Source organism: Hydrogenophaga sp., from assembly GCF_025699295.1.
GTDB lineage: Bacteria > Pseudomonadota > Gammaproteobacteria > Burkholderiales > Burkholderiaceae_C > Hydrogenophaga.
On record NZ_JAILWB010000009.1, the window covers coordinates 1 to 110,149 of the forward strand.

The following is a 110,149-nucleotide window of genomic DNA, read 5'->3' on the forward strand; positions in this document are numbered from 1 at the left end:
CGCCCTCGGCGCTGGCCTCCATGAACTTCGCCAGCCGGTCCTCGGATTCGCGCAGTGCCTGCTCGGCCAGTCGGCGCTGGGTGATGTCCTGGTTCATCACTACCGCGCCGACGATGCTCCCCTGAGCATCTTCCAGCGGTACCAGGGTGACCAGGAACCACTGGGCGTGCGAATCCTCGCGAACGAAGAAGCGCTCGTAGGTGATGGCCTTGCGCTGCTGGAATGCCTGTTCGCGGAACGGCTGGGCCTCGAAGTTCGATCGGCCCAGAACCTGCTCGATCGTCAGTCCCACGATCGATTCCTCATCATGGCCGTACTGCCGCGCGTAGTGGCTGTTGGCGTACGCGCAGCGCAGCGGGTAGCTGTAGTACGAAACCATGACGGGGATCGCATTGCAGAGCGTTTGCAGAAACTGACTCTCGACACAAGCGCCCGAGCAAGCCTGCAGGGGAGCCGTGATGTCGACCCATATGCACAGATGGAGTCCCGGGTCCGGCATCCATGTGGCGCTGCAGCCGAAGCTGCGTGCACCGGCATGGCCTTGCCCGTTCGGTGCCCAGTGCAGATCGAGCTGGAAGTCGGACTTGCGGACCAGCCGTTCATGCAGCGCCTGCCGCGATTCCGGCGTCAGCGCGGAGAGGCTGTCCCTGCCTCTGCCGGTCGCACCCATCAAGGCGTCGAGCGCGGGGCTGGCGTAGACCTGTTCCCCTGTGGCGCTTGCAACCAGCACCAGACCTGGCAGGTCGTGCCACCAGGGTGCTGGCCGATCAGGCAGTGAGGGGCTGCGCTCCATGTCGGTCAGGTTTCCAGGATGTTGCGCAAGGCGGAGGCCTGCACGGGTTTGTGCAGGAGGGGGAAGCCGAGGATGGAAGCCTCGTGGATACGCTGCGGGGAGGTGTCGCCGGTGAGGATGTAGGTGGGCACGGGACGGGGCAGGCAGGCCTGCACGGCGTGGATGGCGTCAAGGGCGGTGACGTTGCCGCCCAGGCGGTAGTCGGAGATGAGCAGGTTGATCTTGTCGGTGTGCGTGATGGCCAGGAGCACGGCCTCGTCGGGCGAGAGGGCGCAGAAAGCGCGGTGCCCCCATGCCGAGAGCACGCTGTGCATGGCACTGAGCACCTGGGCATCGTCGTCGATGACGAGCACGCCCATGCCGTGCGCGGCACGGGCAAAGGACGCTTCTGATGCCTTGGGCGCGCAAGGCTCTGGGGGCGCGCAAACCGGCACGCGGATGCAGAACATGGAGCCGCGCCCGGGCTGCGAGCGCAGATCGAGCGGCGCATCCAGCAACTGCGCCGAGCGCTTGACGATGGACAGGCCCAGGCCCAGGCCATGGGACTCGTGGCGCAGGGCGGCGGCCTGACCGATCTGATAGAACTCCTCGAAGACGGCATCACGCTGCTCGGCGGGGATGCCGATGCCCTGGTCCCAGACCTGGATCTCGACGTCGGTGCCGCGGCGGCGGCAGCCCAGCAGCACGCGCCCGCGCTGGGTGTAGCGTACGGCGTTGGAGAGCAGGTTGGCGAGGATGCGGCGCAGCACGGTGGGGTCGGTGTCGACCCACAGGGAGCTGCCCAGCACGCGCAGGCGCAAGCCCTTCTCGCGGGCGAGCGGGTGGAAGTCCTGATCGAGTTCGGTGAAGAGTTGGGCCAGGCTGGTGGGGCTGCGGGCGATCTCCACGGCATTGGCGTCCAGACGGGAGACATCCAGCAGCATGTTGAGCAGTTGGCCCAGGCCGTCCAGGGAGGCCTGCATGCGGCGGCAGATCTCGGCGAGTTCGCCAGGGGACACGCTGGGGGCCTGGGCCATGGAGCGCAGCGCGGTGAGGAACAGGCTCAGGGCATGGATGGGCTGGCGCAGGTCGTGGCTGGCTGCGGCCAGGAAGACGGACTTGGCGCGGTCGGCGGCTTCGGCCCTGTCCTTCTCGGTGCGCAGGCCGGCGATGAGTTCGCGGATGCGCAGCTGTGCCTCGCGGCGGTCGCTGATGTCGCGCACCACGGCCATGCGAAGGTGTTCGCCGTTGCGCAGCATCGAACGCCCGATCACCTCCACCGGAATCCGCTCGCCGTCATGGGTGAGCAGTTCGCCCTCGTAGGCCGTGTCGCTGTGCTGTGTGATCACGCGCCGGGCATGTGGTCGATGTTCAGGGGCCAGGAGCTGCAGGGTCTCCTTGCCGAGCAGGTGCCCGGCCGGTTCGCCGAGCAGGCGGCAAGCTGCGGGGTTGACGTCGGTGATGAGGCCGTCGCGGTGGAATATCACGCCCTCGGCGCTGGCCTCCATGAACTTCGCCAGCCGGTCCTCGGATTCGCGCAGCGAGCGTTTGGCTTCATGCTCTTGCGTGATGTCCATCATCAGCACGTAGGTGCCGAGCTCCCGGCGCTCTGTGTCCAGATCCGGGACCATCGTCACCTCCAGCCAGCGGTGTCGCCCGTCGGATCGCCGCACGCCGCATTCGAATGAGACGGTTTCCAGGCTTTCGAAAAAGGGCCGCTGCATCAACACATCCCGCATCAGCGCCGCGTCGATGATTTGCGCCACAGGCAGACCAAGGATGGAGTTTTCGTCCAGGCCGAACAACTGCGCATATCGCGCATTGGCAAACAGACATCGGCGTTCCGGCCGCGGACCGAAGTAGGCCACCATCAGGCGCAGATGGTTGAACACGAGGTGCAGGCGGTTGGTGAGCTCTAGCGCCTTCTGGCGCGCGGATTCGTTGGCCGTGATGTCGGACAGGAAGCAGTCGTGATGCGCCTGATCAGTGGACTCCCAGCCTGAGCAAGCCAGCCAGGTGGGTGCAGCGCCAAGCAATTCCAGTGTCAGGTTGAAGTCCGCCGGCGTTTGCAGCGCTGCCACCAGTGCATCGCGCGAGGGTCGGGTCAGCCGTTCCAGCCAATGGCTCCCACCCTGCGCCGTACCCAGCAGATCCGCGAACGCAGTGGACGCCTCCACGACAGACCCATCCGGACGCAGGCGGACCCCAAGTCCGGGCACAAGCTTCCATGGAATGCTGGGATCTGGCATCACGAAGACGGAACGGCGTGCGGTGGTGGATCCGATGGTAGCGCGGGGGCAAGGTGCCGTGCGCCATGGAGGATCGACAAATAGTGCGAGCGAGTTATTGGCGCATGAGCGCAGCCTCTGGACACTACGGTGACCACAAACGATGCCCACCCATGCGGAGAGGAGTCGACATGCTCGCGCTTTGCGAAGAGCCCGATGTGCGAAACACGCGCGGGCTCCCACTGGATATTCAGCCATCGCCAGCCCCTCTGAGGCCACTGGAAGTGCACCAGCCTTTCGTGGACGTTCAAGCGGTGCTGCGTCTTGTCGCACAGGGGTTGCAAGACGTCATTGAACAGGACCGCAGCGCATCGCCTGCGGGACTCGACGCTCGCCTGCTGGGTGTATTCGAAGCATGCCATGCGTTGAACACCGCGCGATTGCAGATGCTGGACGTGCTGGAGACTCAGACCGGCCTCGATCGCCTGTGCCACATCCTGCGCGCCCGGGTGGGCGGGGAGCCGACCCCCGAAATGCGCAAGCTGGAAAGGGCCGCGGCGGAAATGCGCCGGACCGTGATGATGGCGGGCGACGCCTGGCACCGGGCGGGTCGGGTGTTCACAAGGCTGACACGGTTGTTGCCCGTGCAACTGGAAGAGTCTGCCCCAAGGTTCGAGGCCGTCGATGCCGTTGAAATGGCGCGACTGGCACGTGCCAGCGAATGGCGCTACCTGGGCCGCGACGCGGCGCTGAAGCAGCTGGCGCGAGCGCGAGCTCGGCGTCGAAATGCCATGGAGCCCTGGGAGGCTCCAACACCGGAGGACCTGTGTGAGTGGACTGCGCGCATGCAGGATGCTTGCAGGAAGGCGGCGTCTCCTTTCGCGGACGCCCGCGAGCGCTACGAGCGGGCGGTTGCAGACCATGCCGGGGTCAGGGAGCGTGCCACGCAGGCCGACCGTGCACGGCTGGACGCCGAGAACGGTTTCAGGATCGGGGTTCGGCCGGCACATGAACTGGCGGCCGCGCTCATTGAGCACAGTCAGTTGCGACGCGAGACCACGCAAAAGGCGGCCCGTGCATGCGTGGCGCGCTACGCGTTGTACGCGGAGGCCGGGTTGCTTTCCGAGCAGTTCGGGCTGGAATGAGGAAGCCGGGGCTGGCTGGCCCGTGCTCGGTTCAGTGCACGGCGGCAGGAATTTCTTCACGCTTCGGAGGCGAGCGAAACCAGACGCCGGCGAAGCTGCTGTAGCGCGGCATGTCACTGCGGCGGATGCCGCGATCAATCATCTTCTCGATGGTGGGCAGTTCGTTGAAGATGCTGGCCACCGATGCGTCCCAACGCGTCACCTTGACGAACGCGGCATAGACATCCTGGCCGCAGGAGCGCTGGCCCACCGGGCGCACGCTGATGCAGATGCCGTCCTCCGGCAGACCCATCCTGCGAAAGCATTGCGTGATGAGCGCCTTGTAATCCTCGGGGATCGACACGGGGCTCAACTCCGAGTCGATGCCGTCGTGCGTTGGCACCGGGCTCTTGAAGCCCAGGCGCTTGATGACACCTTGCGTCACTGCATTGATCTTCATGATCTGTCCCGTTGGTCCTGTGGACTTCAATCGCGTTGCTCACCTTGTCGGGAATGGGCGCGATCACCAGGGGGAAGTATGCGGGTGGGGGGTATCGCTCTCAATAATGCATGAGCACTATTTTGATTTTCCCCACGGGGGCGACAGCTCGAGAGTGCGTGTGGAACTACAGGTTTCCGTCCACGGAAGGCGCTTCCGCCAGTCCTGATTTCATGGCGTAGGCGGCGATCTCCGCACCGTTGTGCAGGTCAAGCTTGAGCATCACGTTCTGTCTGTGCTTGCGCGCTGTGAGTACGCTGATGTGCAGGGTATCGGCGATTTCCTGGTTGCTGCATCCCTTGGCGACCATGCGCACGATCTGCTGTTCCCGTGGCGTGAGCACCCGCGAGTTGTCGACGCCCCGTGCGGGCTGGCCCGTCGAGCTGCCAATGGCTTTGGCGACCTGCGGGCTCACGTAGCGACGCCCGGAGAGCACCGCATGAATGGCGCCGAGCAGCTCGTTGCCCTGCTCGTGCTTGAGCACGAAACCATCGGCCCCCGAAGCAAAGGCGTTGGCCACGGAACCCGGGTAGACATTGCCGGTGACCACCAGGATGCGCGTCTGTGGCGCGACCCGCTTGACCTTGCGCGCCACCTCGATGCCGGAGCTGTCGCCCAGCGCGAGGTCCAGCAGCAGCAGGTCGGGGCGATGGAACTGCACCAGCAACTCGACCTCGCTGCCCAGAGCTGTTTCCGCCACGAGCTTGAATTCGCCACTGGCTGCGAGCAGCATGCCGATGCCCTGACGAACCAGGGCGTGGTCTTCAGCGACGACGACTTTGATCATGGGCAAAATACCGTACGGGAGGATCGATCATGCCTCGATATGACCGGCATTGTGCAGTGTCTCGATCACCGCGCTGTCCCCGTCCGGACCCGTAGCCGCATCAGAGGGTATTCAGAACGGGATGTCGTCGTCCATGTCGTCAAAACCGCTGGACTGGCGTGCCGGTGCTGCGGCAGGGGCCTGCCGGGGAGCGGGCGCGGGCGCGCGGGGCGCAGCAGCGGGGCGCGAGTAGCTGCCACCACCTTCGTCACCACCGCCCATGCCTTCGCGGCCACCGAGCAGCTGCAGTTCGGTGGCGATGATGTCCACAGTGTTCTTCTCAACGCCTGCCTGGTCGGTGTACTTGCCGTACTTGAGGCGGCCCTCGACGTAGATCGGGCGTCCCTTCTTGACGTACTCGCCGGCGATCTCGGCCAGGCGGTCGTAGAAGGTGACGCGATGCCACTGGGTGTCCTCGATCATCTCGCCGCTGTTCTTGTCCTTGCGGCGGCTGGAGGTGGCCACGCTGACGTTGGCCACGGCCTGGCCGGAGGGCAGGTAGCGGATTTCGGGGTCGCGTCCGCAGTTGCCGACGAGGATGACTTTGTTGACGGATGCCATGCTGGGTTCCTTGATTGTCCTGTGAGCGGCGCGCTGCGAGAACTCAGCGCCGACCGGAGAGATTGTGCCGCAAGCCAATGCCCCGCAGGGAGGTCGGCTGGGGCTGTTCTGGAAGGGGCTTGCCCCCAAGGGTGAATAATGCAGGCCTCCATGAAAAATCGCGAGCCGGACTTTTTTCAGAACCTGCAGGACGAATTCTCCGATGGCCGCGCCTGGCTGGACCGCAGCATCGTGCTCGGCTACGCGGTGGTGGCAGGCCTCTTTGTCGTTGCGTTCACGTACCTCAGCGAGACGGCGTTCGAGTGGTTCAAGCACCTGCACGAGATCGCCCCCTGGGCGGTGCTCATCTGGACGCCCTGCCTGACCGCGCTCATCGTGTGGTGCACCCGGCGCTTCTTTCCTGGCGCAGCTGGCTCGGGGATTCCGCAGGTCATGGCCGCGATCGACCCCCGAGTGGACAAGAAGGCGCGTCGCCATCTGGTGTCGCTGCGGCTGACGCTGGCGAAGATGGTGCTGGGCGCGGCCAGCATGCTCGCGGGGCTGTCGGCCGGGCGCGAAGGCCCGTCGGTGCAGGTGGCCGCCGGGGTGATGCACGACGCGCGCCGCTGGCTGCGGCCGGGATCGGCCATGAACGATCATGCGCTGCTGGTGGCCGGGGGCGCCGCCGGCATCGCCGCGGCGTTCAATGCGCCGCTGGCGGGGGTGGTGTTCGCGATCGAGGAACTGTCCAAGAAGATGGAGTCGCGCAACAACGGCCTGATCATCGCGGCCATCGTGCTGGCTGGTCTGGTCGGCATCTCCTTCTACGGCAATCTGACCTATTTCGGCTCCATCGAGGTGCCGCGCCTGAGCTGGGGTGTTTTCCTGCCGGGCCTGGTGGTCGTCATCCTGTGCGGCGTGCTGGGTGGCCTCTTCAGTCGCCTGCTGGCTGCATCCATCGAAGGGTTGCCCGACCGCTTCAGCGCCTACCGCCGTCGCTTCCCGGTTCGTTTTGCCGCGCTCTGCGGGCTGGCTGTGGCGGTCATCGGCCTCGTCAGCGGGGGCGCCACCTTTGGTGCGGGTGCCGAGGAGGTGCGCAACATGCTCGCTGGCGAAAGCGACGTGTCGCGCCTGTACGTGTTGCTCAAGCTGGTGGCCACCTGGCTGACCACCTGGAGCGGTGTGCCCGGTGGCATCTTCGCGCCCTCGCTGTCCATCGGTGGCGGCGTCGGCCACGACGTGGCACAGATACTGGGGGGCAGCAACACCAGCGCACTGGCCCCGAGCCTGATCGCACTGGGCATGGCGGGCTTCCTGGCTGCAACCACCCAGGCACCGCTGACCTCCTTCATCATCGTGATGGAGATGATCAACGGACGTTCCATGGTGCTGAGCCTGATGGCGTCGGCCATGCTTGCCAGCCTGATTGCGCGCCTGATCAGCCGTCCGCTCTACTCGGCACTGTCGGCGCTGATGATCAACGCGGTGAGCAAGACCGGTGCGCCGCCGCAGGAGGGTGCGGAGTCGGCCCCGACAACCTCTGCGGGCGCTGCAGCCTCCGGGGCATCGGGCAGCGACGGCGCGCCCCAACAGCCGACCTCAGCGGGCGCCGGCGACGAGCCACCGGCTGCTTCTTCACCCGAGACTCCCCGGTAGCGGTCGGTTGGCCCGTTCAGGGCCGCGCGCTGGCGGAGTGAGGGGTCCGCATGCGCCAGGCCACACCGAACCACAGCAGCATGAGCAGCGCGCTCACGGCGAAGATGCCGGCGCTGCCCCAGGCCCGGGCGACCAAGCCGCCCAGGCTGCCTCCGGTGAAGATGCCCAGCGACATCAGTGTGTTGTAGACGCCCAGTGCCGCGCCACGCTGGTGCGGTTGTGCCAGCCGCGAGGCCAGGCTGGGCTGGCTGGCTTCCTGGGTGTTGAAGCCCACGAAATACAGGCACAGCAGCACGGCCACACCCCAGAGCGAAGGCGCCTGCAGGCTGAACAGGAAACCCAGTTGCACCAGGCCGATCAGCGCGATGGCACCCAGGTAGACCGCTTTGAAGTGGCCCATGCGTTCCAGCCGGAACAACAGACCGCCCATGATCAGCAGCGAGGCCAGCACCGCAGGCAGATAGACTTTCCAGTGCTCGGGGGGCGCCACGCCCGACTCCACCAGCAGCGCGGGCACGGCCATCCACATGGCGATCTGCACCGCATGCAGCACGAACACGCCCAGGTCCACGCGCAGCAGGTCGGCATGGGCCAGCACCTGGCGCAGGCCGCCGCGGTCCGCAGCCTGGTGCAGCGCGGGCTCGGGCGGCACGACCCAGACGATCACGGCCATGCCGAGCAGGGCCAGCGCGGCCGTCAGGGCGAACAGGCCGCCCAGCCCGATGTGTGCGACCAGCAGCGGCGCAGCCACCAGCGAGAGCGCGAACATGAGGGCGATGCTGATGCCCACCAGCGCCATGGACTTGGTGCGCACCTCGTCGCGTGTGAGGTCGGCCAGCAAGGCCGTGACCGCCGCGGAGATGGCCCCCGCGCCCTGCAGCGCGCGGCCAGCCACCAGCCAGGGCAGGCTCGGTGCCCAGGCCGCCAGCGAACTGCCCAGCACGAACACCGCCAGACCCGCCAGGATCACGGGCTTGCGCCCCAGGCGATCGGACGCCATGCCCAGCGGCACCTGCAGCAGCGCCTGTGTGAGGCCGTAGATGCCCATGGCCAGGCCCACCAGCGCCGGATCGTCGCCGCCGGGATAGTGCCGGGCCTGCAGCGCGAACACCGGCAGCACCAGGAACAGGCCGAGCATGCGCAGCGCATAGATGGCCGCCAGGGCCCCGCTGGCGCGGCGCTCGGTGGCGGTCATGCGGGCGCTGTCGGCAGGAGGGATCGCCGGGGTGACGGGGGTAGAGCTCAGGGAGGACAAGGGAGAAGGGCCGCGAGGGCGGGGCAGGCAGACGCCGTATTGTCCGCGAAAGGCGCGTGCGCGCCGGGCGGGAGGGCGTGAAACCGCGTCGCGGCTTATCATGTCAGGTTGCCCTGAACTCCTCCGCCTTGCCTTGAACCAGAACCTGCCCCCGGACCTGAAACTGCCTGGATCGTCGGGCGATGCCGCACGTGAAACCCCCGCCGTGGGGGAGCCATCGCCTCGCTACCTGGCCGCCGCGCTGCGGCACGCCAGTGCCTTTCTCTCGGTGCGCGGCGCGCGCACGCACAACCTCAAGAACATCGACCTCGACATCCCCAAGCATTCGCTGGTGGTGATCACCGGCCTGTCGGGCTCGGGCAAGTCCAGCCTGGCCTTCGACACCCTGTACGCCGAAGGGCAGCGCCGCTACGTGGAGAGCCTGTCGGCCTACGCGCGCCAGTTCCTGCAGCTCATGGACAAGCCCGACGTGGACCTGATCGAAGGCTTGTCGCCGGCGATCGCCATCGAGCAGAAGGCCACCAGCCACAACCCGCGCTCCACCGTGGGCACGGTGACCGAGATCCACGATTACCTGCGCCTGCTCTACGCCCGCGCCGGCACACCGCACTGCCCGGACCACGGACTGCCGCTGGCCGCGCAGAGCGTGGCCCAGATGGTGGACGCGGTGCTGGCGCTGCCCGAGGGCACGCGCCTGATGATCCTTGCGCCGGTGGCGCGCGAAAAAAAGGGTGAGTTCAGCGAGCTGTTCGCCGACATGCAGGCGCAGGGCTATGTGCGCTTTCGCGTGGACGGCGCGGTGCTGGACGCCGAAGCCTTGCCGGCGCTGAAGAAAACCGAAAAGCACAACATCGATGTGGTGATCGACCGCGTCAAGGTGCGCGCCGATGGTGGCGCGCAGGACGAGGGGGTGAACCCGCTGCGCCAGCGTCTGGCCGAGAGCTTCGAGGCCGCGCTGCGCCTGGCCGACGGGCGCGCCATTGCCGTGGAGATGGATGCGTCCGAGGCTGCACCCGGCGCCGTCCCGGTCGAGCACGGTTTCTCTGCCCGGTTTGCCTGTCCGCTGTGCCACTACACCGTCGGAGAGCTCGAGCCGCGCCTGTTCTCCTTCAACTCGCCCATGGGCGCCTGCCCGACCTGCGACGGCCTGGGCCACACCGAGTTCTTCGACCCGGCGCGGGTGGTGGCGTTTCCCTCGCTCAGCCTGGCCAGCGGTGCCATCAAGGGCTGGGACCGGCGCAACGGCTACTACTTCGCGATGATCGAGAGCCTGGCGGCGCACTACCGGTTCGACGCCGACGCGCCCTGGGAGTCGCTGCCCGAAGCGGTGCGGCAGGTACTGCTCTACGGCTCGGGCGAGGAAGAGATCAAGTTCAGCTACGCGCTCGAATCGGGCGAGCGTGCGGGCAGGAAGGTCAGCAAGAAGCACCCGTTCGAGGGCATCGTGCGCAACTTCGAGCGCCGCTACCGCGAGACCGACAGCGCCGCCGTGCGCGAGGAACTGGCGCGCTACCGAGCCGTGCAACCCTGCCCCGAGTGCGGCGGCTCGCGCCTGCGCCGTGAAGCGCGCCACGTGTTCGTGGGCGAAGGTGAACAGAAGCAGCCGATCTACACCATCAGCCACGTCACGCTGGGCGAGGCGCTGGCCTACTTCCAGCGGCTCGAGCTGCATGGCGCCAAGGGCGACATCGCCGCGCGCGTGATCAACGAGATCCGCCAGCGCCTGAAGTTCCTCAACGACGTGGGTCTGAACTACCTCAGCCTGGACCGCAGTGCCGACACACTCTCGGGCGGCGAGGCCCAGCGCATCCGCCTGGCCAGCCAGATCGGCAGTGGTCTCACCGGCGTGATGTACGTGCTCGACGAGCCCAGCATCGGCCTGCACCAGCGCGACAACGACCGCCTCATCGCCACCCTGCAGCACCTGCGCGATCTCGGCAACACGGTGCTGGTGGTCGAGCACGACGAGGACATGATCCGCACCGCCGACCATGTGATCGACATGGGGCCGGGCGCAGGCGTGCATGGCGGGCACGTGATGGCCCAGGGCAGCTGCGAACAGGTCATGGCCACCCCCGACTCGCTCACCGGCCAGTACCTGAGCGGCACGCGCCGCATCGCCGTGCCCGCGCGCCGCACCGCCTGGCTGCCGGTGCTCAAGGCCCCGCCGGCCGGCAAGCCCGCGCCCGCCAAGCCGCGTTTCGCGCCCAGCCCGGCGGCCGAACGCCGCGCGGCGCGCGAGGCCGCGCACCAGGCCACGCTGGGTGCGCTGCAGGAAATCCGCGTGCTCAACGCCAGCGGCCACAACCTCAAGGGTGTGAGCGTGGCCTTTCCGGTCGGCCTGCTCACATGTGTCACCGGCGTCTCCGGCTCGGGCAAGTCCACACTGGTCAACGACACGCTCTACGCCGCCGTGGCGCGCACGCTCTACCGCTCGCACGACGAACCGGCGGCGCACGAGGCCATCGAAGGCATCGAACATTTCGACAAGGTCATCAACGTCGACCAGTCGCCCATCGGCCGCACCCCGCGCAGCAACCCGGCCACCTACACGGGCCTCTTCACCGGCATCCGCGAACTCATGGCCGAAATGCCCACCGCGCGCGAGCGCGGCTACGGCCCGGGGCGCTTCAGCTTCAACGTGGCCGGCGGCCGCTGCGAGGCCTGCCAGGGCGACGGCGTGGTCAAGGTGGAGATGCACTTCCTGCCCGATGTCTACGTGCCTTGCGAGGTCTGCCACGGACAGCGCTACAACCGCGAGACGCTGGACGTGTTGTACAAGGGCCGCAACATCGCGCAGATCCTGGACATGACGGTGGAGCAGGCGCACGCCTTCTTCAGCGCCGTGCCCACGCTGCACCGCAAGCTGCAGACGCTCATGGACGTCGGTCTGACCTACATCCAGCTCGGCCAGAGCGCAACCACGCTCTCTGGCGGCGAGGCGCAGCGCGTCAAGCTCGCGCTGGAACTCTCCAAGCGCGACACCGGGCGCACGCTCTACATCCTCGATGAGCCCACCACCGGCCTGCACTTCGCCGACATCGAACTGCTGCTCAAAGTGCTGCACCAGTTGCGCGACGCAGGCAACACCATCGTCGTGATCGAGCACAACCTGGACGTGATCAAGACCGCCGACTGGGTCATCGACATGGGCCCCGAGGGCGGCGCGGGTGGCGGCACGGTGGTGGCGCAGGGCACACCGGAGACGGTCGCGGCGCACCCGGACAGCCACACCGGGCACTACCTGCGCCGGTTGCTTTCCGTCTGAGGTTCAGTGGTTGCGGTAGGCGATGCCCACCGTGGCGCCGTACGCAGTCTTTCTACCCACCAGCGGGCTGCGCGCCGCCGCCCCCTGCAGCTGTGAGGCGCTCAGGCCGCCGAAGGCGACCCAGTGCCGGCTCAGCGCCGAGGTGATTCGCCAGCCCACCGAGACGCTGTCCCACCCGGAACCGATTGCGAACGCGGGCAGGCCAGTGGCCGCCGCCGATGCCGGGTCGATGCCATAGTGCGTCTGCCGGTGGGTGCCGTTGGCCCAGCCCGCACCCAGCGACAGGTCCCAGTGCGTCTGCGACGACACCGGATACCGGTAGCCCAGCCCGTGGTCCAGCCGCAGGCCACCCTGCCGCCCCAGCAGGTCCTGCGAGGCGCGCACCGAATACGTCCAGCGGCTGCCCAGGGCCGCGGTGGCCGCGAGGCGCCCGCGCACGGTGGCGCGGACGTCGGGCAGGCCACGGAAGACGGCATCGTCGTCCCACGAGCGGCCTTCGTCGATCGACAGCGAAGTGCTCAGTGACCAGACATCGCCGCCAGCCAGCACGGTGCTGACGCCCGAATCCACGGGTTTGCGGCCCTGGCTGAGCAGGGCGCTGGCGCCCGAGGTGGCGAAGCGGAACCGACCCAGCTGGAAGGCCCAGATCGGGCGCAACCGCAGGCGTTGTTCCACGTCGCTGCCCAGCAGCGGCGCCGACGACACCAGCGAGGCACCCAGCAGGTAATCTCGACTGGCTTCCAGGGCGACCGGATCGGCGGCGCGAGCCGGTGCCTCCGAGGCGTGCGCGCACAGGCCTGCCAGGCCCAGCAGGCCCGCCACGGCCCGCGCTGAGAGCAATTCTCCGCGTGACATTCGCGGGCTCAGAGCCGACCCAGGTCTTCGATGGCGTCGACCACCATGCCGGTGCCGATGGCGATCAGCAGGATGTCGGCAGCGACGCGCACGTACTTGTGGCCTGCAGGCGGCAGGCCCAACTGGATAGAGATGCCGCTGGGCACGGGGTAATAGACCAGGTCGCGAGGCAGAGGGCGGCCCATCTGCCACTGCTTCGCCTGGCCCGGCGGCATGCAGCCATTGTTCTTTTTCGCCAGGCCGGGTGGGCACTTGCCGGCCTTGAAGCGCGGTGTGTAGTAGTCCTGGGCTGCGCGACGCTGGGCATCGCCAAAGTAGCCACCTATCTGCACGTCGATGGTCACCCGGGGGGACGATCCGGAATCGCTGCCGGGCTGCCGCTGCTCCAGCTTGTGCTTGTCTCCCTTGCCTGGCTTGCCTGCCCAGTCGGGTTTTTCCGCCAGGGCGGGAAGGGCCACCAGGCTCAGGCCCAGTAGCAGGGAGGGAAGGACGGCCAGCGATCGGGAGGTCATGGAGGGATTTTCGTGGGGAATCAGGGGAAATCGAAATCAGTGGTTCGGGTTTCGCCCATGACCAGCGCGAACGGGCCGGCGCTGCGGGTTGCGCCTCCCGAGGTAGCCCGCAGGCTGAAGGCATTCTGGGCGACCGGATCGGCCACAAAGCTGAGGCTGGCACCGTTGGCATACAGCGCGATCTGCGGCGGCGCAACGGCGACGTTGTGGTCGTAAACACCGGTCTCGGAGTCCACCGGGCCGCCCGCCAGCTCGATCGTCGGGCCGCCGTTCAATGTTTGCAGCACGCGCACCTCCGCGTCGATGGAGCTGACCGCCGTAGTGACCTCGCCATCCAGGGTGGCGCTTCCCGAGGCGGGTGGGTCCAGCCTTTCGCCCGGCGGGCTCACGCGCAGCAACTGGCCGTTGAACACCTCCACGTTCTTCACCACCAGGGTCGCCCTGCCGGGCGACGTGACGACCAGGGTGTAGTTGCCGGGTTCAATCGGTTGCAGCTTGAAGTGACCGTCCGGCGCCGGCGAGGTGGCACGCACCGGAACGCCGTTCTGCTGCAGCGACACCGTTGTGCCGGACACCACCAGTGCCGCGGCAACCTCGCCCTGTACACCCGTTTCGGTGCGTGGCAGCACGCGCAGCACCGGCTTGAGCAGGTACTGGCCGGACATGCCGGCGACCACCACAGAGCGGCAGGCGTCGAAGTCGAGTACGAAGTCGGCGACCTGATCGGGGGCCACGGTGAGGGCGGTGCTGATCTTCAGGCCCGATTGCGCGCCACTGGGCGTCTTCAGGGGTGTCTCTGCGCCGCCGGAAGGGATCACCGAATTGGCCAGCGGGTTGCCCGGCGTGTTGTCCTCCAGCACCAATCGCAACTGCGTATAGGTGCCTGCGGGCAGGCCGGTCTGGCCGAGTTCCTCCAGCACGCCGTTGGTGAGCGTGAGCAGGTCCAGGCGGCGCGGGGGCGTCAGTTCGATGGTGGACCAGCCGCTGTCGCTGTCCACTGCCGTGCTGCTCTGGTGCACGCGCACTTGCCGCACCGTCACATTCACCTCGTCGTAGCCGCAGGCGGGCGCGTCGGTGAGCGCCAGCCGCAACGTGCCGCTGGCTGAGCCACCGTCGCCGCCCCCGCCGCAGGCGCCGAGTGCGGCGAGTGCCAAGGCAGCCGCCCAGCGGCGGAAAGGGTGTGTGTTGTGCATGGTCGTGGTCCGGGTCGTTCGTTCGCCGCGCACCCGCGGCAGGGAGAACCGCTATTGTCGGATGACCCTGGTGCACCTCTGTTACAAGCTGTAGTGCCGCGCGCCAGCGCTTGTCACGCTCGCGAGGTGGCGCCGCGACGGGCACGCTGGCAGACTGTGCCATTTGCTCGCACCTCATCGCCGTGCCCCAGGAAACCGAACTCAAACTCGAACTGCACCCCGCCGATCTGCCGCGGCTGCTCGCACACCCGTTGCTGCAGGCGCAACCGCCGCGGCGCGAGCGCCTGTTCAACACCTATTTCGACACCTCCACGCTGACCTTGCGCGCGCAGCGCCTGGCCGTGCGCGAGCGCCGTGTGGGCAGGCGCACGCTGCTCACGGTCAAGACCGCGGGCTCTTCGGTGGGGGGCCTGTCGCGGCGCGGTGAGTGGGAAGCGCCCTGCCGCCCCGGTCGCTTCGACTTCGCCGCCCTGGTCGACGACGCGGACTTGGCGCAACAGCTCATGGGCGTGGCCTGGCAACTCGTGCCGGTGTTCCGCACCGATTTCGTCCGCCGCAGCTGGCGCCTGTGCCATGGCTCGGCAGAGGTGGAACTGGCACTCGACCAGGGCTGCATCACCACCGGCAACGCAGAGGGGAACCGCCGCCAGGCCATCCTGGAGGTCGAGCTCGAGCTCCTGAGCGGCCCGGTGGACGCGCTGCTGGATCTGGCGCACACGCTTGCGCTCGGACCGCAAGGGCAGGCCGCGCAGGGGCTGCGGCTGCTGCCGGCCCAGCGCAGCAAGGCCGAGCGAGGCTACGCCCTGTTCACGGGCGAGCGCCCGCAGCCAGTGAAGGCGCTGCCGGTGCAGATCGGCGCCGACATGGACCCGGTGCAGGCGTTTTGTGCCGCCGCGCTGAGCTGCCTGACCCACCTGCAGGCCAACGAGGCAGGTGTGGTGCCGCCCGGTGCCGATGGCGCCTGGCCCGACCCGGAGTTCGTGCACCAGGCGCGCGTGGCGCTGCGGCGCCTGCGCACCGGACTGCGCCTGTTTCGTGGTCACCTCCCCGACCGGTTCGTGGCGCATTGGGCGCAGGAATGGAAGGCCCTTGCCAGCGAACTGGGTGATGCGCGCAACTGGGATGTCTTCGCCACCGAGTGGCTGCCCCGGCGCATGGACCGCCTTGCCCCCACCGATGCGCCGGACGCCGCCCTTCGGCCGGTGCTCGACTGGGTGCAGGCACAGCGCCGTGCGGCCGGCCTGCGCGCAGCGCGCGCGCTGGGCAGCCCGGCGCACGCGCTGCGCCTGCTGGCCTTCACCCGCGCCGTGCTGCGGCTCCAGTCGTCCGAGCGTTCCGCGATCCCCGGCGCCCCACTCCTGGCCGACTGGGCGCGCGATACCCTGCGCGCGCGCCACGCCGCGCTGCGCCAGGAAGCGCGGCGAGCGCGCCGCCTCGGCCCGGAAGGCCGGCACGCGCTGCGCATCGCGCTGAAAAAGCAGCGCTACGCGCAGGAGTTCCTGGCCAGCCTGCTGCCGCCGAAGCGGGTGGAGCGCAGCACCGCCATGCTGGCCGATGCGCAGGAACTGCTGGGGCAGCTCAACGACCTGAACACCGCGCAGGCCTTGCTGGCATCTGCGCCTCCCGCGCTGGTCAACCCTTTGCTGCGCCGCTGGCAGCTGGAGCTGCAGGGGCAGCTGGAGCACGGCCTGCTGGCCTTGCCCGCGCTGGAGCGGGCGCTCGAGGAAACGCCCGTGCCCTGGGGGTAGGAGCCTCCACGCTCGGTCGCTGCCGCTCGAGGGGGCTGATCCGGCTTGGGGCGGCCCGGCGCCGGATCGGGCTTCGTGCGCACAGCGGGTGGTGGGAACTGGCGTTCAGACGCGCGCGCTTGGCCGCGCGGCCACCTTGTCGCGCCAGGCCTGCAGCGCGTGCAGGCCTTCGTCGGCCGGTTTGAAGTGCGCAAGGCGCGCGAACTCCACGGTGCAGAACGCGGTGATGTCGGCGATGGTGAAGCGCTCGCCCGCCACCCAAGGCTGGCGCTGCAGCTCGGCGTCGAGCCAGGTGGCGGTCTCGCGTGCCTTGGCCACCTGCGACCGGCCATAGTCCGGGAACTGCGGCTGCTCCAGTGGCGCCAGGCCCGGATGGGTGTGGCGGATCGCGTTGGCCAGCGGCAGCATGAAGTACCACTCCATGCGGCGGTCGGCCATTTCGATGAAAGCGCGCTCCTCGGCGTTGTGCCCCATCAGGTTCGGCTCGGAAAAGCGGCCTTCGATCCAGGTGCAGATGGCGCGTGTCTCGGTCAGCACGCGCCCGTCGTCGAGTTCCAGCGCCGGCACGCGCGCCAGCGGGCTCTTGGCGCGGTAGTCGGCGGTCTTGTGCTCCTGGGCATTGAGGTCGATGTTGACCAGCTCCAGGCCATTGATGTGCTTCTCCACCAGAAACATCAGGACGCGACGCGGGCTGGGTGCGCGGGGCGACACATACAGCTTCATGCGGCCCCCTGGCGCGTCTTCAGGCTCTGGCCGGTTTCGACCATGCGGCGCGCTTCCTCGGCAAAGCGCTGCGCGGCCGCGTCGCCGTCGCGCGTGAGGTCCACCCGAGACGCTGGTCGCTCGATGCCGCGCTGCACCGCCGGCCGCGCGCGGATCGCATCGCGCCAGCGCCTGAGGTGCGGCAGGTCGTCGATCTCCACGCCCGACCAGCGGTGCGTGCGCACCCAGGCCCAGTTGGCGATGTCGGCGATGGAGTAGTCGCCGGCCAGGTACTCGTGCTGTTGCAGATGCCTGTCGAGCACGCGGAACAGGCGTTTGCACTCGCCCTGGTAGCGGTCGATGGCCGCCGGAATCTTTTCGGGGAAGTAGCGGAAGAACACATTGGCCTGCCCCATCATCGGACCGATGCCCCCCATCTGGAACATCAGCCACTGCAGCACGCGCGAGCGACCCTGGGTGTCCGATGGCATGAGCTGCCCGGTCTTCTCGGCCAGGTAGATCAGGCAGGCGCCCGACTCGAACACCGCGAAACCGCCGGCCTCGTGGTCCACGATGGCGGGGATGCGGCCGTTGGGGTTGATGGCGAGATAGTCCGGGCTGCGCTGCTCGCCCGCGCCGAGGTCGAGCACCTTGAGCGCGTAGGCCAGGCCCAGTTCTTCCAGCGCGATGGACACCTTGTGCCCGTTGGGCGTGGCGGCCGTGTAGAGATCGATCATGCGGAACCCTCGGAACAACCAGCGCGCATCCTAGTGCGCGCCGGCGTCCGTCGCCTGTCGCGCAGGCTACGGGTTCAGACCATGAACCCGAGGTTGCTCGGGTACTCGGCGCTGTTGAAGTTGACGAGGTGGGGCAGGATGCCGTTCATCTCGGCGCCCTGCACACCGAACCAGGTGGCCAGCGTGCCGGCGTACTGGTCCACCGAGGTGCTGGGCAGCAGGCGGCCCTGGCCCACGTGCCACTGGTCGTTGGCATCGACGGTGGAGTCGCCCACGCTCACCGGTGGGGCGCTGCCGTAGAAGGCCTTGCCCCTGACTGCGCCACCGACCATGAAGTGGTGGCTGCCCCAGCCGTGGTCGGAGCCGTCGCCGTTGGAGGTGAGGGTGCGGCCGAAGTCGGAGGCGGTGAAGGCCGTCACCTTGTCGGCCACGCCCAGCTGCACGGTGGCTGCGTGGAAGGCGGTGAGCGCCGCGCTCAGGCGCCCCATCAGGTTGGCCTGGCCGTTGACCAGGTTGTCGTGCAGGTCGAAACCGCCCATGGAGACGAAGAACACCTGGCGGCGGCTGCCGAGGTTGTCGCGCGCGGCGATCAGGCGCGCCACCAGCTTGAGCTGGTCGGCCAGGTTGTTGCCGGTGGGAAAGGCGTTGAAGGGCGCGTTGGTCGCGGGAAACGCATTCAGGGCCCCGGTGACCGCGCTTTCGGCGCCCACCGCGCGGGCGGTGACCAGGTTGTATTCGTTCTCCAGCACATGGCTGCGGGTCTGCAGGGCCAGTTGCAGCATGGCCGCGCGCACTGCCGCCGAGCTGTAGACGTTGTTGTTCAGGCTGTTGATCTTGACCGCGCCGTTGGTGCTGACCTGGTAGGACAGCGCCTGGTCGCCCGAGAGGAAGACGGTGTTGCCGGCTACCGAAATGCAGGAGAGCACGCTGCTGGTGTTGTACGAGAGCGCGAGGTCGCCGATCTGGCCGCCCCATCCTGTGGTGGCGCCTTCGGCTTGCGAGGTCTGCCAGACCGACTGCTGGTCGTTGTGCGAGAACAGCTTGGGTGGCAGCGGGTAGAGCGCGCGGTTGCCGCTGCGGTACTGCTGGCGCGTGATCGGCACCACCAGCGGCCCCACGTTGAGCTGCACCGCCGCCGCGCCGCTGTTGAACAGGCCGGCCAGTCCGGTCATGGACGGGTGCAGGGCGTACTGGCGCCCCCCCGGCAGCGCCACCGTGGGGTGGAGCAGCGTGGGCGCCATGTCGGCCTGGCCGATGGCAATGCCGCCGGCCGTGCGGTTGGCGCCGCCGCCGCGGATCGCGCTGTACTGGTCGTAGCTGGCGTTGTCGTAGTTGATGACGGTGTTGGCGTAGTCGTTGCCTCCGAACAGGAAGACGCAGACCAGCGCCTTGTAGTCGGTGGCGTTGAACGCCGCGGCGTCGGCCATGGCCGTCAGGTTCAGGGCAGTGGGCAGGGCAGCACCGGTGAAGGCGAGCTGGCCGGCGCGGCGCAGGAAGGCGCGGCGCGTGTGCTTGTCGGGCTGGAGGAAATGCATGGCGGGCCCCTTACTTCTGGATCAGGTACTCGGCCGAAGCCATGACCATCAGGATGGCGGCCCAGACGCGACGCAGCTTGACGGTCTGGGTGCTGGCGGTGGTGACCGCTGTGGCGTTGAGCGCGCTGACCATGGTGGCGCGCGTGGTCGACGAGATCTGGTCGGCGGCGAGCACCAGGCAGACGTGGTTCACCAGCGCCTCGGCATCGGCCACCAGCGCGAGTTCGCGGGTGTAGTTGGCGGTGATGTCGTAGGCGTAGTTGTTGTACGCGGCTTGTGGCACCGCCGGGTTGGGGCAGTTCAGGCCCCGCTCGATCACGCTCTGCATGAAGTTGAGGTAACCACCCACCGTGGTCTCGTTGACGAGCTGGAACTCGGGCGCCGTGGCGCCGGATGCCGAGAGCGCGGTGCCGGGCGGCACGTAGCCGGGCCGGAAGAAGTTGAAGACCGAGGGTGCGCGCAGCGGGCTCTGACCCAACTGCGTGCCGGCGTTGTTGAGGTCGAACAGCTTCCAGCTGCCGGCGGCCGAGGTCACGCCGAAGGTGCGGGCCCACTGCACGAAGCGCAGCATCGGTTCGCGCAGCTTGCCGAAGGTGCTGCTTTGCAGCGTCTGCGGGCCGCGCGCCTCGTCGTCCAGCAGGATCGCCACCCACACCGCCTTGAGGTCACCGCGTTCGCCCGCGCCGTTGTCGTTGAAGCGTGCCGCCACGCGCGCCACGTAGGCCGGGCTGGGGTTGCTGGTCACCAGGCGCTGGATCATCTGGCGCGCGAAGAAGGGCGCGGCATTGGGGTGGTTGAACAGCGTGTCCAGTGCCATGCGCAGCGCGGTGGTGCCGTCTGTGTTGGCGGGCACCGTGGTGCCCAGGAAACGGGCTTCCAGCATGGAGTGCCGGCTGGCGTTGAACGACATCGGCTTGCGGGCGAAGGCGCGCGACTCGATGGTGTAGCTCTGCCCGGGCACGGTATGGCGCACGCCGTCGGAGCGGTCGAAGTCGTAACCGGTGAACACGCGCGCCAGGCCGGTGACGTCGTCCTGGCCGTAGGTCTCCTGCGGCACGCCGCCACTGGTCTGCTCCGTGCCGTCGAGGTTGAGTTTGTACACGCCGATGGTGAACAGCTGCATCACTTCGCGCGCGTAGTTCTCGTCCGGCACGCGCCCGTTGCTGTTCTCCTTCTGGTTGCCCTTGGTGTTGAGGAAGTAGCCCATCGCCGGATGCAGCGTGACGTCTTCCAGCAGTTGCCGGTAGCTGCCGAAGGCGTTGCGCATCAGTGTGTCCCACCAGCTCGCATAGGCGTGGGACCGCCAGGTGAACTCGGCCGAGCTCAGCGAGGTCACGAAGAACTCCGACAACGCCAGCGCGATGCGCTTGCGCATCATGTCCGGCCCGGCCAGCAGCTGGTTCCAGATCATGAAGTCGGCCGGGTAGTGGTTGAAGAAGTAGCTGTTGCTGTCCACCGCGCCGTAGCCCCGGGCCTCCAGCCAGTTCCAGCCGGTGATGCCCCGGTAGTTCGCGAACTGGTTGGCCAGCCATTGCGCGTAGCTCATGCCACGCAGTTCGGTGATTTCGGTCGGGGTCGAGGAGAACTGGGCCTGCTGCAGGAAGCGCGCGGCCTCGGCATCGCTGGTCGCATCTGCGTGGGTGAAGCCACTGGTGGGGAAGTCGACGATGCCTACGACGGCGGGGGCCTCGGGTGTGTTCCCGCCATCGTTGCCGCCGCCACCGCCGCCACAAGCCGCGAGCAGCGCCGCCGCGGCCAGCGGCGTCAGGGCATGCAAGGGCGAAGACGCAGGATTCTCCGGCGACGATCCGGGTTCGTGGTGTGCCGCGGCAGTGTCCATATCCGCAGTTTCAACAGGCGCTTCGATGTCCGTCATGGCGATCCCTCCTCGGTTCGACGAGCGCGAGTGTAGGGAGCCGCCGGCCACGGATCCGGCCGGTTTTCAAGTCGTTACAGCTGGGTGTGGCGCGCCTGCGGCATCCGCCGGGCGGCCATACCGCTGGGGGGTATCCGGCGGCCTCTTGTCGAATTTCAGGTGCGCGCCGCGTGCAGTTCGTCTCGCGTTTTCAGCGCTACGCGGCGCGCGGCCTCGGCAAAGTCGGCACCGGACGACGCATACAGGATGGCACGCGAGGAATTCACGATGATCGCGCCGGTGGTTTCGCCCGCCTGCGTGCGCAGGCCGGCCTTGACGGTGGCCACCGCGTCGCCACCCTGTGCCCCGACGCCGGGGATCAGCAGCGGCAGCGTGGGCGCGATCTCGCGCACGCGCTCGATCTCGGCGGGGTAGGTCGCGCCCACGACCAGACCCAGCTGCCCGTTCAGGTTCCAGGGGCCCTGTGCCAGGCGCGCCACGTGTTCGTACAGGCGCGGCTCGCCCTCGATGGACGCAAAGCGCTGGTTCTGCAGGTCGTCGCCACCGGGGTTGGAGGTTCGGCAGAGCAGGAAGGCGCCCTTGCCGTGGTACTGCAGGTAGGGCTGCACGGAGTCGAAACCCATGAAGGGCGAGAGCGTGACCGCGTCCGCGCCATAGCGTTCAAAGGCCTCGATCGCGTACTGCTGTGCGGTGCTGCCGATGTCGCCGCGCTTGGCGTCCAGGATCACCGGCACCTGGGGCGCAACGCTGCGCATGTGCGCCATCAGGCGTTCGAGCTGTTCCTCGGCGCGGTGCGCGGCGAAGTAGGCGATTTGCGGCTTGAAGGCGATCGCGGTGTCGGCCGTGGCCTCGACGATGGCGGCGCAGAAGTCGTAGATGCGGGAGGCGTCGTCCTTCAGGTGCGCGGGAAAGCGCGCCGGATCAGGGTCCAGGCCCACGCACAACAGGGAACGGTTCTGGCGCTCGGCGTTGCGCAACTGGTCGAGAAAGGTCATGGGGCGTGATTTTAGTTGGCGCCCTCTCGCGCGGCCTTGGCGGGCGTTCGACGGAGTGCCCGCCTAAGATCGCTGCCATGCACGCCCTTACACGCCAGCAACTGGTTCTCCTCGTCCTGCTCACCATCGTCTGGGGCGTCAACTGGCCGATCATGAAGTTCGGCGTGACCGGCTTCCCCCCATTGACGTTTCGCACCATCTGCATGTGGATCGGCCTGCCGGTGCTGGGCCTGTTCCTGTGGTGGCGGCGCGTGCCATTTCGCATCGGGCGCGAACACTGGCCGGAGCTGGCCTTGCTCACGGTGTTCAACATGCTGTTCTGGCACACGCTGGCGATCCTGGCGATCCAGACCCTGTCCAGCGGCCGCGCCGCGATCCTGGGCTACACCATGCCGGTGTTTTCGGCCCTGGTCGGCGCCTGGTGGTTCGGCCAGCGCCTGGCCCTGCGTGGCTGGGGCGGCGTGGCGGCGGCCTCGCTGGGGGTGCTGTTGCTGCTGTGGCACGAGTTCACCCGGCTCTCGGGCAAGCCGATGGGCGTGCTGATGATGCTGGTGGCCGCCGCCGCCTGGGCCCTGGGCACGCAGCTGCTGCGCCGCACCCGCATCCCGCAGCCCACGCTGACGATTTCTTTCTGGCTCACCGCGCTCACCACGGTGTGGATGACTGTGCTGGCACTGGTCTTCGAACGCGGGGCCTGGGCCTGGCCCACGCCCGGGATCTGGTGGGCCATCGTCTACAACGCGCTGGGCGTGTTCGCGTTCGCGCAGGTGGCCTGGCTCTCGCTGGCGCGCGACCTGCCACCGATCGCATCCACCCTGTCGGTGATGTTCATCCCCGTGCTGGGCGTGTTCAGTGGCGCGTGGTGGCTGGGCGAAGTGCTGCGCTGGCAGGACTGGGCCGCCGTCGCGCTGGTGATGGTGGCCATTGCCTCGGTGCTGTGGCCGTCGCGCCGCACGGCGGAGGTGCCCCACACCTGAGCATCAGGGCCTGTTCACGCAGGCCCTGGCGCGGCGGTCTCGAGTGTGTGCATCGCCAGGCACAGGTCGGCCCAGGCCTTGCCCTTGTCGGCGGGGGTGCGCAGCAGGTAGGCCGGGTGGTAGGTCACGATCACCGGCACGCCTTCGTAGCGGTGCACCCGGCCGCGCAGTCGGCCGATGGGCTCGGTGGTCCTGAGCAGCGACTGCACCGCGAAACGCCCCATGGCGACGATGACCTTCGGCTGCACCAGCGCCACCTGGCGCGCCAGGTAAGGCTCGCACTGTGCGACTTCGTCCGGCAGGGGGTTGCGGTTGGCGGGCGGGCGGCACTTGAGCACGTTGGCGATGAATGCGCCTTGCGCGCCTTCGCCGGCGCGGCTACGGCCCACGGCGCGCAGCATGTTGTCGAGCAGCTGGCCGGCCGCGCCCACGAAGGGTTCGCCCTGCAGGTCCTCGTTCTCGCCCGGGGCTTCGCCGACGATCATCCAGTCAGCCTGCACGTCGCCGACGCCGAACACGGTGTTCTTTCGGCCCTTGCACAGGCCACAGGCCTGGCAGGTGGCCACCGCTTCGCGCAGGGCAGGCCAGTCCAGGGTGTCGATGTCGCCCGGCCGGCGCGGCGGTGCCAACGGGCTCGCCACGGTTGCGGCCACCGTGGGGCGCGCGACGGGTGGGCGCGCGGGCACCGGCGCCGTGCTCGTCGTTCGGGCCTCCGTGGTCGTTCCGGCCGCCGGTGCCGCGGCAGCCGCCGGTGTGGGCCGGGGCGCCCAGACGCGCACGCCCATTTCGGCCAGCATCGCGCGCTGGCGGGCATCGAGCTGCGGCACGAAGGAGGTGTCGGGTTCCATCACGGGCGTGCCTCCGCCGCGTCGCCGGGTACCAGGTTGAGGCTCATGACCACGGCGTCTTCCCGCTGAAGATGCCCTGCCGGGTAATAACCCTTGCGCAGCCCGACCTGTTTGAAGCCATGGCGTTCATACAGTCTGCGTGCGGGCGCGTTGCTTTCGCGCACCTCCAGCCAGAGCCATTGCGCGCCCTGCGCGCGCGACCACAGCGCCAGCGCATCGAGCATGAAGCGCGCCCAGCCCTGGCGCTGGTGCGCCGGGGCCACGGTGACATTGAGCAGGTGCATCTCGTCCACGCCCGGCATGGCGACCAGATAGCCCAGCAGCACGCTTCCGTCGGCGCGCGCGGTCTGGGCCCGTTCGTGCGGCAGCGCCTCGCCCAGCAGCAACACGGCCGGGTAGCCCGACTGCAGCGAATCGCGGAAGTGCTTGCGCGACCACGGGTGGGCATAGGCGCAGGACTCCACGGCGTGCACCGCGTCCAGGTCGGCCTCGGTCATGGGCGCGAAGGCGATGCGGCGCTCGCGCGCGCAGTCGGGCCGCGTGTCCGGTGCTGTCCAGGTTCGGGGCGGGTTTACCGCCGCCGGTCGGGCGAGACCGCCGGCCATGGCGACGAGCAGGGCGTTCACGGAGGTGTCCATGCGCGGACCTCAATGCACAGTGCCCGCGGCCACCCGCTGCCGCTCGCGTTCGTTGGTGGTCTGGGCAACCTTGTCGCGCACATACAGCGGCAGCGCGTCGCGCGCGGCCAGCGCCCCGCCTTCGGCGATCAGGGCCGGCGCCAGGCGCATCAGGGCGGAGGCCGTGGGCAGGGCGGGGCAGCGCAGGCCGCGGAGCCCGGCCAGTTCCAGGTCGTAGGTGGCAAACACATTGCCCGCAAGCAGCGCGCGGCCAGCGGGCAGCAGCCCGTCCAGATGCGTGGCCAGATCCCGTGGCGCGCACAGGCGGGGTGGTGCCAGGGCCGAGAGCCCCGCGGCCGTGCAGGCGTACAACGCGAGGTACAGCTCGCCCATGCGGGCGTCGAGCAGAGAGACCACCGTGTCGGGCGCAGGCTGGCCGGTCAGCGCGTGCGCGTGGCGCGCCTCTTCGGCCAGGGCCAGCAGCGTGTCCACCGGCAGCACCGGCAAGCCGCCCGGGCGGGCCGCGTCCTGGGCGCCGTAGGCCAGGCCCTGGGCCACGGCGCAGGCGGTGCGCAGGCCGGTGAACGAGCCCGGACCGCGGCCGAAGACGACCGCATCCAGGCTGGCGAGCGGCCAGCCCGAGGCATCGAGCAGCTGCTGCACCAGTGGCAGCAGCGTGGTCGAGGCCATGGCGCCGCCGGGCCCGGTGTGTTGCCACAGCGGGCCGTCGGGTGCGCCCGTGCCCAGCGCCACCGAGAGGGTGTCGGTGCTGGTTTCGATGGCAAGCAGGCGCAGGGCGGAAGGCATCCGGGGATTATCGGCCACCGTGCATGCCCATGCCGTGTGGTGCGGGTGCGCCACCGGCCGTCTTTTGTCACGCCCGCCCGCCCTCTCGCGGCCGCACTGGCGGGTCCGCGTTTCATAATGAAACACCCATGCCGTTCCGCCTGCCTTTCCTGCGTTGTCCCCTCTTTGTCCGCGTGCTCACGCTGTGGGTGCTTGCGGGCGCCGGTTTGCCCGCCTGTGCACAGATGCCGGGCCGTGGTGCGGCCCTCCCGCCGGCGGTGATGGAGGCCCTCAACCGGGCCCAGGTGCCGGCCAGCGCGCTGTCGGCACTGGTGGTGTCGGTCGAGCCTGACGCGCACGAGCGCCTGCGCCACCAGGCCGGGGTGCTGGCCAATCCCGCGTCGGTGATGAAGCTGGTGACGTCCTATGCGGCCATCGACCTGTTGGGCCCGGATTTCACCTGGAGCACGCGCTTCTATACCGACGGCACGGTCGACAACGGCGTGTTGCGTGGCAACCTCTACGTGCGCGGCGGCGGCGACCCCAAGCTGGTGCTCGAACGCGTTCATGAAGCCTATTACGCCCTGCAGAGCCAGGGCGTGCAGGTGATCCTGGGCGACATGGTGCTCGATCACAGCGCCTTCGACCTGCCCTACACCGACCCCGGCGCCTTCGACGGCGAGGCTCTGCGCCCGTACAACGCCTCGCCCGACGCGCTGCTCGTCAACTTCAAGTCGGTCATCCTCAGCTTTCAGCCCGACCCGGCCAACGGTGTGGCCTACGTCATCAGCGAGCCGCCTCTGGCCGGCCTGGCGATCGACGCCACCGTGCCGTTGTCGCGCACCGCCTGCGGCGACTGGCGCACGGCCGTGCAGGCGCGCTTCGACGACCCGGACAGCATCCGATTCGAAGGTCGCTACCCGCAGAAATGCGGCGAGCTCAAATGGCCCGTGGCCTACCAGCAGCCCGCCAGCTACGCCGCGCGCGCGCTCGAGGGCCTGTGGCGCGCCGGTGGTGGCGTGATCACCGGGCGGGTGCGCAGCGGGCTCACGCCGCCGGATGCCGTGTTGCTGCTCGACGCACCGTCCCTGCCGCTGTCGGAGATCCTTGTGGACGTGAACCAGTGGAGCAACAACGTGATGGCGCAGCAGGTGTTCCTTACGCTGGGACAGCTCGCACCGCCTCCGCTGTCCACCGTCACGGTGGTCGCACCGGGCTCGGCCGCTGATCGCCTGGTACCGGCGCGCACCGCGCGCTTCGAGAGCTCGCGCGAGGTGCTGCAGGCCTGGTGGGCGCGCACCTTCGGCCCACGCGTGGCCGCGCCGGTGATCGACAATGGCTCGGGCCTCTCGCGCGACGAGCGCATCACCCCCGAGGCGCTGGCCAGCTTGCTGCGCCACGCCGCGCGCCATCCGCAGGGCGCTCAGTTCATGCAGTCCCTGTCGGTCGCGGGCGTCAACGGCACGGCCGCGCGGCTGGCACGCGGCGAGAACAGCAGTGCGCGGGGCAACGCCTGGATCAAGACCGGCTCGTTGCGCGATGTCAGCGGCATTGCGGGCTACGTGAACGCCGCGAACGGCGCGCGCTATGTGCTCGTCGGCTTCATCAACCACCCCAATGCGCCCGCGGCCCGGCCCGCGCTGGACGCCTTGCTGGAGTGGACGGCCTCGCTGCCCGACTGAACCGGACACCGGCAACCATGCAACTGGGCGATGTCATCGGCTACGGTGCCGCGTGCCTGACCACGGCGAGCTTCGTGCCCCAGGCCTGGTTGACTTTCCGCACGCGCGACGTCAGCGGCATTTCGCTGGGCATGTACAGCGTGTTCGCGGTCGGTGTGACCCTGTGGCTGTTCTACGGCCTGAGCCTGGGTGCCTGGCCGGTGGTGGTGGCCAATGCCATCACGCTGACGCTGGCGCTGGCCATCCTGGCGATGAAGTTGCGCTTCGGGCGCGCTCCCGACGCCTGAACGCCCTTGGCTTCGGGCGCCGTCAGGCCGCCGCGCGTTGCAGGCGGTCGCGCACGCCGTCCCAGGCGGCGTCGGCCGGCGGTGTTTCCACCCAGATCAGGCGAACGCCGGTAGCGTCGAGTTCGCGCAGTACCGCAAACAGTTCCTGGGCGCAGCGCGCCGCGTCGTCCGGCATGCGGCGCAGCGGCACGCCCCGCGCGGCCTTGACCGGGCTGCGCGCGTACACGGCGATGTGCTTCGCGTCGCTGCCCAGCACGTCCAGCGCGGTCTGCAGCGGCTTGCTGTCCATGAGACGCACGGTGGCGCGCGGCGCGTAGTGCGATTCGAGCGTGCCGGAGGCGCGCGGCGCGGCCTCGTCGCGTGCGCGCAGGGGCTGGCCGCAGGCGGCTTCGAGCTGCGCGGGCGTGATCATGCCGGGGCGCAGCAGCACCGGGTGGCTGCGCGTGGCGTCGACGATGGTGGACTCGATGCCCACCGGGCAGGCGCCGCCGTCCAGGATCAGCAGGGCATCATCCGGCAGGGCCGCGAACTCCTCGGCCACGTGGGCGGCGGTGGTGGGGCTGACCCGGCCGAAACGATTGGCGCTGGGCGCGGCCACGCCGTGCACGCCCTGCGCGGCCGCGGCATTGAGCAACGCCTGCGCCACCGGGTGCGCCGGGCAGCGCAGGCCCACCGAATCCTGCCCGCCGGCCGCGACCGCGGCCACACCCTCGCGGCGCGGCAGGATGACCGTGAGCGGGCCGGGCCAGAAACGGTCCATCAGCGCGGCGGCGAATGCCGGCACCTCGCGCGCATAGTGGTCCACGCCGGCGCGCCAGGTGCGCGCGCCCTCGCCGTGCGCGAGATGCACGATCAGCGGGTGGTCGGCGGGCCGGCCCTTGGCGTCGAAGATGCGGTGCACGGCGCTGGCGTTGTCCGCGTCGGCCGCGAGGCCGTACACGGTCTCGGTCGGCATACCCACCAGTGAGCCCGCGGCCAGGCGCCGCGCCGCGGTATCGATGGCGGCCGGGTCGCCGGCGTTCAGCAGCAGCGGCATGTCAGGCGCCGAGCGCGGGCAGGCCGAGCAGTGCGAGCGCTTGCGCTGCGGTCTCGCGCACGTGCGCCACGCTGGAGCCGGTGACGTTGAGGTGCCCCATCTTGCGGCCCGGGCGCGCACCCAGCTTGCCGTACAGGTGCAGGTGCGTGCCGGGCAGGGCCAGCACCGCCGCCCAGGGCGGCGACACCGGGGTCTTGCTGGCCTGGGCGCGCACCGCATTGGGCTCGAACCAGAGATCACCCAGCAGATTGACCATGATGGCCGGGCTGTGCTGGCGCGGCGCGGGCAGCGGCAGGCCGGCGAGCGCGCGCACCTGCGCTTCGAACTGGGAGATGTCGCAGGCGTTCTGCGTGTAGTGCCCGCTGTTGTGCGGGCGCGGGGCCATTTCGTTCACCACCAGGTCGTGCGTGCCGTCGGCCTGCTCCACCACGAAGTATTCGACGCACAGCACACCGACGTAGCGCAGGTGGTTCGCGATGGCGACGGTGCTGGCCTGCGCGCGCTGCGCCAGACCGGCCTCGATGGCGCCGTCGAACACTTCCGTGGTCGCGAGAATGCCGTCGTGGTGGGTGTTCTTCTGCACCGGAAAACTCACCACCTGGCCGTCCGCGCCGCGCGCCACGATCACCGAGCATTCGGCGCGCAACCTGAGCATCTTCTCCAGCACGCAGGGGACCTTGTCGAGCTGGTCCCAGGCCTGGGCGAGTTGCGCGCGCGAGGACACGCGCACCTGGCCCTTGCCGTCGTACCCCATGCGCGCGGTCTTCAGGATGCCCGGCAGCAGATCGTCCGTCACGGCGGCGAGAGAGGCATCGGTGGTGATGACGGCATGCGGCGCGGGCGACACGCCACTGAGTGCGGCGCATTGCACGAAGTGCGCCTTTTCCTTGACGCGGTCCTGCGCCACGGCGACGCAGGACGCCGACGGAGCCACCACACGCTGCGCGGCGAGCGTGGCCAGTGCAGCCGCGGGTACGTTCTCGAACTCGGTGGTGATGGCGTCGCAGCGCTGGGCGAGTTGCGCCAGTCCCTGTTCGTCGCCGTAGGCAGTCTTGATGTGGTGGTGGCTGATCAGCCCGGCCGGGCTGGCGGGATCGGGATCGAGCACCACCGTGGCGTAGCCCATCGCCTGGGCCGCCTGCACGAACATGCGGCCGAGCTGGCCACCGCCCATCACGCCGAGCGTGACGGGTTGACCATTGGGGGAGGGGCTGCCGGGAAGAAGGGGCTTGAGGCTCATGCGGGCAGTGTCATGCCGCGCGCGGCCGCGGTCTGTTGGGCGCGGAAGGCCTCGAGCTTGTGGCGCAGTTCGGGGTTGTCGCAGGCCAGCATGGCCACGGCGAACAGGGCGGCGTTGGCCGCGCCGGCTGCGCCAATGGCAAACGTGGCGACCGGCACACCCTTGGGCATCTGCACGATGCTGTGCAGCGAGTCCACGCCGCTGAGGTGCTTGCTGGCCACCGGCACGCCGAGTACCGGCACCACGGTCTTTGCCGCGAGCATGCCGGGCAGGTGGGCGGCGCCGCCCGCGCCAGCGATGATGGCCTTGAGGCCGCGCAGGGCGGCCGCTTCGGCATAGGCGAACATGTCGTCCGGCATGCGGTGCGCCGACACCACGCGCGCTTCGTGCTCGATGCCGAAGTCCTGCAGGACCTGCACGGCGTGCTGCATGGTGTCCCAGTCGCTGCTGGAGCCCATGAGCACGCCCACTTGGATGGAGTTCATGTGAGTGCCTCTGGCCGATGAGCCCCGGCGGGGCTGGACCGGTGGCGCGCGCATGCAACGCGGCGCTCTCCGGTAAAGTGTCGATTTTACGTTTGCCGCCCGCCGATACCGCGCGGGCGGTCCTGCCAGGCCGCTCCCCATGATCAACGTCACCGTCGCCAATTTTGAAGCCGAAGTCATCGAGGCTTCGATGCAGACACCTGTGCTGGTGGATTTCTGGGCCCCGTGGTGCGGCCCCTGCAAGGTCATCGGCCCGCTGCTGGAAAAGCTGGAGACCGATTACGCGGGCCGCTTCAAGCTGGTCAAGATCGACTCGGACCAGGAGCAGCAGCTCGCCGCCGCGTTCGGCGTGCGCAGCATTCCCACCTGCGTGCTGCTCATGAACGGTCAGCCGGTCGACGGCTTCATGGGCGCGCTGCCCGAGGGGCAGATCAAGGCTTTCCTGGACAAGCACCTGCCGAGCGCCGAGGCACTCGAGGCCGAGGAGGCGGAAGCCGAGGCGCAGGACGCGCTGGCCGAGGGCGATCTCGAAGGCGCGCTGGAAAAGCTGCAGCAGGCGGTGCAGACCGCGCCGGACAACGACGATGCGCGCTTCGACCTGGTCAAGCTGCTGCTCGAACTCGGTCAGGACGACGACGCCAAGGTGGCGTTCGCGCCGGTGATCGCCAAGGCCGCGGGCGTGCGCCGGCTCGATTCGCTGCAACGCTGGATGGCCGCGCGCGATGCCCAGGCCGGTGTGCCGGACCCCGAGGCGCGCGCCGCCGCCCTGCAGGCTGCGATCGCGGCCAACAAGCGCGACTTCGATGCGCGCTTCGCGCTCGCGCAGCTGCTGATGGCCTACGGCCAGTGGACGGCGGCGATGGACGAATTGCTGGAAATCCTGATGCGCGACAAGACCTGGAACGAGGACCTGGCGCGCAAGACCTTCATTGCCATCCTCGACGTGATCGAGCCGCCCAAGCCCAAGGTGGCCGAGGGCCAGGTGCCGCCGGAAGACCCGACGGTGGCGACGTATCGCCGCCGCCTGTCGAGCGTTGTGTTGAGCTGAATCCGTTGGGACCGGGCCTGTCCCCCCGTTCGCCCTGAGCCTGTCGAAGGGCCCCACCGCACAGGGGCCTGGAAGGGCTTCGACAGGCTCAGCCCGAACGGAAGCTTCTTCGTACGAACGGAAGCTTCAGCCCATCAGGCGCGTGAGCGCTTCCTGGTATTTCGCGGCGGTCTTCTCGATCACCTCTTTGGGCAGGCGCGGCGCGGGCGGCGTCTTGTCCCAGGGCTTGCCGCCGACCTGGGCGGTTTCCAGCCAGTCGCGCAGGAACTGCTTGTCATAGCTCGGCGGGTTCTGCCCCACCACGTAGCTCTCGGCGGGCCAGTAGCGCGAGCTGTCGGGCGTGAGCACCTCGTCCATCAGCACCAGCCGGCCGGCCTTGTCCAGGCCGAACTCGAACTTCGTGTCGGCGATGATGATGCCCTTCTTGAGCGCGATCGCGGCCGCGGCCTTGTAGAGCGCGATCGACACGTCGCGGATCTGCGCGGCGAGTTCGGGTCCGATCATCTCCACCGTGCGCTCGAAGCTGATGTTCTCGTCGTGTTCGCCCATGGCCGCCTTGGCCGCCGGCGTGTAGATCGGCTCGGGCAGCTGCGAGGCGTTCTGCAGGCCCGCGGGCAGTTGCACGCCGCACACGGCCTGGCCTTCCTGGTACTCCTTCCAGCCGCTGCCGGCGAGGTAGCCGCGCACCACCGCTTCCACCGGGATCGGTTTCAAGCGCTGCACCAGCATCGAACGGCCTGCGACCTGCGGGGCCTCGGCCGCCGACACCACGCTCTCGGGCGCGTCGCCGGTGAGGTGGATCGGGCAGATGTTCAGGCCCTTGGGGCCCAACTGGTCGAACCAGAACAGCGAGAGCCGGGTCAGCAGCTCACCCTTGCCCGGGATCGGCTCGCCCATGATCACGTCGAAGGCGCTGACGCGGTCGCTGGCCACCATCAGGATGCGGTCGTCGCCCACGGCGTAGTTGTCGCGCACCTTGCCGCGTGCCAGCAGGGGCAGGGAGGTGAGGGCCGAGGTATGGAGGGCTGGGGTCATGATCGGATCGGGAATGGGCGGGACAAGAAAAAAGCCCGTTGAACAGCCAACGGGCTTTGAACTATTCCGGGTGATTATCGCAAGTTGGCGGCGCGGCGCCTACTTTGCCGACAGGCCCAGGCGTTCGATCAGTGCCTTGTCCTTGGCGAAGGTCTCGGCGGCCCACTTGCGGTAGTCGTCGCCGCTGCGGTACCACATGGCCTGGTTGAGCTGGCCCAGCACCTCGATGTGCTTGGGATCGTCCATGGCCTTCTTGAAGGCGTCGTGCAACGTCTTCATCACCGCCGGGTCCATGCCCTTGGGGCCTGCCAGGCCGTAGGGCGAGGTGGAGACGACGCCGTAGCCCAGCTCCTGCGCGGTCGGCACCTCGGGCCAGCGCTGGGTGCGCTGTTCGCCGAAGGTGACGAGCAGGCGCATCTGGCCGCTGTCGACGAATTTGTCCCAGCCGCTGGCATCGCTCTGCGCCATCACGTGGCCCCCCAGCAGGGCCGCCACCAGGTCGGCGTTGCCCTTGAACGGGACGTGCGTGAGTTGCACCTTGGCATTGCCGGCCAGCTCTTCCATGATCAGGTGCGGGCTGCTGCCAGTGCCGGTGGAGCCGTAGTTGATCTGGTTGGGCTGCTTGCGCGCCGCCTCGATGTACTCGTTGAAGCTCTTGTAGGGCGAGTCGGCCCTGACGGTCAGGCCGAAGGTGTAGCCCGAGACGCCAATGATGTAGCTGAAGTCGGTGAGCGGGTTCCAGTTGCTCTTCTGCATGTGCGGCAGGCGCAGCAGGCCGAGCGGGAACTGGGAGATGGTGTAGCCGTCGGGCTTGGCGGTCTGCGCCATGGTGCTCGGGCCGAGCGTGCCGCCGGCGCCGGGGCGGTTCTCGATCACGATGGGTTGGCCCAGGTGCTTGCTGGCGATCTCGGCCAGGGTGCGCAGGTGGCGGTCGGTGGAACCGCCGGCGGGCCAGGGGACGATCAGCGTGACCGGGCGGTTGGGGTAGGGCTGGGCCTGCGCCTGGGCAGCGCCCCAGGGCGCGGCAACGGCGGCGGCCGCGGTGGCGGCCAGCAGCAGCGCGCGTCGGCGGCTGGAGTGTTGGCGGGTTGTGCTTGTCATGGTCTTGTCTCCTTGCTGGGGTGGTGGGTGCCGGGTCGGCGGTGGGGTGGCGCGGCGCGCGCGCCAGGCTTGCTCACGGGGGTGGAGCTTGTGCTTGTGCGTCGCGCGTGGCCTGCTGCTCCTGCAGTTCGCGCCACATCACCTTGCCGCTGCCCGAGCGGGGCAGCGCATCCACGAATTCCACAATGCGCGGGCTCTTGTAGGCGGCCATGTGGCCGTGCGCCCAGTGGATCACGTCCTGCTCGCTGACGTGGCCACGCTGCTCCGGGCGTAGCACCACCAGCGCCTTGACGCTTTCGCCGCGGCGGTCGTCGCGCACGCCGATCACGCAGGCCTCCTGGATCGCCGGGTGGTGGTACATGAGCGCCTCCACCTCGGCTGGCCATACCTTGTAGCCACTGGCATTGATCATGCGTTTGAGGCGATCCGTCATGTAGAAGTAGCCGTCCGCGTCGACGTGGCCGAGGTCGCCGGTGCGCAGGAAGCGCTTGCCATCGATCTCGATGAAGGATTCGCGCGTAGCCTGTGGATTGCGCCAGTAGCCCTGCATCACCTGCGGGCCGTGCATCACGATCTCGCCGGTGTGCCCGGGCGGGAGCTCGGCCAGGGTGTCAGGGTCCAGCACGCGGGCGTCGACATCGAATACCGGAATGCCCAGGCACTGCGGTCTGGGTCGGTGCAGCGGGTTGATGTGGGTCGCTGCCATGGTCTCGGACATGCCGTAGCCCTCGATGTAGTCCAGTCCGGTGAGCGCCTTCAGCCGCGCGGCCACCGCGTCGGGCATGGCCGCGCCGCCACCGCGGATGCAGGCCAGGCTGGAGAGGTCGAGCTGGCCGATTTCCGGGTGGGCCAGGAAGTCGATCACCATGGTCGAGATCGCCTGCCACACGGTGACGCGGTAGCGCGCCATGCAGATGGCAGCCGCTTCGCGATCCCAGCGCGCCAGCACCACGATGGTGGCGCCGGCGTAGAGCGGGCCGTTGAGGCTGCCCGAAAGACCGGTGACGTGGAAGAACGGCAGAACGGCCAGGCAGACCGAGTCCTGCGATGTGCCGAACCAGCGCGCCCCGCCCACCAGGGTGCTCATCACACTGCGGTGCGTGTGCATGCAACCCTTGGGCAGGCCGGTGGTGCCCGAGGTGTAGGGCATGGCGCACAGGTCGTCGGGACCGGTGGTGAGCGGTCCCGGTGTGCATGCAGCGGCCAGCACGTCGGCCCAGGCGATGATGCCCGGGGCGCTCAGGGGCTCGCGCGGCGCGGTCACGAAGTCGGGCACGCGCAGGTCGGTGGGCGCGCGCAGGTAGTCGCTGTAGGTGGCCACGATCAGGTGGCGCAGGGTGCCGTCGCGGCCCGCACCATCCGCGCCCTCGGGCGCATGCAGGGGGCGCAACTGCGGCAGCAGGTCCTGCGCCACGAAGGCCACCGTGGCGCCGCTGTCGCGCACGCAGTGGCGCAGTTCCTCCACGCGGTTCATCGGGTTGACCGGCACCACGACGGCGTTGGCGCGAAGGATGCCGTAGAAGGCCAGCACCCACTGCGGGCTGTTCTGCATGCACAGCAATACCCGGTCACCCGGCTGCACGCCGCACACCTGCTGCAGGTGGCCCGCCACCTGTTCGGCCTCGCGCAGGAACTGCGCGTAGCTCAGGGGCGTGTCGTAGAACACGATGAAGGGCTTGTCGGGGTAGCGCGCGGCCGACACCTCGACGTTGTGGAACACGCTGGTCTGCGGCAGCGTGAGGTGCCGTGGCAGGCCGGGGGGCCAGTGGGCCGAAGGCAGGGATTTCATGCGGGCAGATTGCAGTCGATGGGGTATGACATATATTCCGCCAAGCAGAATTTACGATGACGGCCTTCAATATACGGTTCATGTCGTGGAGCTGTAAACGGCGGTCAGGGAAAGCGAGCATGGGGAAGAGGCTGGTCGCAGCATAGAATTCCGACCAGCGGAATAATGGCCCTGAAATTTCGTGGCCACCCTCCCGCTACGGAGATCCCCCCATGGGCCGCCAGCGTCACGCTCCTTCAATACCTCTTGCCGACACCGACCCCGCGCAGGACCGCCGCTTCGTCACCGCGCTGGCGCGGGGTCTGAGCCTGCTGCGCTGTTTCGGTCCGTCCGACCGCTGGCTGGCGCACCAGGAACTGGCGCGCCGTGCTGGCCTGCCACAGGCGACGGTTTCGCGCCTGACGTTCACCCTCACCAGCCTGGGCTATCTGCGCCACCGCGCCGCCACCGGCGAATACGCGCTCAGCCCGGCGGTGCTGTCGCTGGGATTCAGCGTACTGTCCAATTTCCAGGTCGGGCGCATCGCCCGTCCGTTCATGGAGTCTCTCGCCGAGCACACCCAGGCGGCCGTCTCGCTCGGCGTGCGGCACGATACCTCGGTGGTGTACGTGGCGCATTGCCGCAGTACGGCGCGCCTGATCCTCGGGCTGGACGTGGGCACGCGCCTGCCGTTCGCCGAAACCGCCATGGGCCGCGCGATCTGGTGCGCGTCGGACCCAGGCATGCGTGCACTGATGTCGCGCCGGCTGCAGGTGCAGGACGCCACGCGCTGGAGCGCGCGCAAAGCCGCCCTGCACCGCGCCGAGGTCGACGTGGCCGCGCGCGGCTACGTGGCGTCCGAGTCGGAGTGGGAAAGCGACATTGCCGCCATCGGCGTGGGCATCGATCTCGGTGACGGACGCGAGCCGCTGGCGCTCACCGTGGGCGGTCCGGCTTCGCGGCTGCAGGGTGCCTTGCTGCACGAGGACTTCGGTCCGGCGCTGGTGCGCACGGGGCGCGAGATCGTGGCGGCGATCCAGGCGGCGGGCTGGGAGGATTGAACACCCCCGCCGCGCTTCGCGCTACCCCCTCAAGGGGGCGGTACTGGCCGTCCGGCAAAGCCGGCCCGGCGGTGCCTCTGGAAAAAGGCACTTCGCTCAGCCACCCATGAAAAACGCCACCGCGAGGGTGGCGTCTGGATGCTGCAAGCGCGCGGTCAGTGCACGACCTGGGCCAGTTCACCCCTGGCGTACTTGGCGGCCACCACCTGCAGGCTCTCGCCCTTGATCTTGCTGCCCTGGCCTTCGCAACCGAATTCGAGGTAACGCGCCTTGCAGACCTGCCTGGCGGCTTCGCGCGCGGGCTTGAGCCACTCGCGGGCATCGAACTTGTCCGGGTTCTCGGCCAGGAACTTGCGCACCGCGCCGGTCATGGCCAGGCGGATGTCGGTGTCGATGTTGATCTTGCGCACGCCGTGCTTGATGGCTTCCTGGATCTCCTTGACCGGCACGCCGTAGGTTTCCTTCATCTTGCCGCCGTACTGGTTGATGATGGCCAGCAGTTCGGGGGGCACGGAAGACGAGCCGTGCATCACCAGGTGGGTGTTGGGAATGCGCTGGTGGATTTCCTTCACGCGGCTGATGGCCAGGATGTCGCCGGTGGGCGGGCGGCTGAACTTGTACGCGCCGTGGCTGGTGCCGATGGCGATGGCCAGCGCGTCGAGTTGCGTGGCCTTGACGAACTGCGCAGCTTCTTCCGGGTCGGTCAGCATCTGGCTGTGGTCCAGCTTGCCTTCGGCGCCGATGCCGTCTTCCTCGCCGGCTTCACCGGTCTCCAGGTTGCCCAGGCAGCCGAGTTCGCCTTCCACGGTGACCCCGACCTTGTGCGCCATCTCCACCACCTTGCGGGTGACGTCGGTGTTGTAGTCGAACGATGCCGGCGTCTTGCCGTCTTCCATCAGCGATCCGTCCATCATCACCGAGCCGAAGCCCAGGTTGATGGCGCCTTCGCAGACCTTGGGCGAGGTGCCGTGGTCCTGGTGCATGACCAGAGGGATGTGCGGGTAGGCCTCCATCGCCGCCTGGATCAGGTGCTTGATGAAGGGTTCGCCGGCGTATTTGCGGGCACCGGCGCTGGCCTGCAGGATCACCGGCGCGCCGACTTCGTCGGCCGCGGCCATCACGGCCTGCACCTGTTCGAGGTTGTTGACGTTGAAAGCCGGAATGCCATAGCCGTTGGCGGCGGCGTGGTCGAGCAGTTCGCGCATGGAAACGAGCGCCATGAGATTCCCCTTGAGCAGTTGGTAACCGTGATGTAACCCGGCATTTTACTTGGGGCCGTGATGCGGAATGTGAGGCTTCGTGCCATTTCGCATGCGTTTTCATCCGGCCTTCATGTGCGCCCGCCAGACTGCGCCGAACCTCGGACACCGCCATGGCCGCACTCGACTCCCTGCTCTTTCTCTGGATCAATGCCACGGCGGACACGCCGCCGTGGTTGCTCGTGCTGGCGCGGTGGATGTCCACCGACCTGCCCACCCTGGCGTTGCTGGGCATCCTGCCACTGGCCCTGGCGGGGCGCGGTGGGCGCCGGCAGTTGCTCGGGGCTTGTCTGGCGATGGCACTGGCCTGGCTGGCGGTGCGCGGCGTGCGCGAAGTCGTGCACGTGGCGCGGCCGTTCGAACTCGGGCTGGGGGTGCAGTGGCTTGACCACGCCGCCACCGCTGGTTTTCCCAGCTTTCATGCGGCCGTCGCGGGCGCCTGGGCGGCGGGGCTGGTGGCATTCGCCCGCCAGCGCTGGCGCCCATGGCTGGCCGTGTCTGGCGGCACGGCGCTGGCGATCGCATGGAGCCGGGTGTTCCTGGGCCTGCACTTCGTCTCGGACATCGCCGCGGGCCTGTTGCTGGGTGCGATGTGCGCGCTCGTCGCGCGCCAGCTGATGGGCGGGTACGGCCGCAGCCGCCGTGCCGTGCTGCCGGCAACCTGACACCCCTCGTTACAACGCCGGGGGAACCGCGGCGCTGCAACAAGGAGTCCTTTCCGGGGCCTGCCCCCTCACTTCCTGCCCCGGAAAGGATCCCGCCATGCCCCGTTGTTCCCTGTCCGTGACCCTGAGCGCCGCCAGCCTGCTTCTGTTGCCGGCGCTCTTGCAGGCCCAGGTCACGCTCAAGCCCGACGGCCAGTGGCGCTACCTGCTGACGGCCGGCGCCAATGTCTCCTCCGGCAACAACAACGCGAGCTCGCTGAATCTGGCGGCCGAGGCGGCGCGCCAGACCACGTACGACAAATGGACCTGGGGCGCGAAGGCCGATCATGCGTGCAACGACGGCGTGGCCACCACGGAGCGTTACGGCCTGCGAACCCAGTACGACCGCGACTTCTCCGTCGACGTGTCCGCCGGCCTGGGCTACACGAACGACCGCTATGTAGTGGCCACCGACGCCGAGGGCGCCATGCGCGAGCGCTATGGCCGGATGGAACTGGTGCTGTCGGAGGAGGCTACCGCTATGACAGCGACCCCGGCACCAACGTCGAGAAGGCCCACGCGCTGTTCGTGACAGGCGTCTCCATGCGGATCGACTGAACTGGCCCCCACGCTCCACCGCTGCGCGGGTCGCTGCCCCCCGAGGGGGCTGATCCGGCTTGGGGCGGCCCGGCGCCGGATCGGCAGAGCCCCGACGCTCCACCGCTGCGCGGGTCGCTGGCCCGCGCGGAGGCTGGTGCCGTCAGGCCGCCCGGCAGATCTTGAGTGTGTTGGTGCCGCCGGGCTGGCCCATGGGCTCGCCCACGGTGATGGCGTACACGTCGCCGGTGTGCACGATGCCGCGCTTGCTCAGGTGCGCCTCGGCGTCGGCCAGCGCGGTGTCGCGATCGGTGCTGGTGTCCATGAGCAGCGGGCGCACGTTGCGGTAGAGCGTCATGCGGCGCTGGGTCGAGAGGTTGGGCGTCATGGCATAGATCGGCATGCGCACGTTGTGCCGGCTCATCCACAGTGCGGTGGAGCCCGAGTCGGTCAGTGCCACGATGGCCTTGGCGCCCAGGTGGTGCGCGGTGAAGAGCGCACCCATGGCAATGGACTGGTCGATGCGCTTGAATGTCTTGCCCCGGAAGTCGGCGCTCAGCTCGCTGTATTCGGCCTTTTCCGCCTCCGAGCAGATGTTGGCCATCTCCAGCACGGTCTCCAGCGGGTACTTGCCGGCGGCGGTCTCGGCGCTGAGCATCACTGCGTCGGTGCCGTCGAGCACGGCGTTGGCCACGTCGCTCACCTCCGCGCGCGTGGGCACCGGGTTGACGATCATCGACTCCATCATCTGCGTGGCGGTGATCACCACCTTGTCCATCTCGCGGGCCATCTTGATCATGTGCTTCTGCAGGCCCGGCACCGCCGCGTTGCCGACCTCCACCGCGAGGTCGCCGCGCGCGACCATGATGCCGTCGGAGACCTTGAGGATGCTGGCCAGCTCGGGGATGGCTTCGGCGCGCTCGATCTTGGCGATCAGGGCCGGCTTGTGGCCAAGGGCCGCGCCTGCCACGTTGCACAGCTGGCGGGCCAGTTCCATGTCCGTCGCGTTCTTCGGAAAGCTCACCGCCACGTAGTCGGCCTTCAGGCCCATGGCGGTCTTGATGTCGTCCATGTCCTTGGCGGTCAGCGCCGGCGCGGTCAAACCACCACCCTGCTTGTTGATGCCCTTGTTGTTGGACAGTTCGCCGCCGAGCCTGACGGTGGTGTGCACGGCCGGGCCGACCACCCTGTTGATGGTGAGCACGATCAGGCCGTCGTTGAGCAGCAGCGTGTCACCGGCCTTCACGTCGCGCGGCAGTTCCTTGTAGTCCAGGCCCACGCCTTCGATGTCGCCCGGCTCGGTGCGCGAGGCGTCGAGCACGAAGGGCTGACCTGGCTCGAGCATGACCTTGCCCTGCTCGAACTTGCCGACCCGGATCTTCGGGCCCTGCAGGTCGGCCATGATGCCGACCTCGCGGCCGGCGCGCTGCGCGGCCGCGCGCACCAGCTCGGCGCGGTCGATGTGGTCCTGCGCGGTGCCGTGCGAGAAATTCAGCCGCACCACGTTGACGCCGGCGCGAATCATTTTTTCCAGCAGGTCGGGATCGCTCGAGGCAGGACCGAGGGTGGCGACGATCTTGGTGGCGCGCAAGGGCATGGGGGCTGTCTCCGGGGGGAAGTGGATGGGCGGCCGACGGGCCGTTCTGTAATTTGGTTTCAATTATCTGTGAAACCGGTTACGAGCCGGGTACAGCATCGGCGCGCCGCAGCGGGCAATTGAGAACTTACGTACACGGACGCAATGGACTATGCTGTTGAAACACCGCGTTACATCGCGGCGCACCAGGGATCAAGGCAGGCACGACCGCAAGAGAAGAGTCGGACCAACGTGTGGGTGATGGAGCCCTCATGAACACGGACAAGAATCTGCTGGCGGTGGTTCAGGCGTCGGAGCCGGTGACTGGCGGGGCATCCAGGCCCCAGTTGCCGCTGGGGCTGTTGTTTGACGAGCAACCCACGGCTTTGATCGTGGCGCGGGAATCGGACGGACTGATCATTGCTGCCAACCGGGCCTGGTCGGCCCTGACCGGCATCGGCGCCGAACAGGCCGTCGGCAAGACCAGCGTGCAGGCGGGCGTCTGGGCCGAAGAGGCCGACCGACAGCGTTTCCTGCGCCAGATGGACGATGAAGACGTCCTGTACACCGTTCGCCTGCCCACGGGCGCGACGCGCCAGGTGCGCACGCGCGTTGCCAGGCTGCAGTACCTGGGCGAGGCCTACCTGCTGGTGAGCGTGACCGACGCCGACCGCGAGGTCGCGGCCGAGGCCGCCCGTGCCGAAACCGAGGCCCATCTTCGGCAGTCCAACCTGATGCTGCAGGCGCAAGTGGAACTGCACCAGGCCATCGAGAAGCTGGCCCGCGTGGGGTCCTGGACGAATGTGCGCGGGTCGGACACGGTGGCCTGGTCCGAAGGCCTGTACGGTGTCGTGGGCCGCGTCCCCGACGAGCAGCAACTGGTCAAGCGCGTGGCGCGCAGCGGCATCCACCCGGACGACCTGCGGGCGTGGACGGCGGCGCGCGAGGCGCTGGACGGGCGGGAACTCGACTTTCGCTGGGTGATGCCCGACGGGCGACAGCGCTGGCTGCGCACGCGCATGAGCACCACCCGCGTCGAGGGCAACCCCGAGACCGACTATGGCGTGGTGCAGGATGTGACCGCCGAGCGCGAGGCCATCCAGCGCCTGCAGCAACAGCTCTCGCTGTTGCAGAACGTGGCTGCGCGCGTGCCCGGCCTGATGTATCAGGCGAGGCTGCAGCCCGGTGGCCGCAGCGTCTTCTCCTTCGTGAGCGAGGTCGTGCGCGACATGCTGGGGGTGGATCCCGGGGCCCTGCGGCAGGACGCGCGTGAAATCTTCCGCCACCTGCACCCCGACGACCGGCCGGGCGTGGTCGAGTCGCTGCGGGCCGCGACCGCGGCGATGCGGATCTGGCGCCACACCATGCGCTTCAACCTGCCCACGGGCGAGCAGCGCTGGTACAGCGTGGAGGCCGTTCCGAACCGGGAGAGCGACGGCACGGTGGTCTGGCACGGCTTCACCTGGGACGTGACCGATGCGCGGCGGGCGGAGCAGAAGCTGCAGCAGCAGCACCGCATGCTTGAGGCCGTTCGGGTTGCCCAGTCTCTCTACATCTCCGACGAGGGCAATCCACAGGTGTTCGACACGCTGCTGGACAACCTCCTCAAGGCGAGCGGCAGCGAGAACGGTTTCATCGTCGAAGTGCAGGCTGGTTCGGCGGATCACGCCAGCAACCACGAGCCCATGCTGGGCCGGTTGCTGGCGCCGCAGGCGCTGGCGGGTCGCGAGGCCAACCTGGAGGGCACGCTGGTCTGCAGAGCGATCGAAAGTGGTCAGCCCTTCGTGCACAACCAGGCCTGCGCGAGCACCGGGCTTGAACAGATCGAGGGATGGCCGTCCTCTTCTCCGAATCTGGTGCTGATCCCGCTGGTGGTGGAGCGGCAGGTGCGTGCCGTCGTCGGCCTGTGCCACCACCCGGAGGGCTACCAGCTGGAGCATGTCGAATTCCTGCAGCCGTTGCTGGGTGTCGTGCGCCAGTTGCTGGTGGCGCGGCAGCACCATGCCGAGCGCGAACGTGCCGTGCGCACGCTGGAGGTCACTTCCGCCGCACTGGTGGAGCGCACGGCGGCCCTGCAGGTCACGCTCGACAGCATGAGCCAGGGGCTGGCCAAGATCGAGCGCGATGGTACTGTCTCGTTCTACAACCGCCGCATGCTGGAGATGCTCGATCTGCCCGAGGACATGATGGCCGGCCGACCGTCGCACGCCGCGGTCTCCGCCTTCATGGCCGCGCGCGGCGATTTCGGCGAGAACTACCAGCTGGTTGACGCCAACGGCCGCGACTACGTGACCCTGCGCGGACAGGCGTCGGTGCCGGACAAGTACCTGCGCCGAACCCGGGACGGGCGGGTGCTGGAGGTGGGCACGCGCATGCTCGACGACGGCGCGGCCGTCAGGACGATCACCGACGTCACCTCCTACATCGCGGTCCAGGAATCACTGGGCGCGGAGCGCCAGCGCCTGGCCTGGATCCTGGAGGCCACGCGGCCCGGCGTCTGGGAGGTCAACCTGGGCACGGACGAGCTGACGATCAACGATCGCTGGGCGGAGATCCTGGGCTATTCGCGGGACGAGCTGCAACTGCGGCACAACCGCGACTGGGAGTATCTGGCGCACCCGGACGATCTTGTGCGCGCCAACGCGCTGCGCGACCGCCACATCGCCGGTGAGCTGCCCTACTACGAATGCGACTTGCGCCTGCGGCACAAGGAAGGCCACTGGGTCTGGGTCAATGCGCGCGGACGGGTGCACCGGCGCGACGAGGACCAGCGCGCGCTCTTCATGTCGGGCACCCACATCGACATCACCGACCGCGTGGCGGCGCAGGAAGAGGTGCGCGCGCTCAATGCCAGCCTGGAGCAGCGGGTGGAGGAGCGCACCGCGGCGCTGGAGCGATCGATGCGCGACATGGAGGCCGTGTCGTACTCGATCGCGCACGACCTGCGCGCGCCGCTGCGCTCGGTCAACGGGTTCGCCGCGGTGATTGCCGAGGAAGACGAGGCCGGTTTGAGTCCGGGCGCACGCGACATGTTCGGCCGAATCGTCAAGGCCTCGCGCAACATGGGGCAGATGCTGACCGACATGCTCGAAGTGCTGCGGGTGGTGCGGGTGGAGCTGCAGCCGGTGCCTGTGGACATGCGCACGCTGGCACTGGAGGTGGCGGAGAGCCTGTCGCCCCAGTTGCGCAATGCCCGCATCGACATTGGACCGCTGCCACCGGCCATGGGCGACGCGGCGTTGCTGCGTCAGGTGCTGAGCAACCTGCTGGACAACGCGCTGAAGTACTCGTCGCAACAGGCCGAGCCGGTGATCCAGGTCGGCCATGACGCCATCCGCAACGCCTACTACGTCCGCGACAACGGCCTGGGCTTCGACATGGCCCACGCGGGCAAGCTGTTCGGCATGTTCCAGCGGCTGGGCCATGGCGGCGACGTACCGGGCCTGGGCGTGGGGCTGGCCATCGTGGCGCGCATCATCGAGCGGCACAACGGCCGCGTATGGGCCGAGTCCGACGTGGGCCAGGGTGCCACGTTCTGGTTCCGGATTCCTTCACCCGGGCCCGGTGTCGGCTGACACTGTCGGCACCCGCGCCGGCAGCTCGGCCTGCACACAGGTGCCGCTGCCGGGCGTGCTCGTGACGTCCAGGCGCCCGGCGTGCGACTCCACCCGCACCCGCATGCCCATCAGGCCGTGGTGGCCAGCGGGCACGGATTCGGTGTCGAAGCCCAGACCGTCGTCGCGCACGAGCACGCGCACCCAGGTGCCGGTTTGCCCCAGTTCCACCAGCACCTGGCGCGCCTGCGCGTACTTGCGCACATTGGTCAGCGACTCCTGCACCAGGCGGTACACGGTGAGCTCGGCGTCCTTGTCCAGTTCGACCGGCGAGAGGTGCATGTGCACCGGTATGCCCAGCCCGGTGCCCGCGTCCCGGCACAGCATGTCCAGCGCGGGTATCAGGCCCAGCTGGTCGAGCGAGGAGGGACGCAGGTGTTCGACGATGCGCCGCTTCACGGCAATGCCCTCGTTGAGCCGCAACTCGATGCCGGCAAGCCGCTCCAGCGCCGCGGCGGGCACGTCGGGCACGCGACGCAGGCGCGCGATCTCCAGCTTCATCGCGGTGAGCAGGCCGCCCATCTCGTCGTGCAGTTCCCGTGCGACGCGACCGCGCTCGTCCTCGCGCGCATGCACATGGTGGCCGGCCAGATTGCGCAGGGCTGTTGTGCGCAGGGCCACCTGGGTCGTCAGGCGCTCGTGTTCCTGCGCTTCGCGCCGATCGCTTTCGCGCAACTGGCGCAGGAACAGCAGCAGCGCCACCACCGCCAGCAGCACAAGGCCGTGCAGGGCGACGCGGTTGATCAGCAGGGCGTCGTAGAGCGAAACACGGGCCATGGTCTGGATGGCCGCCGCCCGCTCCAGCACGAATTCGAACTCCTGGCGCAACTCGGCATAGCGAAGTCGTCCCTGATCGCCGCTGGCCAGTTCCTGGGCCCGGGCCGCTCGCCCCTGTTCGGCCAGGCGCACCCATTGCTCCAGCGTGGCCGCGCGTGCGTCGATGTGCTGGCCGACATCGCCCAGGGCCAGGGTGCGCTGTGGGTCCAGATCGGTCAGCAGCTGGAATACGCCCTTGCGCACGCTCTCCATCTCGTTGATGGCTTCTCGGTAGTTTTCGAGGTCGCCCGCGTCGGTGCTGTTGATGTAGGCACGCGCTGCGGTTTCGGCGTCGGTCAGCGTCTGCAGCGTGCGCGCGGCCTGCAGGCGTGCATCGGTCAGGGTGATGCCCTGCGCAAGGGTGGAGCGCGAATGCTGGTAGGTGCTTTCGGTGATCGCCATGGTGATCACCGCCAGTGCCACGATGATGGGCATCGCGTAGTGCGTGCGGACCACCCGATTGATGGACGACTTGATCATCACGGCGTTGTAGCACGTGGGCCGAGAGCTTGCCGCTCAGCGCTGGAGGCCGGCAGGCGCGCCTGCACCCGCGTGCCTTCTCCCGGAACCGATGTCACTGCAAAACGGCCGCCGAGCGACTCGATGCGATGCCGCAGGTTCTTCAGACCAAGGGCGGACGCCGAGCCCGCGGGGCCGGCGAACCCCTGGCCGTTGTCGGCAAGTGTCAGCACGAACTCCGTGCCGGTGCTGGTCAGCGACACGTCCACCCGGGTCGCGTGGGCATGCTGCTCGATGTTGGACAGCGCGCCCTGCACCACCGAGAACAGTGCCTGCCGGGCCGCTTCGTCCGCCACCGCCCCTGCCTGCAGCTGCAGCGCAACGGGCACACCGGTCCGCTCTTCGAACTCGAGCGCGCGCTGCTCGATCGCGGCCTGCAGGCCGAGGTGGTGCAGCGCGACGGGCATGAGACTCTCCATCAGGCGCCGCTTCATGTCGATGCCCTGGTCCAGCGTGGCGCCCAGGTGCTGCAGGCGCGTGGCCACGTCCGCCGTCGGCGTCGTCAGTGCGTGGTGCAGGCGAGTCAGGTCGAGCTTGGCGGCGGTCAGCAACGCGCCGAGTTCGTCGTGCAGCGCACGCGCGAGCCCGCTGCGTTCGTCGTCGCGCAATTCCTGCAGGCTCAGGTTGAGCCGGGCAAGCTCCCCGGTGCGCAGGCGCACCTGCTGCTCCAGCAGATCGCGCTCGGTTTGCAACTGGCGCGCGTGATCGAGCTGACTGGCCTGCAGCGCTGCGTTCTTGCGCAGGAAAAAGATGTAGGCCAGAAGGCTGAGCAGGGTGAGCGCGTGCACGCCTACCCGGCCCGCGCCCAGGATACGGAGGATGTCAGCGCGTTCTCCCGCGACGCGGCGCTCCTCGGTGAGCAGCAGCACGTCGGCAATGCGGCGCGCGCTCTCCATCTTCTCGCGCCCGATGTCGGTCAGCAGCAGGCCTTTCCAGCTGTCGTGCAGCCCCTCGTTGTACAGCGAGATGGTCTCCGACACTTCGGACGCCTTCTCCAGCACGCGTTGCTCGAGCGCATCCACCAACCCCAGGAGTTCGGGGTCGCTGCGGTGGTGTTCGCGCAGCCGGCTGATGGCATGCGCCATGTCGGTCTCCGCTGCCGTGTAGGGAGCCAGGTACTGCGCGCGGCCGGTGAGCAGGTAGCCGCGCTGGGCGGTTTCGACGTCGAGCAGGCGGCGCATCACGGTCTGCACCGCGGTGCGTGCGTTGTCGCGCCCACCCATGCTGAACAGCGAGTCCAGCGCACGCTGGTAGGTCCATTCCGATCCCGCAAAGACCGCGAGCGCCAGCAGCATTGCCAGCACAGTCGCCAGTGGCGTTCCCCACTGTGCGTTGCGCCAGGGCTGTGCGAAGGACATCGGCGGGCGTTGCCAGGCCTATTGAAGATCACCCGGCGCGGTGACCGAGCCGTCGGCGATGCGCTCGCAGTAGGTGATCAGGTCCTCAAGCTCGCAGGATTTGTCGAACACGCGATCGGCGCCCAGTGCCGCACAGCGCCGGCGGATGTCGGCGGTCGCGTAGTTCGTGAGCACCACCTTGTGCGCCGGCAGATGGGCGTCCTGCGCGGCCTTGAGCACGCCCAGTCCCGAGCCGGCCAGCAGGAAGATGTCGACGATCATGAGATCAAAACGGTCGCCGCTTCCGAGCCACTGCACGGCGGTGGACTCGTCGCGCGCGTGGCCGACCACCTCGACGTGGGCCAGTTCCTCGAGCGTGGAAACGAGGTTCTCGTAGATGACCTTGTTGTCCTCGACGATGAAAGTTCGGAGCGGCGACATGTGCGGGCGGGAAGTGGGCGAGGCATGGAGTGGCGGGACACGAATGCAACCATCATGCTGCGTTCGTGTGTGTTTGTATCACCGGCGACACCTCGTGATCTGTAGGCCATGTCCTACACGGACCGAAGTCCGTGAAGTTCGGCCGCAAGCCGGTGTCAGCGCACGACGATGTCGTTGCGAACGCTCTTCACGCCCTCCGTGGTTCTGGCCAGGCTCTCCGCGGTACTGCGCTCGGCAGCGGACTTGGCAAAGCCGGAAAGCTGCACCGTGCCGTTGAGGGTCTCGACATTGAGCGAGGTGGCGCTGACGACCGGGTCCTTGGCAAAGCGGGCCTTCACGCGGGTGGTGAGGGTGGTGTCGTCGATGTAGGCGCCCACGGTCTGCTGATCGCGGGCCACGGCGCAGCCGGTGACCTGGACGACAGCGAGGGCCGCGGCGGCGGCGAGTACGGCATGGGTGAGTTTCATGGAAATCTCCTCGGGGGACAGTGGTGGGTATGACTGCCCGGCAGGCGGACCTTCGGATTGAAAGTCCGCGCGCGCAGGGCAGGGGTGGTCATTCGAAGCGGGATATCAGAGCCGGGTATCAGCCCTTGGATTCGACCGTCAGGCGGTTTTCCACGCGCTGAACGCCTTCCACGGCGGAGGCCAGCATGGTGGCGCGGTCGCGGGACGCGGCATCGGGGGCCGTGCCCTTGAGCTCGACCATGCCGTTGCTCGTGTCCACGTCGATCTTCAGCGCGCTGAGCTGTGCGTCGCCTGCCAGCGCGGCGTTGACCTTGGCGGTGATCGCCATGTCGGCGGCGCCGGAGGCCATGCGCTCGCCCGTCTCGCTCAGCGTGTCGGCGGCGCTGCTGCCCGCGGCCTTGAGGTCCTGTGCGGCGTCCCGGGTGTCGGCGCGCAACTCGGTGCCTGCGTCCTTCGTGCTTTCAACCGCGCCGTCGAGTCGCTGGCCCACGGTGGCATCTTCCTGCTGACCGCAGGCCATGATGAGGGTGGATGCCAGAGCGGCGGCAGCAAGGGCGGTGTATCGGGTGGTGCGTTTCATGATGAATTCCTTTCAGGTCGCCGGGCTGTGCCGGCGGATGGGTGGATAACGGGTGGGTGTGGCTCAGTGCCGCTTCTGCTTCTTGTCCGGGCTGCTGTCGAACCAGTCGTCGCCGACGCGGCGCTCCCATTCGGCCACCTGGCGTTCGGCTTCGTCCTTGGCACAGCCGTAGCGTTCCTGGATCTTGCCGGCGAGCTGTTCGCGCCGGCCGGCCACGACGTCGAGGTCGTCGTCCGTGAGCTTGCCCCACTGTTCGATCATCTTGCCCTTGGCTTGCTTCCAGTTGCCTTCAATGCGATCCCAGTTCATGTGTGACTCCTTCAATGGTGGTTGCGGAACCGGCCGGGAAGCCGGTGGCGGCCTGGACGCGGTGGGCGTCGTGCCGTGAAGTCACTGTAGGAAACGCGGGCCGCATGCGATGTCGGGCGTGCCGCCATGCGCTTGTAGGACATCGCCGATGCGCGTGGCGGTCTTGTAGGAGCTGTCTGACGGTCAGCCCGAGCCGGGCCTGTTAAATTGCAGCCGCACCATCCCATGCGCATCTCAAGGACACCATGATCAAGGTAGGCATCGTCGACGACCACGCCATCGTGCGATCCGGCTTGCGCCAGTTCCTCGGCGAACATGTCGACCTGAAGGTGACCGGCGAGGCCAACAACGGGCGCGAGGCACTCGAACTGGCGCGCGGCGGCGAGGTCGACGTGCTGCTGATGGACATCTCGATGCCTGACCACGGCGGCGTGGATGCGCTGCAGGCGATCAAGGCGCGCTTCCCCGATCTGCCGGTGCTCATCCTCAGCGGTTTTCCGGAAGCGCAGTACGCCACCATCCTGCTGCGCAACGGCGCCAGTGGTTACCTCAACAAGGAGTGCGCGCCGGAGGAAATCGTCACCGCCATCCGCACCGTGGCGCGCGGGCGGCGCTACATCAGCCCGGCGGTGGCCGAGCTGCTGGCCGACAACGCGGTGGGTGACGCCGAACGCGCACCGCACGAGCTGCTGTCCGAGCGCGAGCTGCAGGTATTCCTGCGCCTGGCCCAGGGTGAGACCATCGGGCACATGGCCGAGGCCATGTTCCTGAGCGTCAAGACCGTGAGCACCTACCGCACGCGCGTGCTCGAGAAACTCAAGCTCACCAGCAACAGCGAGCTCACCTACTACGCGCTGAAGAACGGCCTCATCCAGTGAGGCTCCCAGCGGCGCGGCGCCCCCGGTGCTGGCGCCGGGTTGTCGGCTTTTTCCTACGCACGCGCGGGGCGTGGGCTTGCAGCGTTGTTGAACGGGCCTCCCTACAGTGAAGTCATCACAACGGCGGTCGTTGTGAACTCACCAGCGGGTCGGATCACCGACCTCTTACAGGAGCCCACCATGTTGCACTACGCTGTGGTTTTTTTCGTCATTGCACTGATCGCTGCCGTCCTGGGTTTCGGCGGCATCGCTGCCAGCGCGGCCGGCATCGCCCAGGTGCTGTTCGTGATTTTCCTGGTACTGGCACTCGTCTCGGTCGTCTTCGGCCTGATCCGCAAGCGCTGAGGTCGCAGCGGTGCATGAGTCGATCGTGCTGCTGGTGGCCCGCAGCGGGCCACGGCGCGACGCCTTGCGCCGCTGCGTGCGGGAGTGCGCCCCGGACTGCCGCATCGAGCAGGCCGAAACCTACCTGGAGGCCATGGCGCAGGCCACGCACATGCCCGTGCACCTGCTCATCCTCGATCTTGAGCTGAACAGCGTGCTGGTGCCTGCCTTCGAACGCTTTCTTGCCCAAGCCGCGCCCCAGGCCCGCCTGCACGTGTTCGACGACTCGAACGACATGCTCGAACCCACCGAGCCGACGGAAGTGGATCACGCCGACGCGCCGGCGATGGAGCAGCTCGCGGCCATGCTGCGCAGCCACACCCGGGACGGGTCGTCATAATATGAAATTCGATGGGATTTCATTGACATTCATATCAATTCGAATATAATAGCCGGCTCACTTCATCTTCAACCCCGTGTGCACCTCGTGCCCCGGAGTCAGGGAAGTCCCGGCGCAGTCCGGGTGTCTGCGGACAGCTTTCTGTTGGTGCCCCTTCTGTGGCGCCTGCTCCACCGGTCGCCGTGCGCCAGCCGATCCCGTACCCCATTCCCCCATTCACAGACCCGCCCGGCAGCGACCGGGCACTCCTTTTTGTCTGAGGCGTTGCGGTGATCGGCTTTCCTGTCAGGAGGGCAGACCCGCATGTGTGGAATCGCAGGAGAAATCCGGTTTGACGGCGCAGCCGTCGACGTCGAGGCGCTGGCGCGCATGATCCAGCAGCAGCGCCCGCGCGGCCCCGATGGGCAGGGTCTGCAGGTGAGCGACCGCTTCGGCTTCGGCCACCGCCGACTGAAGATCATGGACCTGTCAGACGCGGCGCAGCAGCCCATGTTCGACCCCACCCTGGGCGCCGGCATCGTGTTCAACGGAGCGGTCTACAACCACGCCGAGCTGCGCAAGGAGCTCGAGGCCAAGGGCTACCACTTCCATTCCACCGGCGACACCGAGGTGCTGCTCAAGGCCTGGCACGCCTGGGGGCCGGACTTCGTGAAGCGGCTCAACGGCATGTTTGCATTTGCCATCTGGGAGCGTGACAGTGGTCGCGTGCTGCTCGGGCGCGACCGCCTGGGCATCAAGCCGCTGTACCTCGCACCCATCGCGGGCGGCCTGCGTTTCGCTTCCACGCTGCCCGCGCTGCTTGCGGCCGGTGGCGTCGACACCGCGATCGACCCGGTAGGCCTGCACCACTATCTCTCGCTGCACGCGATCGTGCCGCCACCCCACACCCTCCTGCGCGGTGTGCGCAAGCTCGCGCCCGGCACCTTGATGCAGATCGAGGCCGACGGCGCGACCACCGAACACGGCTTCTGGTCGCTGAGCTACGAACGCGACGCTGCGGATGAGGCGCGCTCGTTCGACGACTGGCGCGAAATCCTGCTTGACGGCCTGCGCGCGGCCGTCAAGCGCCGCCTGGTGGCCGACGTGCCGGTGGGCGCGCTGCTCTCGGGCGGCGTGGACTCCAGCCTCATCGTCGGCCTCATGGTCGAGGCCGGCGTGCGCGACCTGCGAACCTACAACGTGGGCTTCGAGGACGTGGGCGGCGAGAAGGGCAACGAGTTCGAGTACGCCGACATCGTCGCGCAGCGCTTCGGCACCACGCACGAGCGCATCTTCGTGCCCGAGGCCGAGCTGCTGAACCGCCTGCCCGAGGCCATCGCCGCCATGAGCGAACCCATGGTCAGCCACGACTGCATCGGCTTCTACCTGCTGTCCGAGGCGGTGTCGCGCCACAGCAAGGTGGTGCAGAGTGGGCAGGGCGCCGACGAGGTGTTCGGCGGCTACCACTGGTACCCCAGGCTGCAGGGCAGCACGGACCCGGTGGCCGATTACCTGGCCGCCTTCCGCGACCGCGACCACACCGAAATGGGCGAGCTGCTGCAGGCACCCTGGCTCGGCAGGGACCACACCGCGGACTACGTGGCGCAGCGCCTCACCGCGCCCGGCGCGAGCGACCCGGTGGACCAGGCGCTGCGGCTGGACACCACCGTCATGCTGGTGGACGACCCGGTCAAGCGCGTGGACAACATGACCATGGCCTTCGGCCTGGAGGCGCGCGTGCCCTTCCTGGACCACGAGCTGGTCGAACTGGCCGCGCGCATTCCCGCGCGCCACAAGCTCGCGGGCGGCGGCAAGGGCATCCTGAAGGAGGCCGCGCGCCGCGTGATCCCGTCCGAGGTGATCGATCGGCCCAAGGGCTACTTCCCCGTGCCCGCGCTCAAGCATCTCAAGGGCGCGGTGCTGGAGAACGTGCGCGACGCGCTCCACAGCCGCGCCGCGCGCGAACGCGGTCTGTTCCAGCCGGCCTACGTGCAGCGCCTGCTGGACGACCCGTCGGCGCACATCACGCCGCTGCGCGGCTCCAAGCTCTGGCAGCTCGGCCTGCTGGAGATCTGGCTGCAAACCCACCTGCATTGAAGGAGAGCAACGATGCAACGCAAACACGCACAGCAAGCGCAAAGGGCCCTGCGGCTGGGCCGCGAAGCCATGCCGCAGGCCGAGCATCCGCGCGGCCACACCTTGCCGCGCGGTAACGTCATCGCCACCTGCGGCTGGGGCCGGCTGGTGGCCGGCCACACCTTTGCCGATCCGGCCGACATCGCCGCCGCCCTGCTGGAGGAACAGCCCGGTCAGCGCGACATCGCCTTCTATGTGGACAAGCCGCACGTGGTGGTGTCGCACGCGCCGCAGCAGCTCTTCGTCGACCCGTCGGAGACGTTCCGGCTCGCGCTCAACAACTACACGCCCGCTCGCGCGGCGCGGCGCGGCTTCACGGTGCGGCGTCTGCGCTCGCGCGCCGACGTGGCCGCCGTCAACGCCATCTACCGCGCGCGCCGCATGGTGCCGGTGGACCCGGCCCTGGTCTGGGGCCAGCGCGCCGAGCGCCAGGTGGTCTATGCCCTGGCCGAAGACCGCGACACGGGCGAGGTGCTTGGCGTGGCCATGGGGCTGGACCATGCCGAGGCGTTTGCCGACCCCGAACCCGGATCGAGCCTGTGGGCGCTGGCGGTATCGCCACAGGCCAGCCACCCGGGCATCGGCGAAGCCCTCACGCGCTACCTGGCCGAACACTTCCAGGCACGCGGCCGTGCGTTCATGGACGTGTCCGTGCTGCACGACAACGCCTCGGCCATCGCGCTGTACCAGAAGCTCGGCTTCCAGCACATCCCGGTGTTCGCGGTGAAGCGGCGCAACGCGATCAACGAGCCGCTGTTCACCGGTGGGGCAGGCAGTGGCGACGGCCTCAACCCCTACGCCCGCATCATCGTGGACGAGGCGCGCCGCCGGGGCATCCGTGTGGAGGTGATCGACGCGGAAAACGGCTACTTCAAGCTCAGCCTCGGCGGGCGCAGCGTGGTCTGCCGCGAATCGCTTTCGGAACTCACCAGCGCGGTGGCCATGAGCCGCTGCGCGGACAAGCGCGTCACCGTGCGCCTGCTGGCGCAGGCGGGGCTGCAGGTGCCGCGGCAGACCCTGGCCGGTGATGCCGAACACAACGCCGCCTTCCTGCGCGAGCAGGGCGCCATCGTGGTCAAGCCGGTCGACGGTGAACAGGGCAAGGGCATCGCGGTCAACCTCACCTCCACAGACGACATGGAGGCCGCGATCGAGAACGCCAGCCACTTCGGCGAGCGTGTGCTGCTGGAGCAGTACTGCGAAGGGCAGGATTTGCGCATCGTGGTCATCAACCACCAGGTCGTGGCCGCCGCCATCCGCAAGCCCGCCACCGTGGTGGGCGATGGCCAGTCCAGCATCGCGCAGCTGATCGACAAGCAGAGCCGGCGCCGCGCGGCCGCCACGGGGGGCGAGTCGCGCATCCCGGTCGATGGCGAGACGCGCCGCTGCATCGGCCTGCAGGGCCATGCACTGGACGACGTGTTGCCCTTCGGCCAGTCGCTGGCCGTGCGCAAGACCGCCAACCTGCACACGGGCGGCACCATCCACGATGTCACCGATCAGTTGCACCCCGCACTGAAGAACGCTGCCGAACACGCCAGCCGCGTGCTCGACGTGCCCGTGACCGGGCTCGACTTCCTGGTGCCCGCGGTCGACGGGCCCGAGCACGTGATCATCGAAGCCAACGAACGGCCCGGCCTGGCCAACCACGAACCCCAGCCCACGGCACAGCGCTTCGTCGACCTGCTGTTCCCCGGCTCAACGCTTGAAGAGACCCACACATGACCAAGACCCCCGCCACGGCGGCCACGCCCGCCCTGCCACCGATCGACTACGCGTTTCTCGAAGAGACGATGCTGCAGCTGCTGGCCATTCCCAGCCCGGTGGGCCTGACCGACGCCGTGGTGCGCTACACGGCGAGCCGGCTCGACACCATCGGCATTCCCTACGAGATCACGCGCCGCGGCGCCATCCGCGCCACGCTCAAGGGACGCGAGGCGCGCCCGGCGCGCGCCATCGTCGCGCACCTGGACACGCTGGGCGCGATGGTGCGCGAGCTCAAGGACAACGGGCGCATCGGCATCGTGCCCATCGGCAGCTGGTCCTCGCGGTTTGCCGAAGGTGGTCGCCTCACGGTGTTCACCGACACGCAGCAGCTGCGTGGCACCTGCCTGCCGCTCAAGACCTCGGGCCACGCCTACGGCGGTGAGATCGACACCCAGCCGTCCAGCTGGGACCACGTGGAGGTGCGCGTGGACCTGCCCGCGCACAGCGCGCGGGACCTGACGGACGCGGGCGTCCACGTCGGTGACTGGATCGCCTTCGATCCGCAGCCCGAGGTGCAGGTCGACGGGTACATCAACTCGCGCTACCTGGACGACAAGGCGGCGGTGGCCGTGCTGCTCGCCGCCTGCAAGGCCATCGTCGACAGCGGGCGAAAACTGCCGGTGGACGCGCACCCGCTGTTCACCATCACCGAGGAGGTGGGATCCGGTTCGTCGGCGGCGCTGCATGGCGACATCGCCGAAATGGTGAGCCTGGACATCGCGATTGCCGCGCCCGGTCAGAACACCGACGAGCGCGCTGCCACCATCTGCATGCAGGACATGGCCGGCCCGTTCGACTACCACCTCACGCACAAGTTGATCGAACTGGCGCGCATGCATGGCATCGCGCACCGGCGCGACGTATTCCGCTTCTACCGCTCCGACTCCGCCGCCGCGGTGGAGGCCGGCAACGACATCCGCACCGCGCTGATCGGTTTCGGCGCCGACGCCTCGCACGCCCAGGAGCGCACGCACCGCGATTCGCTGCAGGCCCTGGCCGAGCTCAGCGTGGCCTACCTGCTGTCCGACCCGGTGGCCCGACGCGACCGCAAGTCCATGGGCTCGCTCGAAGGCTTCACCGAGCAGCTCAAGCCCGGGGAGATGCAGGTCTCGCCCACCGCGCTGCCCGATCCGCAGGAATTCCTTGAGGCTGACGGCACGGTGTCGTCAGAGAGCAGCTAGCGCGACTCCTCGCGCCACAACGGCCACAAGGCCCACAGTCCCAGCGCCGGCCCGATGGCGAGCCAGGGCAGCAGCGCGCCCAGCGGGACATGTTCGGCCAGCGCCACGAACAGCAGGATGCTCGCGATCGAGATGCCGAAGCCGATGCTGTTGGTGAGCGTGAGCACGCTGCCCACCGCCTGCGGCGGCGCGTTGCGCGCGGTCAGCGTGGAGAACTGCGGCGAGTCGCCCGAGACGGTGATGCCCCAGAGCACCAGCCAGCCGTAGAACAGCAGGTCGCCCGCGTCGATCATCCAGAACGCGGCCAGGCAGCACAGGCCGCTGGTGGCCAGCTGCGTGCCGGCCACGCGCGCGCTGCCCCAGCGCTGGGCCACCCAGCCGCCGCCGGCGCAACCGATCACGCCCGCGCCGAGCACCGCGAACGCCGCCCACGACAGGCCGGTGCCGTGCAGGCGCGTGGCCAGCACCAGCGGCACCATCACCCACATGGTGTAGAGCTCCCACATGTGGCCGAAATAGCCCAGCACCGAACTGCGCACGCGCGCATCGGTCCACAGCGTGGCCAGGGCGCGCCACTGAAGTACTGAAACCCGCGCCTGCGCGTGGGGCGGGTCGGTGGTGCCGAAGAACAGCAACAGGCCCCCGGCCGCGGCCAGCGCGGCCACGCCCAGCATCAGCGTGGGCCAGGGCAGGGCGCCGCTGAGCGCGCGCAGCGCATGCGCGCTGGCCGAGCCCAGCACCAGCGCGCCAATCAGCAAGCCGAGCGCACCACCGAGGCCACGCGTGTACCACTGCGCCGCGATCTTCATGCCCACCGGGTAGATGCCCGCGAGAAAGAAGCCGGTGGCGAAACGCCAGATCAACAGGGCGCTGTAGTCGCGCACCATCCACCATGCGCCCACGGTGCAGGCCGCGCCCGCGAGCGCACAGACCAGGAACACGCGGCGCGGCGCGAAGCGGTCGGCGATCGCCAGCAGCGCGAACACCAGCGTGCCCAGGATGAAGCCGAACTGCAGCGACGAGGTCAGCGTACCGACCGCGCTGGTGGGCCAGCCCAGTTCGCGCTGCAGGTCGGGCATGACGGCATTGACCGCGAACCACAGCGAGGTGCCCATGAACTGGGCCAGCACCAGCACCGGCAAGACATGGCGGGGGACTCGGTCATTGGTGGTCATAAAGGTCTCAGTCGGTTTTCTGCGGCGCGCGGGACCAACGGGGGCTGGGTCCCAGGCGCCTCAAGGGTCCGGCTCCGCCGGCCCGAGAGGTGGTCCCCCCTCCCCGCCGAAGGCGCCAGAGAGGGGGGAAGCCGCGTCAGCGGCGCAGGGGGGTGTTCACCCATGTCAGCGCCGCAGCTGCGTGAAGGCCTCGAATTCCCAGCTGCGCATCGCCAGCACCAGGGTGTAGCCCTCGCGGTCGTTGTCACCGAGCTTCTGGTCGGTCTGGTGCTGCTGCGCAAAGTCCTGCGCCACGCGCTGCAGGCGCTCCAGAAACGCCGGCGCCAGCGTGCGGCTGACCGAGCCATGCACCAGCATCACGCCCTCGCCACTGCCGTCGAAACCGCCCGCGAAATAGTCCAGCAGGGCGTGCTCGCGGAAGTAGTTCATCACCGGGCCGTGGGGGCGCCAGCGGAAGGTCTTGGCCAGCTTGAGCCGGTAGCGGTTGAGCGGGCGCAGCTCGATGATGCCGATGCGGTCGAGCTGCGCCAGGTACTTCACGCACTCGGCCTCGCTCAGGCGGTAGCGCGAGGTGATCTGCTCCAGCGTCCACTGGCTGAGCACGCAGATGGCCACCAGCAGCAGCTTCTTGTCGGCCACCACCGCGCGTTCCTGCTCCTGCGTCATCTCGCGCAGCAGCGGCTGGGTGTCGGCCACGCGGCGCGCCAGATCGGCAAAGTCCAGCTTGAGCGCGCGGCAGATCTCGTCCACCCGCGAGAGCGACATGTCGCCCCTGGCCAGCATGCGCTTGACGCTGGACTCCGCCATGCCCAGGGCCCGGGCCAGGTCGGCATAAGTCATCTGCGCGGACTTGAGTTCCTTCTTGAGCGCGAGGACGAGGTCGCTGGTGGTGCTCATGGGTTGTCGGGTATCGGCATGCGGTACCGTGGGTTCGGGGTGGCTCGACTGTATCGGAAGGGGAGACTTTCTGGCGGGGCACGCACCACACTGCGGCGTGCGGCAGAATCCGCCGCAACAACGCCACAGGAGGAGACTGCATGAGCCACACCGCCACCACAGAGCCCGACGCGGCCGCCACGCCCGCTGCGTCTGCCCACGAAGGCGGGCAGTTCGCCTTGCTGGGCCAGCGCCGCTTCGCGCCGTTCTTCTGGACGCAGTTCCTCGGCGCGGCGAACGACAACCTGTTCAAGTTCGCCTTCACCGTGCTCGTCACCTACCAGCTGCAGGTGAGCTGGCTGCCCCCGGAGCTGGCCGGGCTGGTGATCGGCGCGCTGTTCATCCTGCCCTTCCTGCTGTTCTCCGCCACCAGCGGGCAGCTCGCCGACAAGCTGGACCGCCGCCTGCTGATCGTGTGGCTCAAGCGCGCGGAGGTGCTCATCATGGCGCTGGCGGCCTGGGCCTTCTTCGTGCAGAACATCCCGCTGCTGCTGGCCAGCATCTTCCTCATGGGCCTGCAGTCCACCGTGTTCGGGCCGGTCAAGTTCGCCTACCTGCCGCAGCACCTGAACGAGCGTGAGCTCACCGGCGGCAACGGCGTGGTGGAGATGGGCACCTTCGTGGCCATCCTGCTGGGCAACGTGGCCGGCGGACTGATCATCGCCGTGCCCGAGATCGGCGCGCACCATGTGGGCTTCACCTGCGTGGGCCTGGCGGTGCTGGGCCGGTGGACCGCCCACCACATTCCGGTGTCGCCGGCGATGGACCCGGGCCTGCGGATCAACTGGAACCCGGTCACCGAAACCTGGCGCAACCTCCGGCTCGCCTACGGCAACACGGTGGTGTTCCGCTCGGTGCTCGGCATCAGCTGGATGTGGTTCTTCGGGGCCGTCTTCCTGAGCATGTTCCCGGCCTTCGCCAAGGACGTGCTGCACGGCGACGAGCAGGTGGCCTCGCTGCTGCTGGTGGTGTTCTCCGTCGGCATCGCCACCGGCTCGCTGCTGTGCGAGGTGCTCTCGCGCCGGCATGTGGAGATCGGCCTGGTGCCGCTGGGCGCGATCGGCATGAGCGTGTTTTCCATCGACCTGTTCTTCGCCACCCGCGGCCTGCCGCCCGCCAGCGGCCTGGGCCTGCAGGCCTTCGTGGCGGACGCGGCGCACTGGCGCGTGCTGGCCGACCTGGCCCTGCTCAGCCTGTTCGCAGGCCTGTACAGCGTGCCCATGTACGCGCTGATCCAGATGCGCAGCCAGCCCACGCACCGCGCGCGCATCATCGCGGCCAACAACATCCTCAACGCGCTGTTCATGGTGGCCAGCGCGGTCATCGCGGGGGCTCTGCTCCAGGCCGGTTTCACCATTCCGCAGATGTTCCTGCTGGTGGGCCTGGCCAACGCGGTGGTGGCGTTCTACATCTTCATGCTGGTGCCCGAGTACCTGCTGCGCTTCATCGCCTGGGTGGCCTCGCGCTGCGTCTACCGCTTCAAGGTCACGGGCGACGCGCACATCCCCACCGAGGGCGCGGCCGTGATCGTCTGCAACCACGTGAGTTTTGTCGACGCGGTGCTGCTCATGGCCGCCAGCCCGCGCCCGATCCGCTTCATCATGGACCACCGCATCTTCCGCGTGCCGGTGCTGGGCGCGCTGTTCCGCCTGGCCAAGGCCATTCCCGTGGCGCCGCAGAAGGAAGACCCGGCCGCCTACGAGGCCGCATTCGCCGCCGCCGCCGCGGTGCTGCGCGAAGGCGAGCTGCTGGCGATCTTCCCCGAGGGCGCCATCACCGCCGACGGCACGCTGCAGCCCTTCAAGGGCGGCGTGATGAAGATCCTCGAACGCGCCGAAGCCGACGGCCTGCAGGTGCCGGTGATCCCGATGGCGCTGACCAACCTCTGGGGTTCGTTCTTCAGCCGGGTCGAGGTTCGCAACGGCGAGAAGACCGCGATGGTGCGGCCGTTCCGGCGCGGGCTGTTCAACCGGGTCGGGCTCAACGTGGGCGAGCCGCTGGCGCCGTCGGCGGTGACGCCGGATGCTCTGCACGGGCGGGTGGCGCAGTTGCTGCGTTGAGCGCGCGCCGGGGCTTCCGCTCTGGCTTTAGGTATCATTTTTTGATACCTATGAGACCCATCCTCGATACAGGTCCAGGTTTCTGGGTCTTTCGGCGCGGCCTGGGGCCACCATCGCGGCTCCTCAACAACCCCGAAGGGTTTTGCACATGGCCTCGAACCGTTCTCCCCTCATCGTGATGCGCGACACCCGTGCCTGGCAGTTGCAGGTCTGGGTGTCGTTCGGTATCGCCGTCTTCCTGTGCGCCACCGGGCTGGCCTACCTGCCCGGGCAGGCGCTGGACCGCGCATTCATGGTGATGGGCTATGTGTTCTGTCTGTCCACGGTGTTCGTGCTCTCCAAGGCGGTGCGCGACGGCCAGAAGGCGTCGCTCGGCGGGGAGGCTGAAACGCCGATGTGGCGGCTGGTGGTCTGGGGTGGTTTCGCCGTCGCCATGGGCCTGACGGGCTGGGGCCTGCTGCGCATGGAGATCAACGACACCTACCGCGCCTACCTGGGCGTGAGCTGGCTCTACCTGGTCACGTCGGCGTTCACGCTGGCCAAGACCCTGCGCGACCGCCACGAAGCCGACCTGAGCGAGGCCCAGGTGCGTGGCGAGATGCTGGGCCGCCAGCAGGCAATGCAGGAACGCGTTGCTGCCCAGGCCGAATGAGCGCAGACCTCTTCCCTTCTGTCCCTTTCAAGTCGGAGTCATTCATGAACACGTTCAAGTGGAAATCGGTGTCGCTCGTGGCCGGCCTGTGCCTGGCCCTGTCGGTGGCCAGCGCGCCCGCCAGGGCGCAAAGCGAGGCGTCGGCCGCCGTGTCCCTGCTGCCGGTGGCCTCCGTGGTGGCCACGGCCTCGGTGGGCGCGGCGGCGGTCAGCGCCGTGCCGGTGGCCTTGTCCACGGCCGGCGCGGTGCTGGTGGTGAAGGCGGTGGAGAGCACCGCGCGCGGCACGGTCTATGTGCTGGAGCGCGCCTCCGACGGCGCCCGCGCCAGCGTGGAGGTGGTCGGGCGCGCCGCGTCGGGTGTGGTGGTCGGTGTGGGCACGGTGGTGGCGGTGAGCGTCATCGGCACCGGCGTGCTGCTGTCGGCGGCGGGCGAGGTGCTGGCTTTCATCCCCAATGAGCTGGGCCGCGCCCTGCTGCACAACGAGCGGGTGACGCAATGAGCCGCGCGATGAAACGGATGGCTTGCGGCCTGGCCCTGGCGCTGGGGCTTCTGGGCGCCGCCCACGCCGGGCGCTCCTGCGAACAGAAGCCACTGACAGCCCAGGGCATCGAACAGGGCATGGCGCTGGCGCAGCGCACCGCGCAGGCGCTGGACGCCGAACATGCCCGCAGCGGCGCGCGCGTGGTGGTGCTGGCGCGCGCCGGGCAGGACCTGAGCAAGTACCAGCTGCGCTACTCGCACCTGGGTTGGGCCTACAAGACCGCCGAAGGGCCGTGGCGCGTGCTGCACAAGCTCAACCAGTGCGGCACGGCGACGGCAGACCTGTACCGGCAGGGGCTGGGCGAATTTTTCCTGGATGACCTCTGGCGCCACGAGGCTGCGTGGGCGGTGCCGGCGCCGGCGCTGCAGGCGCCGCTGCTCGCGCTGCTGTCCGACCCGCGCCGTGCCGTGGCGCTGCACGAGAAGCCGTACAACCTGGTGAGCTACCCCTGGAGCCAGCGCTACCAGCAGTCCAACCAGTGGGCAATCGAGACGCTGGCCATGGTGGCCGAGCCGGGCGTGACGACGCGCGAGCAGGCCCAGGCCTGGCTGCGCTTCAAGGCCTACCAGCCGACCACGCTGCGGCTCGGTGCGTTCACCCGGCTGGGCGCGCGTGCCGGCACCGCCAACGTGGCCTTCGACGATCACCCGAACGAGAAGCGATTCTCGGACCGCATCGAGACCGTGACGGTGGACTCGGTGTTTCACTGGTTCACGCGCAGCGGCATGGCGTCGGCGCCGCAGGCGCTGGCACTGTGATCCGGCACCGTCTTTATTCGTTTCAATATTCCTGGAGGGCCTGAACATGGGCAAGGCATTGCGATGGTCGGAGAAATGGTTTCGCCGCGGGCTGTGGCTGGTGGCGTTCGTGTTCGCATGGTTCCTGGTGGGACTGGGCAGCACCATCGTGGGCGATCTGCCCCAGGTGGAACAGGAACGCACGCTTGACGACTTTCTGGACCCGCAGCGCGCGCCGCAGCTGCGGCAGACCATCGATGCCGCGCAGCGCGCGGCCCGGGACGCGCAGGACGCGCTGGACCAGGCGCAGTTGCGCCACCGCACCGCGCAAGCCAACCACCGCGCCGCGCGCGACACCTTCAGCAACTGGCTGGCCACGCGCAACGCCACGCAGCGGCCCGAGCAGGACCCGGAACTGATCGAGCGCACGCGGCAACTGGAGGGCTACCGCGGCAGCGAGCGCGAGGCGCTTGCGGCGGTGGAGGCGCAACAGCAGGCGGCGCTCAACGCGCGGCAGGCGCAACAGCGCGCCCAGGCCGAGCTGGCGCAGATGCAGGAGGGCGCGCGCCAGTCGTTTGAGTCCGCCATGCGCGCGCAGGCGTTGCGCGTGTTCCTCTACCGCCTGGCGCTCACGCTGCCCTTGCTGGTGGCGGCGGGCTGGCTGTTCGCGAAACAGCGCAGGAGCACGTACTGGCCCTTCGTGTGGGGCTTCATCTTCTTCGCGCTGTTCGCGTTCTTCGTCGAGCTCGTGCCCTACCTGCCGAGCTACGGGGGCTACGTGCGCTACATCGTCGGCATCGTGATCACGGTGATCGGCGGGCGCTACGCGATCCAGGCGCTGCAGCGCTACCTGGAGCGCCAGCAACAGGCCGAAACCCTGCCCGACCGGCAGCGCCGCCAGGAACTGGACTACGACCTGGCGCAGACCCGTCTGGCCAAGGGCGTGTGCCCGGGCTGCGAGCGCACGGTGGACCTGAAGGACCCGAAGAACGATTTCTGCCCGCACTGCGGGATGGGCCTGCACAACCGCTGCGGCGCCTGCCAGGCGCGCAAGAGCGCGTTCGCGCGCTACTGCTATGCGTGCGGCGAGCCCGCAGCTCGAACGGACGCTGCCGGGGCGCCAACGGTCTGAGCGCCGCTTTCTCTGAGGCGGGCGGGAACCATGGCGGGTGCGCCCCGCTCTACGATCTGCCTTCCGCAGAGAAGGCGCACCCTTCCCCATCTGCCATCACCCCATGTTCTCCCGTCGTCTCTTCCTCGAATCCACGTCCCTGAGCGCGGTGTCCGCCGCGCTGCTGTCGCTCAGTACCACGGTGCCCGCCGTCCACGCCGCCGGCAAAGCGCAGCGCCTGCCGGTGCTGTTCATCGGCCACGGCAGCCCCATGAACGCGATCTCGGACAACCGGTTCACCCGCGAACTCGCGGCCTGGGGCAAGCGCCTGCCCGCACCGCGCGCGATCCTGGTCGTCTCGGCCCACTGGCTCACCAGCGGTGCCACAGGCGTGACGGTGAACGAGAAGCCGCCGACGATCCACGACTTTGGCGGCTTCCCGCGCCAGCTGCACGAGATGCAGTACCCGGCCAAGGGCCACCCCGAACTGGCGCGCGCCGCAGCAAAGTTGATCCGCAGCAACCCCAGCGTGCCCACGACCGAATGGGGGCTGGACCACGGCACCTGGACGGTGCTGCACCACCTGTTTCCGAAAGCGGACGTGCCGGTGTTCCAGGTCTCGATCGATTACGACAAGCCGGCCGATTTCCACTACACCCTGGGCCGCGAGCTGCAGGCCTTGCGCGAGCAGGGGGTATTGATCATCGGCAGCGGCAACATCGTGCACAACCTGCGCGCGACCGACCGGGGCACGCCCGAGCAGGCCAGGGCCAGCCGTCCGTGGGCGCAGTCGTTTGATGACCGGGTCAAGCTCGCGCTCGACCAGCGCGATGACAAGTCCTTGCAGGACTACATCGGCCTGGACATGTCCGCGCGCATGGCGGTGCCGACGCCAGACCACTACTGGCCCTTTCTCTACGCCCTGGGCGCGGCCGACGCGGGGCAGGTGCCGAAGCACGTCTTTGAGGCCTTCCACAGCGGCACGCTGAGCATGCGCTGCCTGCAGTTTGGCTAGACGCCGCGCGCCCGGTCGGCCTTGAACTGCGCGCGGAATGCGCTGAACGTGCCGGCGTCCAGTGCCTCGCGCACCTCGCGCATGAGGTTCAGGTAGTAGTGCAGGTTGTGGATGGTCGCCAGCATGGGGCCAAGCATTTCGCCGCAGCGGTCCAGGTGGTGCAGGTAGGCGCGGCTGAAGCCCTCGCGCCCGCCGTCGGCCCAGCTGACCCCGCTTGAACCGGCGCAGGCATGGCAGGTGCAGGTGGGGTCCAGCGGCTGGTGATCGGTCTTGTGGCGCGCGTTGCGGATCTTCAGGTCGCCAAAGCGCGTGAACAGCGTGCCGTTGCGTGCGTTGCGCGTGGGCATGACGCAGTCGAACATGTCCACGCCGTCGGCCACGCCCTGCACCAGGTCTTCGGGCGTGCCCACACCCATCAGGTAGCGCGGCTTGTGCGCGGGCAGGCGGTGCGGCGTGTGCGCCATGATCTGCAGCATCTGTTCCTTGGGTTCGCCCACGCTCACGCCGCCGATGGCGTAGCCCGGGAAGTCCATGGCCACCAGCGCGTCCAGCGACTCCTGGCGCAGGTGCTCGAACATGCCGCCCTGCACGATGCCGAACAGCGCGTTGGGGTTCTGCAGCCGCGCGAACTCGTCCTGCGAGCGCTTGGCCCAGCGCAGGCTCATTTCCATGCTCTTGCGCGCCTCCGCTTCGGTGGTGATGTGGCCGTTGGTCTCGTAGGGCGTGCACTCGTCGAGCTGCATCACGATGTCGCTGTTCAGCCCGGTCTGGATCTGCATGCTGACCTCGGGTGACATGAAGAGCTTGTCGCCGTTGACGGGGCTGGCGAAGGTCACACCTTCCTCGGTGATCTTGCGCATCGCGCCCAGGCTCCACACCTGGAAGCCGCCCGAATCGGTGAGGATGGGTTTGTGCCACTGCTCGAAGGCATGCAGGCCGCCGAAGCTGGCCATGACCTCGCGCCCCGGGCGCATCCAGAGGTGGAAGGTGTTGCCCAGGATGATCTGCGCGCCCATGTCGTGCAGGCTTTGCGGCATCACACCCTTGACGGTGCCGTAGGTGCCCACGGGCATGAAGATGGGTGTCTGCACCACGCCGTGGTTGAGCGTGAGCCGGGCCCGCCGCGCGTGGCTCGTGGGGTCGTTCTGGAGGACTTCAAACTGCAGCATGGTGCACTTTCAACGGAGGATGTCGGGTGTTCAGGGTTGGCGCGGCGCGATGAGGATCACGCTGCGGTTGCGGTCTTCCACGATCCACAGGCGGCCTTGCGCGTCGAAGCTGGCGCCCGCGGGCGTGCCGAGTGGCCGGATGCCGGCTTGCGCGTGCCAGCCGTGCACGAGGTCCTCGCGCGGGCCAGTGGGGCTGCCGTGTTCGTCGAGCCGCCAGGCGACGATGCGGTGGCCACCCGCGCGGTAGCCGTGCCAGACCGCGAGCAGGCGGCCAGCGAAGGGGCCGGTGGTCACGTGGCCCGGTGCGGTGAGCAGTTGCAGCGGTGCGACGTGCGCCGGCCATGCCGCGTGTGCCGTGGTGTGGCTGGCGCAGCGCGCGCGGCCTTCGTAGCCACGGGCGGGCACCGCCTTGCCACGCGCGTCGCTCACGCAGTAGGGCCAGCCGTAGGAGGCGCCGTCCTTCAGCTCGTTGAGCTCTTCGGCGGGCAGCGTGGCGTCGGTGTAATCCACCGAGTTCTCCGCCTGCCACAGGCGCACCGTGCCGTCGCGCGCGGTGGTGCTGGCCAGGCCGAGCGAGTTGCGCAGGCCGGTGGCGAGAGGCTGGAAGCTTTGCAGCGCAAAGTCCGCGCCGCTGAAGCTGGCCACGTACACCGCCGCGTGCGGTTGCGGGCCGGTGAGTTCGGGACAGGGCACAGGCTGCTGCTGGTCGTCGCCCCGGCAGGCGTCGGTGAGTGATCCCATGTTGACCAGCAGGCGGCCATCGGGCGTGAAGGCCAGTTCCTTGAGCGGGTGCGCGCCGCCCGTGGGCAGGCCGGTGATCACGTCCTGGCGCTGCACCGCCTCGCCCACGGGCGTGCGCCAGACGGTGCCGGCTTCGCCGATGTAGGCGCGACCGTCTGGCCCCAGGGCCAGACCGTGCGGGCGGTCCAGGCCGCTGGCGAGCACGCGCAGGCGCCCAGGCTGGCCGCGCGGCACGTCGGTGCGCAGTTCGAGCAGGCGGCCGCGGCGCGGCTCCCAGTTGCCCATGTCGACGATCCAGAAGCGGCCGGGCGCAATTTCCAGCAGCCGGCGCGGCATGCGCAGGCCATCGCGCGCATCGGCCACCAGACCCGCGCACCAGCCGTCGGGCACGGTGAGCGCCATGCCGGGGTGGCCGTCGCAGGGCGTTTGCCCGGCGTAGGGCGTTGCGGCCTGGGCCAGGGTGGCCAGAAAGGCAACCAGGGCCGCGACGCAGCGGCGGATCATGGGTGCCGCTCCAGCAGCATTGCGTCGCCATAGCTGAAGAAGCGGTAGCGCTGCGCGATGGCATGGGCGTACAGCGCCCGGATGGGGTCGAAGCCGGCGAAGGCGCTCACCAGCATCATCAGCGTGGACTGGGGCAGGTGGAAGTTGGTCAGCATGAGGTCCACCACGCGGAAGTCGAAACCCGGCGTGATGAAGATGTTGGTGTCGCCCGCCGTCTCGCCGCTGCGGGCCCAGCTCTCCAGCGTGCGCACGGTGGTGGTGCCCACGGCCACCACGCGGCCACCGCGCGCGCGGCAGTCGGTGATGGCCTGCAGCGTGGCCGGCGGGATGGCATAGCGTTCGTGGTGCATCACGTGGTCTTCGATGCGGCCGGCCTTCATGGGCGCGAAGGTGCCCGCGCCCACGTGCAGCGTGACGCTGGCGCGCTGCACGCCGCGCGCGTCGAGCGCGGCCAGCACGGCGTCGTCGAAGTGCAGCGCGGCGGTGGGCGCGGCCACCGCGCCGGGCACGCGTGCGAACACCGTCTGGTAGCGGCGCTCGTCGTCGGCGTCGTCGCTGTGATCGATATAGGGCGGCAGCGGCACGTGGCCGTGGCGCGCCATGAGCTCATAGGGCGTTTCGCCGGCCGGGCCCTGCAAACGGAAGCGGAACAGCTGGCCCTGTTCGTCGGGCCAGCGGCCGAGAAACACCGCATCGAAGCCGCCGCCGGCCAGGCCGCCGGCCATGTGCAGCACGCCACCCATCTGCGGTTTCTTGCTCACGCGCAGGTGGGCCACCACCTCGTGCGCCGTGCCGTCGCTGGCCTCGTGCGGCAGCAGCACGCGTTCGATCAGCATCTCCAGCTGGCCGCCCGAGGACTTCTGACCGAACAGCCGCGCCTTCACCACCTGCGTGTCGTTGAACACCAAGAGGTCACCGTCCTGCAGCAGGGCGGGCAGGTCGCGGAACACACGGTCTGCCGGCGCGTTGCCCGTGCCGTCGAGCAGGCGCGAGCCGCTGCGCTCGGGCGCAGGGTGCTGGGCGATCAGCTCGGGGGGGAGGTGGAAGTCGAAGTCGGCGACGGTGTAGCGGCGCGCGACGGTGTCAGGAGAGGAAGCGGTCATGCTGCTTGAGGGCCGAACAAGGCCCGTGCCAAGTGAAAGGGCGGCGGATGGGAACCGGGCAGAATTGTCCCATGCCCGACGCATCCCCCGCCCGCAAGCCGCTCTCCGCCCCGCAGAAGGCCTTGCACAAGCTCGGGCTGGTGCGCGACATCGACCTGGCGCTGCACCTGCCGCTGCGCTACGAGGACGAGACCCGCATCGTCACGCTGCGCGGCGCGCGCGACGGGCAGCTGGCGCAGATCGAGGGGACGGTCACGCACAGCGAGATCAGTTTTCGCCCGCGGCGCCAGCTGCTGGTGACGCTGGACGACGGCACCGACACCTGCACCCTGCGCTTCTTCACCTTCTACCCGGCGCACCAGAAAACCCTGGCGGTGGGCGCGCGGGTGCGCGTGCGCGGCGAGCTGCGGGGCGGCTTCCTGGGCTGGACCATGGTGCACCCGGCCTTCCACGCCGCCGGCGGTGAACTGCCCGATGCGCTGACACCGGTCTACCCCACCAGCGCGCAACTGCCGCAGGCCTACATCCGCAAGGCGGTGGCCAGTGGCCTGAAGCGAGCCGATCTGGGCGAGACGCTGCCCCCCGCGCTGCTGGGTGGCCTGCAAGCCGTGGTGCGCGGCACCTGGACCTTGCGCGACGCCCTGCAGTACCTGCACCACCCGGGGCCGGACGTCTCGCTCGATGCGCTGGAAGACCGCAGCCACCCGGCCTGGCAGCGCCTCAAGGCGGAGGAGTTGCTGGCGCAGCAGCTCTCGCAGTGCACCGCCCGGCAGGAGCGCGCGGCCCTGAACGCCCCGGCCCTGCGCGCCGCGCCGGGTGGCCTGCACGAGCAACTGCTGGGCGTGCTGCCGTTCGCACTCACCACCGCGCAGCGCCGCGTGGGCGAGGAGATCGCGCGCGACCTGCTGCGCCAGGTGCCCATGCACCGCCTGCTGCAGGGCGACGTGGGTTCGGGCAAGACGGTGGTGGCCGCGCTGGCCGCCGCCATCGCCATCGACGCGGGCTGGCAGTGCGCGCTGATGGCGCCCACCGAGATCCTGGCCGAACAGCACTTCGCCAAGCTGATCGGCTGGCTGGAGCCACTGCTCGCTCCCCTGGGCAAACGCGTGGCCTGGCTCACCGGCAGCCAGAAGAAAAAGCAGCGCACCGAGATGCTGGCGCTGATCGCCAGCGGCGAGGCCGCGCTGGTGGTGGGCACGCACGCCGTCATTCAGGACCAGGTGCAGTTCAGCAACCTGGCGCTGGCCATCATCGACGAGCAGCACCGCTTCGGCGTGGCGCAACGGCTGGCGCTGCGGGGCAAGATGGGTGACGGGTTGGTGAGCCCTTCGACAGGCTCAACCCGAACGGAAGAAAACACCGTTCGGACTGAGCCTGTCTCCGTTCGGGCTGAGCCTGTCGAAGCCCTCGCCCAGGAGCCTCATCTCCTCATGATGACCGCCACCCCCATCCCAAGAACGCTCGCCATGAGCTACTACGCCGACCTCGACGTCTCCACCATCGACGAGCTGCCACCCGGGCGCACGCCCATCGTCACCAAGGTGGTGGCCGACAGCCGCCGCGCCGAGGTGGTCGAGCGCATCCGCGGACAGCTAGCGCAGGGCCGGCAGGTGTACTGGGTGTGCCCGCTGATCGAGGAAAGCGAGGCGATCGATCTCTCGAACGCGACCGCCACGCACGCGGAACTCAGTGCGGCCCTGCCCGGGGTGCTGGTCGGTCTCCTGCATTCGCGCATGAAAGTGACCGAGAAGAAGGCGGTGATGTCGCTGTTCACTGGCGGGCAGATGGGCGTGCTGGTGTCCACCACCGTGATCGAGGTCGGCGTGGACGTGCCCAACGCCTCGCTGATGGTGATCGAACATGCCGAGCGCTTCGGCCTTTCGCAGCTGCACCAGCTGCGCGGTCGGGTGGGGCGCGGTGCGGCGGCCTCGGCCTGTGTGCTGATGTACACGCCGCCCGACGGCGGGCGCCTGGGCGAGACCGCGCGCGAGCGCCTGAAGGCCATGGCCGACACCAGCGACGGCTTCGAGATCGCGCGGCGCGACCTGGAGATCCGCGGCCCGGGCGAATTCCTCGGCGCGCGCCAGTCGGGCGCGCCGCTGCTGCGCTTCGCCGACCTGGCCACCGACACCCACCTGCTCGACTGGGCGCGCGAGGCCGCGCCGGTGATGCTGGCGCAATACCCCGAGCTGGCCGAAAAACACATCGCGCGCTGGCTGGGCGGCAAGGCGGAGTACCTGAAAGCCTGAGCGGCGCGCACAGCCACCGGCGACCGGGCCGGCGCGCGGGCGCAGAATAGTCCCCCATGACGCTCACCGAACTCAAATACATCGTCGCCGTGGCCCGCGAGAAGCACTTCGGCAAGGCCGCCGAGGCCTGCTACGTGTCGCAGCCCACGCTGTCGGTGGCCATCAAGAAGCTGGAAGAGGAACTCGAGCTCAAGATATTCGAGCGCAACGCCAGCGAGATCGCGGTGACGCCGCTGGGCGAAGAGATCGTGCGCCAGGCGCAGACGGTGCTGGAGCAGGCGGCGGCCATCAAGGAGATCGCCAAGCGCGGCAAGGACCCGCTGGCAGGGCCGCTGCGCCTGGGCGTGATCTACACCATCGGCCCCTACCTGCTGCCCGACCTGGTGCGCCATGTGATCGACCGCACGCCGCAGATGCCCTTGATGCTGCAGGAGAACTTCACCGTGCGGCTGCTGGAGCAACTGCGCCTGGGCGAGATCGACTGCGCCATCCTGGCCGAGCCCTTCCCGGACACCAACCTGGCGATCGCGCCGCTGTACGACGAACCCTTTCTGGCCGCCGTGCCGCACACGCACCCGCTGGCGAAGAATGCTTACATCACCAACGAGGAGCTCAAGCGCGAGACCATGCTGCTGCTGGGCACGGGCCACTGCTTCCGCGACCACGTGCTGGAGGTCTGCCCGGAATTCGCGCGTTTCTCCAACGATGCCGAGGGCATCCGCAAGAGCTTCGAGGGCTCGTCGCTGGAAACCATCAAGCACATGGTGGCCGCCGGCATGGGCGTGACGCTGGTGCCGCGCTTGTCGGTGCCGGGTTCGGCGCTGTGCGACACCGGCAAGCCTGGCACGGACTTCGGCGACTCGTCCTACGTGCGTTACCTGCCATTCGAGGGAGAGGCGCCCACGCGCCGTGTGGTGCTGGCCTGGCGCCGAAGCTTCACGCGCTACGAGGCGATTGCCGAATTGCGCAATGCCATTTATGCCTGCGAGTTGCCCGGGGTCAAACGCCTGTCCTGATCCCGTGCCTACACTGGAGGCACGCAATCCGTTGTCTCTCAAACCCAGGAGTCCCCTCATGGCCAAATCCGCCACCAAGACCGCCGCGCCCGCCATCAACATCGGCATTGCCGAGAAAGACCGCGCGGCCATCGCCAAAGGCCTGTCCAAGCTGCTGGCCGACACCTACACCCTGTACCTGACCACGCACAACTTTCACTGGAACGTGACCGGGCCGATGTTCACCTCGCTGCACACCATGTTCATGACGCAGTACACCGAGCTGTGGAACGCGGTCGACCCGGTGGCCGAGCGCATCCGCTCGCTGGGCCATGCGGCCCCGGGAAGTTATGCCCAGTTCGGCAAGCTCAGCTCCGTGCCCGACGTGCCGGCCACGCCCCCCAAGGCGCTGGAGATGGTGCGCATCCTGGTGCAGGGCCACGAGGCCGTGGCGCGCACCGCGCGCGAGCTGTTCCCCGTGGTGGACAAGGCCGGCGACGAACCTACGGCCGACCTGCTGACGCAGCGCCTGACGGTGCACGAGCAGACCGCGTGGATGCTGCGCTCCCTTCTCGAGGAGTGACCCTCTGATCATGGTCGACGCGACGTCCGCCGCGCCTTCGCGCCTCTCGCTCTACCTCGACCTGATCCGCTGGAACCGACCGGCGGGGTGGCTGCTGCTGCTGTGGCCCTCGCTGGGCGCGCTGTGGGTGGCGGCCGGCGGTTTTCCCGGCTGGCACCTGCTGGCGGTGTTCGTGCTGGGCACCATCCTGATGCGCAGCGCAGGCTGCTGCGTCAACGACGTGGCCGACCGCGAGTTCGACAAGCATGTGAAGCGCACGGCGCAGCGCCCGATCACCTCGGGCAAGGTCTCAGTGCGCGAGGCGCTCGCGCTGGGCGCGGTGCTGGCGCTGGCGGCTTTCGGGCTGGTGCTCACCACCAACACGCTCACGGTGCTGATGTCGTTCGCGGCGCTGGCGATCACCCTGATCTACCCCTACGCCAAGCGCTTCGTCTCCATGCCGCAGGCGGTGCTGGGCGTGGCCTTCAGCTTCGGCGTGCCCATGGCCTTCGCGGCGGTGCAGTCGCACGTGCCGCCGCTGGCCTGGGTGCTGATGGCCGGCAACCTGTTCTGGGTGCTGGCCTACGACACCGAATACGCCATGGTGGACCGCGACGACGACCTGAAGATCGGCATGAAGACCTCGGCCATCACCCTGGGCGACGCCGACGTGCCCGCCGTCACCGCGTTCTACCTGGTGTTCCTCGCGGTATGGACCGCAGCGCTCTGGACAGTGGTGAACCCCTGGGTGTGGGGCGCCATGCTGATCGTTGCGCTGGCCCAGGTTGTGTGGCACTTCCAGCTCATCAAGGACCGCAGCCGCGACGGCTGCTTCAAGGCCTTCCGGCTCAACCACTGGTTGGGGTTCACGGTTTTTGTGGGTGTGGTGCTTGGCTTGGTTTGAGCGCGCTGGGTTTCGGTCGTGGTGTTTCTTCGGCCCACGGACGCGGCGTGCCCTGCTCCGCGGCTGTCCCCCGGCGGCTGGCGCCGCCTCCTCCTTGATGCCGCTGCGCAGGGCACACCGCGTCTGTGGGCAGAGAGGTTGTCTGGCGCGCGGCCAGTGGGTTTTGGTGCAGTAGGATGGCGCCTATCGGCCACAAGCGGGCACTGATGGGGACCGGTCCGGATCGAGTCAGTTGATAAGCGTGGATCGTCTCGTATAACTCGCTGCCGAGCTCGACTTCGAGAACTGCTCGGACTGCACCGGGCTACCGCTCATACCCATAGATCATTTCAAACTCGTCGTCAGTCATTAGCGACGGGTTGCTTTCAAAGAACAGCTCTGCGGCGTCGGTTTCCCAGGTGCGACTTCTCGCGATTGAGTTCATGGCCGGGCCTGTGGCTGGAACTGTCGGCGTCCTGTCCGCACGCGCGAGGGACGTTTTCATCAGTTGAAGAGAAATCGAAGTCACGCTCTCTGCAAGCACCCCTTTGTATGGGGAAGAAACGCAAACGGCGAACACTGCACGCTGCTCTTTTCGGTCACTGAGGTACTCGTAAGCGCGCTGATGGTGCTCCGCCAGATGTGGCCTGGCGCTGAAAGACTGCAGGGTCACGTCGTCCCCATTGGAGCCGATGCACTTGACGTGAATGCGTCCATCAGACAGCCAAACGTCGCGCAGATAGGCGTCTGCAAAGACATACTGATATTTCGTCCTCAATGGGACTACCTCCGAGAACCTCGGTGGACCCTCAAGAGCCTCGGCTTGTGAGTCCGCAATTGCCTCTACCAACCGAACCACCGGCTCAGCGCTGACGACAACTTGTTGCCCCAGGTTGTCGCCTGCATCGACCGCTGGGGTCGACTGCTCGAGGTGTTCTCTGAAAACTTCTTCGCAATCAGTTGAATCTGCAATCTTGCCCTGCGCGTACGCTGGGTGAAACACGTCAATCAGATCTTGCTTAGAAATGCGCCCCTTCTTGAGCATGCCCTCCAAGTGCCGAGTCACCGTAGCATCGCCCTTTGTGCTTGAGATGGAGAGCACCGTAATCACTGCGGGAACCCTTGAGTCATCCGTGGGCAACTCCAAAACAATCCTGCAGTCCAGCGCGTAGGCTTCAGCAGCGGAGCCGGACGCGTGGGGCACTACGAGGCGGCCGGAGTAGTGCTTTCGCATACGCGCGATTTCATCAGGTCGCTGTGAATCCGTAGCTGCGGGATCGAAAACTGGATTCGAGAGAGTTGCGAATTGCTGATGCTGCTCCGTGAGGCTCACGCCGAACCGTAGCGGCAGCGAGACCTTGTTCGAGTGGCTGTTCAAACCAATGAAGACCTTCATCTGCGACTCCAGGGATGTTCTTTTGGCAAGCAAGTAGATTCCACCGACTAACCATAACTCACGTCACGAAGTCTGGACAAGCGTCGCATGGTCAACGCCGCTCAGTTGTGTGATGCATGCGAGATTGGGCGGCCGGCCAGTTTCTCGAAGTTCGCTTGCAAGACCGGATGGCTGCGTTGTAGGCGTGATTTCGAAGTTCTGCCCGACCGCTATGGGCCCTTTCCGGTCCTCGCTCTCCACTCCCGCTCGCGGATGCGGTGCGCTCTGCGCAGCGGCATCAAGGAGGAGGGGCCGCAGGCCCCGGGGGACAGCCGCGGAGCAGAGCGCACCGCATCCGCGAGCCGAGTGAAGGCTACTTCCCGAACTCGCGGCCCAACTCCTCGGCGCGTTTTTGCGCAGCGAACAGCGCCTCTTCAAACTTCGCCTTGACACCCGCCGCCTCCATCGAGGTCAGCGCTGCGTATGTGGTGCCGCCCTTGGAGGTGACACGCTCTCGCAACGTCTGCGGCGGATCGTCGGAGCGTTGTGCCAGGGTCGACGCGCCGATGAAGGTGCCCACGGCGAGCTGGTAGGCCACCTCGGGCGGCAGTCCCATGCGGGTGCCCGCGTCGCGCATCGCTTCGAGGAAATAGAACACGTAGGCCGGGCCCGAGCCCGAGAGCGCGGTCACGGCGTCGAGCTGTTCTTCTGCCGCGACCCACACCAGTTCACCGGTGGTCTTCACCACGGCTTCAACCAGCGCGCGGTCGCCGCTGCTGGCGCCGTCACGGGCGAACAGCCCCGTCATGCCCAGGCCGACGAGCGCCGGTGTGTTGGGCATGGCGCGCACGATGCGCTGGGTCTGCAGCCAGCCGGCCATGCTCTCGCTGGTGATGCCGGCGGCCACGCTCAGGTGCAGGGCGCCCTGTAGATAGGGCTGGCTGGCGAGCGCGGCGTCCTTGAAGGTCTGCGGTTTCACCGCCCAGACCACGAGGTCCGAGGGACGCAGTTCCGCGCTGGCGGCGGCGAGCAGCGAAACGCCGGGGAACTGCTGCGCCAGTTTTGAACGCTGCTCGTCCCAGGGTTCGACGATCTGCAGCACGCTGGCCGGATGGCCCTGGCGCAGCAGGCCGCCGACGATGGCGCTGGCCATGTTGCCGCCGCCGATGAAGGTGATGGTGGGGTGGGAAGGCGTCGTGTTCATCGCGCCATTGTCGCCCGCCGCCGTCACCCTGTTCAGGGCGCAGTCAGGCCACCGTCAGGGCGCCACGGTCTGGCGCACCGCGTGCTCCCACTGCGCCATCTTCTCGGCAGCGCGTTCGCGCGAGAGCGTGGGATGGAAAGTGCGTTCGGCGCGCCACTGTTTCGAGAGTTCGTCCAGCCCGCCGTACACGCCGCTGTGCAGGCCGGCGAGGTAAGCCGCACCCAGCGCGGTGGTCTCGATCACCGCTGGGCGTACCACCGGAATGCCCAGCAGGTCGGCCTGGATCTGCATCAGCAGGTCGTTGGCGCAGGCGCCGCCGTCCACGCGCAGTTCGGTCACCGGCACGCCGCCAGCGGCCACGGCGTCGCGGGCCATGGCGTCGAGCAGCGCCGCGCTCTGGAAGGCAATGCTCTCCAGCGCCGCGCGCGCGATGTGCGCAATGGTCGTGCCGCGCGTGAGGCCGGTGATGCTGCCGCGTGCGTCGGCTTGCCAGTAGGGCGCGCCCAGGCCGGTGAAGGCGGGCACCAGCACCACGCCACCGGCATCGGGCACGCTCTCGGCCAGTGCCTGCACCTCGCTGCTGGACTGGATGGCTTTCAGGCCGTCGCGCAGCCACTGCACCACCGCGCCGCCGATGAACACGCTGCCTTCGAGCGCGTACTGCTGTGGCCCGGGGGGCTGGGCGGTGGCGGTGGTGATCAGGCCGTTCTGGCTGACCTGGAAACGCTCGCCGGTGTGCATGAGCATGAAGCAGCCGGTGCCATAGGTGTTCTTGGCCATGCCGCCGGCGAAGCAGGCCTGGCCGAAGAGGGCGCTCTGCTGGTCGCCCGCCACGCCGCCGATCTCCAGCGGCGCGCCCAGCCACTCGCTCTGCATCTCGCCGAAGTGCGCGCTCGACGGCAGGGCCTCGGGCATCAGGCTTTTCGGGATGTCGAGCAGGGCGAGCAACTCGTCGTCCCACTCGCGGGTGTGCACGTTGAACAGCATGGTGCGCGAGGCGTTGCTCACATCGGTGACGTGGCGCGCGCCGCCGGTGAGCTGCCAGATCAGCCAGCTGTCAACCGTGCCGAAGGCGAGTTCGCCGCGTTCGGCCTGCGCGCGCGCACCGGGCACGTGGTCCAGCATCCACTTGAGCTTGGTGCCGGAGAAGTAGGCGTCGATGCGCAGGCCGGTCTTTTTCAGCACGGTGTCGGCGTGGCCCTGCTCGCGCAGTGCGGCGCAGGTGCTCTCTGCACGCCGGTCCTGCCAGACGATGGCGTTGTACACGGGTTCGCCAGTCTTCCGGTTCCACAGCAGCGTGGTCTCGCGCTGGTTGGTGATGCCCACGGCCTGGATCTGGTCGGCGCGCAGCTTGGCCTGTTTCAGCGCCTCGCGCGCGGTCTCGAGCTGGGTCTGCCAGAGGTCGCGCGGATCGTGTTCGACCCAGCCTGGCTGCGGGTAGATCTGGCGGAACTCGCGCTGCGCCATGGTCACGACGCGGCCGGCGCGGTCGAACACGATGCTGCGCGAACTGGAGGTGCCCTGGTCCAGGGCGAGCAGGTAGGTCATGTCGGTGTCTCGAAAAAAATTCAGGCGTTGTCGGTCTCGATGCCGGCGAGCGCGCATTCGACGTTGGCCGCGGCCAGCAGCTCGTCGAAGGGCGGCGGAGGGGGCAGGTCGGTGAAGACCACGTCGATGTCGTCCAGCCGCGCCAGTTCCACCATCGCGGGCCGGTTGAACTTGCTGTGGTCGGCCGCGAGCCAGACCTCGCGCGACTGCTCGACGATGGCGCGCGCCACCTTGACCTCGCGGTAGTCGAAGTCGCGCAGCGTGCCGTCGGCCTCGATGCCGCTGATGCCGATCAGTCCGATGTCGACCTTGAACTGGCGCATGAAGTCCACTGTGGCCTCACCGACGATGCCCTGGTCGGCGCCGCGCACCAGGCCGCCGGCGACGATCACCTCGCAGTCCGGGTTGGTGCTCATGAGCGAGGCGATGTGCAGGTTGTTGGTGATCACGCGCAGGCCGCGGTGGTGCTGCAGTTCGCGCGCCACCGCCTCGATGGTGGTGCCGATGTTCATGATCAGCGAGCAGCCATTGGGCACGCGCCGCGCCACGGCGCGGGCGATGCGCGTCTTGGCGTCGGACTGCAGGGCCTGGCGCTGGCGGTAGGCGATGTTTTCGGTGGTCGAACCCGGCTGCCGCACCCCGCCGTGAAAGCGCGAGAGCAGGCCGGCCTCGGCCAGGCGTTGCACGTCGCGGCGCACGGTCTGCAGCGTCACGCCGAAGCGCTCGGCCAGGGCTTCGATGGTCTGCGGGCCGTGGGCGCGCACTTCGTCCAGCAGCTGGGTGTGTCGGGGGTTGAGGTTCATCGGCAGGTGGGCGCAGGCAGGGAGCGCGAGAAGGAACCACCCGAACATAACGGAAATTCTTTTTGGGCTTCGTCAGGGTAAATACCGAATAAAAAGGAACATAAACGAACAATAGAATTGCACAAGCGAAACGCAGCCGCGCCTTGGCGTGCGTTTTTTCACATTGGGACATGCATGCAGCTTTCTCTGGAGCAGGTGGGCAAGACCGTCGGGCCCGCCGTTCACCTCTACCCCCAAAGCCTGAGCCTGGCACCGCGCGCGGTGACCGTGCTGCTGGGCGCCACCCAGGCCGGCAAGACCAGCCTGATGCGCATCATGGCCGGCCTGGACACGGCCAGCACCGGCCGCGTGCTGGCCGATGGCGCGGACGTGACCCGCGTGCCGGTGCGCCAGCGCAACGTCGCCATGGTCTACCAGCAGTTCGTCAACTACCCCTCGATGACGGTGGCGCAGAACATTGCCTCGCCGATGCGCCTGCGCGGCGAGCGCGACGTGGAGCGGCGCGTGCGTGAACTCGCCGCGCGCCTGCACATCGAGATGTTCCTCGATCGCCTGCCGGCCGAGCTCTCGGGCGGGCAACAGCAGCGTGTGGCCCTGGCGCGCGCGCTGGCCAAGCAGGCGCCGCTGATGCTGTTCGACGAACCCCTGGTGAACCTGGACTACAAGCTGCGCGAAGAGCTGCGCGAGGAACTCACCCAGCTTTTCGCCACGGGCGACTCCACCGTGGTCTATGCCACCACCGAGCCCGGTGAGGCCCTGCTGCTGGGCGGGCACACCGCGGTGATGGACGCGGGCGAATTGCTGCAGTACGGCCCCACGGCCGAGGTGTTCCATGCGCCGAAGAGCATCCGCGTGGCGCGCGCCTTCAGCGACCCGCCGATGAACCTGATGGCCGCCGACGCGGTGACCGGTGGCGTGCGCGTGCCGGGCGGCGAGGTGTGGCCGCTGCCACTGCCGGCCGATGCGCCACGGCGCCTGATGCTGGGCCTGCGCGCTGGCGGCCTGCGCGTGGAGCCGCGCGAGGGCGACGTGGCCATACCCGGGCGCGTGGAGCTGGCCGAGATCGCGGGCTCCGACACCTTCGTGCACGTGCACACGGCGGTGGGTGAGCTGGTGGCGCAGCTGGCTGGGGTCCACAACTGCCCGTTGGGAGACCCGATCACGCTCCATCTGCAGCCCGCGACCTTGTTTGTCTTTGATGCCGACGGGCCGCTGGTGCACGCGCCGGCGCGGCCGGGGAGGGTGGGCTGATGGCGCGCATCGAACTGGACCTGGCGCACGCCTACCGGCCGAACCCGACGCGGGACGAGGACTACGCGCTGCTGCCGCTGAAGATGACGTTCGAGGACGGCGGCGCCTACGCGTTGCTCGGGCCCTCGGGCTGTGGCAAGACCACCATGCTCAACATCATCTCGGGCCTGCTCGTGCCTTCGCAGGGCTCGGTGCAATTCGATGGCCGGGACGTGACGCGGCAGAGCCCGCAGCAGCGCAACATCGCGCAGGTGTTTCAGTTCCCGGTGATCTACGACACCATGACGGTGGCGCAGAACCTGGCCTTCCCGCTGAAGAACCGCAAGGTGCCCGAGGCCGAGATCCAGGAGCGGGTGGGCCGCATCGCCGAGATGCTGGAGATGAGCCACCAGCTCGACATGCGCGCGGCCGGCCTCTCGGCCGACCAGAAGCAGAAGATCTCGCTGGGCCGGGGTCTGGTTCGTTCCGACGTGTCGGCCGTGCTGTTCGACGAGCCGCTGACCGTGATCGACCCGCACCTGAAATGGCAGCTGCGGCGCAAGCTCAAGCAGATCCACCATGAACTCAAGCTCACGCTGATCTACGTGACGCACGACCAGGTGGAGGCGCTGACCTTTGCCGACGAGGTGGTGGTGATGACGCGCGGCCGCGCGGTGCAGGTGGGCGCGGCCGAGGCCCTGTTCGAGCGGCCGGCGCACACCTTTGTGGGTCACTTCATCGGCTCGCCGGGCATGAATTTCCTGCCCGCGACCAGCGTGCGCGGCGGCCTGCTGGTGCTGGAGCAGCCGCTGGCGCTGACCGCGGGCCAGGTGCTGCCCGAAGGCGAGCTCAAGCTCGGCATCCGCCCGGAATACCTGGAGCTGGGTGCTGCGGGCGAGGTCAACACCCTGCCCGCGACCGTGACCCGGGTGCAGGACATCGGAACCTATGTGATGGTCACCTGCGAGGCTGGCGGGCACCGGCTCAAGTGCCGGCTGGCGCCCGAGGCGGCCGCGCCGCAGGCCGGCGAGACCGTGCACCTGCGCGTGCTCGGCCAGCACACCTGCTTCTACCGGAACGAGGTACTCGTGGCATGAGCAATACGACCAAACCCGTGAACCAGAAGGCCTGGTTTCTTGTGCTGCCGGTGATCCTGTGCGTGGCCTTTTCGGCCGTGCTGCCGCTGATGACGGTGGTGAACTACTCGGTGCAGGACATCTTCTCGCCCGAGCGGCGCGTGTTCGTCGGCACCGAATGGTTTGCCGCCGTGATGCGCGACGAGGAACTGCACCTGGCCCTGTGGCGGCAGATCCAGTTCTCGCTCGCGGTGCTGCTGGTGGAGATTCCGCTGGGCATTGCGCTGGCGCTCTCGATGCCTGCGCAGGGCTGGAAGTCCTCGGCCGTGCTGGTGCTGGTGGCGCTGTCGCTGCTGATCCCCTGGAACGTGGTGGGCACCATCTGGCAGATCTTCGGCCGTGCCGACATCGGCCTGCTCGGCTACTTCCTGCAGTGGGCCGGCATGGAATACAGCTATACCGGCAATTCCTCGCACGCCTGGTGGACGGTGCTGGCCATGGACGTCTGGCACTGGACGCCGCTGGTGGCGCTGCTGGCCTTCGCGGGGCTGCGCAGCATCCCGGACGCCTACTACCAGGCCGCCAGTATCGACGGCGCGAGCCGCTGGGCGGTGTTCCGCTACATCCAGCTGCCCAAGATGCGCGGCGTGCTCATGATCGCGGTGCTGCTGCGCTTCATGGACAGCTTCATGATCTACACCGAGCCCTTCGTGCTCACCGGTGGCGGCCCCGGCAACGCCACCACCTTCCTCTCGCAGTACCTCACCACCAAGGCGGTCGGCCAGTTCGACCTGGGCCCGGCGGCGGCGTTCTCGCTGATCTATTTCCTCATCATCCTGCTGTTCTGCTTCGTGCTCTACAACTGGATGCAGCGCCTGGGCACGTCCGGAAAGGAGCAAGGCCATGAATGAACGCCGATTCAAGAAGAGGACGCTGTTCCTCATCGCCTACCTCGTCTTTGCCCTGCTGCCCATCTACTGGATGGTCAACATGAGCTTCAAGACCAACCAGGAGATCCTGTCGGCGTTCACGCTCTGGCCGGCCGAATTCACCTGGGACAACTACCGCACCATCTTCACCGACCCGTCCTGGTACTCGGGTTACATCAACAGCCTGATCTACGTCGGCATCAACACCGTGATCTCGCTCACCGTGGCGCTGCCGGCGGCCTACGCGTTCTCGCGCTACCGGTTTCTGGGCGACAAGCACGTGTTCTTCTGGCTGCTGACGAACCGCATGACGCCGCCGGCGGTGTTCCTGCTGCCGTTCTTCCAGCTCTACACCACGCTGGGCCTGATGGACACGCACATCGCCGTGGCCATGGCGCACCTGCTGTTCAACGTGCCGCTGGCGGTGTGGATTCTGGAAGGTTTCATGAGCGGTATCCCGCGCGAGATCGACGAGACCGCGTACATCGACGGCTACAGCTTCCCACGTTTCTTCTTCGCCATCTTCCTGCCGCTGATCAAGGCCGGCGTGGGCGTGGCCGCGTTCTTCTGCTTCATGTTCAGCTGGGTCGAGCTGCTGCTGGCGCGCACGCTCACCAGCGTCAACGCCAAGCCCATCGTGGCCACGATGACACGCACCGTGAGCGCCTCGGGCATGGACTGGGCCACGCTGGCCGCGGCCGGCGTGCTCACCATCGTTCCCGGCGCGATCGTGATCTGGTTCGTGCGGCATTACATCGCCAAGGGCTTTGCCATGGGGAGGGTTTGACATGTTTCAGTGGATGGTCTGGACCACGCCCGTGGCCGTTTTCTTCACCTGCATCGCGCTCATGCTCGCGGGCATGACGCTGTGGGAAATCAAGTCGCCCACGGTGGAGCGCAAGGGCTTCCTGCCCATGGTCACCACGCGTGGCGACCGCCTGTTCATCGGCCTGCTCGGCGCGGCCTACATCAACCTGGCCTTCATCGGCATGGCGGGCTGGCTGGCCGAATGGCTCTCGCTCGAACAGGAGCCCAGCATCTGGATCGCCTTCGTGGTGTCCATGGCCTGGCTGCTGTGGGTGCTGCGCAAGGGCTGACACCGTTTCGATTCCGACATTCGGCCCGTTGCTTCCCCGGGGCCGAGACCTGTCACACACCGGGGAAGCACCTACCGCTCGAGGAGACAACATGAGATTGCGACACACGACACTGGCCCTGGCCGCGCTGCTGGCCATGGGTTCCCTGCCGGCGTGGGCCGACGAGGCCGCCGCCAAGAAGTGGATCGACAGCGAATTCCAGCCCTCCACCCTGAGCAAGGCCCAGCAGGCCGAGGAGATGAAGTGGTTCATCCAGGCCGCGGCCAAGCTCAAGGCCAGGGGCGTGAACGAGATTTCGGTCGTCTCCGAGACGATCACGACCCATGAGTACGAGAGCAAGACGCTTGCCAAGGCTTTCAGCGAGATCACCGGCATCACCGTCAAGCACGACCTGATCCAGGAAGGTGACGTGGTCGAGAAGCTGCAGACCTCGATGCAGTCGGGCAAGTCGATCTACGACGGCTGGATTTCGGACTCCGACCTGATCGGCACGCACTACCGCTACGGCAAGATCATGAACCTGACCGACTACATGGCCGGCAAGGGCAAGGAGTTCACCAACCCGGGGCTGGACATCAAGGATTTCATCGGCACCAGCTTCACCACCGGCCCCGACAAGAAGCTCTACCAGCTGCCCGATCAGCAATTCGCCAACCTGTACTGGTTCCGCGCCGACCTGTTCGCGCGCCAGGACCTGAAGGACAAGTTCAAGGCCAAGTACGGCTACGACCTGGGCGTGCCGCTGAACTGGAGCGCCTACGAAGACATCGCCGCCTTCTTCAGCGAAGACGTCAAGACCATCGACGGCAAGCCGATCTATGGCCACATGGACTACGGCAAGAAGGATCCCTCACTGGGCTGGCGTTTCACCGACGCATGGCTGTCGATGGCCGGCACCGCCGACATCGGCATTCCCAATGGCAAGCCGGTCGATGAATGGGGCATCCGCGCCTCGGCCGACGGTTGCACGCCGCTGGGCGCCAGCGTCTCGCGCGGTGGCGCCACCAACTCGCCGGCTGCTGTCTACGCGCTCACCAAGTACGTGGACTGGATGAAGAAGTACGCGCCCAAGGAAGCCACTGGAATGACCTTCGGCGAGGCCGGCCCGGTGCCCGCCCAGGGCCAGATCGCGCAGCAGATCTTCTGGTACACCGCCTTCACCGCCGACATGACCAAGCCCGGCTTGCCGGTGGTCAACGCCGACGGCACGCCCAAGTGGCGCATGGCGCCCGGCCCGAACGGCCCGTACTGGAAGCAGGGCATGCAGAACGGCTACCAGGACGTGGGTTCGTGGACCTTCTTCGAGAAGCACGACGCCGACCGCACGGCCGCCGCCTGGCTGTACGCGCAGTTCGTGACCGCCAAGACCACCTCGCTGAAGAAAACGATCGTGGGGCTGACACCGATCCGCGAATCCGACATCCAGAGCAAGGCCATGACCGACATGGCGCCCAAGCTCGGCGGCCTGGTCGAGTTCTACCGCAGTCCGGCACGCGTTGCCTGGACGCCCACCGGTACCAACGTGCCCGACTACCCCAAGCTGGCCCAGCTGTGGTGGCAGAACGTGGCCCAGGCCGTGACGGGCGAGAAGACGCCCCAGGCCGCGATGGACAACCTGGCTGACCAGATGGACCAGGTCATGAGCCGCCTGGAGCGCGCGGGCATGGAGCGCTGCCCACCCAAGCTCAACCCTAAGGGTGACCCCAACAAGTACCTCAGCGACAAGGCCGCTCCATGGAAGAAGCTGGCCAATGAGAAGCCCAAGGGAGAGACCATCGCCTACGACCAACTGCTCAACGCATGGAAGAATGGCAAGGCCCGCTGATGTGATGCATCGGTTTTTGTAGCAACCCGCCTCCTGCACCGCCCTGGTGCGGGAGGCCATCCCCTCATTCATGAAACGCGCAGAACTGCTTGAATCGCTGCCCCGGCATGGTGTGTTCGACCTGGCCGTCGTCGGTGGCGGCGCCACCGGCCTCGGGGTGGCGCTGGATGCGGCGCTGCGCGGTTTTTCCGTGGTGTTGCTGGAGTCGCACGACTTCGCCGGCGGCACCTCCTCGCGTTCCACCAAGCTGCTGCATGGCGGCGTGCGCTACCTCGCGCAGGGCAACCTCGCGCTCGTGCGCGAGGCGCTGGCCGAACGCGCCACCGTGCTGCGCATTGCGCCGCACCTGGCGCAGCCCCTGCCCTTCGTCATGCCGTCCTATCGTTGGTGGCAGACGCCGTTCTATGGCCTGGGCCTCAAGCTCTACGACCTGCTGGCCGGTGGCGCCGGCCTGGGGCGCACCGAATTCCTCGACCGCGAACAGGCGCTGCGGGCCTTGCCCGGCGTGAATCCGGCCGGTCTGCGCGGCGGTGTGAAGTACTGGGACGGCCAGTTCGACGACGCCCGTCTGGCTCTGGCCCTTGCACGCAGCGCCGAGGCGGCCGGCGCTCACGTGCTGAACTACGCCGAAGTCACGGCGGTGCGCCAGGTCTCCGGGGGCGAGGCACCGCTGTCGTCGCTGGATGTGGTTGACCGGCGCGGTGGCTTGGCGTTTCAACTGCAGGCGCGCTGCGTGGTCAACGCCACCGGTGTCTGGGTCGATGCCTTGCGCGACCACACCCAGCCAGCGGCCACCCAGGGGGCGCCCTCGCGCATGGTCAGCCCCAGCCAGGGGGTGCATGTGGTGGTGGACCGCGATTTCATGCCCGGCGGTCACGCCCTGCTGGTACCCCGAACGCGCGATGGCCGGGTGCTGTTCGCCGTGCCCTGGCTGGGCAAGCTGGTGCTGGGCACCACCGACACCCCGCGCGGCGATCTGGCGCGTGAACCCGACGCGTTCGCCGAAGAACTGGAGTTCATCCTCGGCGAGGCCAGCCAGGCACTGAGTCGCCCGGTGCGCCGCGAGGACATTCGCAGCCTCTGGGTGGGGCTGCGTCCGCTGGTCGCGGCACCCGAGGCCGAGCAGGGCGGGACCAAGGTGCTGTCGCGTGAGCACACCATCGTCGTCGACGCCAATGGACTCGTCACGGTCACGGGCGGCAAATGGACCACCTACCGTGCCATGGCCGAAGACGTGCTCGAACGCTGCTTCGCCAGCCACTTGCTGCCACGCCGGGCAGGCGGCCTGAGCGCCACGCACGCGCTGCTGGGCGCGGCGGCGACCGCCAGCCCCGCCACGCCCCTGCACGCCACGCCGGGGCTGCATCTCTATGGCACCGAGGCGCCCCAGGTGGTGGCCTGCCCGGGGCAGGGCCACGTGCTCGGCGCGGGGCTGACCGAGGCCATGGTGCGCTACGCGGCCCGCTTCGAGCATGCCCAGACCGTGGAAGACGTGCTGGCGCGGCGCTGGCGCGTTCTCTTCCTGGACGCGGCCGAAGCCGCCCGCATGGCCCCGGCGGTGGCGGCCATCCTGGCGGAGGAACTGGACAATGACCCGGATCTGGTGCCGTTCCGGGCCCTGTGTGCCCGGTATTTGCCGGCCGCGACCTGATCCGGTTGACCGGCCTCGGAAGTCATGCCATAATGCGCGGCTTCGCTTGAAAAAGCGGAGAGCTATCTGCCCACCGAAGCAGGTCCGCACGGCAAACGCCGGGCAGGCTTGCGACGACGGGCCCAAGACTGATCACTCCCGGCCGTGGTGGCTGGGGGGATTCAAGTTGGGACTTAAATCAAATGATTCAAACGCAATCTCGACTCGATGTTGCTGACAACACGGGCGCGAAGTCCGTGATGTGCATCAAGGTGCTCGGCGGCTCCAAGCGTCGTTACGCCAGCGTGGGCGACGTCATCAAAGTCACCGTCAAGGAAGCCGCGCCGCGTGGCCGCGTCAAAAAAGGCGAGGTCTACAACGCCGTGGTGGTTCGCACCGCCAAGGGCATTCGCCGCCAGGACGGCGCCCTGATCAAATTCGACGGCAACGCGGCAGTGTTGCTCAACGCCAAGCTGGAGCCCATCGGCACCCGCATCTTCGGACCGGTCACGCGCGAACTGCGCACCGAGAAGTTCATGAAGATCGTGTCGCTGGCACCTGAGGTTCTCTGAGGAATCATCATGAACAAGATTCGTAGTGGCGATGAAGTCATCGTGATTGCCGGCCGCGACAAGGGCAAGCGCGGCAAGGTGCTGCAGCGCAGCGACGACAGCCGCCTGGTGGTCGAGGGCGTGAACCTCGTCAAGAAGCACGCCAAGCCGAACCCGATGAAGGGCATCACCGGCGGCATCATTGAAAAGACCATGCCCATCCATCAGTCCAACGTTGCCATCTTCAATGGCGCCACGGGCAAGGCGGATCGCGTGGGCATCAAGCTCCTGGCCGACGGCAAGAAAGTGCGCGTCTTCAAGTCCAGCGGCGAAGAAATCAAGGTGGCATGACCATGGCACGTTTGCAAGAAGTTTTCCGCGACACCATCGCCCCGGACCTCGTGAAGAAGTTCGGCTACAAGTCGACCATGGAGGTGCCGCGCATCACCAAGATCACGCTCAACATGGGCGTGAGTGAGGCCGTGGCCGACAAGAAGGTCATGGACAACGCGGTGGCTGACCTGACCAAGATCGCCGGCCAGAAGCCGGTGGTGACCAAGGCCCGCAAGGCCATCGCGGGTTTCAAGATCCGCGAACAGCAGGCGATCGGCTGCATGGTGACCCTGCGCGGCGCCCGCATGTATGAATTCCTGGACCGCTTTGTCACCGTGGCGCTGCCGCGTGTGCGCGACTTCCGTGGTATCTCTGGTCGCTCGTTCGACGGCCGGGGCAACTACAACGTGGGCGTCAAGGAGCAGATCATCTTCCCTGAGATCGAGTACGACAAGGTTGATGCCTTGCGCGGTCTCAACATCAGCATCACGACGACCGCCAAGAACGATGAAGAGTGCAAGGCTCTTCTGGCTGGTTTCCGTTTTCCGTTCAAGAACTGAGGTGGCGCGTGGCTAAACAAGCACTACTCCAACGTGAACTCAAGCGCGAAAAACTCGCCGCCAAGTTCGCCAAGAAATACACCGAGCTCAAGGCAACGTCCAACGATGCCAAGAAGAGCGACGAAGAGCGCGATGCTGCCCGTCTGGCGCTGCAGAAGTTGCCCCGCAACGCGAACCCGACCCGCCAGCGCAACCGCTGCGAGATCACCGGCCGTCCGCGTGGCACCTTCGCCCACTTCGGCCTGGCCCGTGCCAAGGTCCGCGAAATGGCGTTTGCCGGTGAGATTCCCGGCGTCACCAAAGCCAGCTGGTAAGCATTAGGAGAACCACAAATGAGCATGAGTGATCCTATTGCCGACATGTTGACCCGCATCCGCAACGCACAGATGGTCGAAAAGGCCGTCGTGACGATGCCGGCCTCCAAGGTCAAGGCCGCCATTGCCCAGGTCCTGAAGGACGAGGGCTACATCGACGGCTTCCAGGTCAAGAGCGCCGATGGCAAGAACGAACTTGAGATTGCCCTCAAGTACTACGCCGGCCGTCCCGTGATCGAGCGCATCGAGCGCGTGAGCCGTCCCGGCCTGCGCGTCTACCGAGGCCGCAACGCCATTCCCCAGGTCCAGAACGGCCTGGGTGTGGCCATCGTCACCACGCCGCAGGGCGTGATGACCGACCGCAAGGCGCGCGCTACCGGTGTCGGTGGCGAAGTCCTGTGTTACGTCGCCTGATGCGGGCATTGAGGAGAAACTGATGTCACGTATTGGAAAACTGCCGGTCGCCGTCCCAGCCGGGGTGGAGATCGCGTTCAAGGACAACCAGATCAACGTCAAGGGTGCCCTGGGTGCCTTGGCGCTGGCGCAGAACGCGCTGGTCAAGATTGAGAACAACGCTGGCACGCTGACGTTCGCTCCGGCGGATGAATCGCGTGAAGCCAACGCCATGTCGGGCACCATGCGCCAGCTGGTCAACAACATGGTCAACGGCGTGAGCAAGGGTTTCGAAAAGAAGCTGACACTGCTGGGCGTGGGTTACAAGGCGCAGGCGCAAGGTGCCAAGCTCAACCTGACGGTCGGCTACTCCCACCCCGTGGTGATGGATATGCCCGCTGGCATCAAGGTGGAAACCCCGACGCCGACAGAAATCGTCATCAAGGGTTCCGACCGCCAGCGCGTGGGTCAGATCGCTTCCGAGGTGCGAGCCGTTCGCCCCCCCGAGCCCTACAAGGGCAAGGGCATCCGCTACGCGGATGAGAAGGTCGTGATCAAGGAAACCAAGAAGAAATAAGGACCAGGATCATGTTGACCAAGAAAGAGCAACGTCTCCGCCGCGCCCGCCAGACGCGCATCCGCATCGCGCAGCAAGGCGCCGTGCGCCTGAGCGTGAACCGCACCAACCTGCACATCTACGCCAGCGTCATCTCCGACGATGGTGGCCGCGTGCTGGCGACCGCGTCGACGGCCGAAGCCGAGGTGCGCGCCCAGATCGGTGGTGCCGGCAAGGGTGGCAACACCGTCGCCGCAGCCCTTGTGGGCAAGCGCATCGCTGAAAAAGCGAAGGCTGCCGGTATTGAAAAAGTGGCGTTTGACCGTTCCGGTTTTGCATACCACGGCCGGGTGAAAGCCCTTGCGGACGCGGCGCGCGAAGCCGGTCTGCAGTTCTGATCAAACGGAATACACAAAATGGCTAAATTTACGGCAAACATCAAGAACGAAGCGAACGAAGACGGTCTGCGCGAGAAGATGATCGCGATCAACCGTGTGACCAAGGTGGTCAAGGGCGGTCGCATCCTGGGTTTCGCTGCATTGACCGTGGTCGGTGATGGCGATGGCCGCGTCGGCATGGGCAAGGGCAAGGCACGTGAAGTGCCGGTGGCCGTGCAGAAAGCCATGGAGCAGGCCCGCCGCAACATGATCAAGGTGTCGCTCAAGAACGGTTCGTTGCACCACAGCGTGCATGGCGAGCACGGCGCATCCAATGTCATGATGCTGCCAGCATCCAAAGGTACCGGCATCATTGCTGGCGGCCCGATGCGCGCAGTGTTCGAGGTGCTGGGCATCACCGACGTCGTGGCCAAGAGCCATGGCTCGAGCAACCCCTACAACCTGGTGCGCGCCACGCTGGACGCGCTGAAGAACTCGACGACCCCTGCCGACGTGGCTGCCAAGCGTGGCAAGTCCGTCGAAGAGATCATGGGTTGACTGGAGCGATCATGACCACTCAAAACACCGTCAAAGTTCAACTGGTGCGCAGCCCCATTGGAACCAAGCAATCCCACCGCGATACCGTCCGTGGCCTGGGCCTGCGCAAGCTCAACAGCGTCAGCGAGCTGCAGGACACGCCCGCCGTGCGCGGCATGATCAACAAGATCAGCTACCTGGTCAAAATCGTCTGATCGGAGTCACTGACATGCAACTCAATTCCATCAAGCCTTCCGAAGGCGCCAAACATGCCAAGCGCCGCGTCGGCCGTGGCATCGGCTCGGGCCTGGGCAAGACCGCGGGTCGTGGTCACAAAGGGCAGAAGTCCCGCTCTGGCGGTTACCACAAGGTCGGCTTCGAAGGCGGCCAGATGCCGCTCCAGCGCCGTCTGCCCAAGCGTGGCTTCAAGTCGGCGCAACTGCAGTTCAACGCCGAAGTCACCTTGGGCGCGCTCAATGCGCTCGACGTGGCCGAAATCGACGTGCTCGTGCTCAAGCAGGCAGGCCTCGTGCCCCACCTGGCCAAGCGTGTCAAGGTCATCAAGACCGGTGAGATCACCCGCGCGGTGACCCTCAAGGACATCACCGCGACGGCGGGCGCCAAGCAGGCGATCGAAGCCGCTGGTGGCTCCCTGGCTGCGGCGTAATCAGAGACAGACGGAAAACTCCTGTGGCAACTGGATCCACGTCCCTGGCAAAAACCGGCAAGTTCGGCGACCTGCGTCGCCGGCTTGTCTTTCTGTTGCTGGCGCTGGTGGTCTACCGCATCGGGGCGCACATCCCCGTGCCCGGCATCGACCCCGCGCAGCTGGAGCAGTTGTTCCAGGGGCAGCAGGGCGGCATCCTCAGCCTGTTCAACATGTTCTCGGGTGGCGCATTGTCGCGTTTCACCGTGTTTGCGCTGGGCATCATGCCGTACATCTCGGCGTCGATCATCATGCAGCTGATGACCTACGTGGTGCCCACGTTCGAGCAGTTGAAGAAGGAAGGCGAGGCGGGTCGCCGCAAGATCACGCAGTACACGCGCTACGGCACGCTGGCGCTGGCGATCTTCCAGTCCATGGGCATCGCGTTGGCTTTGGAAGGCTCCGCCGGTCTGGTGATCGAGCCTGGCATGGGCTTTCGTCTGACTGCCGTGGTCAGTCTGGTGGCTGGCACGATGTTCCTGATGTGGCTCGGCGAACAGATCACCGAGCGCGGCCTGGGCAACGGCATTTCGATCCTGATCTTTGCCGGCATCGCCGCAGGTCTGCCGAGCGCCGTGGGCGGTCTGCTGGAGCTGGTCCGCACCGGTGCCATGAACATTCTGGTGGCCATCTTCATCATTGCGCTGGTGGTTCTCGTCACCTACTTCGTGGTATTTGTGGAGCGTGGCCAGCGCAAAATCCTGGTGAACTATGCGCGCCGGCAGGTGGGCAACAAGGTGTATGGCGGTCAATCGTCGCACCTGCCGCTCAAGCTGAACATGGCCGGAGTGATCCCCCCGATCTTTGCCTCGTCCATCATCCTGCTGCCCACCACGGTGGTGAGCTGGGTGAGCACGGGTGACTCGACCCGCTGGCTGCGCGACATTGCTTCGGCCCTGTCGCCGGGTCAGCCGATCTATGTGGCGCTGTACGCGGCCGCCATCATCTTCTTCTGTTTCTTCTACACCGCGCTGGTGTTCAATAGCCGCGAAACCGCGGACAACCTGAAGAAGAGTGGTGCGTTCATTCCTGGTATCCGCCCGGGTGACCAGACCGCCCGCTACATCGACCGGATTCTTTTGAGACTGACGCTGGCGGGCGCGATCTACATCACCGCCGTGTGCCTGTTGCCCGAGTTCCTGATCCTTGAATACAACGTGCCGTTTTATTTCGGTGGCACCTCCCTGCTGATCATTGTGGTGGTCACCATGGACTTCATGGCCCAGGTTCAGAATTACATGATGTCGCAGCAATACGAATCGCTGCTCAAGAAGGCCAATTTCAAAACCTCCCCTTGAACTTCGCTTATGGCCAAGGACGATGTGATCGAGATGCAGGGGGAGGTGGTTGAGAACCTCCCCAATGCAACCTTCAGGGTCAAGCTCGAAAACGGTCATGTGGTGCTGGGGCACATCAGCGGCAAGATGCGGATGCACTACATCCGGATCCTGCCAGGGGACAAGGTCAAGGTAGAGCTCACGCCCTACGACCTCACCCGAGCGCGAATCGTGTTCCGCTCGAAGTGAGTGGTCAGTTGTTGAATGTTTTAGGTATATCTAGGAGAAGACTATGAGAGTTTCGGCTTCGGTCAAGAAAATGTGCCGCAACTGCAAGATCATCAAGCGGCATGGTGTGGTGCGCGTCATCTGCACCGACCCGCGTCACAAGCAGCGTCAAGGCTGACTGGTTAGTTAAGAGGACCCAACATGGCTCGTATTGCAGGCATCAACATTCCGCCGCACAAGCACGCCGAAATCGGCTTGACGGCAATCTTCGGCATTGGCCGCACCCGCGCTCGCAAGATCTGCGAAGCCTGCGGCATCGACTACGCCAAGAAGATCAAGGATCTGAGCGACGCGGAACTCGAGAAAGTGCGCGACCAGGTCGGTACGTTCACGATCGAGGGTGACCTGCGTCGTGAAACCACCATGAACATCAAGCGTTTGATGGACATCGGTTGCTACCGTGGCTTCCGCCACCGCCGTGGTCTGCCGCTGCGTGGTCAGCGCACCAAGACCAACGCCCGTACGCGCAAGGGCCCCCGCAAGGCTGCCCAGTCGCTGAAAAAATAAACGGTTAGAAGGACCCTCATGGCCAAGTCTCCCTCCAGCAGCGCATCTGCCCGCGTCCGCAAGAAAGTCCGCAAGAACGTTGCCGACGGCATTGCACACGTGCACGCGTCGTTCAACAACACGATCATCACCATCACCGACCGTCAGGGCAACGCATTGTCCTGGGCGTCGTCGGGTGGCCAGGGCTTCAAGGGCTCGCGCAAGTCCACGCCGTTCGCCGCCCAGGTGGCTTCCGAAGTGGCCGGCCGCGCAGCCATCGAGCAGGGCATCAAGAACCTGGACGTCGAGATCAAGGGCCCGGGCCCGGGTCGCGAATCTTCGGTGCGCGCGTTGGGTGCCCTGGGCATCCGGATCAACTCGATCTCCGACGTGACGCCGGTGCCGCACAACGGCTGCCGTCCGCAAAAGCGCCGTCGCATCTGATGTGCGACCGCTGACGCGGTATAATTGAAGGCTTTTTTCGAGCGCCACCGCAGATGCCTGCGGTGGCATTTTTGCTAAGCCCACCGCCACCTTCTTCGAAGGGTGGCTCCCGCAACAGCTGGTTGCGGCAGTGAAACAAGGAAACCAACGTGGCACGTTACCTCGGCCCCAAGGCCAAACTCTCTCGCCGTGAAGGCTCCGACCTGTTGCTCAAGAGCGCCCGCCGCTCCATCAGCGACAAGGCCAAGTTCGACTCCAAGCCCGGCCAACATGGTCGCACCTCGGGTCAGCGCACCTCCGACTTCGGCGTGCAACTGCGCGAGAAGCAGAAGGTCAAGCGCACCTATGGCGTGCTGGAGCGCCAGTTCCGCCGCTACTTCGCCGAGGCCGACCGCCGCCGCGGCAACACCGGCGCAAACCTGCTCTTCCTGCTGGAAGCGCGCCTGGACAACGTGGTGTTCCGCATGGGCTTCGCCTCCACCCGTGCCGAAGCCCGCCAGATCGTGTCGCACAAGGCGATCACCGTCAACGGCAAGGCCGTGAACATTCCGTCCTACTCGGTGAAAGCCGGCGACGTGATTGCCGTGCGCGAGAAGTCGAAGAAGCAGGGCCGTGTGATCGAAGCGCTCGAGCTGGCCAAGCAGATTGGTTTCCCCGCCTGGGTCGACGTGTCTGCCGACAAGGTTGAAGGCGTGTTCAAGAAGGCGCCCGACCGCGATGAGTTCGGCTCCGACATCAACGAATCGCTGATCGTCGAACTGTATTCCCGTTAATTCCGTTCCCGGCCTGCACCCTCGCGGTGCGGTCGGGCCATGCTCCGTCTGCCTTATCGGTGTAACGAGCCGAGGGTCCTGAAGGAAGTTTGAATGCTGAACAATCTGCTGAAGCCCAAAACCATCAATGTCGAACAAGTGTCGACCAATCGCGCCAAGGTGACGCTCGAACCGTTCGAGCGTGGCTATGGCCACACGCTGGGCAATGCCCTGCGTCGGGTTCTGCTCTCTTCCATGACCGGCCACGCGCCGACCGAAGTCACCATCGCCGGTGTCGTGCACGAATACTCGTCCATTGACGGCGTGCAGGAAGACGTCGTCAACATGCTCCTGAACCTCAAGGGCGTGGTGTTCAAACTGCACAACCGCGATGAAGTCACGCTGAGCCTGCGCAAGGATGGCGAAGGACTGGTCACCGCCGCCGACATCCAGACACCGCACGACGTCGAGATCGTCAACCCGGGTCATGTGATCGCGACGCTTTCGCACGGCGCCAAACTCGACATGCAGATCAAGGTGGAAAAGGGCCGTGGCTACGTGCCGGGCAGTCTGCGCCGCAACGACGACCAGACTCGCTCCATCGGGCGCATCGTTCTGGACGCGTCGTTCTCGCCGGTCAAGCGCGTGAGCTACACGGTCGAAAGCGCCCGCGTCGAGCAGCGCACCGACCTGGACAAGCTGGTGCTCGAGATCGAGACCAATGGTTCCATCGGTCCGGAAGAAGCGGTTCGCGCATCGGCCAAGATCCTGGTCGAGCAACTTGCGGTCTTTGCACAACTCGAAGGCGTGGAACTCTCCGCGTTCGACGCACCTGCCCAGCGCAGTTCGCAGCAATTCGACCCGATCCTGCTGCGCCCGGTCGACGAGCTCGAGCTCACCGTGCGCTCGGCCAACTGCCTCAAGGCCGAGAACATCTACTACATCGGTGATCTGATCCAGCGCACCGAGAACGAACTGCTCAAGACCCCCAACCTGGGTCGCAAGTCGCTCAACGAGATCAAGGAAGTGCTCGCCTCGCGCGGCCTGACCTTGGGCATGAAGCTTGAGAACTGGCCGCCCGCCGGCCTGGACAAGCACTGAAACCGCAGCGTCTGGCCACATAGGCCAGGCCCGGACGAACTTCCAGTACCTGATACGGCTGGGGGCAAAACACTGAAAGGATGAAAAAATGCGTCACGGACACGGACTTCGTAAACTCAATCGCACCAGCGAGCACCGCCTCGCCATGCTGCGCAACATGATGAATTCGCTGCTCACGCACGAAGTCATCAAGACCACGGTGCCCAAGGCCAAGGAGCTGCGCCGCGTGGTCGAACCCATGATCACCCTGGCCAAAGAACCCACGGTCGCGAACCGCCGCCTGGCCTTTGACCGCCTGCGCGACCGTGACGTGGTCGTGAAGCTCTTCAACGAACTGGGCCCGCGCTTCAAGGCCCGTCCGGGTGGGTACACCCGCATCCTGAAAATGGGTTTCCGCGTGGGCGACAACGCGCCGATGGCGCTGGTCGAACTGGTGGATCGCGCTGAAGAAGCAGCGCCCGCTGCCGACGCGGATAAAGCGTGATAGAATAGCAGGCTTGACGCGGAGTGGAGCAGCCTGGTAGCTCGTTGGGCTCATAACCCAAAGGTCGCAAGTTCAAATCTTGCCTCCGCAACCAACAAAATCAAGCACTTGCTTGTCATCGAAGCCCTCGGAAACGAGGGCTTTTTTGTTTGTGACGAGGTCTGTACCGTCACAGAATCGGCGCTCGTACTTGAGACCATTGAGTGCCTTGAAGCGTGTGAGGACGCGCGAGCGGTCAGTCGATCGGATCTTCTGCGAACAGCTCAAACACCACGCCACGCAGCCACTGGCTCGCGGGTGAGCGATGGGCCTTGGCGTGCCAGAACGCATTGATTGCGACATCTGGCAACTTGACCGGGTGCTGGACGGGCGACAGACCAAACGGTTTCGCCAGCTTCTGCGCCAGCCGCTCGGGCACCGTGGTGATCAGATCCGTGCTTTGCAGGATGTGCCCCACGCTCACGAAGTGAGGCACGGTCAGACGGATTGGGCGATCAATACCGGCCTGTCGAATGAGTTCGTCCACCTTCCCATGCCCGGTGCCCGCCGACACCACCACCAGGTGTTCGGCCGAGCGGAATTCGGCAACAGACAACTTCTTCTTGTTGAGCGCGTGACCCTTGCGCATGAGGCACACGTACTTCTGATGGAACAGCCGCCGCTGGAAGAAGCCGGCCTTCAGCTGGGGAAGCAAGCCAATGGCCAGGTCCACCTTGCCCGACTCCATGTCTTCACGCAGGTTGATGGCGGTGTTGCGCACGGTGTTCAGATTCAATCCTGGGGCCTCCCGGCTGAGCCGCTCCACGAGGGCCGGAAGAAAGACGATCTCGCCGATGTCGGTCATGCCGATCGTGACCGAGCCCTTTGCCTTGGCGGGGTCGAAACTGATCTGCTGGTTCAGGCCGCTGTGGATCATCCCGAGCGCGTAACCCACGGGCTCGGCGAGCTGTTCCGCAAAAGGCGTTGGAACCATGCCGGAAGGGGTCCGCAGGAACAGTTCGTCACCCAGCCGCCGTCGAAGCTTGGCCAGCGAGTTGCTCACTGCCGGCTGGGTCAGCCCGAGGTTGTCCGCGACTTTGGAGACCTTGCGCTCCACCATGAGCTGCTGAAACAACACCAGCTGGTTGAGATCGATATCGGTGAGTTCCATGGCTTGTTTCCATCATCACGCTGAGTGATGGGCCTTATTCACGTGATTCTATTGGCTGATTGGTCAGGGCGCGAGATCATGCACTCCCCGCACCCACCCGACCCACCGGTCACGCCATGGAAGTTCTTGTCCAGCCCCTCAATCGCATCGTGCAGGTCGAGCCTGGCGCCAATCTGCTCGACGCGCTTCGCGCCGCGCAGGTGCCGATGTCGTACTCGTGCATGGCGGGGCGCTGCGGAACCTGCCGATGCAGGGTGGTGTCCGGCGAGGTGATGGAAGGTGGTGTCGATCAGCAGCGACCCAACAACGGTGGCGACGCCTGTGTACTGGCCTGCCGGACATACATCACCCAGCCCTGCACCATCGAGATTCCCGAGCCCGATGAAATCGTGGTGCACACGGCGCGCATCGTCAAGGCAACGGTGGTTGCACTGGAAGACATGACGCACGACATCAAGCGCCTGGTGCTGAAACCGGCCAAGCCGATCGAGTTCTCTCCTGGCCAATACGTACAGCTGCAGTTCTCCGCGGAGCATGTCCGTCCCTATTCCATGGCCGGCCTCTGCGACGATGGCACGTTCGAGTTCCATGTCCGCCTGGTCGCCGGCGGCCGTGTGACGGGATACATCGCCAGCCGGCTGAAGATCGGGGATTCGGTGAAAGTCAGTGGGCCGCTCGGCTCGGCCTACCTGCGGCGAAAGCACGAGTTGCCCATGCTCTGTGTGGCTGGTGGCACTGGCCTGGCGCCGATCCTCTCGATTCTGCGTGGCGCCATCGGCGCAGGCATGCGCAATCCCGTTCATCTGTACTTTGGCGTTCGCTCTCCGAAGGATGTTTACGGTGTCGAGTGGCTGACGGAACTCCAGCGCGTGCATCCCGGGCTCAAGGTTCATGTGGTCATCGGTTCCGGGGGTGACCCTGCCAGGCAACGAAGCGGGTTGGTGACACAGGCCATTGAAGAAGACCTGGGTGATCTCGAAGGCTGGCGTGCCTACCTCTGTGGGTCGCCACCCATGGTCGAAGCGGTCTCTCTCGTGGCCAGGACGAAAGGGGTTGCGCCCGAGCATGTGCATGCGGACGCCTTCTATACCCAGGGGACCTGACAAACCCCGGAACCTCACATTCCCATTGCCCAAGCAGGAGACAGATATGAACGAATCACCCACGGTGTTCCCCAATGAAGTGACCTGGGAAACCGAAGGCACGCACCGCATCCCCTTCCTCACCTACACGGACGAGGACATCTACAAGCGCGAGCTCGAACGCTTCTTCTACAGGGCTCACTGGTGTTACGTAGGCCTTGAGGCGGAAGTGCCCAGCCCGGGTGACTTCAAGCGCACGGTGGTGGGCGAGCGGTCGGTGATCCTCACCCGCGACGCCGAAGGTGGCATCCAAGTGGTGGAGAACGTCTGCGCGCACCGGGGCATGCGCTTCTGCCGCGAGCGCCATGGCAACCGCAAGGAATTCGTGTGTCCCTACCACCAGTGGAGCTACACCCTCAAGGGCGACCTGCAGGGTGTGCCGTTCCGCCGGGGCGTGAAGCAGGACGGCGAGGTGCACGGCGGCATGCCGGCGGACTTCAAGACCAGTGACCACGGCCTGACCAAGCTGAAGGTGGCCGTGCGCGGGGGCGTGGTGTTCGCGTCCTTCGATCACGATGTCGAGCCGCTGGAGACATTTCTCGGCCCCACCATCCTTGGCTACTTCGACCGGCTGTTCAATGGTCGAAAGCTCAGGATCCTGGGCTACAACCGCCAGCGCATTCCGGGCAACTGGAAGCTGATGCAGGAGAACATCAAGGACCCGTACCACCCCGGCCTGCTGCACACCTGGTTCGTCACCTTCGGCCTCTGGCGCGCGGACAACAAGTCCCAACTGCGCATGGACGACAAGTTCCGGCATGCGGCCATGATCAGCACGCGCGGCACCGCGGGCAAGTCCGACCAGGTCACGCAGGTCTCCAGCTTCAAGGAAAGCATGCAGCTCAACGACCCGAGCTTTCTCGACATCGTTCCCGAGCCCTGGTGGGGTGGTCCGACGGCGGTGATGACCACCATTTTTCCGAGCGTGATCCTGCAGCAGCAGGTCAACAGCGTCTCCACCCGGCACATACAGCCCAACGGGCACGGCAGCTTCGACTTCGTCTGGACGCACTTCGGATTCGAGGACGACACCGAGGAGATGACCGAGCGCCGCCTGCGCCAGGCCAACCTGTTCGGGCCAGCCGGCTTCGTGAGCGCGGACGACGGTGAAGTGATCGAGTTTTCCCAGCAGGCATTCGAGAGCAAACCTTTTCACCGCACACTGGCCGAGCTCGGTGGCAAGGAGGTCGAGAACACCGAACACATGGTGACCGAGACACTGATCCGTGGCATGTACCGCTACTGGCGCAGCGTGATGGAGGTCCCCGAATGAGCAGCAACATGAACTTTGACGACTGGCTGGCGCTGAACCAGCTCTACGCCGACTACGCCTCGGCGGTGGACTCGGGCCAGTGGGACCTGTGGCCCGAGTTTTTCACCGACGACTGCGTCTATCGTCTCCAGCCGAGGGAGAACCACGAGCGCGGATTCCCGCTGGCCACCTTGTCTTTCACGAGCAAGGGCATGTTGAAGGACCGCGTGTACGGCATCAAGGAGACCCTGTTTCACGACCCTTACTATCAGCGCCACGTCGTGGGAACGCCTGTGGTGCGCCGCACCGAGGACGGCCGCTTCGAGTGCGAGGCCAACTATGCGGTGCTGCGCACCAAGCTGTCGGAAGCCAGCACTGTGTTCAACGTCGGCCGCTACATCGATACCGTCGTCAAGACGCCGCAGGGCCTGAAGTTCGCCCGGCGCGAATGCATCTACGACAGCGAAATGATCCCCAATTCCATCATCTACCCGATCTGAGACACACCATGAGCGAAGCACCCCAATGGATCGACGCACTCGCCGCTGACGACCTGCCCAGCGACGACGTAATCGGCGTGGCCGTGGCAGGCAAGGACATTGCCATCTACACGGTTGGCGACGAGGTTTTTGCGACCGACAACCTGTGCACCCATGGTCATGCCCGCCTGTGCGACGGTTTCCTCGAAGACCACGAGATCGAGTGCCCTCTGCACCAGGGGAAGTTCGATGTTCGCGACGGCCGACCCACTTGCGAACCCGCCATCGAGCCCCTTCACACCTACCCGGTGCGCATCGAAGGCCAGCGCGTTTTTCTGCAGATCGGTTGAGCTCCGGCCGCCCTGGGCTCAGGCCCCGTGGGGAACCGGCTGTGCCGACGCCGGCAACCCGAAGACGCGGTCGAACACCAGGTTGAACACGAAGGTGTAGAGCAGGAAGAACGCGATAAGGCCGAGGTCGAGCACGAAGGCCTGCCAGAGCGAGATGTTCAGCCACCACGCGAACAGCGGCACCAGCGTGACCACCAGGCCGCCTTCGAAGCCGATGGCGTGCACGGCCCGGCGCAGCAGGCTGCGCCCGCGCTTCACCTGGCGCGCCTCCCAGCGCTCGAACAGCGTGTTGTAGACCAGGTTCCAGGCCACCGCGATGGCCGAGGCGGCGACCGCCGCCACGCTGGCGTGCCCCATGCCGCTGTCGGAGAGCAGGGCCAGCCCGGTGGTGGCGATGGCGATGGCGATGAGCTCGTAGAGGGTGATGTAGATCACTTTGCGCTGGATGCCTTGCATGGAACAGAGACCCGGGAAGGAAAAGAGCCCCGTGCAGTGGCTGGGGCGATGGGGGCATGTTATGGCGATCTGGCTGACGAAAAAAGTCAGATAATTTCAGAAATTCTGATAAGTGTGGTGCACATGGCCTTCTCCAGCGACAACGTCCGGGTGTTTCTTGCAGTGCTTGACAGCGGCTCTTTTTCGGCCGCCGCGCGCCAGCTGGGTCGCGTGCCGTCGGCGGTCAGTATGGTGATTGCGCAGCTCGAGGCCGAGCTCGACCTCCAGCTGTTCGATCGCCGCACGCGCGAGCCCCGGCCCACCGACGTGGCGCGCGCGCTGGAGCCGCAGGCGCGCCAGTTGGCCAGCCAGCTGCGGCAGCTGCAGGCGCACGCGCAGGGGTTGCACCAGGGTCTGGAGCGGCAGCTCACCATCGCGATTGCCCCCGAACTGCTGTCGGCGCCCTGGAGTCAGCCGCTGGCGGTGCTCGCGTCGGAGTTTCCGTCCCTCATCGTGGAGGTGCTCTCGGCGCCGCAGGCGGACGCGCTGCGCATGCTGCACGCGGGCGATGCGCATCTGGCGCTGGTGTTCGAGCGCCCGGGCACCGACGAGCGCGAGGGTTTCCAGGAGCTGGGCCAGGAGATCCTGGTGGCCGTGATTTCGCCCGACCATCCCGCGGGGCAGACGCGTGAAGGCAAGCTGCAACTCAACGACCTGATCGACATCCGCCAGATCGCCGTGGTCGGCCGCGACACGCAGGGGCGCGATCCGCGCCTGCTGCTGGCACGGCACATCTGGCGCACCGACAGCCACCTGGCCACCCTGAGCCTGGTGCAGGCCGGTCTGGGGTGGGCCTACCTGCCGCGCAGCCTGGTCGAACCGCTGGTGGCAGCGGGCTCGCTGATGGAGATCCGCTTCGGCAACATCAGCAACGAGCTGCGGGTATGGGTGGACGTGGTGTGGCACACCGAGCGCGCGATGGGGCTGGGTGCGAAACGGTTCATCGAGTTGATGCGCCAGGCCACCAAGGAAGATGGCTGAGCCTTTCAGACCAGGGCGTTGACCTGTGTGCCCAAAGCGCCGTCCGGTGCCAGCGGCAGGCTGGCGGGCAGCGCGTTGAGCATGGCCATGGCACCGGCCGACTGGATGTCCATGGCCTTCTTCAGCACCAGCAGCTGGGCTTCGTGGGTGGTCTGGTCACGCTGCATGCCGGCGACGGCGGTGACCATGGCGACGGGGGAGACGTCCATGAGGGGCTCTGTAACAAGAATGCCTGTCTATCGGCCACATGGGAACGAACTTGACGGCACACACGCTCAGTCCTGCGGCAGCAGGCGCCCGGCGATGGTGTTGTGCGTTCAGACCGAGATGTCGCTGTTCTTCAGCAAGATCGGCGCAGGGCCCGGGATGCGGGGGTGGACGCCGTGAGCGGCTCTTGTTTCATGCCAGTCACGTGACACGTTCTGGCCAGGTCTGGCTTTGCCGGGCGCGCCGGCCCAGGCACTGTCCCTTCAGGCGTCCTGACGTGTCCCCCCGAGGGGCTGGATGATGTACCCCGGGAGGGTATTCTTGACAGCGCTCCGGCCCGCGTCTCCAATGGCGCTTTCAACCCGGAGACTCCCATGCGCCTTGTTGTCGCCTGTTCCCTTGCGCTTGCCGCCCTTGTGCCCGTTGCCGCCTTTGCCGAAGGCATGAGCTGCAACGCAGCCGCCATGGAAAAGAAGCTGGCCGGTGCGGCCAGGACATCGTTCCTGAAGAAGTGCACCCGGGACGCGGCCGCCGCCTGCGACGTGGCGTCGACCGAGAAGAAGCTCTCCGGCGCAGCGAAGACCAGCTTCACCAGGAAGTGCAACCGCGACGCCGTCGGCTGACCCGGGTCTCAGACGCCGGTCAGCGCGGCGTAGGCCCGGCGCGTCCCGGGCGACACGGCCGCCAGTACCTGCGCGTGGCTGGTCTGGTGGCGCCGCAGCAGACGCGCCGAAGCGGTGGCCCGCGAGCGGCAGTACCAGTGGCAGGTGTGCTGCATCAGGAACAGTTCGGCCGAGAGCAGGAAAGCCTTGTCGCGCGGCGTGCGTTGCGCCTGGTTGGCCGCCGCGTCGGCGATGCCCCGCGCGTGAATGCGCAGAGCTTCCCGCAGGTCGAAGCTGGCACCCGGAAACAGCTGACTGGCCCAGGGAAGGGTCAGCCGGCTCACCCGTGTGGATGCCGTGTCGACCTTGGAGAAATCGCTGGCGAAGCGGCCGAACTGCTCTGCAATGTCGCCCTCGGCGCCGGTGAGCAGGCTCCAGATCTGTTCACGGCGTTCGGGGTCGTCCTCGCCCAGCGCGCGCAGATAGCCCTGCGTGATGTTCTCCATCAGGGCTTCGATCCGGTACTGGCCGAGGTGGCGGCCCAGCAGCGCGATGCGCCGCTTTTGCGCGTGGGCGTTGAAGAAGACGATGAGCGAGGCCACCGCCAGCGCGAGAATCAGGATGTCCATTGCAGGTTGTGGGGCGTGTAAGCAGGACGCCAGTGTAGTTACCCAAACTGGAGCGGGAATGCGAAAATCCCCGCTCTGCACCCCCCGACGCCATTGCCCCCATGTTTCGACGACTGTCGCTGATCGCCATTGCCATTGCCGTGTGGGCTGCCGGCCTCGCCGCCATCGCATGGGTCGCGGCGGCCTGGCTGGGCCGGGCCCTGTCCACTGGGGAAGGCGTGCTGGTGGGCGTCGCGCTGGCCATTGCGGTGTTTGTCGTCGTGCAGGGACGCCTGCAGCGCGACCGCCGCAAGCTGCAGGACATGCGCGATTCGGCGCTCTGGTGAACGGCCCGCCGGTGTGTCACACAGGGTCCGGCACGACCGCCGTGACCTCGATCTCCACCTTGGCGCGCGCCTCCATCAGTGCGCTGACCTCCACGCAGGTCATGGCCGGGAAGTGGCGCCCCATCACCTCGCGGTAGACCTCGCCCAGTTCGCGCAGGCGCGCGTTGTACTCCACGCGGTCGGTCACGTACCACGTCATGCGCACCATGTGCTGCGGCCCGGCGTCGGCGCAGGCGAGCACGTCACGCACGTTGAGCAGGGTCTGGCGCGTCTGCGCGATGAAGTCGTCGCTCTCGAACGCCTGGGCGGCGTTCCAGCCGATCTGGCCACCGACATAGACGTGGGTGCCACGCGCGGCGATGCCGTTGGCGTAGCCTTTGGGTGCTGCCCAGCCGGGCGGTTGCAGGTGTTTCATCTCTCTCGGTCTCAAGGGGTCTTGTGGGCCTGCTGGCGCAGCGCGAAGCGCTGCAGCTTGCCGGTCTCGGTGCGCGGCAGCGTGGTCACGAAAACCACCTCGCGCGGGTATTTGTAGGGCGCCATGTTCTGCTTTACGTGGTCCTGCAGTGATTTCACCTGCGCGGCATCTGCGGCCTCGCCGGGCTTGAGCACCACGTAGGCCATGACGATCTGGCCGCGCTCGTCGTCGGGTTTGCCGACCACGCCGCACTCGGCCACGGCCGGGTGCAGCAGCAGCGCGGCCTCCACCTCGGGGCCGGCCACGTTGTAGCCGGCGGTGATGATCATGTCGTCGGTGCGTGCCTGGTAGAAGAAGTAGCCGTCGGCGTCCTGGCGGAAGGCGTCGCCGGGGTAGTTCCAGCCGTCCTTGACGTACTGCGTCTGGCGCGGTTCGTCCAGGTACTTGCAGCCGGTTGGGCCGATCACCGCGAGCTTGCCCACCTCGCCCACCGGCAGCGGCTCGCCGTCGTCGCCGACCACGCGCGCCTGGTAGCCCGGCACCACCTGGCCGATGGCACCCCGGCGCACCGCCTCGGGCGGCGAGGAGATGAAGATGTGGAACATCTCGGTGGCGCCAATGCCGTCAAGCATCTCCAGCCCGCTGGCTTCCTTCCAGAGCTGGCGCGTGGCGTCGGGCAGGCCTTCGCCCGCGCTCACGCTGATGCGCAGGCGGCCGATGCCGTGGCGCTGCGCGAACGGAGCCATCTGGCGGTAGAAGGTGGGCGCGGTGTAGCAGATGGTCGCGCCCACGCGGCCGATGAGTTGCACCATCGCTTCGGGCGTGTAGGGAATGGAGGGGAAGTACACCGAGGCACCGGCCCACATCGGGAACACCAGCAGGCCGCCCAGGCCGAAGGTGAAGGCCAGCGGCGGTGAACCCAGCACGATGTCCTCGGGCGTGGCGCGCAGCACATGCCGTGGCCAGGTCTCGCAGGCGGCGAGCACGTCGCGGTGGGTGTGCACCGCGGCCTTGGGGGTGCCGGTGGTGCCCGAGGTGAAGGCCAGCAGCGCGATGTCGGTGGCGGCGGTGGGGCAGGGTGTAGCGTGTTCCGGCTGGCGTGCGGACAGCGACTCCAGCGACTGCGACCCGTCCGTGCCACCGGTGTTGAACACGCGCAATGGCATGCCCGCGTGGTCCGGGTCGGCCGACAGGGCGGCCTTGAGTTCGTCCTGCAGCTTGACGTCGCACAGCGCCACCGAGGGTTGCGCCTTGGCGATGATGGCGCCGAGTTCCTTGGCGCGCAGCAGTGGCATGGTGGCCACCGCGATCAGCCCCGCCTGCACCGTGGCCAGCCAGGCCAGCGCCATGGCCACCGAGTTGCCGCCGCGCAGCAGCACGCGGTTGCCCGGCACGAGGCCCAGCTCACCGGTCAACACGTTGGCAATGCGGTTGACTTCGGTTTGCGCCTGCGCGTAGGTGAGGGTGCGTTCGTCGCTGCGCAGCAGCGGGCGATCGCCATGGCCGGCCTGCAGCGCGCGGTCGAACAGGGCCTGCACCGCGTTGACGTGGTCGGGTAACTGCAGTTCGGGCCGGTCGAAGCGCAGCTCGGGCCACTGCCCGGGTGGGGGGAGGCGGTCGTGAACGAAGCGGTCGGTTTGCGCGGAAGGGGTGTTCATTTCAATGCGGCCTTGCCGAGGATGAGCAGTTGCACCTCGCTCGCGCCTTCGTAGATGCGCAGCGAGCGGATGTCGCGGTACAGGCTTTCGATCTTCTGGCCCACCTGCACGCCGCGCCCGCCGAACATCTGCAATGCCATGTCGATCACGCGCTGCGCGTTCTCGGTGGCGCTGAGCTTGGCGCTCGCGGCGGCGGCGGTGTAGGCGGGCGTGCCCGCACCCTGCGTGCTGCTGCGGTCGCGCTGCCAGGCGGCGCGGTAGGTGAGCAGGGCGGCGGCATCGATCAGCGCGCTCATCTCGCCCAGCCTGGCCTGCGTGAGCTGGAAGTCAGCCAGGGTCCGGCCGAACATGCGGCGCTGCTTCGCGTGCGCCACGGCTTCAGCGAAGGCGCGGCGTGCCATGCCCAGCGCGGCCGCGGCCACCGAGGCGCGGAAGATGTCCAGCGTGCGCATGGCCAGCTTGAAACCGCCGTGCAGCGGGCCGAGCAGGGCGTCGCCACCGATCTCGCAGGCCTGGAAGCGCAGCGTGGCCAGTGGGTGGGGCGCCATCACGTGGATGTGCGCGCTGCTGTCCAGGCCGGCGTGCGGTGCGTCGACGATGAAGGCGCTGATGCCGCGCGCGCCGGCATCGGGTTCGGTCTTGGCGAAGACGACGTAGAAGTCCGCCAGGTCGCCGTTGCTGATCCAGGTCTTGCTGCCGTCCAGCGTCCAGCCGCTGCCGGCCTGCACCGCGCGCGTGGCCATGGCGGCCACGTCTGAGCCGGCCTCGGGCTCGCTGAGCGCGAAGGCTGCGATCTTCTCGCCGCGGGCCACGGCGCCCAGGTACTTCGTCTGCTGCGCGGGCGTGCCGGCGAGCGTGATCGCGCCGCTGCCCAGGCCCTGCATGGCGAAGGCGAAGTCGGCCAGCGGCGAGTGGAAGGCCAGCGTCTCGCGCAGGATCACCAGCGAGCGCGAATCGAGTTCGGGCAAGGCACCGCCGTGTGCTCCGGGTACGCAGTAGCGCAACCAGCCGGCCTCGCCCAGACGTGCCACCCAGTCCCTGCAGGCCGCGCGATCATCGCTCTCGTCCACGCGCTGCAGCGCGCTCCAGTCTGCCAGGCGCTGCGCCAGCTCGCCGTGGTGCGGGTCAAAGAAGGGCAGCTCCCACTGCGCCTGCGGCGGGTGCATGCCGTGGGGGTGTTCGAAGGCGACCATCGTGCTTGTCCTTCAATCGCCTTCGAAGACGGGGCGCTGCTTCGCGGCGAAGGCTTCGTACGCGCGCCGGAAATCCTGCGTCTGCATGCAGATGGCCTGTGCCTGGGCTTCGGCTTCGATCGCCTGGTCCAGCGTCATGGCCCACTCCTGGTGCAGCATGGTCTTGGTCATGCCATGCGCGAAGGTCGGGCCCTGCGCGAGCTGGGCTGCGAGCTTGTGCGCTGCCGGCAGCAGCGCGGCGCTGTCGTGCAGCGCGTTGAAGAAGCCCCAGGCATGGCCCTCCTGCGCGGTCATGGCACGGCCCGTGAACAGCAGCTCGCTCGCGCGGCCCTGGCCGATCATGCGCGGCAGCAGGGCGCAGGCGCCCATGTCGGCGCCGGCCAGGCCGACGCGGGTGAACAGGAATGCGGTGTTCGTGCCGGGCGTGCCCAGGCGCAGGTCGGACGCCAGGGCCATCATCGCGCCGGCGCCGGCGCACACGCCGTCGATGGCGGCCACGATGGGCTGCGGGCAGGCGCGCATGGCGCTGACCAGCGCGCCGGTCATGCGCGTGAAGGCCAGCAGTTCGGGCATGCTCATCTTGGTGAGCGGACCGATGATCTCGTGCACATCGCCGCCGGAGCAGAAGTTGTCACCCGCGCCAGTCAGCACCACGGCCTTGATGTCGGTGGCCTTCTGCAGGCCCAGGAACCAGTCGCGCAGCTCGGCATAGGAATCGAAGGTCAGCGGGTTCTTGCGCTCGGGCCGGTTGAGCGTGACGGTGGCCACGCCTTCGTTCACGCTGAGCGCGAAGTGCGTCGGGACATTGCTGGCCATGGGGCGGTACTGGCCGCGCATCGGGTTGTGGTCGGGGATGGGGTGCTTCATGTCGGGTCCTCGGCGTCCAGGCGCCGGTTGAGTTCGAGTTGCTGCTGCTTGACCTTGCCCAGCAGCCTGTGCAGGCTCTCCAGGTCGCGCGGGCTCATGCCTTCGAAGGCTTCGACGATCCACTGTTCGTGCTGGCGTGCCATGTCCACGAAACTGGCGCGACCGTGGTCGGTCAGGCGCACGCGAAAGGCGCGCCGGTCGCCGTCCACACCCATGCGTTCGACCAGGCCCTCGTTCACCAGCTGGTCGGTGATGCCGGTGACGTTGCCGCCGGTCACCATGAGCCGGTGCGAGAGCTCCTTCATCTTCAGCCCCTCGGGGTGCCGTTCGAGCTGGGCCATGAGGTCAAAGCGGGGCAGCGTGGTGTCGAACACCTCGCGCAGGCCGGTGCGCACGCGTTTCTCGATCAGCTGGGAACAGGTCAGCAAGCGCAGCCACAGGCGCAGCTCGTGCGCGTGTTCGCTGTGGGCGCGGGCTTCAAGGTCGAGTGGCGATCGGTTCATGGCGGCGTGGCGTTGAGCGCTTGCTGGCGGGCGATTTCACGGTAGAGCTGGTCGCGCCCGCTCTCGTAGGGGCGCGGCCATTCGATGGCGCGGGTCTGCAGCTTCGCCGCCTCGTGCAGCGTCCAGGCCGGGTCGGCCAGGTGCGGGCGCGCCACGGCGCAGAGGTCGGCGCGGCCGGCGGCGATGATGCTGTTGGCGTGGTCGGCCTCGCTGATCGCACCCACCGCCATCGTCAGGATGCCGGCCTCGTTGCGCACGCGGTCGGCGAACGGCGTCTGGTACATGCGGCCGTAGACCGGCTTCGCCAGACGCGTGGTCTGGCCCGAGGACACATCGATCACGTCGCAGCCCGCCGCCTTGAACAGGCGTGCCATCTCGACCGCGTCGTCCGGCGTGTTGCCGCCCGGTGCCCAGTCGTGCGCGGAGATGCGAATACTGAATGGCTTGTCCTGTGGCCACACCGCGCGCATGGCGGCGAACACCTCCAGCGGGTAGCGGCAGCGGTTCTGTAGTGAACCACCGTACTCGTCGGTGCGCAGGTTGGTCAACGGGCAGATGAAGGCCGAGAGCAGGTAGCCGTGCGCGCAGTGCAGCTCCAGCCAGTCGAAGCCCGCTGCAGCGGCGCGCTGCGTGGACTCGACGAAGGCGGCGGTCATCGCGTCCATGTCGGCGCGCGTCATGGCGCGCGGCACCTGATTCTGTTCGCCATAGGCAACGGCGCTGGCCGAGAGCAGCGGCCAGTTGCCTTCGTGCAGGGGTTCGTCGATCTGTTCCCAGCCGAGCTGCGTGGAGCCCTTGGCTCCGCTGTGGCCGAGTTGCAGGCCAATCTTCGCGCTGCTGCTGCCATGCACGAAATCGACGATGCGCTGCAGGCCCGCCTGCTGCGCATCATTCCACAGGCCGGGGCAGCCGGGCGTGATGCGGCCGTCGGGGGTGGGGCTGGTCATCTCGACCATCACCAGCGCGGCGCCGCCCATGGCGCGCGCGCCCAGGTGGACCAGGTGGTAGTCGCCCACCACGCCGTCCTTCGCGCTGTACTGCGCCATGGGCGAGACGACGATGCGGTTCTTCAGCGTGAGACCGCGCACCGTGAGCGGCAGCAGCATCGGAGGGGTGGGGTGCTTCTTCGCCGGCGTGCCCGGCCTGGTCTGGGTTTCGAGCCACGCTTCATACCCTTCGAGCCACTTCGCATCCCGCAGGCGCAGGTTCTCGTGGCTGATGCGCTGGCTGCGCGTGAGCAGCGAATAAGCGAACTGCTCGACCTCCATGCCGGTGTAGCGGTCCACGTGTTCGAACCATTCGGTGGAGTTGCGCGCGGCGTTCTGGATCTTGAGCACCTCGACGCTGCGGCGAGCCTCGTAGCCCTGCAGCACCTCGGCCACATCGGCGTTGGCGTGGCGCGAGAACTCGTCGGCCAGGTCGATCGCATCTTCCAGTGCGAGCTTGGTGCCGCTGCCGATGGAGAAGTGCGCGGTGTGCGCCGCGTCACCCATGAGAACGATGGGCGTCGGTTTGCCGGCGATGTCCTGGGTATGCACCCAGGTGTTGCAGATCACGCGCGGGAAGCGGATCCAGATCGCCGAGCCGCGCAGGTGGGTCGCATTGCTGATGAGCGCGTGACCATCCAGGTACGGGGCAAACAGCTTCTCGCAGAAGGCCACGCCATCTTCCTGGCTCATCTGGTCGATGCCGTGTGCCTTCCAGACGGCTTCGGGCGTCTCCACGATGAAGGTGGAGGTCTCGCCGTCGAACTTGTAGGCGTGCGCCTGGAACCAGCCGTGCTCGGTCTGTACGAAGGCGAAGGTGAAGGCGTCGAATGTCTTCTTCGTGCCGAGCCAGACGAAGCGGCATTGCCGGGTGTCGATGTCGGGCTGGAAGGTGTCCGCGTAGCGCGTGCGGATGCGGCTGTTGAGGCCGTCGCTGGCGATCACCAGGTCGGCGTTGTATTGCGCGGCCAGGGCCTGGTCGTCGGTGACGTCGGTCTCGAACACCAGCTCCACGCCCAGCGCGAGGCAGCGTTCCTGCAGGATGTTGAGCAGCTTCTTGCGCCCGATGCCGCAGAAGCCATGGCCGCCCGAACGCACGCGGCCACCCTTGAAGAACACCTCGATGTCGTCCCAGTGGTTGAAGGCCTCGCCGATCAGCGCCGCCGATTCGGGGTCGGCGCCGCGCAGGTTGCCCAGCGTCTGGTCCGACAGCACCACGCCCCAGCCGAAGGTGTCGAAAGGCCGGTTGCGCTCGACCACGGTGATGGTCAGCGACGGGGCGCGCCGCTTCATCAGCAGGGCGAAGTACAGACCCGCTGGACCCCCGCCGATGCACAGGATGCGCTGGAGCGCAGGAACCGATGTTTTCATGCCTAATTAGTTTAGGCTTAAAATATCAGGTGCCAACCGGGTAAACCCGTAGCCGACCACGGCCGCGGCACCCGCGAAACCCGTTTGCCCACAAGGCGATGGGTCTCAGCGGCGCATTGGTGCAAGAATGGTCTTGCACCTCACCACAGGAGGCACACGATGTCTGTGTACCGATTCAAGTCCCGTGAAACGGGCGACCTTGTCATGCTGGAGCAGCATGGCCGCCGCATGCTCGAAATCATGGGCAAGGACCCCTCGGGTCCTGGCGTGGTTCAGCCCGACCAGATGCCCGCGGCTGTGCAGGCTATCCGAGCCGCGGTGGAGGAGGACGAGGCGCGCCAGAAGCGCCTGAAGGAGGAAGCGCAGACCCGTGGCGAGCCACCGCCCCACTTCGACCCGGTCAGCCTGCGCATGCGCAGCACCCCGTTCATCGAGATGCTGCAGCGCTGCGAGAAGGCCGGGGTCGAGATCGTCTGGGGCGTCTGATCGACGCCGTCAGTCGACGCGTGCGCCCGAGGCCTTGACCACCGGCGCCCATTTCGCGATTTCCGCATCGATCATGCGGGTGAACTCCTGCGGCGTGTTGCCGCCCGGGATCGCGCCCTGCGCGAGCAGGCGCTCTTTCACGGCAGGTTGACTCAAGGCCTTGGCGGTTTCCTGTTGCAGGCGGCTCACCACGTCAGCGGGCGTGCCGGCCGGGGCCAGCAGGCCGAACCATGAACTGGCCTCAAAACCGGCGAGATTGCCCGCCTCGGCCACGGTGGGCACGTCGGGCAGGGCCGCCGAGCGCACGCCGCTGGTCACCGCGAACGCCGTGAGCGCGCCCGACTTGATGTGCGGCATGGCCGAAGGCAGGTTGTCGAACATCACGTCCATCGCGCCGGCCAGCATGTCGGTCATGGCCGGACCGGAGCCGCGGTAGGGGATGTGGGTCATGAAGACGCCGGTACGCGACTTGAACAGCTCGCCGGCCAGATGGATCGAGGTGCCGTTGCCGCTGGAAGCCATGTTGAGCTGACCCGGGCGGGACTTGGCGTACTTCACAAAGTCGGCCACGCTGTTGACGCCCAGCTCCTGTGCTCGCCTGGTGTTCATCACCATCACGTTGGGCACGCCGGCCACCAGGGTGATGGGCGCAAAGTCCTTCTGCGGGTCATAGGGCAGCTTCGAGTACAGCGACTTGTTGATGCCGTGCGTGCCCACCGTGCCCATGAGCAGGGTGTATCCGTCGCCGGGCGACTTGGCCACCACGTCGGCACCGATGTTGCCGCCGGCACCGGCGCGGTTGTCGACCACGAAGGGCTGGCCGAAGGCCTTGGTCAGCTCGGGCGCGAGCACGCGGGCCAGGATGTCGGTGGTGCCGCCGGGTGCGAACGGCACGACGATGCGCACCGGCTTGTTCGGCCAGGCGCCCTGCGCCGCGGCCAGTCCGGGCAGGACCATGCCGGCGACGGCCAGCGTGGCCAGGGCGACAAGGCGGCGGCGGGGGAAGGTGGTGGGTGTCGTCATGCGGGTCTCCTGAACAGTCTTTCGATTTGGGAAGCCAGTGCCTGGCCGGTCCGCAGACCGAGTGCCAGGGCGGCGGCATTGGCGTGGCTGAGCACGCCATCGGCCAGTGTAGAAGCTGCCTGACCGATGCGCGCGCTCGTATGCGACACCGTGCAGGCGGCAATGCCATGGGTCTGCAGCAGCGCCAGGCCAGCGATGCCGGCGCCGTCCTTGCCGACCCCGGCATCGTTGAAGACCGCCAGCAGCGGCCGCGCGGCCAGGGCATAGCGCGCCGAGCTCAACCCGCCGTGCGATCCGCTCAAAGCAATGCAGCCCGCATCGGCGGGCTGCAGTTCGGTGATGGAGTCCACCACCCGGATCGGGGTCATGTCGCTACCTCACCGGCGAGCGGGTCCCCTTCCAGCGGATGCCGTGGACCCGGCTCTGCCGGGCCACTGGCATCGCCCCCTGGAGGAGGTCGCGCGGAGCGCGGCGGGGGTGCTCAACAATCAGTCCGCGAACTGGCCGGCCGCGTCGATCACGGCCTTGAGCTTGACGATCTGGTCGCCCACGAAGGCCTTGTGGCCGGCCGGGGTGACGCGGTTGTCGTTCACGACCAGCGCGCCCAG

Annotated in this window: 114 protein-coding genes and 1 tRNA gene (1 of these 115 cut by a window edge); 62 read left to right on the forward strand and 53 right to left on the reverse strand. The window is 67.5% G+C overall.

The genetic code is table 11. The features are described 5' to 3' along the window. Both K5880_RS10660 and K5880_RS10665 read right to left on the reverse strand, forming a co-directional pair. Positions 1-793 (reverse strand): PAS domain-containing protein (locus tag K5880_RS10660; protein ID WP_297651505.1); only part of this gene is annotated, 793 nt, incomplete at its 3' end. Between the two features lie 5 nt (positions 794-798). After that, positions 799-2,949: a PAS domain S-box protein gene (locus K5880_RS10665; RefSeq protein ID WP_297651507.1), complete on the reverse strand. Its 2,151-nt coding sequence runs from the start codon at positions 2,947-2,949 to the stop codon at positions 799-801. Positions 2,950-3,191: 242 nt separating this feature from the next. On the opposite strand from K5880_RS10665, the gene K5880_RS10670 reads away from it, so the two are divergent. Beyond that, complete coding sequence (locus K5880_RS10670; RefSeq protein ID WP_297651509.1) at positions 3,192-4,145, forward strand: hypothetical protein; 954 nt, start codon at positions 3,192-3,194, stop codon at positions 4,143-4,145. Between the two features lie 31 nt (positions 4,146-4,176). Here K5880_RS10670 and K5880_RS10675 read toward each other — a convergent pair whose 3' ends face one another. The 3 genes from K5880_RS10675 to ssb all read right to left on the reverse strand — a co-directional run bounded on the left by K5880_RS10675 (position 4,177) and on the right by ssb (position 6,010). Then, positions 4,177-4,584 (reverse strand): hypothetical protein, encoded by a 408-nt coding sequence (locus K5880_RS10675; RefSeq protein WP_297651511.1) that lies wholly within the window; start codon positions 4,582-4,584, stop codon positions 4,177-4,179. Positions 4,585-4,750: 166 nt separating this feature from the next. After that, a complete protein-coding gene (locus K5880_RS10680) occupies positions 4,751-5,410 on the reverse strand; it encodes a response regulator transcription factor (protein ID WP_297651513.1) in 660 nt (219 codons plus the stop codon). A gap of 111 nt (positions 5,411-5,521) precedes the next feature. Then, complete coding sequence (gene ssb / locus K5880_RS10685; RefSeq protein WP_297651515.1) at positions 5,522-6,010, reverse strand: single-stranded DNA-binding protein; 489 nt, start codon at positions 6,008-6,010, stop codon at positions 5,522-5,524. A gap of 150 nt (positions 6,011-6,160) precedes the next feature. Here ssb and K5880_RS10690 point away from each other — a divergent pair, with 150 nt between their 5' ends. Next, the gene (locus K5880_RS10690) at positions 6,161-7,645 is read left to right on the forward strand and encodes a chloride channel protein (protein ID WP_297651517.1); all 1,485 of its coding nucleotides are present in this window, start codon (positions 6,161-6,163) and stop codon (positions 7,643-7,645) included. A 16-nt stretch (positions 7,646-7,661) separates the two neighbouring features. On the opposite strand, the gene K5880_RS10695 is transcribed toward K5880_RS10690, so the two are convergent. Further along, positions 7,662-8,840, reverse strand: coding sequence for an MFS transporter (locus tag K5880_RS10695; RefSeq protein ID WP_297651519.1), 1,179 nt, complete (start codon positions 8,838-8,840; stop codon positions 7,662-7,664). 265 nt (positions 8,841-9,105) lie between these two features. Here K5880_RS10695 and uvrA point away from each other — a divergent pair, with 265 nt between their 5' ends. Beyond that, positions 9,106-12,168, forward strand: a complete 3,063-nt coding sequence (gene uvrA / locus K5880_RS10700; protein WP_297652022.1) for an excinuclease ABC subunit UvrA — start codon at positions 9,106-9,108, stop codon at positions 12,166-12,168. 3 nt (positions 12,169-12,171) lie between these two features. Here uvrA and K5880_RS10705 read toward each other — a convergent pair whose 3' ends face one another. Genes K5880_RS10705 through K5880_RS10715 form a run of 3 tightly spaced genes read right to left on the reverse strand, consistent with a single transcriptional unit; the run spans position 12,172 to position 14,728 of the window. Next, the gene (locus tag K5880_RS10705; protein ID WP_297651521.1) at positions 12,172-13,023 is read right to left on the reverse strand and encodes a MipA/OmpV family protein; all 852 of its coding nucleotides are present in this window, start codon (positions 13,021-13,023) and stop codon (positions 12,172-12,174) included. A gap of 8 nt (positions 13,024-13,031) precedes the next feature. Continuing rightward, complete coding sequence (locus tag K5880_RS10710; RefSeq protein WP_297651523.1) at positions 13,032-13,535, reverse strand: hypothetical protein; 504 nt, start codon at positions 13,533-13,535, stop codon at positions 13,032-13,034. 20 nt (positions 13,536-13,555) lie between these two features. Then, a complete protein-coding gene (locus tag K5880_RS10715) occupies positions 13,556-14,728 on the reverse strand; it encodes a DUF4382 domain-containing protein (RefSeq protein WP_297651525.1) in 1,173 nt (390 codons plus the stop codon). 182 nt (positions 14,729-14,910) lie between these two features. On the opposite strand from K5880_RS10715, the gene K5880_RS10720 reads away from it, so the two are divergent. Beyond that, positions 14,911-16,476, forward strand: coding sequence for a CYTH and CHAD domain-containing protein (locus K5880_RS10720; RefSeq protein WP_297651527.1), 1,566 nt, complete (start codon positions 14,911-14,913; stop codon positions 16,474-16,476). A 105-nt stretch (positions 16,477-16,581) separates the two neighbouring features. Here the strand turns inward: K5880_RS10720 and K5880_RS10725 are convergent, their stop codons facing one another. The 5 genes from K5880_RS10725 to pyrF all read right to left on the reverse strand — a co-directional run bounded on the left by K5880_RS10725 (position 16,582) and on the right by pyrF (position 22,321). Continuing rightward, entirely contained in the window at positions 16,582-17,199 is a 618-nt protein-coding gene (locus K5880_RS10725) for a glutathione S-transferase family protein (RefSeq protein WP_297651529.1), read from the reverse strand. Continuing rightward, on the reverse strand, positions 17,196-17,915 hold the full coding sequence (locus K5880_RS10730) for a glutathione S-transferase N-terminal domain-containing protein (protein ID WP_297651531.1): 720 nt from the start codon (positions 17,913-17,915) through the stop codon (positions 17,196-17,198). The genes K5880_RS10725 and K5880_RS10730 overlap by 4 nt, the downstream gene beginning before the upstream one ends. 74 nt (positions 17,916-17,989) lie before the next feature. Then, positions 17,990-19,450 (reverse strand): DUF1501 domain-containing protein, encoded by a 1,461-nt coding sequence (locus tag K5880_RS10735; RefSeq protein ID WP_297651533.1) that lies wholly within the window; start codon positions 19,448-19,450, stop codon positions 17,990-17,992. Between the two features lie 10 nt (positions 19,451-19,460). Next, entirely contained in the window at positions 19,461-21,326 is a 1,866-nt protein-coding gene (locus K5880_RS10740; protein WP_297651535.1) for a DUF1800 domain-containing protein, read from the reverse strand. 155 nt (positions 21,327-21,481) lie between these two features. Beyond that, positions 21,482-22,321, reverse strand: a complete 840-nt coding sequence (gene pyrF, locus K5880_RS10745) for an orotidine-5'-phosphate decarboxylase (protein WP_297651537.1) — start codon at positions 22,319-22,321, stop codon at positions 21,482-21,484. Between the two features lie 77 nt (positions 22,322-22,398). On the opposite strand from pyrF, the gene K5880_RS10750 reads away from it, so the two are divergent. Continuing rightward, positions 22,399-23,298 (forward strand): EamA family transporter, encoded by a 900-nt coding sequence (locus K5880_RS10750; protein WP_297651539.1) that lies wholly within the window; start codon positions 22,399-22,401, stop codon positions 23,296-23,298. Positions 23,299-23,312: 14 nt separating this feature from the next. Here K5880_RS10750 and K5880_RS10755 read toward each other — a convergent pair whose 3' ends face one another. From K5880_RS10755 to tsaB, 3 genes are all read right to left on the reverse strand, one after another. Continuing rightward, on the reverse strand, positions 23,313-24,146 hold the full coding sequence (locus K5880_RS10755; RefSeq protein WP_297651541.1) for a uracil-DNA glycosylase: 834 nt from the start codon (positions 24,144-24,146) through the stop codon (positions 23,313-23,315). After that, positions 24,146-24,643 (reverse strand): ribosomal protein S18-alanine N-acetyltransferase, encoded by a 498-nt coding sequence (gene rimI, locus K5880_RS10760; protein ID WP_297652025.1) that lies wholly within the window; start codon positions 24,641-24,643, stop codon positions 24,146-24,148. Before rimI ends, K5880_RS10755 begins: the two co-directional genes overlap by 1 nt. A gap of 150 nt (positions 24,644-24,793) precedes the next feature. Next, on the reverse strand, positions 24,794-25,570 hold the full coding sequence (tsaB, locus tag K5880_RS10765; protein ID WP_297651543.1) for a tRNA (adenosine(37)-N6)-threonylcarbamoyltransferase complex dimerization subunit type 1 TsaB: 777 nt from the start codon (positions 25,568-25,570) through the stop codon (positions 24,794-24,796). A gap of 128 nt (positions 25,571-25,698) precedes the next feature. Here tsaB and dacB point away from each other — a divergent pair, with 128 nt between their 5' ends. Next, the gene (dacB, locus tag K5880_RS10770) at positions 25,699-27,231 is read left to right on the forward strand and encodes a D-alanyl-D-alanine carboxypeptidase/D-alanyl-D-alanine-endopeptidase (protein WP_297651544.1); all 1,533 of its coding nucleotides are present in this window, start codon (positions 25,699-25,701) and stop codon (positions 27,229-27,231) included. A 17-nt stretch (positions 27,232-27,248) separates the two neighbouring features. Then, complete coding sequence (locus K5880_RS10775) at positions 27,249-27,518, forward strand: SemiSWEET transporter (RefSeq protein WP_297651546.1); 270 nt, start codon at positions 27,249-27,251, stop codon at positions 27,516-27,518. A 22-nt stretch (positions 27,519-27,540) separates the two neighbouring features. On the opposite strand, the gene K5880_RS10780 is transcribed toward K5880_RS10775, so the two are convergent. Genes K5880_RS10780 through purE form a run of 3 tightly spaced genes read right to left on the reverse strand, consistent with a single transcriptional unit; the run spans position 27,541 to position 30,279 of the window. Beyond that, the gene (locus tag K5880_RS10780; RefSeq protein WP_297652028.1) at positions 27,541-28,548 is read right to left on the reverse strand and encodes an L-threonylcarbamoyladenylate synthase; all 1,008 of its coding nucleotides are present in this window, start codon (positions 28,546-28,548) and stop codon (positions 27,541-27,543) included. Between the two features lie 7 nt (positions 28,549-28,555). Then, the gene (locus K5880_RS10785) at positions 28,556-29,794 is read right to left on the reverse strand and encodes a 5-(carboxyamino)imidazole ribonucleotide synthase (protein WP_297651548.1); all 1,239 of its coding nucleotides are present in this window, start codon (positions 29,792-29,794) and stop codon (positions 28,556-28,558) included. Continuing rightward, positions 29,791-30,279 (reverse strand): 5-(carboxyamino)imidazole ribonucleotide mutase, encoded by a 489-nt coding sequence (gene purE, locus K5880_RS10790; protein ID WP_297651550.1) that lies wholly within the window; start codon positions 30,277-30,279, stop codon positions 29,791-29,793. Before purE ends, K5880_RS10785 begins: the two co-directional genes overlap by 4 nt. A gap of 139 nt (positions 30,280-30,418) precedes the next feature. Between purE and trxA the strand changes: the two genes are divergently transcribed. Next, entirely contained in the window at positions 30,419-31,327 is a 909-nt protein-coding gene (trxA, locus tag K5880_RS10795) for a thioredoxin (protein ID WP_297651551.1), read from the forward strand. Positions 31,328-31,453: 126 nt separating this feature from the next. Here the strand turns inward: trxA and K5880_RS10800 are convergent, their stop codons facing one another. The 3 genes from K5880_RS10800 to K5880_RS10810 form a co-directional block, all read right to left on the reverse strand. Next, a complete protein-coding gene (locus K5880_RS10800) occupies positions 31,454-32,362 on the reverse strand; it encodes a phosphoribosylaminoimidazolesuccinocarboxamide synthase (protein ID WP_297651553.1) in 909 nt (302 codons plus the stop codon). 99 nt (positions 32,363-32,461) lie between these two features. Then, positions 32,462-33,463 (reverse strand): tripartite tricarboxylate transporter substrate binding protein, encoded by a 1,002-nt coding sequence (locus tag K5880_RS10805; RefSeq protein ID WP_297651555.1) that lies wholly within the window; start codon positions 33,461-33,463, stop codon positions 32,462-32,464. A 73-nt stretch (positions 33,464-33,536) separates the two neighbouring features. Beyond that, positions 33,537-35,252 (reverse strand): long-chain fatty acid--CoA ligase, encoded by a 1,716-nt coding sequence (locus K5880_RS10810; RefSeq protein ID WP_297651556.1) that lies wholly within the window; start codon positions 35,250-35,252, stop codon positions 33,537-33,539. 212 nt (positions 35,253-35,464) lie between these two features. Here K5880_RS10810 and K5880_RS10815 point away from each other — a divergent pair, with 212 nt between their 5' ends. Further along, positions 35,465-36,292: an IclR family transcriptional regulator gene (locus K5880_RS10815; protein WP_297651558.1), complete on the forward strand. Its 828-nt coding sequence runs from the start codon at positions 35,465-35,467 to the stop codon at positions 36,290-36,292. Between the two features lie 155 nt (positions 36,293-36,447). On the opposite strand, the gene fba is transcribed toward K5880_RS10815, so the two are convergent. Continuing rightward, positions 36,448-37,512, reverse strand: coding sequence for a class II fructose-bisphosphate aldolase (gene fba, locus K5880_RS10820; RefSeq protein WP_297651561.1), 1,065 nt, complete (start codon positions 37,510-37,512; stop codon positions 36,448-36,450). A gap of 152 nt (positions 37,513-37,664) precedes the next feature. Between fba and K5880_RS10825 the strand changes: the two genes are divergently transcribed. Both K5880_RS10825 and K5880_RS10830 read left to right on the forward strand, forming a co-directional pair. After that, the gene (locus tag K5880_RS10825; protein WP_297651563.1) at positions 37,665-38,216 is read left to right on the forward strand and encodes a phosphatase PAP2 family protein; all 552 of its coding nucleotides are present in this window, start codon (positions 37,665-37,667) and stop codon (positions 38,214-38,216) included. A gap of 97 nt (positions 38,217-38,313) precedes the next feature. After that, the gene (locus K5880_RS10830) at positions 38,314-38,787 is read left to right on the forward strand and encodes a DUF481 domain-containing protein (protein ID WP_297651565.1); all 474 of its coding nucleotides are present in this window, start codon (positions 38,314-38,316) and stop codon (positions 38,785-38,787) included. Positions 38,788-38,955: 168 nt separating this feature from the next. Here K5880_RS10830 and pyk read toward each other — a convergent pair whose 3' ends face one another. Next, positions 38,956-40,389 carry a pyruvate kinase gene (gene pyk, locus K5880_RS10835; RefSeq protein ID WP_297651567.1) on the reverse strand — a complete coding sequence of 478 codons (1,434 nt, stop codon included), beginning with the start codon at positions 40,387-40,389 and terminating at the stop codon, positions 38,956-38,958. A 251-nt stretch (positions 40,390-40,640) separates the two neighbouring features. Between pyk and K5880_RS10840 the strand changes: the two genes are divergently transcribed. Next, positions 40,641-43,943, forward strand: coding sequence for a PAS domain-containing protein (locus tag K5880_RS10840; protein ID WP_297651569.1), 3,303 nt, complete (start codon positions 40,641-40,643; stop codon positions 43,941-43,943). Here the strand turns inward: K5880_RS10840 and K5880_RS10845 are convergent. From K5880_RS10845 to K5880_RS10870, 6 genes are all read right to left on the reverse strand, one after another. Next, positions 43,920-45,278, reverse strand: coding sequence for an ATP-binding protein (locus K5880_RS10845; RefSeq protein ID WP_297651571.1), 1,359 nt, complete (start codon positions 45,276-45,278; stop codon positions 43,920-43,922). The genes K5880_RS10840 and K5880_RS10845 overlap by 24 nt on opposite strands. Next, complete coding sequence (locus tag K5880_RS10850; protein ID WP_297651573.1) at positions 45,278-46,675, reverse strand: CHASE3 domain-containing protein; 1,398 nt, start codon at positions 46,673-46,675, stop codon at positions 45,278-45,280. The genes K5880_RS10845 and K5880_RS10850 overlap by 1 nt, the downstream gene beginning before the upstream one ends. An 18-nt stretch (positions 46,676-46,693) precedes the next feature. After that, positions 46,694-47,095, reverse strand: a complete 402-nt coding sequence (locus K5880_RS10855; RefSeq protein ID WP_297651575.1) for a response regulator — start codon at positions 47,093-47,095, stop codon at positions 46,694-46,696. 155 nt (positions 47,096-47,250) lie between these two features. Continuing rightward, the gene (locus K5880_RS10860) at positions 47,251-47,562 is read right to left on the reverse strand and encodes a BON domain-containing protein (RefSeq protein ID WP_297651577.1); all 312 of its coding nucleotides are present in this window, start codon (positions 47,560-47,562) and stop codon (positions 47,251-47,253) included. Between the two features lie 118 nt (positions 47,563-47,680). Then, positions 47,681-48,142: a BON domain-containing protein gene (locus K5880_RS10865; RefSeq protein WP_297651579.1), complete on the reverse strand. Its 462-nt coding sequence runs from the start codon at positions 48,140-48,142 to the stop codon at positions 47,681-47,683. 63 nt (positions 48,143-48,205) lie between these two features. Next, a complete protein-coding gene (locus K5880_RS10870) occupies positions 48,206-48,451 on the reverse strand; it encodes a CsbD family protein (RefSeq protein ID WP_297651581.1) in 246 nt (81 codons plus the stop codon). A gap of 245 nt (positions 48,452-48,696) precedes the next feature. Between K5880_RS10870 and K5880_RS10875 the strand changes: the two genes are divergently transcribed. The 6 genes from K5880_RS10875 to K5880_RS10900 all read left to right on the forward strand — a co-directional run bounded on the left by K5880_RS10875 (position 48,697) and on the right by K5880_RS10900 (position 55,116). Further along, positions 48,697-49,329 carry a response regulator transcription factor gene (locus K5880_RS10875; RefSeq protein ID WP_297651583.1) on the forward strand — a complete coding sequence of 211 codons (633 nt, stop codon included), beginning with the start codon at positions 48,697-48,699 and terminating at the stop codon, positions 49,327-49,329. Positions 49,330-49,509: 180 nt separating this feature from the next. Beyond that, positions 49,510-49,674, forward strand: a complete 165-nt coding sequence (locus K5880_RS10880; RefSeq protein ID WP_297651585.1) for a DUF1328 domain-containing protein — start codon at positions 49,510-49,512, stop codon at positions 49,672-49,674. A 10-nt stretch (positions 49,675-49,684) separates the two neighbouring features. Continuing rightward, positions 49,685-50,053: a hypothetical protein gene (locus tag K5880_RS10885; protein ID WP_297651587.1), complete on the forward strand. Its 369-nt coding sequence runs from the start codon at positions 49,685-49,687 to the stop codon at positions 50,051-50,053. 303 nt (positions 50,054-50,356) lie between these two features. Continuing rightward, a complete protein-coding gene (locus K5880_RS10890; protein WP_297651589.1) occupies positions 50,357-52,129 on the forward strand; it encodes an N-acetylglutaminylglutamine amidotransferase in 1,773 nt (590 codons plus the stop codon). Between the two features lie 12 nt (positions 52,130-52,141). Further along, complete coding sequence (gene ngg / locus K5880_RS10895) at positions 52,142-53,893, forward strand: N-acetylglutaminylglutamine synthetase (RefSeq protein WP_297651591.1); 1,752 nt, start codon at positions 52,142-52,144, stop codon at positions 53,891-53,893. Beyond that, positions 53,890-55,116, forward strand: a complete 1,227-nt coding sequence (locus tag K5880_RS10900) for an osmoprotectant NAGGN system M42 family peptidase (protein ID WP_297651593.1) — start codon at positions 53,890-53,892, stop codon at positions 55,114-55,116. The genes ngg and K5880_RS10900 overlap by 4 nt, the downstream gene beginning before the upstream one ends. Here K5880_RS10900 and K5880_RS10905 read toward each other — a convergent pair. Next, a complete protein-coding gene (locus K5880_RS10905; protein WP_297651595.1) occupies positions 55,113-56,291 on the reverse strand; it encodes an MFS transporter in 1,179 nt (392 codons plus the stop codon). The genes K5880_RS10900 and K5880_RS10905 overlap by 4 nt on opposite strands. Before the next feature lie 165 nt (positions 56,292-56,456). After that, positions 56,457-57,188 carry a helix-turn-helix transcriptional regulator gene (locus tag K5880_RS10910; RefSeq protein WP_297651598.1) on the reverse strand — a complete coding sequence of 244 codons (732 nt, stop codon included), beginning with the start codon at positions 57,186-57,188 and terminating at the stop codon, positions 56,457-56,459. 140 nt (positions 57,189-57,328) lie between these two features. Here K5880_RS10910 and K5880_RS10915 point away from each other — a divergent pair, with 140 nt between their 5' ends. The 6 genes from K5880_RS10915 (at position 57,329) to ygiD (ending at position 63,344) form a co-directional block, all read left to right on the forward strand. Continuing rightward, positions 57,329-59,287, forward strand: a complete 1,959-nt coding sequence (locus K5880_RS10915) for an MFS transporter (protein WP_297651600.1) — start codon at positions 57,329-57,331, stop codon at positions 59,285-59,287. Positions 59,288-59,435: 148 nt separating this feature from the next. Further along, the gene (locus K5880_RS10920) at positions 59,436-59,939 is read left to right on the forward strand and encodes a YiaA/YiaB family inner membrane protein (protein ID WP_297651605.1); all 504 of its coding nucleotides are present in this window, start codon (positions 59,436-59,438) and stop codon (positions 59,937-59,939) included. Positions 59,940-59,983: 44 nt separating this feature from the next. Continuing rightward, the gene (locus tag K5880_RS10925) at positions 59,984-60,439 is read left to right on the forward strand and encodes a hypothetical protein (RefSeq protein WP_297651608.1); all 456 of its coding nucleotides are present in this window, start codon (positions 59,984-59,986) and stop codon (positions 60,437-60,439) included. Between the two features lie 8 nt (positions 60,440-60,447). Then, entirely contained in the window at positions 60,448-61,239 is a 792-nt protein-coding gene (locus K5880_RS10930) for a DUF2145 domain-containing protein (RefSeq protein ID WP_297651612.1), read from the forward strand. Positions 61,240-61,285: 46 nt separating this feature from the next. Further along, the gene (locus K5880_RS10935) at positions 61,286-62,350 is read left to right on the forward strand and encodes a zinc ribbon domain-containing protein (RefSeq protein ID WP_297651615.1); all 1,065 of its coding nucleotides are present in this window, start codon (positions 61,286-61,288) and stop codon (positions 62,348-62,350) included. Positions 62,351-62,453: 103 nt separating this feature from the next. Continuing rightward, positions 62,454-63,344, forward strand: coding sequence for a 4,5-DOPA dioxygenase extradiol (gene ygiD / locus K5880_RS10940; protein WP_297651619.1), 891 nt, complete (start codon positions 62,454-62,456; stop codon positions 63,342-63,344). Here ygiD and tgt read toward each other — a convergent pair. Genes tgt through queA form a run of 3 tightly spaced genes read right to left on the reverse strand, consistent with a single transcriptional unit; the run spans position 63,341 to position 66,861 of the window. Next, positions 63,341-64,513: a tRNA guanosine(34) transglycosylase Tgt gene (gene tgt, locus K5880_RS10945; RefSeq protein WP_297651622.1), complete on the reverse strand. Its 1,173-nt coding sequence runs from the start codon at positions 64,511-64,513 to the stop codon at positions 63,341-63,343. The genes ygiD and tgt overlap by 4 nt on opposite strands. Before the next feature lie 30 nt (positions 64,514-64,543). After that, positions 64,544-65,758: a hypothetical protein gene (locus tag K5880_RS10950; protein ID WP_297651625.1), complete on the reverse strand. Its 1,215-nt coding sequence runs from the start codon at positions 65,756-65,758 to the stop codon at positions 64,544-64,546. Further along, positions 65,755-66,861: a tRNA preQ1(34) S-adenosylmethionine ribosyltransferase-isomerase QueA gene (gene queA, locus K5880_RS10955; RefSeq protein WP_297651628.1), complete on the reverse strand. Its 1,107-nt coding sequence runs from the start codon at positions 66,859-66,861 to the stop codon at positions 65,755-65,757. Before queA ends, K5880_RS10950 begins: the two co-directional genes overlap by 4 nt. A gap of 71 nt (positions 66,862-66,932) precedes the next feature. Here queA and recG point away from each other — a divergent pair, with 71 nt between their 5' ends. The 4 genes from recG to ubiA are packed head-to-tail and all read left to right on the forward strand — an operon-like array spanning position 66,933 to position 71,571. Further along, positions 66,933-69,110, forward strand: coding sequence for an ATP-dependent DNA helicase RecG (recG, locus tag K5880_RS10960; RefSeq protein ID WP_297651631.1), 2,178 nt, complete (start codon positions 66,933-66,935; stop codon positions 69,108-69,110). Between the two features lie 56 nt (positions 69,111-69,166). Continuing rightward, positions 69,167-70,126 carry a hydrogen peroxide-inducible genes activator gene (locus K5880_RS10965; protein WP_297651634.1) on the forward strand — a complete coding sequence of 320 codons (960 nt, stop codon included), beginning with the start codon at positions 69,167-69,169 and terminating at the stop codon, positions 70,124-70,126. 58 nt (positions 70,127-70,184) lie between these two features. After that, on the forward strand, positions 70,185-70,688 hold the full coding sequence (locus K5880_RS10970) for a Dps family protein (RefSeq protein WP_297651637.1): 504 nt from the start codon (positions 70,185-70,187) through the stop codon (positions 70,686-70,688). A gap of 10 nt (positions 70,689-70,698) precedes the next feature. Continuing rightward, positions 70,699-71,571 (forward strand): 4-hydroxybenzoate octaprenyltransferase, encoded by an 873-nt coding sequence (gene ubiA, locus K5880_RS10975; RefSeq protein WP_297651640.1) that lies wholly within the window; start codon positions 70,699-70,701, stop codon positions 71,569-71,571. 304 nt (positions 71,572-71,875) lie between these two features. Here the strand turns inward: ubiA and K5880_RS10980 are convergent, their stop codons facing one another. The 4 genes from K5880_RS10980 to K5880_RS10995 form a co-directional block, all read right to left on the reverse strand. After that, positions 71,876-72,946 carry a hypothetical protein gene (locus tag K5880_RS10980; RefSeq protein WP_297651643.1) on the reverse strand — a complete coding sequence of 357 codons (1,071 nt, stop codon included), beginning with the start codon at positions 72,944-72,946 and terminating at the stop codon, positions 71,876-71,878. Between the two features lie 352 nt (positions 72,947-73,298). Beyond that, on the reverse strand, positions 73,299-74,129 hold the full coding sequence (gene proC, locus K5880_RS10985) for a pyrroline-5-carboxylate reductase (protein ID WP_297651645.1): 831 nt from the start codon (positions 74,127-74,129) through the stop codon (positions 73,299-73,301). Positions 74,130-74,183: 54 nt separating this feature from the next. Further along, a complete protein-coding gene (gene glpK, locus K5880_RS10990) occupies positions 74,184-75,677 on the reverse strand; it encodes a glycerol kinase GlpK (RefSeq protein ID WP_297651649.1) in 1,494 nt (497 codons plus the stop codon). 20 nt (positions 75,678-75,697) lie between these two features. Next, complete coding sequence (locus K5880_RS10995; protein WP_297651652.1) at positions 75,698-76,480, reverse strand: DeoR/GlpR family DNA-binding transcription regulator; 783 nt, start codon at positions 76,478-76,480, stop codon at positions 75,698-75,700. Between the two features lie 174 nt (positions 76,481-76,654). Here K5880_RS10995 and K5880_RS11000 point away from each other — a divergent pair, with 174 nt between their 5' ends. From K5880_RS11000 to K5880_RS11125, 26 genes are all read left to right on the forward strand, one after another. After that, positions 76,655-77,731 (forward strand): ABC transporter ATP-binding protein, encoded by a 1,077-nt coding sequence (locus K5880_RS11000; RefSeq protein ID WP_297651656.1) that lies wholly within the window; start codon positions 76,655-76,657, stop codon positions 77,729-77,731. Continuing rightward, positions 77,731-78,807, forward strand: a complete 1,077-nt coding sequence (locus K5880_RS11005; RefSeq protein ID WP_297651659.1) for an ABC transporter ATP-binding protein — start codon at positions 77,731-77,733, stop codon at positions 78,805-78,807. Before K5880_RS11000 ends, K5880_RS11005 begins: the two co-directional genes overlap by 1 nt. Next, positions 78,804-79,697 carry a sugar ABC transporter permease gene (locus K5880_RS11010; RefSeq protein WP_297651662.1) on the forward strand — a complete coding sequence of 298 codons (894 nt, stop codon included), beginning with the start codon at positions 78,804-78,806 and terminating at the stop codon, positions 79,695-79,697. The genes K5880_RS11005 and K5880_RS11010 overlap by 4 nt, the downstream gene beginning before the upstream one ends. Continuing rightward, entirely contained in the window at positions 79,690-80,502 is an 813-nt protein-coding gene (locus K5880_RS11015; protein WP_297651665.1) for a carbohydrate ABC transporter permease, read from the forward strand. The genes K5880_RS11010 and K5880_RS11015 overlap by 8 nt, the downstream gene beginning before the upstream one ends. A 1-nt stretch (position 80,503) precedes the next feature. Then, positions 80,504-80,812 carry a DUF2160 domain-containing protein gene (locus K5880_RS11020; RefSeq protein ID WP_297651668.1) on the forward strand — a complete coding sequence of 103 codons (309 nt, stop codon included), beginning with the start codon at positions 80,504-80,506 and terminating at the stop codon, positions 80,810-80,812. A gap of 91 nt (positions 80,813-80,903) precedes the next feature. After that, positions 80,904-82,637 (forward strand): ABC transporter substrate-binding protein, encoded by a 1,734-nt coding sequence (locus tag K5880_RS11025; RefSeq protein ID WP_297651671.1) that lies wholly within the window; start codon positions 80,904-80,906, stop codon positions 82,635-82,637. Between the two features lie 70 nt (positions 82,638-82,707). Continuing rightward, the gene (locus K5880_RS11030; protein WP_297651674.1) at positions 82,708-84,288 is read left to right on the forward strand and encodes a glycerol-3-phosphate dehydrogenase/oxidase; all 1,581 of its coding nucleotides are present in this window, start codon (positions 82,708-82,710) and stop codon (positions 84,286-84,288) included. Positions 84,289-84,470: 182 nt separating this feature from the next. Beyond that, positions 84,471-84,839 carry a 50S ribosomal protein L14 gene (rplN, locus tag K5880_RS11035; protein ID WP_297651677.1) on the forward strand — a complete coding sequence of 123 codons (369 nt, stop codon included), beginning with the start codon at positions 84,471-84,473 and terminating at the stop codon, positions 84,837-84,839. A gap of 9 nt (positions 84,840-84,848) precedes the next feature. Next, positions 84,849-85,169 carry a 50S ribosomal protein L24 gene (rplX, locus tag K5880_RS11040; protein WP_066267894.1) on the forward strand — a complete coding sequence of 107 codons (321 nt, stop codon included), beginning with the start codon at positions 84,849-84,851 and terminating at the stop codon, positions 85,167-85,169. Between the two features lie 2 nt (positions 85,170-85,171). Next, positions 85,172-85,711: a 50S ribosomal protein L5 gene (gene rplE, locus K5880_RS11045; RefSeq protein ID WP_297651680.1), complete on the forward strand. Its 540-nt coding sequence runs from the start codon at positions 85,172-85,174 to the stop codon at positions 85,709-85,711. Positions 85,712-85,719: 8 nt separating this feature from the next. After that, a complete protein-coding gene (rpsN, locus tag K5880_RS11050; RefSeq protein WP_297651683.1) occupies positions 85,720-86,025 on the forward strand; it encodes a 30S ribosomal protein S14 in 306 nt (101 codons plus the stop codon). Between the two features lie 18 nt (positions 86,026-86,043). Further along, positions 86,044-86,439: a 30S ribosomal protein S8 gene (gene rpsH / locus K5880_RS11055; protein ID WP_204735158.1), complete on the forward strand. Its 396-nt coding sequence runs from the start codon at positions 86,044-86,046 to the stop codon at positions 86,437-86,439. Positions 86,440-86,461: 22 nt separating this feature from the next. Then, positions 86,462-86,995, forward strand: coding sequence for a 50S ribosomal protein L6 (gene rplF / locus K5880_RS11060; protein WP_297651687.1), 534 nt, complete (start codon positions 86,462-86,464; stop codon positions 86,993-86,995). Between the two features lie 11 nt (positions 86,996-87,006). After that, positions 87,007-87,372: a 50S ribosomal protein L18 gene (gene rplR, locus K5880_RS11065; RefSeq protein ID WP_297651689.1), complete on the forward strand. Its 366-nt coding sequence runs from the start codon at positions 87,007-87,009 to the stop codon at positions 87,370-87,372. An 18-nt stretch (positions 87,373-87,390) separates the two neighbouring features. Further along, positions 87,391-87,909, forward strand: coding sequence for a 30S ribosomal protein S5 (gene rpsE / locus K5880_RS11070; protein WP_297651693.1), 519 nt, complete (start codon positions 87,391-87,393; stop codon positions 87,907-87,909). Between the two features lie 11 nt (positions 87,910-87,920). Continuing rightward, positions 87,921-88,103, forward strand: a complete 183-nt coding sequence (rpmD, locus tag K5880_RS11075) for a 50S ribosomal protein L30 (RefSeq protein ID WP_159589446.1) — start codon at positions 87,921-87,923, stop codon at positions 88,101-88,103. A 14-nt stretch (positions 88,104-88,117) separates the two neighbouring features. Then, on the forward strand, positions 88,118-88,555 hold the full coding sequence (rplO, locus tag K5880_RS11080; protein WP_297651698.1) for a 50S ribosomal protein L15: 438 nt from the start codon (positions 88,118-88,120) through the stop codon (positions 88,553-88,555). Between the two features lie 23 nt (positions 88,556-88,578). Continuing rightward, a complete protein-coding gene (secY, locus tag K5880_RS11085; protein WP_297651701.1) occupies positions 88,579-89,892 on the forward strand; it encodes a preprotein translocase subunit SecY in 1,314 nt (437 codons plus the stop codon). Positions 89,893-89,901: 9 nt separating this feature from the next. Then, on the forward strand, positions 89,902-90,120 hold the full coding sequence (gene infA, locus K5880_RS11090) for a translation initiation factor IF-1 (protein ID WP_066267877.1): 219 nt from the start codon (positions 89,902-89,904) through the stop codon (positions 90,118-90,120). Positions 90,121-90,163: 43 nt separating this feature from the next. Next, a complete protein-coding gene (rpmJ, locus tag K5880_RS11095; RefSeq protein WP_009514917.1) occupies positions 90,164-90,277 on the forward strand; it encodes a 50S ribosomal protein L36 in 114 nt (37 codons plus the stop codon). Positions 90,278-90,300: 23 nt separating this feature from the next. Continuing rightward, positions 90,301-90,666 (forward strand): 30S ribosomal protein S13, encoded by a 366-nt coding sequence (gene rpsM / locus K5880_RS11100; protein ID WP_137917294.1) that lies wholly within the window; start codon positions 90,301-90,303, stop codon positions 90,664-90,666. Positions 90,667-90,684: 18 nt separating this feature from the next. Next, entirely contained in the window at positions 90,685-91,089 is a 405-nt protein-coding gene (gene rpsK, locus K5880_RS11105; protein WP_066267872.1) for a 30S ribosomal protein S11, read from the forward strand. 149 nt (positions 91,090-91,238) lie between these two features. Then, entirely contained in the window at positions 91,239-91,862 is a 624-nt protein-coding gene (gene rpsD, locus K5880_RS11110; RefSeq protein WP_297651706.1) for a 30S ribosomal protein S4, read from the forward strand. 93 nt (positions 91,863-91,955) lie between these two features. Then, entirely contained in the window at positions 91,956-92,942 is a 987-nt protein-coding gene (gene rpoA / locus K5880_RS11115) for a DNA-directed RNA polymerase subunit alpha (RefSeq protein WP_297651708.1), read from the forward strand. A gap of 88 nt (positions 92,943-93,030) precedes the next feature. Next, positions 93,031-93,426 carry a 50S ribosomal protein L17 gene (gene rplQ / locus K5880_RS11120; protein WP_297651711.1) on the forward strand — a complete coding sequence of 132 codons (396 nt, stop codon included), beginning with the start codon at positions 93,031-93,033 and terminating at the stop codon, positions 93,424-93,426. A 17-nt stretch (positions 93,427-93,443) separates the two neighbouring features. After that, positions 93,444-93,520, forward strand: a tRNA-Met gene (locus K5880_RS11125). A gap of 141 nt (positions 93,521-93,661) precedes the next feature. On the opposite strand, the gene K5880_RS11130 is transcribed toward K5880_RS11125, so the two are convergent. Continuing rightward, a complete protein-coding gene (locus K5880_RS11130; protein ID WP_297651714.1) occupies positions 93,662-94,576 on the reverse strand; it encodes a LysR family transcriptional regulator in 915 nt (304 codons plus the stop codon). A gap of 116 nt (positions 94,577-94,692) precedes the next feature. Here K5880_RS11130 and K5880_RS11135 point away from each other — a divergent pair, with 116 nt between their 5' ends. The 4 genes from K5880_RS11135 to K5880_RS11150 are packed head-to-tail and all read left to right on the forward strand — an operon-like array spanning position 94,693 to position 97,799. Further along, entirely contained in the window at positions 94,693-95,679 is a 987-nt protein-coding gene (locus K5880_RS11135) for a 2Fe-2S iron-sulfur cluster-binding protein (RefSeq protein WP_297651717.1), read from the forward strand. A 46-nt stretch (positions 95,680-95,725) separates the two neighbouring features. Next, positions 95,726-96,991, forward strand: coding sequence for an aromatic ring-hydroxylating dioxygenase subunit alpha (locus tag K5880_RS11140; protein ID WP_297651720.1), 1,266 nt, complete (start codon positions 95,726-95,728; stop codon positions 96,989-96,991). Next, a complete protein-coding gene (locus K5880_RS11145) occupies positions 96,988-97,470 on the forward strand; it encodes an aromatic-ring-hydroxylating dioxygenase subunit beta (RefSeq protein ID WP_297651723.1) in 483 nt (160 codons plus the stop codon). Before K5880_RS11140 ends, K5880_RS11145 begins: the two co-directional genes overlap by 4 nt. Positions 97,471-97,478: 8 nt before the next feature. Further along, positions 97,479-97,799, forward strand: a complete 321-nt coding sequence (locus K5880_RS11150; RefSeq protein ID WP_297651726.1) for a non-heme iron oxygenase ferredoxin subunit — start codon at positions 97,479-97,481, stop codon at positions 97,797-97,799. An 18-nt stretch (positions 97,800-97,817) separates the two neighbouring features. Here the strand turns inward: K5880_RS11150 and K5880_RS11155 are convergent, their stop codons facing one another. Further along, a complete protein-coding gene (locus K5880_RS11155) occupies positions 97,818-98,255 on the reverse strand; it encodes a PACE efflux transporter (protein WP_297651729.1) in 438 nt (145 codons plus the stop codon). A 123-nt stretch (positions 98,256-98,378) separates the two neighbouring features. Between K5880_RS11155 and K5880_RS11160 the strand changes: the two genes are divergently transcribed. Next, entirely contained in the window at positions 98,379-99,275 is an 897-nt protein-coding gene (locus K5880_RS11160; protein WP_297651731.1) for a LysR family transcriptional regulator, read from the forward strand. Between the two features lie 5 nt (positions 99,276-99,280). Here K5880_RS11160 and K5880_RS11165 read toward each other — a convergent pair whose 3' ends face one another. Next, entirely contained in the window at positions 99,281-99,484 is a 204-nt protein-coding gene (locus K5880_RS11165) for a putative motility protein (protein WP_297651734.1), read from the reverse strand. A 372-nt stretch (positions 99,485-99,856) separates the two neighbouring features. Between K5880_RS11165 and K5880_RS11170 the strand changes: the two genes are divergently transcribed. Then, positions 99,857-100,105, forward strand: a complete 249-nt coding sequence (locus K5880_RS11170) for a PsiF family protein (RefSeq protein ID WP_297651737.1) — start codon at positions 99,857-99,859, stop codon at positions 100,103-100,105. A gap of 8 nt (positions 100,106-100,113) precedes the next feature. Here K5880_RS11170 and K5880_RS11175 read toward each other — a convergent pair whose 3' ends face one another. Next, positions 100,114-100,713 (reverse strand): hypothetical protein, encoded by a 600-nt coding sequence (locus K5880_RS11175; protein WP_297651740.1) that lies wholly within the window; start codon positions 100,711-100,713, stop codon positions 100,114-100,116. 101 nt (positions 100,714-100,814) lie between these two features. Between K5880_RS11175 and K5880_RS11180 the strand changes: the two genes are divergently transcribed. Next, entirely contained in the window at positions 100,815-101,039 is a 225-nt protein-coding gene (locus K5880_RS11180) for a hypothetical protein (protein WP_297651743.1), read from the forward strand. Between the two features lie 16 nt (positions 101,040-101,055). Here K5880_RS11180 and K5880_RS11185 read toward each other — a convergent pair whose 3' ends face one another. The 6 genes from K5880_RS11185 to K5880_RS11210 are packed head-to-tail and all read right to left on the reverse strand — an operon-like array spanning position 101,056 to position 108,032. Then, positions 101,056-101,454 carry a RidA family protein gene (locus K5880_RS11185; RefSeq protein WP_297651746.1) on the reverse strand — a complete coding sequence of 133 codons (399 nt, stop codon included), beginning with the start codon at positions 101,452-101,454 and terminating at the stop codon, positions 101,056-101,058. A gap of 11 nt (positions 101,455-101,465) precedes the next feature. Further along, complete coding sequence (locus tag K5880_RS11190) at positions 101,466-103,112, reverse strand: AMP-binding protein (RefSeq protein WP_297651749.1); 1,647 nt, start codon at positions 103,110-103,112, stop codon at positions 101,466-101,468. Continuing rightward, positions 103,109-104,305, reverse strand: a complete 1,197-nt coding sequence (locus tag K5880_RS11195; RefSeq protein ID WP_297651752.1) for an acyl-CoA dehydrogenase family protein — start codon at positions 104,303-104,305, stop codon at positions 103,109-103,111. The genes K5880_RS11190 and K5880_RS11195 overlap by 4 nt, the downstream gene beginning before the upstream one ends. A 12-nt stretch (positions 104,306-104,317) precedes the next feature. Beyond that, a complete protein-coding gene (locus K5880_RS11200; protein WP_297651755.1) occupies positions 104,318-105,172 on the reverse strand; it encodes an enoyl-CoA hydratase family protein in 855 nt (284 codons plus the stop codon). Continuing rightward, positions 105,169-105,675, reverse strand: a complete 507-nt coding sequence (locus K5880_RS11205; protein WP_297651758.1) for a MarR family transcriptional regulator — start codon at positions 105,673-105,675, stop codon at positions 105,169-105,171. The genes K5880_RS11200 and K5880_RS11205 overlap by 4 nt, the downstream gene beginning before the upstream one ends. Beyond that, complete coding sequence (locus K5880_RS11210; RefSeq protein ID WP_297651761.1) at positions 105,672-108,032, reverse strand: bifunctional salicylyl-CoA 5-hydroxylase/oxidoreductase; 2,361 nt, start codon at positions 108,030-108,032, stop codon at positions 105,672-105,674. The genes K5880_RS11205 and K5880_RS11210 overlap by 4 nt, the downstream gene beginning before the upstream one ends. A 159-nt stretch (positions 108,033-108,191) precedes the next feature. Here K5880_RS11210 and K5880_RS11215 point away from each other — a divergent pair, with 159 nt between their 5' ends. Continuing rightward, positions 108,192-108,518 (forward strand): DUF1840 domain-containing protein, encoded by a 327-nt coding sequence (locus K5880_RS11215; protein ID WP_297651763.1) that lies wholly within the window; start codon positions 108,192-108,194, stop codon positions 108,516-108,518. A 9-nt stretch (positions 108,519-108,527) separates the two neighbouring features. Here K5880_RS11215 and K5880_RS11220 read toward each other — a convergent pair whose 3' ends face one another. The 3 genes from K5880_RS11220 to K5880_RS11230 all read right to left on the reverse strand — a co-directional run. After that, the gene (locus K5880_RS11220; RefSeq protein ID WP_297652031.1) at positions 108,528-109,475 is read right to left on the reverse strand and encodes a tripartite tricarboxylate transporter substrate binding protein; all 948 of its coding nucleotides are present in this window, start codon (positions 109,473-109,475) and stop codon (positions 108,528-108,530) included. 62 nt (positions 109,476-109,537) lie between these two features. After that, positions 109,538-109,909 (reverse strand): hypothetical protein, encoded by a 372-nt coding sequence (locus tag K5880_RS11225; protein WP_297651766.1) that lies wholly within the window; start codon positions 109,907-109,909, stop codon positions 109,538-109,540. Positions 109,910-110,029: 120 nt separating this feature from the next. Then, positions 110,030-110,149: the end of a tripartite tricarboxylate transporter substrate-binding protein gene (locus tag K5880_RS11230; protein WP_297651768.1), read on the reverse strand. 864 nt of this gene lie beyond the right edge of the window; 120 of the gene's 984 nt are visible here — the last part of the coding sequence; the start codon falls outside the window, past its right edge; its stop codon occupies positions 110,030-110,032.

Bases quoted from the DNA above. Each gene is read 5' to 3' on its own strand.
- K5880_RS10670 (WP_297651509.1), top strand. From the start codon at position 3,192: ATGCTCGCGCTTTGCGAAGAGCCCGATGTGCGAAACACGCGCGGGCTC.
- K5880_RS10675 (WP_297651511.1), bottom strand. From the start codon at position 4,584: ATGAAGATCAATGCAGTGACGCAAGGTGTCATCAAGCGCCTGGGCTTC.
- K5880_RS10680 (WP_297651513.1), bottom strand. From the start codon at position 5,410: ATGATCAAAGTCGTCGTCGCTGAAGACCACGCCCTGGTTCGTCAGGGC.
- ssb (WP_297651515.1), bottom strand. From the start codon at position 6,010: ATGGCATCCGTCAACAAAGTCATCCTCGTCGGCAACTGCGGACGCGAC.
- K5880_RS10690 (WP_297651517.1), top strand. From the start codon at position 6,161: ATGAAAAATCGCGAGCCGGACTTTTTTCAGAACCTGCAGGACGAATTC.
- K5880_RS10695 (WP_297651519.1), bottom strand. From the start codon at position 8,840: ATGACCGCCACCGAGCGCCGCGCCAGCGGGGCCCTGGCGGCCATCTAT.
- K5880_RS10705 (WP_297651521.1), bottom strand. From the start codon at position 13,023: ATGTCACGCGGAGAATTGCTCTCAGCGCGGGCCGTGGCGGGCCTGCTG.
- K5880_RS10710 (WP_297651523.1), bottom strand. From the start codon at position 13,535: ATGACCTCCCGATCGCTGGCCGTCCTTCCCTCCCTGCTACTGGGCCTG.
- K5880_RS10715 (WP_297651525.1), bottom strand. From the start codon at position 14,728: ATGCACAACACACACCCTTTCCGCCGCTGGGCGGCTGCCTTGGCACTC.
- K5880_RS10725 (WP_297651529.1), bottom strand. From the start codon at position 17,199: ATGAAGCTGTATGTGTCGCCCCGCGCACCCAGCCCGCGTCGCGTCCTG.
- K5880_RS10730 (WP_297651531.1), bottom strand. From the start codon at position 17,915: ATGATCGATCTCTACACGGCCGCCACGCCCAACGGGCACAAGGTGTCC.
- K5880_RS10735 (WP_297651533.1), bottom strand. From the start codon at position 19,450: ATGCATTTCCTCCAGCCCGACAAGCACACGCGCCGCGCCTTCCTGCGC.
- K5880_RS10740 (WP_297651535.1), bottom strand. From the start codon at position 21,326: ATGACGGACATCGAAGCGCCTGTTGAAACTGCGGATATGGACACTGCC.
- pyrF (WP_297651537.1), bottom strand. From the start codon at position 22,321: ATGACCTTTCTCGACCAGTTGCGCAACGCCGAGCGCCAGAACCGTTCC.
- K5880_RS10750 (WP_297651539.1), top strand. From the start codon at position 22,399: ATGCACGCCCTTACACGCCAGCAACTGGTTCTCCTCGTCCTGCTCACC.
- K5880_RS10755 (WP_297651541.1), bottom strand. From the start codon at position 24,146: ATGGAACCCGACACCTCCTTCGTGCCGCAGCTCGATGCCCGCCAGCGC.
- rimI (WP_297652025.1), bottom strand. From the start codon at position 24,643: ATGACCGAGGCCGACCTGGACGCGGTGCACGCCGTGGAGTCCTGCGCC.
- tsaB (WP_297651543.1), bottom strand. From the start codon at position 25,570: ATGCCTTCCGCCCTGCGCCTGCTTGCCATCGAAACCAGCACCGACACC.
- dacB (WP_297651544.1), top strand. From the start codon at position 25,699: ATGCCGTTCCGCCTGCCTTTCCTGCGTTGTCCCCTCTTTGTCCGCGTG.
- K5880_RS10775 (WP_297651546.1), top strand. From the start codon at position 27,249: ATGCAACTGGGCGATGTCATCGGCTACGGTGCCGCGTGCCTGACCACG.
- K5880_RS10785 (WP_297651548.1), bottom strand. From the start codon at position 29,794: ATGAGCCTCAAGCCCCTTCTTCCCGGCAGCCCCTCCCCCAATGGTCAA.
- purE (WP_297651550.1), bottom strand. From the start codon at position 30,279: ATGAACTCCATCCAAGTGGGCGTGCTCATGGGCTCCAGCAGCGACTGG.
- trxA (WP_297651551.1), top strand. From the start codon at position 30,419: ATGATCAACGTCACCGTCGCCAATTTTGAAGCCGAAGTCATCGAGGCT.
- K5880_RS10800 (WP_297651553.1), bottom strand. From the start codon at position 32,362: ATGACCCCAGCCCTCCATACCTCGGCCCTCACCTCCCTGCCCCTGCTG.
- K5880_RS10805 (WP_297651555.1), bottom strand. From the start codon at position 33,463: ATGACAAGCACAACCCGCCAACACTCCAGCCGCCGACGCGCGCTGCTG.
- K5880_RS10810 (WP_297651556.1), bottom strand. From the start codon at position 35,252: ATGAAATCCCTGCCTTCGGCCCACTGGCCCCCCGGCCTGCCACGGCAC.
- K5880_RS10815 (WP_297651558.1), top strand. From the start codon at position 35,465: ATGGGCCGCCAGCGTCACGCTCCTTCAATACCTCTTGCCGACACCGAC.
- fba (WP_297651561.1), bottom strand. From the start codon at position 37,512: ATGGCGCTCGTTTCCATGCGCGAACTGCTCGACCACGCCGCCGCCAAC.
- K5880_RS10825 (WP_297651563.1), top strand. From the start codon at position 37,665: ATGGCCGCACTCGACTCCCTGCTCTTTCTCTGGATCAATGCCACGGCG.
- K5880_RS10830 (WP_297651565.1), top strand. From the start codon at position 38,314: ATGCCCCGTTGTTCCCTGTCCGTGACCCTGAGCGCCGCCAGCCTGCTT.
- pyk (WP_297651567.1), bottom strand. From the start codon at position 40,389: ATGCCCTTGCGCGCCACCAAGATCGTCGCCACCCTCGGTCCTGCCTCG.
- K5880_RS10840 (WP_297651569.1), top strand. From the start codon at position 40,641: ATGAACACGGACAAGAATCTGCTGGCGGTGGTTCAGGCGTCGGAGCCG.
- K5880_RS10845 (WP_297651571.1), bottom strand. From the start codon at position 45,278: ATGATCAAGTCGTCCATCAATCGGGTGGTCCGCACGCACTACGCGATG.
- K5880_RS10850 (WP_297651573.1), bottom strand. From the start codon at position 46,675: ATGTCCTTCGCACAGCCCTGGCGCAACGCACAGTGGGGAACGCCACTG.
- K5880_RS10855 (WP_297651575.1), bottom strand. From the start codon at position 47,095: ATGTCGCCGCTCCGAACTTTCATCGTCGAGGACAACAAGGTCATCTAC.
- K5880_RS10860 (WP_297651577.1), bottom strand. From the start codon at position 47,562: ATGAAACTCACCCATGCCGTACTCGCCGCCGCCGCGGCCCTCGCTGTC.
- K5880_RS10865 (WP_297651579.1), bottom strand. From the start codon at position 48,142: ATGAAACGCACCACCCGATACACCGCCCTTGCTGCCGCCGCTCTGGCA.
- K5880_RS10870 (WP_297651581.1), bottom strand. From the start codon at position 48,451: ATGAACTGGGATCGCATTGAAGGCAACTGGAAGCAAGCCAAGGGCAAG.
- K5880_RS10875 (WP_297651583.1), top strand. From the start codon at position 48,697: ATGATCAAGGTAGGCATCGTCGACGACCACGCCATCGTGCGATCCGGC.
- K5880_RS10880 (WP_297651585.1), top strand. From the start codon at position 49,510: ATGTTGCACTACGCTGTGGTTTTTTTCGTCATTGCACTGATCGCTGCC.
- K5880_RS10890 (WP_297651589.1), top strand. From the start codon at position 50,357: ATGTGTGGAATCGCAGGAGAAATCCGGTTTGACGGCGCAGCCGTCGAC.
- ngg (WP_297651591.1), top strand. From the start codon at position 52,142: ATGCAACGCAAACACGCACAGCAAGCGCAAAGGGCCCTGCGGCTGGGC.
- K5880_RS10900 (WP_297651593.1), top strand. From the start codon at position 53,890: ATGACCAAGACCCCCGCCACGGCGGCCACGCCCGCCCTGCCACCGATC.
- K5880_RS10905 (WP_297651595.1), bottom strand. From the start codon at position 56,291: ATGACCACCAATGACCGAGTCCCCCGCCATGTCTTGCCGGTGCTGGTG.
- K5880_RS10910 (WP_297651598.1), bottom strand. From the start codon at position 57,188: ATGAGCACCACCAGCGACCTCGTCCTCGCGCTCAAGAAGGAACTCAAG.
- K5880_RS10915 (WP_297651600.1), top strand. From the start codon at position 57,329: ATGAGCCACACCGCCACCACAGAGCCCGACGCGGCCGCCACGCCCGCT.
- K5880_RS10920 (WP_297651605.1), top strand. From the start codon at position 59,436: ATGGCCTCGAACCGTTCTCCCCTCATCGTGATGCGCGACACCCGTGCC.
- K5880_RS10925 (WP_297651608.1), top strand. From the start codon at position 59,984: ATGAACACGTTCAAGTGGAAATCGGTGTCGCTCGTGGCCGGCCTGTGC.
- K5880_RS10930 (WP_297651612.1), top strand. From the start codon at position 60,448: ATGAAACGGATGGCTTGCGGCCTGGCCCTGGCGCTGGGGCTTCTGGGC.
- K5880_RS10935 (WP_297651615.1), top strand. From the start codon at position 61,286: ATGGGCAAGGCATTGCGATGGTCGGAGAAATGGTTTCGCCGCGGGCTG.
- ygiD (WP_297651619.1), top strand. From the start codon at position 62,454: ATGTTCTCCCGTCGTCTCTTCCTCGAATCCACGTCCCTGAGCGCGGTG.
- tgt (WP_297651622.1), bottom strand. From the start codon at position 64,513: ATGCTGCAGTTTGAAGTCCTCCAGAACGACCCCACGAGCCACGCGCGG.
- K5880_RS10950 (WP_297651625.1), bottom strand. From the start codon at position 65,758: ATGATCCGCCGCTGCGTCGCGGCCCTGGTTGCCTTTCTGGCCACCCTG.
- queA (WP_297651628.1), bottom strand. From the start codon at position 66,861: ATGACCGCTTCCTCTCCTGACACCGTCGCGCGCCGCTACACCGTCGCC.
- recG (WP_297651631.1), top strand. From the start codon at position 66,933: ATGCCCGACGCATCCCCCGCCCGCAAGCCGCTCTCCGCCCCGCAGAAG.
- K5880_RS10965 (WP_297651634.1), top strand. From the start codon at position 69,167: ATGACGCTCACCGAACTCAAATACATCGTCGCCGTGGCCCGCGAGAAG.
- K5880_RS10970 (WP_297651637.1), top strand. From the start codon at position 70,185: ATGGCCAAATCCGCCACCAAGACCGCCGCGCCCGCCATCAACATCGGC.
- ubiA (WP_297651640.1), top strand. From the start codon at position 70,699: ATGGTCGACGCGACGTCCGCCGCGCCTTCGCGCCTCTCGCTCTACCTC.
- K5880_RS10980 (WP_297651643.1), bottom strand. From the start codon at position 72,946: ATGAAGGTCTTCATTGGTTTGAACAGCCACTCGAACAAGGTCTCGCTG.
- proC (WP_297651645.1), bottom strand. From the start codon at position 74,129: ATGAACACGACGCCTTCCCACCCCACCATCACCTTCATCGGCGGCGGC.
- glpK (WP_297651649.1), bottom strand. From the start codon at position 75,677: ATGACCTACCTGCTCGCCCTGGACCAGGGCACCTCCAGTTCGCGCAGC.
- K5880_RS10995 (WP_297651652.1), bottom strand. From the start codon at position 76,480: ATGAACCTCAACCCCCGACACACCCAGCTGCTGGACGAAGTGCGCGCC.
- K5880_RS11000 (WP_297651656.1), top strand. From the start codon at position 76,655: ATGCAGCTTTCTCTGGAGCAGGTGGGCAAGACCGTCGGGCCCGCCGTT.
- K5880_RS11005 (WP_297651659.1), top strand. From the start codon at position 77,731: ATGGCGCGCATCGAACTGGACCTGGCGCACGCCTACCGGCCGAACCCG.
- K5880_RS11010 (WP_297651662.1), top strand. From the start codon at position 78,804: ATGAGCAATACGACCAAACCCGTGAACCAGAAGGCCTGGTTTCTTGTG.
- K5880_RS11015 (WP_297651665.1), top strand. From the start codon at position 79,690: ATGAATGAACGCCGATTCAAGAAGAGGACGCTGTTCCTCATCGCCTAC.
- K5880_RS11020 (WP_297651668.1), top strand. From the start codon at position 80,504: ATGTTTCAGTGGATGGTCTGGACCACGCCCGTGGCCGTTTTCTTCACC.
- K5880_RS11025 (WP_297651671.1), top strand. From the start codon at position 80,904: ATGAGATTGCGACACACGACACTGGCCCTGGCCGCGCTGCTGGCCATG.
- K5880_RS11030 (WP_297651674.1), top strand. From the start codon at position 82,708: ATGAAACGCGCAGAACTGCTTGAATCGCTGCCCCGGCATGGTGTGTTC.
- rplN (WP_297651677.1), top strand. From the start codon at position 84,471: ATGATTCAAACGCAATCTCGACTCGATGTTGCTGACAACACGGGCGCG.
- rplX (WP_066267894.1), top strand. From the start codon at position 84,849: ATGAACAAGATTCGTAGTGGCGATGAAGTCATCGTGATTGCCGGCCGC.
- rplE (WP_297651680.1), top strand. From the start codon at position 85,172: ATGGCACGTTTGCAAGAAGTTTTCCGCGACACCATCGCCCCGGACCTC.
- rpsH (WP_204735158.1), top strand. From the start codon at position 86,044: ATGAGCATGAGTGATCCTATTGCCGACATGTTGACCCGCATCCGCAAC.
- rplF (WP_297651687.1), top strand. From the start codon at position 86,462: ATGTCACGTATTGGAAAACTGCCGGTCGCCGTCCCAGCCGGGGTGGAG.
- rplR (WP_297651689.1), top strand. From the start codon at position 87,007: ATGTTGACCAAGAAAGAGCAACGTCTCCGCCGCGCCCGCCAGACGCGC.
- rpsE (WP_297651693.1), top strand. From the start codon at position 87,391: ATGGCTAAATTTACGGCAAACATCAAGAACGAAGCGAACGAAGACGGT.
- rpmD (WP_159589446.1), top strand. From the start codon at position 87,921: ATGACCACTCAAAACACCGTCAAAGTTCAACTGGTGCGCAGCCCCATT.
- rplO (WP_297651698.1), top strand. From the start codon at position 88,118: ATGCAACTCAATTCCATCAAGCCTTCCGAAGGCGCCAAACATGCCAAG.
- infA (WP_066267877.1), top strand. From the start codon at position 89,902: ATGGCCAAGGACGATGTGATCGAGATGCAGGGGGAGGTGGTTGAGAAC.
- rpmJ (WP_009514917.1), top strand. From the start codon at position 90,164: ATGAGAGTTTCGGCTTCGGTCAAGAAAATGTGCCGCAACTGCAAGATC.
- rpsM (WP_137917294.1), top strand. From the start codon at position 90,301: ATGGCTCGTATTGCAGGCATCAACATTCCGCCGCACAAGCACGCCGAA.
- rpsK (WP_066267872.1), top strand. From the start codon at position 90,685: ATGGCCAAGTCTCCCTCCAGCAGCGCATCTGCCCGCGTCCGCAAGAAA.
- rpoA (WP_297651708.1), top strand. From the start codon at position 91,956: ATGCTGAACAATCTGCTGAAGCCCAAAACCATCAATGTCGAACAAGTG.
- rplQ (WP_297651711.1), top strand. From the start codon at position 93,031: ATGCGTCACGGACACGGACTTCGTAAACTCAATCGCACCAGCGAGCAC.
- K5880_RS11130 (WP_297651714.1), bottom strand. From the start codon at position 94,576: ATGGAACTCACCGATATCGATCTCAACCAGCTGGTGTTGTTTCAGCAG.
- K5880_RS11135 (WP_297651717.1), top strand. From the start codon at position 94,693: ATGGAAGTTCTTGTCCAGCCCCTCAATCGCATCGTGCAGGTCGAGCCT.
- K5880_RS11140 (WP_297651720.1), top strand. From the start codon at position 95,726: ATGAACGAATCACCCACGGTGTTCCCCAATGAAGTGACCTGGGAAACC.
- K5880_RS11145 (WP_297651723.1), top strand. From the start codon at position 96,988: ATGAGCAGCAACATGAACTTTGACGACTGGCTGGCGCTGAACCAGCTC.
- K5880_RS11150 (WP_297651726.1), top strand. From the start codon at position 97,479: ATGAGCGAAGCACCCCAATGGATCGACGCACTCGCCGCTGACGACCTG.
- K5880_RS11155 (WP_297651729.1), bottom strand. From the start codon at position 98,255: ATGCAAGGCATCCAGCGCAAAGTGATCTACATCACCCTCTACGAGCTC.
- K5880_RS11160 (WP_297651731.1), top strand. From the start codon at position 98,379: ATGGCCTTCTCCAGCGACAACGTCCGGGTGTTTCTTGCAGTGCTTGAC.
- K5880_RS11165 (WP_297651734.1), bottom strand. From the start codon at position 99,484: ATGGACGTCTCCCCCGTCGCCATGGTCACCGCCGTCGCCGGCATGCAG.
- K5880_RS11170 (WP_297651737.1), top strand. From the start codon at position 99,857: ATGCGCCTTGTTGTCGCCTGTTCCCTTGCGCTTGCCGCCCTTGTGCCC.
- K5880_RS11175 (WP_297651740.1), bottom strand. From the start codon at position 100,713: ATGGACATCCTGATTCTCGCGCTGGCGGTGGCCTCGCTCATCGTCTTC.
- K5880_RS11180 (WP_297651743.1), top strand. From the start codon at position 100,815: ATGTTTCGACGACTGTCGCTGATCGCCATTGCCATTGCCGTGTGGGCT.
- K5880_RS11185 (WP_297651746.1), bottom strand. From the start codon at position 101,454: ATGAAACACCTGCAACCGCCCGGCTGGGCAGCACCCAAAGGCTACGCC.
- K5880_RS11190 (WP_297651749.1), bottom strand. From the start codon at position 103,112: ATGAACACCCCTTCCGCGCAAACCGACCGCTTCGTTCACGACCGCCTC.
- K5880_RS11195 (WP_297651752.1), bottom strand. From the start codon at position 104,305: ATGGTCGCCTTCGAACACCCCCACGGCATGCACCCGCCGCAGGCGCAG.
- K5880_RS11200 (WP_297651755.1), bottom strand. From the start codon at position 105,172: ATGAAGCACCCCATCCCCGACCACAACCCGATGCGCGGCCAGTACCGC.
- K5880_RS11205 (WP_297651758.1), bottom strand. From the start codon at position 105,675: ATGAACCGATCGCCACTCGACCTTGAAGCCCGCGCCCACAGCGAACAC.
- K5880_RS11210 (WP_297651761.1), bottom strand. From the start codon at position 108,032: ATGAAAACATCGGTTCCTGCGCTCCAGCGCATCCTGTGCATCGGCGGG.
- K5880_RS11215 (WP_297651763.1), top strand. From the start codon at position 108,192: ATGTCTGTGTACCGATTCAAGTCCCGTGAAACGGGCGACCTTGTCATG.
- K5880_RS11220 (WP_297652031.1), bottom strand. From the start codon at position 109,475: ATGGTCCTGCCCGGACTGGCCGCGGCGCAGGGCGCCTGGCCGAACAAG.
- K5880_RS11225 (WP_297651766.1), bottom strand. From the start codon at position 109,909: ATGACCCCGATCCGGGTGGTGGACTCCATCACCGAACTGCAGCCCGCC.